At 65.6% G+C, this 115,084-nt stretch carries 96 protein-coding genes, 2 tRNA genes and 4 pseudogenes (1 of these 102 only partly in view); 61 read left to right on the forward strand and 41 right to left on the reverse strand.

The window, feature by feature from the left end; genetic code table 11:
- Both ACQR50_RS05835 and paoA read right to left on the reverse strand, forming a co-directional pair.
- Positions 1-535 carry the 5' portion of an FAD binding domain-containing protein gene (locus tag ACQR50_RS05835; protein ID WP_428970163.1) on the reverse strand. 416 nt of this gene lie to the left of the window's left edge, so only the first 535 of its 951 coding nucleotides appear in the window; it begins with the start codon at positions 533-535; its stop codon lies off the left edge, out of view.
- On the reverse strand, positions 532-1,119 hold the full coding sequence (gene paoA / locus ACQR50_RS05840; protein WP_428970650.1) for an aldehyde dehydrogenase iron-sulfur subunit PaoA: 588 nt from the start codon (positions 1,117-1,119) through the stop codon (positions 532-534). The genes ACQR50_RS05835 and paoA overlap by 4 nt, the downstream gene beginning before the upstream one ends.
- 441 nt (positions 1,120-1,560) lie before the next feature.
- Here paoA and ACQR50_RS05845 point away from each other — a divergent pair, with 441 nt between their 5' ends.
- From ACQR50_RS05845 to ACQR50_RS05870, 6 genes are all read left to right on the forward strand, one after another.
- On the forward strand, positions 1,561-1,902 hold the full coding sequence (locus ACQR50_RS05845; RefSeq protein WP_428970164.1) for a hypothetical protein: 342 nt from the start codon (positions 1,561-1,563) through the stop codon (positions 1,900-1,902).
- 84 nt (positions 1,903-1,986) lie between these two features.
- The gene (locus tag ACQR50_RS05850; protein ID WP_428970651.1) at positions 1,987-3,603 is read left to right on the forward strand and encodes a DUF5597 domain-containing protein; all 1,617 of its coding nucleotides are present in this window, start codon (positions 1,987-1,989) and stop codon (positions 3,601-3,603) included.
- Between the two features lie 80 nt (positions 3,604-3,683).
- Complete coding sequence (locus ACQR50_RS05855) at positions 3,684-5,495, forward strand: DUF885 domain-containing protein (protein ID WP_428970165.1); 1,812 nt, start codon at positions 3,684-3,686, stop codon at positions 5,493-5,495.
- A 257-nt stretch (positions 5,496-5,752) separates the two neighbouring features.
- Positions 5,753-6,346, forward strand: coding sequence for a hypothetical protein (locus tag ACQR50_RS05860; RefSeq protein WP_428970166.1), 594 nt, complete (start codon positions 5,753-5,755; stop codon positions 6,344-6,346).
- 156 nt (positions 6,347-6,502) lie between these two features.
- Positions 6,503-6,814, forward strand: a complete 312-nt coding sequence (locus ACQR50_RS05865) for a hypothetical protein (RefSeq protein ID WP_428970167.1) — start codon at positions 6,503-6,505, stop codon at positions 6,812-6,814.
- A 114-nt stretch (positions 6,815-6,928) separates the two neighbouring features.
- Positions 6,929-7,639: a hypothetical protein gene (locus ACQR50_RS05870; RefSeq protein ID WP_428970168.1), complete on the forward strand. Its 711-nt coding sequence runs from the start codon at positions 6,929-6,931 to the stop codon at positions 7,637-7,639.
- Here the strand turns inward: ACQR50_RS05870 and ACQR50_RS05875 are convergent.
- A complete protein-coding gene (locus ACQR50_RS05875; protein ID WP_428970169.1) occupies positions 7,636-8,166 on the reverse strand; it encodes a GNAT family N-acetyltransferase in 531 nt (176 codons plus the stop codon). The genes ACQR50_RS05870 and ACQR50_RS05875 overlap by 4 nt on opposite strands.
- Positions 8,167-8,260: 94 nt before the next feature.
- Here ACQR50_RS05875 and dxs point away from each other — a divergent pair, with 94 nt between their 5' ends.
- Both dxs and ACQR50_RS05885 read left to right on the forward strand, forming a co-directional pair.
- Positions 8,261-10,186 (forward strand): 1-deoxy-D-xylulose-5-phosphate synthase, encoded by a 1,926-nt coding sequence (dxs, locus tag ACQR50_RS05880; RefSeq protein ID WP_428970170.1) that lies wholly within the window; start codon positions 8,261-8,263, stop codon positions 10,184-10,186.
- Positions 10,183-10,350 (forward strand): hypothetical protein, encoded by a 168-nt coding sequence (locus tag ACQR50_RS05885; protein WP_428970171.1) that lies wholly within the window; start codon positions 10,183-10,185, stop codon positions 10,348-10,350. The genes dxs and ACQR50_RS05885 overlap by 4 nt, the downstream gene beginning before the upstream one ends.
- Before the next feature lie 259 nt (positions 10,351-10,609).
- On the opposite strand, the gene ACQR50_RS05890 is transcribed toward ACQR50_RS05885, so the two are convergent.
- Positions 10,610-11,290, reverse strand: a complete 681-nt coding sequence (locus ACQR50_RS05890) for an RBBP9/YdeN family alpha/beta hydrolase (protein ID WP_184106408.1) — start codon at positions 11,288-11,290, stop codon at positions 10,610-10,612.
- Between the two features lie 137 nt (positions 11,291-11,427).
- On the opposite strand from ACQR50_RS05890, the gene ACQR50_RS05895 reads away from it, so the two are divergent.
- From ACQR50_RS05895 to ACQR50_RS05915, 5 genes are all read left to right on the forward strand, one after another.
- Positions 11,428-12,162, forward strand: a complete 735-nt coding sequence (locus ACQR50_RS05895) for a TlyA family RNA methyltransferase (RefSeq protein WP_428970172.1) — start codon at positions 11,428-11,430, stop codon at positions 12,160-12,162.
- Positions 12,163-12,285: 123 nt separating this feature from the next.
- Positions 12,286-12,804, forward strand: a complete 519-nt coding sequence (locus ACQR50_RS05900; protein ID WP_058745869.1) for a TspO/MBR family protein — start codon at positions 12,286-12,288, stop codon at positions 12,802-12,804.
- 21 nt (positions 12,805-12,825) lie between these two features.
- The gene (locus ACQR50_RS05905) at positions 12,826-13,107 is read left to right on the forward strand and encodes an accessory factor UbiK family protein (RefSeq protein WP_428970173.1); all 282 of its coding nucleotides are present in this window, start codon (positions 12,826-12,828) and stop codon (positions 13,105-13,107) included.
- Between the two features lie 138 nt (positions 13,108-13,245).
- On the forward strand, positions 13,246-13,749 hold the full coding sequence (locus ACQR50_RS05910; RefSeq protein ID WP_058745846.1) for a YbjN domain-containing protein: 504 nt from the start codon (positions 13,246-13,248) through the stop codon (positions 13,747-13,749).
- Between the two features lie 41 nt (positions 13,750-13,790).
- Entirely contained in the window at positions 13,791-14,546 is a 756-nt protein-coding gene (locus ACQR50_RS05915) for a pyrroline-5-carboxylate reductase family protein (protein WP_428970652.1), read from the forward strand.
- A gap of 202 nt (positions 14,547-14,748) precedes the next feature.
- Here ACQR50_RS05915 and ACQR50_RS05920 read toward each other — a convergent pair whose 3' ends face one another.
- On the reverse strand, positions 14,749-15,246 hold the full coding sequence (locus ACQR50_RS05920) for a MarR family transcriptional regulator (protein WP_056439560.1): 498 nt from the start codon (positions 15,244-15,246) through the stop codon (positions 14,749-14,751).
- 57 nt (positions 15,247-15,303) lie between these two features.
- On the opposite strand from ACQR50_RS05920, the gene ACQR50_RS05925 reads away from it, so the two are divergent.
- The 3 genes from ACQR50_RS05925 to ACQR50_RS05935 all read left to right on the forward strand — a co-directional run bounded on the left by ACQR50_RS05925 (position 15,304) and on the right by ACQR50_RS05935 (position 17,143).
- Positions 15,304-16,401, forward strand: a complete 1,098-nt coding sequence (locus tag ACQR50_RS05925; protein WP_056439557.1) for a branched-chain amino acid aminotransferase — start codon at positions 15,304-15,306, stop codon at positions 16,399-16,401.
- Positions 16,402-16,464: 63 nt separating this feature from the next.
- A tRNA-Gln gene (locus tag ACQR50_RS05930) sits at positions 16,465-16,539 on the forward strand.
- Between the two features lie 112 nt (positions 16,540-16,651).
- Positions 16,652-17,143 (forward strand): hypothetical protein, encoded by a 492-nt coding sequence (locus tag ACQR50_RS05935; protein ID WP_428970174.1) that lies wholly within the window; start codon positions 16,652-16,654, stop codon positions 17,141-17,143.
- Here the strand turns inward: ACQR50_RS05935 and ACQR50_RS05940 are convergent.
- Positions 17,074-17,831 (reverse strand): IS5 family transposase gene (locus tag ACQR50_RS05940; protein ID WP_428970175.1). Its coding sequence is split into 2 segments (ribosomal slippage): positions 17,074-17,498 and positions 17,498-17,831, totalling 759 coding nucleotides; the frame shifts between segments, so codons are not numbered across the junction. The two genes, ACQR50_RS05935 and ACQR50_RS05940, sit on opposite strands and share 70 nt — an antisense overlap.
- A gap of 137 nt (positions 17,832-17,968) precedes the next feature.
- Positions 17,969-19,477: an MFS transporter gene (locus ACQR50_RS05945; RefSeq protein WP_428970176.1), complete on the reverse strand. Its 1,509-nt coding sequence runs from the start codon at positions 19,475-19,477 to the stop codon at positions 17,969-17,971.
- 147 nt (positions 19,478-19,624) lie between these two features.
- On the opposite strand from ACQR50_RS05945, the gene ACQR50_RS05950 reads away from it, so the two are divergent.
- The 3 genes from ACQR50_RS05950 (at position 19,625) to ACQR50_RS05960 (ending at position 24,103) form a co-directional block, all read left to right on the forward strand.
- Entirely contained in the window at positions 19,625-20,671 is a 1,047-nt protein-coding gene (locus ACQR50_RS05950) for a patatin-like phospholipase family protein (protein ID WP_428970177.1), read from the forward strand.
- A complete protein-coding gene (locus ACQR50_RS05955) occupies positions 20,668-21,720 on the forward strand; it encodes a zinc-dependent alcohol dehydrogenase (protein ID WP_428970178.1) in 1,053 nt (350 codons plus the stop codon). Before ACQR50_RS05950 ends, ACQR50_RS05955 begins: the two co-directional genes overlap by 4 nt.
- 145 nt (positions 21,721-21,865) lie before the next feature.
- Positions 21,866-24,103, forward strand: coding sequence for a PAS domain-containing sensor histidine kinase (locus ACQR50_RS05960; RefSeq protein WP_428970179.1), 2,238 nt, complete (start codon positions 21,866-21,868; stop codon positions 24,101-24,103).
- 343 nt (positions 24,104-24,446) lie between these two features.
- On the opposite strand, the gene ACQR50_RS05965 is transcribed toward ACQR50_RS05960, so the two are convergent.
- Positions 24,447-25,322 carry an SUMF1/EgtB/PvdO family nonheme iron enzyme gene (locus ACQR50_RS05965; RefSeq protein WP_428970180.1) on the reverse strand — a complete coding sequence of 292 codons (876 nt, stop codon included), beginning with the start codon at positions 25,320-25,322 and terminating at the stop codon, positions 24,447-24,449.
- Positions 25,319-27,091, reverse strand: a complete 1,773-nt coding sequence (locus ACQR50_RS05970; protein WP_428970181.1) for an arylsulfatase — start codon at positions 27,089-27,091, stop codon at positions 25,319-25,321. Before ACQR50_RS05970 ends, ACQR50_RS05965 begins: the two co-directional genes overlap by 4 nt.
- Before the next feature lie 239 nt (positions 27,092-27,330).
- Here ACQR50_RS05970 and ACQR50_RS05975 point away from each other — a divergent pair, with 239 nt between their 5' ends.
- The 8 genes and pseudogenes from ACQR50_RS05975 to ACQR50_RS06010 all read left to right on the forward strand — a co-directional run bounded on the left by ACQR50_RS05975 (position 27,331) and on the right by ACQR50_RS06010 (position 35,356).
- A complete protein-coding gene (locus tag ACQR50_RS05975; RefSeq protein WP_428970182.1) occupies positions 27,331-29,670 on the forward strand; it encodes a TonB-dependent receptor in 2,340 nt (779 codons plus the stop codon).
- Between the two features lie 125 nt (positions 29,671-29,795).
- Entirely contained in the window at positions 29,796-30,356 is a 561-nt protein-coding gene (locus ACQR50_RS05980; RefSeq protein ID WP_428970653.1) for a sigma-70 family RNA polymerase sigma factor, read from the forward strand.
- Entirely contained in the window at positions 30,346-31,017 is a 672-nt protein-coding gene (locus tag ACQR50_RS05985) for an anti-sigma factor (RefSeq protein ID WP_428970183.1), read from the forward strand. Before ACQR50_RS05980 ends, ACQR50_RS05985 begins: the two co-directional genes overlap by 11 nt.
- An 82-nt stretch (positions 31,018-31,099) precedes the next feature.
- Positions 31,100-31,651, forward strand: a complete 552-nt coding sequence (locus ACQR50_RS05990; protein WP_428970184.1) for a fasciclin domain-containing protein — start codon at positions 31,100-31,102, stop codon at positions 31,649-31,651.
- Between the two features lie 210 nt (positions 31,652-31,861).
- Entirely contained in the window at positions 31,862-32,260 is a 399-nt protein-coding gene (locus ACQR50_RS05995; RefSeq protein ID WP_428970185.1) for a VOC family protein, read from the forward strand.
- A 132-nt stretch (positions 32,261-32,392) separates the two neighbouring features.
- Positions 32,393-32,821 carry a hypothetical protein gene (locus ACQR50_RS06000; RefSeq protein WP_428970186.1) on the forward strand — a complete coding sequence of 143 codons (429 nt, stop codon included), beginning with the start codon at positions 32,393-32,395 and terminating at the stop codon, positions 32,819-32,821.
- A gap of 208 nt (positions 32,822-33,029) precedes the next feature.
- A pseudogene (locus ACQR50_RS06005) lies at positions 33,030-33,332 on the forward strand (LysR substrate-binding domain-containing protein); the annotation flags it as partial.
- Positions 33,333-33,565: 233 nt separating this feature from the next.
- Positions 33,566-35,356, forward strand: coding sequence for an ABC transporter ATP-binding protein (locus tag ACQR50_RS06010; protein WP_428970187.1), 1,791 nt, complete (start codon positions 33,566-33,568; stop codon positions 35,354-35,356).
- A 41-nt stretch (positions 35,357-35,397) separates the two neighbouring features.
- Here the strand turns inward: ACQR50_RS06010 and ACQR50_RS06015 are convergent, their stop codons facing one another.
- Both ACQR50_RS06015 and ACQR50_RS06020 read right to left on the reverse strand, forming a co-directional pair.
- The gene (locus tag ACQR50_RS06015) at positions 35,398-36,543 is read right to left on the reverse strand and encodes a metallophosphoesterase (RefSeq protein WP_428970188.1); all 1,146 of its coding nucleotides are present in this window, start codon (positions 36,541-36,543) and stop codon (positions 35,398-35,400) included.
- A 150-nt stretch (positions 36,544-36,693) separates the two neighbouring features.
- Positions 36,694-37,428, reverse strand: a complete 735-nt coding sequence (locus ACQR50_RS06020) for an SDR family oxidoreductase (RefSeq protein WP_428970189.1) — start codon at positions 37,426-37,428, stop codon at positions 36,694-36,696.
- A 132-nt stretch (positions 37,429-37,560) separates the two neighbouring features.
- Between ACQR50_RS06020 and ACQR50_RS06025 the strand changes: the two genes are divergently transcribed.
- A complete protein-coding gene (locus ACQR50_RS06025; RefSeq protein ID WP_428970190.1) occupies positions 37,561-37,872 on the forward strand; it encodes an ArsR/SmtB family transcription factor in 312 nt (103 codons plus the stop codon).
- A gap of 89 nt (positions 37,873-37,961) precedes the next feature.
- Here ACQR50_RS06025 and ACQR50_RS06030 read toward each other — a convergent pair whose 3' ends face one another.
- The 4 genes from ACQR50_RS06030 to ACQR50_RS06045 all read right to left on the reverse strand — a co-directional run bounded on the left by ACQR50_RS06030 (position 37,962) and on the right by ACQR50_RS06045 (position 42,400).
- Positions 37,962-39,125, reverse strand: a complete 1,164-nt coding sequence (locus ACQR50_RS06030; RefSeq protein WP_428970191.1) for a zinc-dependent alcohol dehydrogenase — start codon at positions 39,123-39,125, stop codon at positions 37,962-37,964.
- A 12-nt stretch (positions 39,126-39,137) separates the two neighbouring features.
- The gene (locus ACQR50_RS06035) at positions 39,138-39,671 is read right to left on the reverse strand and encodes a hypothetical protein (protein ID WP_428970192.1); all 534 of its coding nucleotides are present in this window, start codon (positions 39,669-39,671) and stop codon (positions 39,138-39,140) included.
- Complete coding sequence (locus tag ACQR50_RS06040; RefSeq protein ID WP_428970193.1) at positions 39,668-40,468, reverse strand: Crp/Fnr family transcriptional regulator; 801 nt, start codon at positions 40,466-40,468, stop codon at positions 39,668-39,670. The genes ACQR50_RS06035 and ACQR50_RS06040 overlap by 4 nt, the downstream gene beginning before the upstream one ends.
- 87 nt (positions 40,469-40,555) lie before the next feature.
- On the reverse strand, positions 40,556-42,400 hold the full coding sequence (locus ACQR50_RS06045; RefSeq protein ID WP_428970194.1) for a PAS domain-containing protein: 1,845 nt from the start codon (positions 42,398-42,400) through the stop codon (positions 40,556-40,558).
- A 135-nt stretch (positions 42,401-42,535) separates the two neighbouring features.
- Here ACQR50_RS06045 and ACQR50_RS06050 point away from each other — a divergent pair, with 135 nt between their 5' ends.
- Positions 42,536-43,711, forward strand: coding sequence for a zinc-dependent alcohol dehydrogenase (locus tag ACQR50_RS06050; protein ID WP_428970195.1), 1,176 nt, complete (start codon positions 42,536-42,538; stop codon positions 43,709-43,711).
- Between the two features lie 11 nt (positions 43,712-43,722).
- Positions 43,723-44,325: a hypothetical protein gene (locus tag ACQR50_RS06055; RefSeq protein ID WP_428970196.1), complete on the forward strand. Its 603-nt coding sequence runs from the start codon at positions 43,723-43,725 to the stop codon at positions 44,323-44,325.
- A gap of 151 nt (positions 44,326-44,476) precedes the next feature.
- On the opposite strand, the gene ACQR50_RS06060 is transcribed toward ACQR50_RS06055, so the two are convergent.
- Positions 44,477-46,657 carry a catalase gene (locus ACQR50_RS06060; protein WP_428970197.1) on the reverse strand — a complete coding sequence of 727 codons (2,181 nt, stop codon included), beginning with the start codon at positions 46,655-46,657 and terminating at the stop codon, positions 44,477-44,479.
- Positions 46,658-46,823: 166 nt separating this feature from the next.
- Between ACQR50_RS06060 and ACQR50_RS06065 the strand changes: the two genes are divergently transcribed.
- The 6 genes from ACQR50_RS06065 (at position 46,824) to ACQR50_RS06090 (ending at position 51,104) form a co-directional block, all read left to right on the forward strand.
- On the forward strand, positions 46,824-47,858 hold the full coding sequence (locus ACQR50_RS06065) for a glycosyltransferase (RefSeq protein WP_428970198.1): 1,035 nt from the start codon (positions 46,824-46,826) through the stop codon (positions 47,856-47,858).
- The gene (locus ACQR50_RS06070) at positions 47,855-48,853 is read left to right on the forward strand and encodes an acyl-CoA dehydrogenase (RefSeq protein WP_428970199.1); all 999 of its coding nucleotides are present in this window, start codon (positions 47,855-47,857) and stop codon (positions 48,851-48,853) included. Before ACQR50_RS06065 ends, ACQR50_RS06070 begins: the two co-directional genes overlap by 4 nt.
- A complete protein-coding gene (locus ACQR50_RS06075; protein WP_428970200.1) occupies positions 48,850-49,503 on the forward strand; it encodes a PIG-L deacetylase family protein in 654 nt (217 codons plus the stop codon). Before ACQR50_RS06070 ends, ACQR50_RS06075 begins: the two co-directional genes overlap by 4 nt.
- Positions 49,500-50,081 carry an SAM-dependent methyltransferase gene (locus ACQR50_RS06080; protein ID WP_428970201.1) on the forward strand — a complete coding sequence of 194 codons (582 nt, stop codon included), beginning with the start codon at positions 49,500-49,502 and terminating at the stop codon, positions 50,079-50,081. Before ACQR50_RS06075 ends, ACQR50_RS06080 begins: the two co-directional genes overlap by 4 nt.
- 143 nt (positions 50,082-50,224) lie before the next feature.
- Positions 50,225-50,470 carry a hypothetical protein gene (locus tag ACQR50_RS06085; RefSeq protein WP_428970202.1) on the forward strand — a complete coding sequence of 82 codons (246 nt, stop codon included), beginning with the start codon at positions 50,225-50,227 and terminating at the stop codon, positions 50,468-50,470.
- A gap of 265 nt (positions 50,471-50,735) precedes the next feature.
- Positions 50,736-51,104 (forward strand): hypothetical protein, encoded by a 369-nt coding sequence (locus tag ACQR50_RS06090; RefSeq protein ID WP_056435242.1) that lies wholly within the window; start codon positions 50,736-50,738, stop codon positions 51,102-51,104.
- Positions 51,105-51,299: 195 nt separating this feature from the next.
- Here ACQR50_RS06090 and ACQR50_RS06095 read toward each other — a convergent pair whose 3' ends face one another.
- The 5 genes from ACQR50_RS06095 to ACQR50_RS06115 all read right to left on the reverse strand — a co-directional run bounded on the left by ACQR50_RS06095 (position 51,300) and on the right by ACQR50_RS06115 (position 56,766).
- The gene (locus ACQR50_RS06095) at positions 51,300-52,088 is read right to left on the reverse strand and encodes a DUF1206 domain-containing protein (protein WP_056435239.1); all 789 of its coding nucleotides are present in this window, start codon (positions 52,086-52,088) and stop codon (positions 51,300-51,302) included.
- A gap of 131 nt (positions 52,089-52,219) precedes the next feature.
- Positions 52,220-53,170 carry a Csu type fimbrial protein gene (locus ACQR50_RS06100; protein WP_428970203.1) on the reverse strand — a complete coding sequence of 317 codons (951 nt, stop codon included), beginning with the start codon at positions 53,168-53,170 and terminating at the stop codon, positions 52,220-52,222.
- On the reverse strand, positions 53,167-55,566 hold the full coding sequence (locus ACQR50_RS06105; RefSeq protein ID WP_428970204.1) for a fimbria/pilus outer membrane usher protein: 2,400 nt from the start codon (positions 55,564-55,566) through the stop codon (positions 53,167-53,169). Before ACQR50_RS06105 ends, ACQR50_RS06100 begins: the two co-directional genes overlap by 4 nt.
- Positions 55,544-56,272, reverse strand: a complete 729-nt coding sequence (locus tag ACQR50_RS06110; RefSeq protein ID WP_428970205.1) for a fimbrial biogenesis chaperone — start codon at positions 56,270-56,272, stop codon at positions 55,544-55,546. The genes ACQR50_RS06105 and ACQR50_RS06110 overlap by 23 nt, the downstream gene beginning before the upstream one ends.
- Entirely contained in the window at positions 56,272-56,766 is a 495-nt protein-coding gene (locus tag ACQR50_RS06115; RefSeq protein WP_083706617.1) for a Csu type fimbrial protein, read from the reverse strand. Before ACQR50_RS06115 ends, ACQR50_RS06110 begins: the two co-directional genes overlap by 1 nt.
- 147 nt (positions 56,767-56,913) lie before the next feature.
- On the opposite strand from ACQR50_RS06115, the gene ACQR50_RS06120 reads away from it, so the two are divergent.
- A complete protein-coding gene (locus tag ACQR50_RS06120; RefSeq protein WP_056435227.1) occupies positions 56,914-57,234 on the forward strand; it encodes a hypothetical protein in 321 nt (106 codons plus the stop codon).
- A 225-nt stretch (positions 57,235-57,459) separates the two neighbouring features.
- On the opposite strand, the gene ACQR50_RS06125 is transcribed toward ACQR50_RS06120, so the two are convergent.
- Positions 57,460-58,566, reverse strand: a complete 1,107-nt coding sequence (locus tag ACQR50_RS06125) for a DNA alkylation repair protein (protein WP_428970206.1) — start codon at positions 58,564-58,566, stop codon at positions 57,460-57,462.
- A gap of 179 nt (positions 58,567-58,745) precedes the next feature.
- Here ACQR50_RS06125 and ACQR50_RS06130 point away from each other — a divergent pair, with 179 nt between their 5' ends.
- Positions 58,746-61,109 (forward strand): TonB-dependent receptor plug domain-containing protein, encoded by a 2,364-nt coding sequence (locus ACQR50_RS06130; protein WP_428970207.1) that lies wholly within the window; start codon positions 58,746-58,748, stop codon positions 61,107-61,109.
- A complete protein-coding gene (locus ACQR50_RS06135) occupies positions 61,109-62,407 on the forward strand; it encodes an aminotransferase class V-fold PLP-dependent enzyme (RefSeq protein WP_428970208.1) in 1,299 nt (432 codons plus the stop codon). The genes ACQR50_RS06130 and ACQR50_RS06135 overlap by 1 nt, the downstream gene beginning before the upstream one ends.
- A gap of 12 nt (positions 62,408-62,419) precedes the next feature.
- On the opposite strand, the gene ACQR50_RS06140 is transcribed toward ACQR50_RS06135, so the two are convergent.
- Positions 62,420-64,051, reverse strand: coding sequence for an alpha-N-arabinofuranosidase (locus ACQR50_RS06140; protein WP_428970209.1), 1,632 nt, complete (start codon positions 64,049-64,051; stop codon positions 62,420-62,422).
- A 134-nt stretch (positions 64,052-64,185) separates the two neighbouring features.
- On the opposite strand from ACQR50_RS06140, the gene ACQR50_RS06145 reads away from it, so the two are divergent.
- Positions 64,186-65,925: a chloride channel protein gene (locus ACQR50_RS06145; protein WP_428970210.1), complete on the forward strand. Its 1,740-nt coding sequence runs from the start codon at positions 64,186-64,188 to the stop codon at positions 65,923-65,925.
- Between the two features lie 144 nt (positions 65,926-66,069).
- Here the strand turns inward: ACQR50_RS06145 and ACQR50_RS06150 are convergent, their stop codons facing one another.
- Positions 66,070-67,878: a DUF885 domain-containing protein gene (locus ACQR50_RS06150; protein WP_428970211.1), complete on the reverse strand. Its 1,809-nt coding sequence runs from the start codon at positions 67,876-67,878 to the stop codon at positions 66,070-66,072.
- Positions 67,879-68,023: 145 nt separating this feature from the next.
- Here ACQR50_RS06150 and ACQR50_RS06155 point away from each other — a divergent pair, with 145 nt between their 5' ends.
- A complete protein-coding gene (locus tag ACQR50_RS06155; protein WP_428970212.1) occupies positions 68,024-69,247 on the forward strand; it encodes a histidine-type phosphatase in 1,224 nt (407 codons plus the stop codon).
- Between the two features lie 138 nt (positions 69,248-69,385).
- On the opposite strand, the gene ACQR50_RS06160 is transcribed toward ACQR50_RS06155, so the two are convergent.
- The 4 genes from ACQR50_RS06160 to ACQR50_RS06175 all read right to left on the reverse strand — a co-directional run bounded on the left by ACQR50_RS06160 (position 69,386) and on the right by ACQR50_RS06175 (position 75,828).
- Complete coding sequence (locus ACQR50_RS06160; protein WP_428970213.1) at positions 69,386-71,821, reverse strand: TonB-dependent receptor plug domain-containing protein; 2,436 nt, start codon at positions 71,819-71,821, stop codon at positions 69,386-69,388.
- A 406-nt stretch (positions 71,822-72,227) separates the two neighbouring features.
- Positions 72,228-74,273, reverse strand: a complete 2,046-nt coding sequence (locus ACQR50_RS06165; RefSeq protein ID WP_428970214.1) for a M13 family metallopeptidase — start codon at positions 74,271-74,273, stop codon at positions 72,228-72,230.
- A 95-nt stretch (positions 74,274-74,368) separates the two neighbouring features.
- The gene (locus tag ACQR50_RS06170; RefSeq protein ID WP_428970215.1) at positions 74,369-75,361 is read right to left on the reverse strand and encodes an SDR family oxidoreductase; all 993 of its coding nucleotides are present in this window, start codon (positions 75,359-75,361) and stop codon (positions 74,369-74,371) included.
- A gap of 32 nt (positions 75,362-75,393) precedes the next feature.
- Positions 75,394-75,828, reverse strand: coding sequence for a pyridoxamine 5'-phosphate oxidase family protein (locus tag ACQR50_RS06175; protein WP_428970216.1), 435 nt, complete (start codon positions 75,826-75,828; stop codon positions 75,394-75,396).
- A gap of 300 nt (positions 75,829-76,128) precedes the next feature.
- Here ACQR50_RS06175 and ACQR50_RS06180 point away from each other — a divergent pair.
- The 7 genes and pseudogenes from ACQR50_RS06180 to ACQR50_RS06210 all read left to right on the forward strand — a co-directional run bounded on the left by ACQR50_RS06180 (position 76,129) and on the right by ACQR50_RS06210 (position 83,064).
- Positions 76,129-76,909, forward strand: a pseudogene (locus tag ACQR50_RS06180) (IS5 family transposase).
- Between the two features lie 504 nt (positions 76,910-77,413).
- The gene (gene cyoA, locus ACQR50_RS06185) at positions 77,414-78,232 is read left to right on the forward strand and encodes a ubiquinol oxidase subunit II (protein ID WP_428970217.1); all 819 of its coding nucleotides are present in this window, start codon (positions 77,414-77,416) and stop codon (positions 78,230-78,232) included.
- A 2-nt stretch (positions 78,233-78,234) separates the two neighbouring features.
- Positions 78,235-80,244, forward strand: coding sequence for a cytochrome o ubiquinol oxidase subunit I (cyoB, locus tag ACQR50_RS06190; protein ID WP_428970218.1), 2,010 nt, complete (start codon positions 78,235-78,237; stop codon positions 80,242-80,244).
- Positions 80,241-80,909 carry a cytochrome o ubiquinol oxidase subunit III gene (cyoC, locus tag ACQR50_RS06195; protein ID WP_428970219.1) on the forward strand — a complete coding sequence of 223 codons (669 nt, stop codon included), beginning with the start codon at positions 80,241-80,243 and terminating at the stop codon, positions 80,907-80,909. Before cyoB ends, cyoC begins: the two co-directional genes overlap by 4 nt.
- Positions 80,906-81,301, forward strand: coding sequence for a cytochrome o ubiquinol oxidase subunit IV (gene cyoD, locus ACQR50_RS06200; protein ID WP_428970220.1), 396 nt, complete (start codon positions 80,906-80,908; stop codon positions 81,299-81,301). The genes cyoC and cyoD overlap by 4 nt, the downstream gene beginning before the upstream one ends.
- A 96-nt stretch (positions 81,302-81,397) precedes the next feature.
- The gene (locus ACQR50_RS06205; RefSeq protein WP_428970221.1) at positions 81,398-82,198 is read left to right on the forward strand and encodes a histidine phosphatase family protein; all 801 of its coding nucleotides are present in this window, start codon (positions 81,398-81,400) and stop codon (positions 82,196-82,198) included.
- Positions 82,198-83,064 (forward strand): NAD(P)H-hydrate dehydratase, encoded by an 867-nt coding sequence (locus ACQR50_RS06210; protein ID WP_428970654.1) that lies wholly within the window; start codon positions 82,198-82,200, stop codon positions 83,062-83,064. Before ACQR50_RS06205 ends, ACQR50_RS06210 begins: the two co-directional genes overlap by 1 nt.
- 15 nt (positions 83,065-83,079) lie before the next feature.
- On the opposite strand, the gene ACQR50_RS06215 is transcribed toward ACQR50_RS06210, so the two are convergent.
- Positions 83,080-84,957: a M61 family metallopeptidase gene (locus ACQR50_RS06215; protein WP_428970222.1), complete on the reverse strand. Its 1,878-nt coding sequence runs from the start codon at positions 84,955-84,957 to the stop codon at positions 83,080-83,082.
- Positions 84,958-86,054: 1,097 nt separating this feature from the next.
- Positions 86,055-86,480 (reverse strand): response regulator, encoded by a 426-nt coding sequence (locus tag ACQR50_RS06220; RefSeq protein WP_428970223.1) that lies wholly within the window; start codon positions 86,478-86,480, stop codon positions 86,055-86,057.
- A gap of 260 nt (positions 86,481-86,740) precedes the next feature.
- On the opposite strand from ACQR50_RS06220, the gene ACQR50_RS06225 reads away from it, so the two are divergent.
- Together ACQR50_RS06225 and ACQR50_RS06230 are read left to right on the forward strand one after the other, a co-directional pair.
- A complete protein-coding gene (locus ACQR50_RS06225; protein WP_428970224.1) occupies positions 86,741-87,448 on the forward strand; it encodes a Crp/Fnr family transcriptional regulator in 708 nt (235 codons plus the stop codon).
- A gap of 135 nt (positions 87,449-87,583) precedes the next feature.
- The gene (locus tag ACQR50_RS06230; protein ID WP_428970225.1) at positions 87,584-88,885 is read left to right on the forward strand and encodes an NADH-quinone oxidoreductase subunit D; all 1,302 of its coding nucleotides are present in this window, start codon (positions 87,584-87,586) and stop codon (positions 88,883-88,885) included.
- A gap of 65 nt (positions 88,886-88,950) precedes the next feature.
- On the opposite strand, the gene ACQR50_RS06235 is transcribed toward ACQR50_RS06230, so the two are convergent.
- From ACQR50_RS06235 to ACQR50_RS06245, 3 genes are all read right to left on the reverse strand, one after another.
- Entirely contained in the window at positions 88,951-89,946 is a 996-nt protein-coding gene (locus ACQR50_RS06235; RefSeq protein ID WP_428970226.1) for a lactonase family protein, read from the reverse strand.
- A 188-nt stretch (positions 89,947-90,134) separates the two neighbouring features.
- A complete protein-coding gene (locus ACQR50_RS06240) occupies positions 90,135-90,494 on the reverse strand; it encodes a response regulator (RefSeq protein ID WP_428970227.1) in 360 nt (119 codons plus the stop codon).
- 274 nt (positions 90,495-90,768) lie between these two features.
- Positions 90,769-92,664, reverse strand: coding sequence for a dTDP-4-dehydrorhamnose reductase (locus ACQR50_RS06245; RefSeq protein ID WP_428970228.1), 1,896 nt, complete (start codon positions 92,662-92,664; stop codon positions 90,769-90,771).
- 271 nt (positions 92,665-92,935) lie between these two features.
- Here ACQR50_RS06245 and glf point away from each other — a divergent pair, with 271 nt between their 5' ends.
- Both glf and ACQR50_RS06255 read left to right on the forward strand, forming a co-directional pair.
- A complete protein-coding gene (gene glf / locus ACQR50_RS06250; protein ID WP_428970229.1) occupies positions 92,936-95,173 on the forward strand; it encodes a UDP-galactopyranose mutase in 2,238 nt (745 codons plus the stop codon).
- A gap of 20 nt (positions 95,174-95,193) precedes the next feature.
- Positions 95,194-95,532 carry a hypothetical protein gene (locus ACQR50_RS06255; protein ID WP_428970230.1) on the forward strand — a complete coding sequence of 113 codons (339 nt, stop codon included), beginning with the start codon at positions 95,194-95,196 and terminating at the stop codon, positions 95,530-95,532.
- A 254-nt stretch (positions 95,533-95,786) separates the two neighbouring features.
- On the opposite strand, the pseudogene ACQR50_RS06260 reads toward ACQR50_RS06255, so the two are convergent.
- A pseudogene (locus ACQR50_RS06260) lies at positions 95,787-95,980 on the reverse strand (IS481 family transposase); the annotation flags it as partial.
- 267 nt (positions 95,981-96,247) lie between these two features.
- Here ACQR50_RS06260 and ACQR50_RS06265 point away from each other — a divergent pair.
- Positions 96,248-96,670, forward strand: a complete 423-nt coding sequence (locus ACQR50_RS06265; protein ID WP_428970231.1) for a c-type cytochrome — start codon at positions 96,248-96,250, stop codon at positions 96,668-96,670.
- Positions 96,671-96,701: 31 nt separating this feature from the next.
- On the opposite strand, the gene ACQR50_RS06270 is transcribed toward ACQR50_RS06265, so the two are convergent.
- Entirely contained in the window at positions 96,702-99,032 is a 2,331-nt protein-coding gene (locus tag ACQR50_RS06270; protein ID WP_428970232.1) for an FdhF/YdeP family oxidoreductase, read from the reverse strand.
- A gap of 128 nt (positions 99,033-99,160) precedes the next feature.
- Here ACQR50_RS06270 and ACQR50_RS06275 point away from each other — a divergent pair, with 128 nt between their 5' ends.
- Entirely contained in the window at positions 99,161-99,406 is a 246-nt protein-coding gene (locus ACQR50_RS06275) for a hypothetical protein (RefSeq protein WP_428970233.1), read from the forward strand.
- A gap of 457 nt (positions 99,407-99,863) precedes the next feature.
- Here ACQR50_RS06275 and ACQR50_RS06280 read toward each other — a convergent pair whose 3' ends face one another.
- Genes ACQR50_RS06280 through ACQR50_RS06290 form a run of 3 tightly spaced genes read right to left on the reverse strand, consistent with a single transcriptional unit; the run spans position 99,864 to position 102,531 of the window.
- On the reverse strand, positions 99,864-100,586 hold the full coding sequence (locus tag ACQR50_RS06280) for an NTP transferase domain-containing protein (protein ID WP_428970234.1): 723 nt from the start codon (positions 100,584-100,586) through the stop codon (positions 99,864-99,866).
- On the reverse strand, positions 100,583-101,680 hold the full coding sequence (locus tag ACQR50_RS06285; RefSeq protein WP_428970235.1) for an inositol-3-phosphate synthase: 1,098 nt from the start codon (positions 101,678-101,680) through the stop codon (positions 100,583-100,585). The genes ACQR50_RS06280 and ACQR50_RS06285 overlap by 4 nt, the downstream gene beginning before the upstream one ends.
- The gene (locus tag ACQR50_RS06290; RefSeq protein ID WP_428970236.1) at positions 101,680-102,531 is read right to left on the reverse strand and encodes a CDP-alcohol phosphatidyltransferase family protein; all 852 of its coding nucleotides are present in this window, start codon (positions 102,529-102,531) and stop codon (positions 101,680-101,682) included. The genes ACQR50_RS06285 and ACQR50_RS06290 overlap by 1 nt, the downstream gene beginning before the upstream one ends.
- A 931-nt stretch (positions 102,532-103,462) precedes the next feature.
- Between ACQR50_RS06290 and ACQR50_RS06295 the strand changes: the two genes are divergently transcribed.
- From ACQR50_RS06295 to ACQR50_RS06305, 3 genes and pseudogenes are all read left to right on the forward strand, one after another.
- The gene (locus ACQR50_RS06295) at positions 103,463-107,446 is read left to right on the forward strand and encodes a PAS domain-containing protein (RefSeq protein WP_428970237.1); all 3,984 of its coding nucleotides are present in this window, start codon (positions 103,463-103,465) and stop codon (positions 107,444-107,446) included.
- The gene (locus tag ACQR50_RS06300; RefSeq protein WP_428970238.1) at positions 107,439-107,810 is read left to right on the forward strand and encodes a response regulator; all 372 of its coding nucleotides are present in this window, start codon (positions 107,439-107,441) and stop codon (positions 107,808-107,810) included. The genes ACQR50_RS06295 and ACQR50_RS06300 overlap by 8 nt, the downstream gene beginning before the upstream one ends.
- Before the next feature lie 59 nt (positions 107,811-107,869).
- Positions 107,870-108,650 (forward strand): annotated as a pseudogene (locus tag ACQR50_RS06305) (IS5 family transposase).
- Positions 108,651-108,673: 23 nt separating this feature from the next.
- Here ACQR50_RS06305 and ACQR50_RS06310 read toward each other — a convergent pair.
- Positions 108,674-108,763: transfer RNA gene (locus ACQR50_RS06310), tRNA-Ser, on the reverse strand.
- Positions 108,764-108,905: 142 nt separating this feature from the next.
- Here ACQR50_RS06310 and ACQR50_RS06315 point away from each other — a divergent pair.
- From ACQR50_RS06315 to ACQR50_RS06330, 4 genes are read left to right on the forward strand one after another with little or no spacing between them, the layout of a single operon-like run.
- The gene (locus ACQR50_RS06315) at positions 108,906-109,949 is read left to right on the forward strand and encodes a lytic murein transglycosylase (protein ID WP_428970239.1); all 1,044 of its coding nucleotides are present in this window, start codon (positions 108,906-108,908) and stop codon (positions 109,947-109,949) included.
- Positions 109,933-110,610: a septal ring lytic transglycosylase RlpA family protein gene (locus ACQR50_RS06320; RefSeq protein WP_428970240.1), complete on the forward strand. Its 678-nt coding sequence runs from the start codon at positions 109,933-109,935 to the stop codon at positions 110,608-110,610. The genes ACQR50_RS06315 and ACQR50_RS06320 overlap by 17 nt, the downstream gene beginning before the upstream one ends.
- 31 nt (positions 110,611-110,641) lie before the next feature.
- Complete coding sequence (locus tag ACQR50_RS06325; RefSeq protein WP_428970241.1) at positions 110,642-111,814, forward strand: D-alanyl-D-alanine carboxypeptidase family protein; 1,173 nt, start codon at positions 110,642-110,644, stop codon at positions 111,812-111,814.
- 10 nt (positions 111,815-111,824) lie between these two features.
- On the forward strand, positions 111,825-112,796 hold the full coding sequence (locus ACQR50_RS06330) for an AAA family ATPase (protein WP_428970242.1): 972 nt from the start codon (positions 111,825-111,827) through the stop codon (positions 112,794-112,796).
- A gap of 45 nt (positions 112,797-112,841) precedes the next feature.
- Here ACQR50_RS06330 and ACQR50_RS06335 read toward each other — a convergent pair whose 3' ends face one another.
- Complete coding sequence (locus ACQR50_RS06335) at positions 112,842-113,552, reverse strand: SDR family NAD(P)-dependent oxidoreductase (RefSeq protein WP_428970243.1); 711 nt, start codon at positions 113,550-113,552, stop codon at positions 112,842-112,844.
- Positions 113,552-115,003: an amidophosphoribosyltransferase gene (gene purF / locus ACQR50_RS06340; protein WP_172839649.1), complete on the reverse strand. Its 1,452-nt coding sequence runs from the start codon at positions 115,001-115,003 to the stop codon at positions 113,552-113,554. Before purF ends, ACQR50_RS06335 begins: the two co-directional genes overlap by 1 nt.
- Positions 115,004-115,084: the final 81 nt, after the last annotated feature.

Below are 115,084 nucleotides of genomic sequence, written 5' to 3' on the forward strand. Positions count from 1 at the left end.
TCACCGTCTCGACCACTGCGTCCAGCACCCGCAGCGCGACGTTCATGTCGCTGGGGTTGGTGGCGATACAGTCGCTGCTGGTGCCGACGATCGCCAATTGGCGCGAATAGCCACCGATGGCGCTGCACCCGCTGCCGGGCTTGCGTTTGTTGCAGGCCATGTTGGTGTCGTAGAAATAGGGGCAGCGCGTGCGCTGGAGCAGATTGCCCGCCGTCGTCGCCTTGTTGCGCAGCTGTCCGCTCGCCCCTGCGACGATCGCGCGGGACAGGACGCCGTAATCGCGCCGCACGCGTTCGTCGGCGGCCAGCGCGGTGTTGGTGACGAACGCACCGATGCGCAGGCCGCCGTCCTTCGTCTTCTCGATCCGGTCGAGCTTCAGGTCCTGCACGTCGATCAGATGAGTCGGCGTCTCGACCTCGATCTTCATCAGGTCGAGCAGGTTGGTGCCGCCCGCGAGGAACTTGGCGCCCGGCCTGGTCGCCGCGCGTGCTGCCGCGACCGCATTCTTTGCGCGTTCGTAGGTGAAGGGCTTCATGCCCCGATCTCCTTATTTGCGACTCCCGCGACGTCGGCCATCGCGTCGGCGATGTTGGAATAGGCGCCGCAGCGGCAGATATTGCCGCTCATCCGCTCACGCATCTCGATGCCCGAGGCTTGCGGCCTGGCGGTCAGGTCGGCCTGGACATGGCTGGGGACGCCGCGCTTTATCTCGTCGAGCACCGCCACTGCCGAGCAGATCTGGCCGGGCGTGCAGTATCCGCACTGATATCCGTCATGGCGCACGAACGCGGCCTGCATCGGATGGAGCTTCTCGGGCGTGCCGAGTCCCTCGATGGTGGTGATGCTGTCGCCGTCATGCTGGAGCGCCAGGGAAAGGCAGCTGTTGATCCGTTCTCCATTGACCAGCACGGTGCACGCGCCGCACTGGCCATGGTCGCAGCCCTTCTTGGTGCCGGTCAGGTGCAGATGTTCGCGCAAGCTGTCGAGCAGCGTCGTACGCGGATCGAGGGACAGGGTGCGCGGCTTGCCGTTGACCTTCAGCGTCACGGGCATGGCGGGGGGATCGGCGGGCATGGTGCTCCTCTGGGTCTGTGCCTCGGCCGGGGAGGAGGCGGCCATCGCGGTGGCCGCGCCTCCGACGATCACGCCGCGTCGCGACACGGTAAATTCACTGTTGTCCGCCAATGTCCCGGCTCCCTTGCACCCTGTCCAGATCCTTATCCAACCGCTGGCGCCTACACCGCTGGCTGACATTTTGTTCATAACGCACGTAAGCGGTTTTGGTGGCGAGGTGAAATTATCATAGGATATAAATCTGTGCGCCCGCCACCGGAGCGCACCCTGCGCCAGAAATCCGAAGACGCCATATGCCGGGCGTGGTAGCAGCGCCCATCGCGGGTTCGACGACCGCAAGCGCTGGCGGCTGAGAGACCCTTGTGCTCCCGCTTGTCGCGACGGAGCCGCCCGGATGAACCATTTTCCCAGTCCTGAGGGCGTCGCCCGTTGATCGTCCGACTGCCGGGCAACGCGACGGAGCGGGACCGGGCTTATCACGCGCTGATGACCGGCATCGATGTGCTGGAGAGGCGGATCGCGCCGCTCTGGGCGGTGGAGGCGTCGGCCTTGTCGAACCGGCATCGCCATGTCCGGGCGCGGGTGACGGCGAACGGCCTGCGCGAGTTGGACGTGCTGCTTGCCCATTGGGTCGGACTGGTCGCGTCTCGGCCGGTCCGCATGGCGGATATCGGCGACTGGCGCGAGCAGGAGGAAGAGGATGTGGGGCGTTATGACCGCGATTTTACCCCCTTCGACATCGCCCGCCTGGCGGAGGACTATCGGCTGGCCGCGCCGACGCCGTGTCCGTCCGACATGGAGTCGGCGGATCACGGGCTGGCCGCCTGAAGCACCCGTCCGATAGGCGTTGATCGGGCGCGCCGTCCGTTGCACAGCCTGAGCCGAACGATCGCGAAAAAGGGGGAGGATGTGATGCACCTGGCAAAGGGCTTCGCCGTCTTGGCGTTGGGGCTGTCCGGCCCGCTGATGGCGCAGACGACGCCAGTGCCACAGATCGTCAGCAAGGATGGCCGCCATGCGCTGATGGTCGATGGTCGCCCCTTCCTGATGCTGGAGGCGCAGGTCAACAACTCCAGCAACTATGCCGCCGCCCTGCCGCAGGTCTGGCCGGTGCTGGACCGCATTCACGCCAATACGATCGAAATCCCCGTCGCCTGGCAGCAGATCGAGCCGGAGGAGGGGCGTTTCGACTTCGGCTTCGTCCAGACGTCGCTCGATCAGGCGCGCGCCCATGACAAGCGTGTCGTCCTGCTGTGGTTCGCGACATGGAAGAACACCTCACCCGGCTACACGCCCGACTGGGTCAAGCTCGACAATCGCCGCTTTCCCCGGATGAAGACGAAGGCAGGGCAGGATCATTATGCGCTGACCCCGATGGCGCGTACCACGCTGGAGGCGGACAAGCGCGCCTTCGTCCGGCTGATGACGTACCTCAAGGAGCATGACCCGCAGAACACGGTCATCATGGTCCAGCCCGAGAACGAGGTCGGCAGCTATCGCAACCCGCGCGACTATTCGGCGGCGGCGCAGACGCTGTTCGACGGAGTCGTGCCGGAGGCGCTGACCCGCAGGCTCGGCAAGCCGCGCGGCACCTGGGCGGCGGTGTTCGGGGCGCAGGCCGACCGTGCGTTCAACACCTGGTACACGGCGCGCTACATTGAGGAGATCGTCGCGGCGGGCAAGGCGGTGAAGCCGCTGCCCATGTACGTCAACGCGGCGCTGGCGGGGCCGTCCAACGTACCCGATCCCGACGGCGTGGCGAGCGGCGGGCCGCAGCAGGACGTGCTCGACATCTGGAAGGTCGCCGCGCCCTCGATCGATGCGGAAGCGCCCGACATTTACGACCGGGCGAGCGCCAATGTGACCGCATACATGAAAGCCTATGCCCGGCCCGACAATCCGCTGCTGGTGCCCGAGATCGGCAATGCCCGCGAGTTCGCGCGTTATTTCTATGAGGCGCTGGGGCACGGCGCGATCGGCTTTGCGCCGTTCGGCATGGATGACACCGGCTTCTTCAACTATCCCTTGGGGGCCAGGGCGCTGGACAACGCCACGTTGGATGCCTTTGCCGGGCCTTATGCGGCGCTGAGCGGCGTGATGCGCGACTGGGCGAAGGCCGCGTTCGAACATCCGGGCTGGGGCACCGCCAAGCCCGATGACGGCAGCGACCGGGAGGCGGTGCTGGGCGACTGGCGCATCCGGGCGGAGTTCGGCCAGTGGCAGTTCGGCGAGAAAAGCTGGACTTGGCTCAAGTCCGAACCCGCGCCGTGGAAGGCCGAGCCGGTCGGCGGCATGGCGGTCGTCCAGCTGTCGCGCGACGAATATCTGATGACCGGCGACCATGTCCGCGTCCGCTTCGAGCCCGCGACCCCGGACCCCAAAGCGATGATCGTCCGGGTCGAGGAGGGGCATTTCGCCGAGGGCCGCTGGGTGATGGACCGGGTGTGGAACGGCGACCAGACCGATTACGGCATCAACCTGATCGACCGGCCGGTCGTGCTGAAGGTCGTGATGGGACGCTATCGCTAGGGACGCGGACAAATCGCTTTGCACTCCCGGATCAACGGCTTAGCCTGACCCGCCAAGCCAGAAACGATCCGGGAGTGTTCATGCAGCGTCGCCAGTTCCTCGCCTCCGCCAGCCTCGTCGCGGCGGCCGCCGCCACGCCGTCCTGGGCCCAGGTTTCCCGAGGGACGGGGGCGCGTGATGCCGAGTTGCGGGCGATGCTCGACCGTTTCTTCTATGCGCGGCTGGACGACAGTCCGGAGCAGGCGACCTCGCTGGGCCTCGACACCGGCCCGCGCGCTGGCCTGAAGGCGCGGTTGAGCGATGCGTCGCGGGCGGGCGAGATGCGCCAGTTCGCGCGCGCCCGGCAGGAGCGTGCGCAACTCGCCACCATCCCGCGCGATGCGCTGGGGGAGGGGGCGCGACTGGATTACGACATCCTGGCCTACAGCCTCGACCGGATGATCGCGGGCGAGCGCTTTTCCTATGGGGCGAGCGCGGGCCGCTATGCCCCCTATGTGCTGAGCCAGCTGTCGGGGGCTTACCGGGACGTGCCCGATTTCCTGGGCAACCAGCACCGCGTCACCAACGCCGCCGATGCCGACGCCTATGTCGCGCGGGTCGAGGCGTTCGGTCCGGCGATCGATGCCGAGACCGAGCGCCAGCGCGAGGATGCGGGCAGGGGCGTCTTCGCGCCCGACTATATCCTCGACACCACGCTGAAACAGCTGGCAGCGGTCCGCGACAAGCCCGCAGAAGGAACGGGCCCGGCGGTCGATCTCGCCGCCAAGTTGAAGGCTGCCAACCTGCCGCCCGACCGCGCGCAGGCGGTTGCGCGGCTGATGGCCGAGCGGGTCTTCCCCGCCCTTGACCGGCAACGCGCGCTCGTCACCGAATTGCGCGGCCGCGCGGGCCATGACGCAGGCGTCTGGCGGCTGCCGGATGGCGAGGCCTATTATACCGCCGCGGCGGCCGCTGCGACGACGACCGAGATGACCGGCGACGAGATCCACCGGCTCGGACTGGCGCAGGTGGCGGAGATCGGGGCGCGGATCGACACCATCCTGAAGGCGCAAGGCATGGCGCAGGGCAGCGTCGGCGAGCGGCTGGTCGCGCTCAACAAGCGGCCGGATCAGCTGTTCCCCAACACAGATCCGGGGCGTGAGGCGCTGCTGGAGCAGTTGCGCGCACAGGTCGCCGCGATGACCCGGCGCCTGCCCGAACAGTTCGCCGTCCTGCCCAAGGCACCGGTCGAAATCCGCCGCGTGCCGGAGGCGATCCAGGCGGGCGCGCCCGGCGGCTATTACCAATCGGCGTCGCTCGACGGGTCGCGACCCGCCATCTACTTCATCAACCTGCGCGACACGTTCGACCGGCCCAAATTCGGGCTGGCGACGCTGACCTATCACGAGGCGGTGCCGGGCCATCACCTGCAGGTCATGTCCGCGCTGGAGAGCCAGGACATTCCGCTGATCCGCAGGCGCGGCTTCTATTCGGGCTATTCGGAGGGCTGGGCGCTCTACTCCGAACAGCTCGCCGACGAGATGGGGATGTATGAGGGCAATCCGCTGGGGCAGGTGGGGTATCTGCAATCCTTGCTGTTCCGTGCCACCCGGCTCGTCGTCGATTCGGGGATGCACGCCAAGCGGTGGAGCCGGGAGAAGGCGACCGACTATCTGATCGCCACCACCGGCATCGCGCGTGGCCGCAGCCAGGGGGAGATCGACCGCTACACCGTCTGGCCGGGACAGGCGTGCAGCTACAAGATCGGGCACACCGTCTGGACCCGGCTGCGCGACGAAGCCAGGGCCAAGGCGGGCGCGAAATGGGACCCCAAGGCTTTTCACCGCGTCCTGACGCTGGGCGCGATGCCGCTCGACGTGCTGGAACGGGTGGTGCGCGAGCGGATGGCGTAAGCCATATCTTTTCCTCCCCTGTAAGGGGAGGGGGTGTTCGAGCTTTGGTCTGCCCCCGGCAGACCAAGATTGTGCCGGGGGCACAATCTCGCTCGAACACGAAGCTGGTGGAGGGGTGTCCCGCTATCGAGGGCGCGACACCCCTCCGTCAGGGCTTTGCCCTGCCACCTCCCCTTGCAGGGGAGGAATGTCGTTGGGCCTGAGGCTTGGCCGACGGCGGGTAGGGCGGATAGGGTCGGCGGCGGAGGAAGAAGTCTATGAAGCTTTCACATCGTCTGTCCGCGCTATCGCTGCTCGGTTTAACCGTTGCGTTATCGCCGACCGGAGCGAACGCCGCCGACAGGGACGCCCTGCCGCGCAAGATCGGCGACTGGACGCTGGCGGTCAGCGAGGATGGCGACGGATGTTTCCTGACGCGTATCTATGACCGGCCGGGCGACACGACGCTGTTGCTGGGGCTGGATCGTGACGGGTCGAACCATCTGACGGTGCTGAACGCCAATTGGTCGATCAAGCCGAAGGAGCGGCTGGCGCTCGACTTCACGCTGACGGGTGGCAGCTATCCGAAGCATTTCGCGGTCGGGCTGGCGTCCGACAACCAGCAGGGTTTCGTCACCAGCTTCGAAAAGCCGTTCCCGACCTATCTCGCCCGGTCGCAGACGTTGAACATCGCGCGGGGTGACGTGCCGGTCGAGCGCCTGTCGCTGGCGGGCAGCGGCGCGGCCATCGCCGCGCTGCGCGATTGCGTCACGGCGCGGAAGGCCCCACCGGCCAAGACGACCCGTTCGGGAGATGCGGCGGACGGCATTCCCCGCGATCCGTTCGCCAAGCCCGCCTCCCGCAAACGCTGAACCCTGAACGGCATCTTAACACAACAGGGCATCGCGCAAATAGTGTTGCAGTAAACGCTTGGTCGAAAAACCGGCACGGTCGAACAGAAACAGGATTGTCGAACTTTTTCCACTCGGCTTCGTTGTTGCGGTTGGTTAACGACTGAAAGAACTGTTATGTCTGCTTACGCGTCCAAATCCCTCCTCGCTATCGTGACGCTGGCGGGTGCCGTCAGTCTTGGTGGTTGCGCGACGAAGTCCTTCGTGCGCGAACAGATCGCCCCGGTAAGCCAGCGCGTGGACTCGCTCGAATTACGGCTCCAGCAAACCGATGGTACGGCCAAGCAGGCGCTGGCCGAGGCGCAGGCCGCTTCGGGCCAGGCGCAGCAGAACGGCCAGCGGCTGGACCAGCTGGGCGGCCGCGTCGATGGCGTCGAACAGCGCCTGACCGTGCAGGAGCAGAAGCCGGCTCGTCGTCCGCGCCATTGATGGCAGCGGCCTGAGCGACGATATCCGCTGAATGACGTGCCGGTCTCTTCCCCGCGCCGGGGGAGGGGCCGGCATTTTGCCTGAGTATGCCGCACCGATGACATGCCTGCCCCGATGAAGTCCCTGATCCTGTCGCTGGCGGGTTTCGCCCTGCTGGCCCCCACGGTCGCCGATGCGCGCACGCCTGAGCCGCCCAAGGCCGCCCGCAAGGCCCCGTCCAAATCGAAGGCGAAGCCAAAGACCGCGCCGGTCGCCGCGCCCGAGCCGGTCTTGACCCCGTCTCCTGAGGCCCAGCGGGTGATCGACTGGGTGTCCGGCGCGCATGACAATCGCGGCCTGCCCTGGGCGGTGGTCGACAAGGTCAACGCGACCCTCTTCCTGTTCGCGCCCAACGGCACGCAGCAGGCGGCGGTGCCGGTCCTGATCGGCATCATGCCGGGCGACGAGGCGAGTCCGGGAGTGGGCACGAAGACGCTGGCCTCGCTCGGTCCCGCCGAGAAGACCACGCCTGCCGGGCGCTATCTCGCCAAGTTCGGGCTGCCGGTGGCGGGCGAGCGGGTGCTGTGGGTCGATTATGCGACCTCGGTGGCGCTGCACCCGATCCCGAAGGACGCTGGCGCGCGCGAGAAGCGGCGCGAGCGGATGCTGTCGCCGACCCCGGACGACAACCGCATCACATTCGGCTGCATCAACGTCCCCCAGGCCTTCTATACGCGGCAGTTGCGGCCGACATTCCGCCGCAAGGGCGGCTATGTCTATATCCTGCCCGACACCAAGCCGATCGACGAGGTCTTTCCCCGTCTGAGGACGCAAGTTTCCGGTTAAAGCGGCTTGCCCATGCGGATCAGCGGAACCTGCACGCCTTTGACCGGGGCGGACCGGATCGCCTCGATCGGAGCATAGCCGCAGGCGCGGTAGAGCGGTTCGCCCGCCAGCGTGGCCATCATCTCGGCGGACGTGAAGCCCGCCGCCCGCGCCGCCGCCTCGCATCGCGCGAGGATGGCGCGGCCCAGCCCTTGGCGGGCGAAATCCGGGTCGACATACATGGCCCTGATGCGGGCGGGGTCGCTGGCCGGGTCGAGCATCGCCGCGTCGCGCAAGCCATGGCTATGGTCGCCGCCATAGAGCGTGGCCCGGGCACTCCATCCGCCGCAGCCCGCCAGCCGCCCGTCCTTCTCGGCCAGCAAATAGGTGCCGTCGGCGATCAGTTGCGTATCCAGCCCCATGACCGAACGGCTGGCCGCGATCTCGGCGGGGGAGAGAAAGCCCTTTTGCAGCACCGAAATCGCGCGTTCCATCAACACGGCGATGGCGGGAATGTCGGCGGTGTCGGCCCAGCGAAAGGTAAACATCGCACCTTTTCGGGGCAATTATTCCGGTCCGTCAACGACGATGGGGTGAACAGTTGCAATCGACACCACCGTTTAGCTGCGATAAGCCGGTCAAATGGCAGACATTCCTCAGACCCCGCTGCTCGACACGGTGCACACCCCCGACGACCTTCGTCGCCTCGCCCCCGAGCAGTTGCGGCAACTCGCCGACGAATTGCGGACCGAGACGATCTCGGCCGTCGGCACCACCGGCGGCCATCTGGGCTCGGGGCTGGGCGTCGTCGAGCTGACCGTCGCCCTCCATTATGTCTTCAACACCCCCGACGACCGCCTGATCTGGGACGTCGGTCATCAATGCTATCCGCACAAGATCCTGACCGGGCGGCGCGAGCGTATCCGCACCATCCGCCAGGGCGGTGGCCTGTCGGGCTTCACCAAGCGGTCGGAAAGCGAATACGACCCGTTCGGCGCGGCGCACAGCTCGACCTCGATCTCGGCGGCGCTCGGCTTTGCGGTCGCCAACAAGCTGGCTGGCACGCCGGGCAAGGGCATCGCCGTGATCGGCGACGGCGCGATGTCGGCGGGCATGGCCTATGAGGCGATGAACAATGCCGAGCAGGCGGGCAATCGCCTGGTCGTCATCCTGAACGACAACGACATGTCGATCGCCCCGCCGGTCGGCGGTCTGTCGGCCTACCTCTCGCGCATGGTGTCGAGCCGCGAATTCCTGGGCGTGCGCGACGTGCTCAAGAAACTCGCCAAGCGCTTCCCGCGCCCGATCCAAAAGGCAGCGCAGAAGACCGACGAGTTCGCGCGCGGCATGACCATGGGCGGCACGCTGTTTGAGGAATTGGGCTTTTATTATGTCGGCCCGATCGACGGTCACAATCTCGACCATCTGATCCCGGTGCTGGAGAATGTCCGCGACGCCGAGCAGGGGCCGATCCTGATCCATGTCGTCACCAAGAAGGGCAAGGGCTATGCCCCGGCCGAGGCGGCGGCGGACAAATATCACGGTGTCCAGAAGTTCGACGTGATCACCGGCGCCCAGGCCAAGGCGCCGCCGGGACCGCCCGCCTATCAGAATGTCTTCGGTGAGACGCTCGCCAAGGAAGCCGACAGCGATCCGCGCATCTGCGCCATCACCGCCGCCATGCCGTCGGGCACCGGGCTGGACCGGTTCGCGAATGCGCATCCGGAGCGTTTCTTCGACGTCGGCATCGCCGAGCAGCACGCCGTCACCTTTGCCGCAGGGCTTGCGGCGCAGGGAATGCGCCCCTTCTGCGCCATCTATTCCACCTTCCTCCAGCGCGCCTATGACCAGGTGGTCCATGACGTCGCGATCCAGAATCTGCCGGTCCGCTTCGCGATCGACCGCGCCGGGCTGGTCGGGGCGGACGGGGCGACCCATGCGGGCTCGTTCGACGTCACCTATCTGGCCAGCCTGCCCAACATGGTCGTGATGGCGGCCGCCGACGAGGCGGAGCTGGTCCATATGGTCCATACCTGCGTCAACCATGACAGTGGCCCGATCGCGGTGCGTTATCCGCGCGGCAACGGCGTCGGCGTGGCGCTGCCCGAAACGCCGCAGCTGCTGGAGATCGGCAAGGGCCGCGTCGTGCGCGAGGGCAAGAAGGTCGCGATCCTATCGCTCGGCACCCGCCTGGCCGAGGCACTGCGCGCCGCCGACACGCTGGAGGCCAAGGGGCTGTCGACCTCGGTCGCCGACCTGCGCTTCGCCAAGCCGCTCGACGAGGCGCTGATCCGGCGGATGCTGACCACGCATGAGGTGGCGGTGACGATCGAGGAGAATGCGATCGGCGGTCTGGGCGCCCATGTCCTGACCATGGCGTCGGACGAAGGGCTGATCGACGGTGGCCTCAAGCTGCGCACGATGCGTCTGCCCGACATCTTCCAGGATCAGGACAAGCCCGAGGTGCAATATGCGCAGGCCGGGCTGGATGCCGATGCCATCGTCGAGACGGTGCTGAAGGCGCTGCGCCACAACAGTGCCAATGTCACCGAAGGCGCGCGGGCGTGATCCGTGGCTGGACCGCCGTCATCGTCTTCACGACGCTGGCGGTGGTCATGATGGTCGGGCTGAACGTGCGGATGTGGCGGCGGATGAAGCAGGCCACGGCGGCGGCGAAGGCCGAGGCCGAGCGGGACGCGATCGAGTCCGATCAAAACCCCCGTTCCGCCTGAGCGAAGACGAAGGCAACGCCCCCACCCAAAACAGATTCTGTTCCCCGGCGAAGGCCGGGGCCCAGTTTCTGCGCGGTTGCAAAGGCGCAGTGAATGGGAGTGGTAGGCCATTGCCACCGATGGCTTTGGCGTACCACTCGTCGTTTCCATTCCCTCTCATCTTCACCGAAACTGGGCCCCGGCCTTCGCCGGGGAACCGCAGGAGGAGAGGCAATCCCGTGGGCCCTCGACCTCGCTCGGGCTGGACGGGGCGAAAAGCTCACCGCCCCAGATAATGCGCCTGCGCCGCGTCGGTCGCATTCACCGCCAGCACCGCCCGCGCTTCGCTGGGCGACAGGGGCCCGGATGGTGACGGCCGGTCCATGCCGCTCGCCGCGATAACCCGGCCGAGCAATTCCTGCCCTTCCTGCCACCAGCCCAGGCCGCTGGCGGCGTTGATATGTCCCTGATGCCCGGCATCGACGAAATGGCTGCCCCAATCGACCGCCAAGCTATGCGCGCGGTCGATCGTGATCCACGGATCGTCCTGGCTGGCGACGAGGATCGAGGGAAAGGGCAGCGGCGTGCGCGGCGAGGGCGCAAAGCCCTTCAGAGCCTCGGGCGCGTCGGTGCGGTCGACATCGGCGGGCGCGACCAGCAGGGCGCCCGCGACCGGCCAGCCATAGGGCTGTGGCGACAATTCCGCCCACCAGGCGACCGCCAGACAGCCCAGCGAGTGCGCCGCCAGGATCACCGGCGCCTGCGCCTGCCGGATCGCCTGGTCCAGCCGCGTGACCCAGGCATTGCGATGCGGGGTCGACCACATGCCCAGTTCGACGCGGATCGTATCGGGCCGCGCCTCTTCCCATAGGGACTGCCAGTGCGAGCGGCCCGAGCCGCCAAGACCGGGGACGGTGAGGACCGTGGGCTTGCGGGCCTCATAGGATGCGAACGAACCCATATGGCATCTCCTCGATAGGGCCGGGTCGACTCCCGATCCTGCCGAAGAAGATATTCCTACCAATCTAATAGGCAATAGGCGATGCGTCCGGTGGATGACGGCTTGCGACGGACCGAGGCGGCTTGTAGGGGCGGGCGATGGCCAAGCAGCGTGTCGACCAGATGCTCGTGGATCGCGGACTCGTGGAATCCCGGTCCCGCGCGCAGGCGCTGGTGATGGCGGGCCTCGTCTTTTCGGGCGAGACGAAGATCGCCAAGCCCGGCCAGCAGCTGGCCGAGGACGCCGTGCTCGACGTGCGCGGACGCGATCATCCCTGGGTGTCGCGCGGCGGGATCAAGCTCGCCCATGGGCTGGAGCATTTCGGCTGGGACGTGACCGACGCGGTCGCGATCGATGTCGGCAGCTCGACCGGCGGCTTTACCGATGTGCTGCTGCAAAAGGGCGCCGCGCGCGTCTATGCGGTCGACAGCGGCACCAACCAGCTCGCCTGGTCGCTGCGCCAGGACCCGCGCGTCATCGTCCATGAACAGACCAGCGCCCGCATCCTGACCGAGGCGCATATTCCCGAACCGGTCGATATCGTCGTGTGTGACGCCAGCTTCATCGGGCTGGCCAAGGTGCTGGAACGGCCGTTGAGCTTCGCGAAGCCCGGCGGGCGCCTGCTCGCCCTCATCAAGCCGCAGTTCGAGGCGGGGCGCGACGAGGTCGGCAAGGGCGGGGTGGTCCGTGATCCTGCCGTCCACCAGCGGGTCTGCGATCAGGTCGTCGCGTGGCTGACCGAGAGCGGCTGGCAGGTTGCGGGCGTCACCCGGAGCCCGATCACCGGGCCGGAGGGGAATGTCGAGTTTTTGGTGGCCGCATCCCGAAATTGAACGGGTAAAGGCTGATTGGCGTTGAGCTTTCCGTTTACTGTGCCCCGACCCTGGGGCAGATCGACGGACATCATGGCGAAAGAGGGACGAGTGGGCACGATCGCGTCGAAGGGCCAGTTGCGCATGTCATTCCTCCGCTGGGCGGTCGTGATCGTTCCGCTGATCCTGCTGCTCGGCTTCGCCTCGGGCCGCGTGGTACCATCGGGCAGCGAGAATGGCTGGTACATGGCGCTCACCAAGCCGGAACTGAACCCGCCGGGCTGGGTGTTTCCGGTGGTGTGGACGACGTTGTACATCATGATTGGCCTGGCGCTGGCGATGATCGTCCATGCTCGCGGCGCGAACGGACGAGGGGTGGCGATCGGCCTGTTCGCGGCGCAGTTCCTGCTCAACCTGTCCTGGACGCCCTTGTTCTTCGGTGCGCACAAGGTACGGCTGGCGCTGTTCGTCATCATCGCCATCCTGTTCCTGGCGATCGCCACCACGGTCGCCTTTTCGCGCATTCGCAAGGGCGCGGCGTGGCTGATGGTGCCCTATCTGGTCTGGCTGTCCTTTGCGGGCGTGCTCAACTGGCGGATCGACCAGCTCAATCCGGATGCGGAAAGGCTTGTGCCGGGGGCGCAGACCTCCCAAATGCTGTGAAACGATTTTTGGGAATTTGATATGCAGGCCGACAACAAGCTGTTCGACGATTTCGCCAAGGTGATGAACGGCCTGGCGGGCACCGTGGCGGGCATGGGCCGCGAGGCCGAGGCGAGCGCCCGGACGCGCGCGCGCGAATGGATCGGTGGTCTGGACTTTGTCAGCCGCGAGGAATTCGAGGTCGCCAAGGCGATGGCCGTCGCTGCGCGGGACGAGGCGGACGCGCTGAAGGCGCGCCTGGACGTGCTGGAAGCGCGGCTGAACGGTACGACGGGCGGCACGACCGCCGGGGTGGAATCCTGACCGGCCCGATATCGAAACGGACTCTGCCCGGCCCGCTCGGCCGGGCAGCTATCCACAGTTTTCGGTACCCGGCGGCTTGCGGCCCGGCCTTGCGCAGTGCAACCTGCGCTGGTCCGGGTTTGTTCGCAAGGGCCTCTGATGCTTGAATCGACCGATCATGAAGCCGAAGAATCGGCCCCCATCGACATGCTGGAGGCCTATTTCGCCGCGCATGGATGGGAACATGAGCGCCACGACGAGGAAATCGTCGCGACGGTCAAGGGCAGCTGGGCCAGCTATGAACTTCGTGCCCTGTGGCGCGACGACGACAGCGTCCTACAATTCCTGGCGTTCCCCGACATCAAGGTGACCGACGACCGCCGCTCCAGCATCTATGAGGCGCTGGCGCTGGTCAACGAACAGCTGTGGATCGGCCATTTCGAGCTGTGGTCGAACAGCGGCATCCTGCTCTATCGCCACGCCGCGATGGTCGATGGCGGCGAGGACGGAACCATCTCGCTCTCCGCCACCGAATTGCTGGTCGAGTCGGCGATCGAGGAGTGCGAACGCTTCTATCCGGTCTTCCAGTTCGTCCTCTGGGGCGGCAAGACCCCGCGTGAGGCGCTGGCCGCCGCGCTGATCGAAACCCAGGGCGAAGCGTGACGTTTCCCGTCGGGCCGATCTGGCTGGTCGGGTGCGGCAACATGGCGGGCGCGATGCTGCGCCGCTGGTTGTCCGAAGGGCTCGACCCCGCGCAGGTGACCGTCGTCACGCGCAGCGGCACGCGGGCGCCCGAGGGCGTGCGCTCGCTGACGGCATTGCCGGTCGACGAAACGCCTGCGATCCTGATGCTGGGGTTTAAGCCCCAGCAACTGGGCGACATCACGCCGACGCTGGCGCATCTGAACCCGGCCATCCTGCTGTCGATCCTGGCGGGAGTCGAGGAACAGACGCTGGCCAGCCATATTCCGGCGGGCGCGATCGTTCGGATGATGCCCAATCTGCCCGTCGCGATCGGGCAGGGGGTGACCGCGCTTTACACCCGCTCCACCGACGCCGCCGTGCGCGATGCCGTCGAAGCGCTCGCTCGACCGCTCGGCCTTGCCCCCTGGGTGGAGGACGAAGCGCGGTTCGACGCCGTGACCGCGCTGGCGGGCTGCGGGCCTGCCTTCGTGTTCCGCTTCATCGACGCTCTGGCGCAGGCCGGGGTCGGGCTGGGGCTGTCGCCCGAACTGGCGCAGCAATTGGCGCTGGCCACCGTCGACGGGGCAGGGGCCATGGCGATGGGGGCCGACGCCCCGCCCGCTGTGCTGGCGGATCGTGTAGCCAGCCCGGGCGGTTCGACCCGCGAAGGGCTGAACGTGCTGGACGCGGATGATGCGCTCAAGCGGCTTATGGCCGAAACGCTGACGGCCTCGGAACGGCGCAACCGCGAAATGGCCGCCGCCGCGCGGCGCTGACGCGGCCATGGCTTGGTAAAAACAACATACAGGATGGGCAATCAGCATATCCTCCCCTGCAAGGGGAGGGGGACCATGCGTAGCATGGTGGAGGGGTGTCGCCTTATCGATAGCGGGTACACCCCTCCGTCAGGCTTTCAGCCTGCCACCTCCCCTTGCAGGGGAGGAAATTTGGAGAATGCCTCCACGCTCTAACGCGGCCTTAGCCGTCGTTGGACCGCAAATCCTCGATCCGGGCGCGTTCATTCTCCGGGATGAACCCCTCCAGCACGGTCCAGAACCCCGTCACCGCCTGCTGACCCGCACGCGCATAGGCCTTGGACAGCTTTTCGCGCAGCGCGTCGAACAACTCGGCCTCCATTGCCGCCCCCGTCGGGGTCAGCCGGAGCAGCCTTTGCCGACGGTCGCGATCGCCGGGGCGCGTTTCGATGAGGTCGCGGCTCGCCAGCTCGTTGAGCACGCGGCCCAGCGATTGCTTGGTGATCGCCAGCAGCGACAACAGCTCGCTGACCGTCATGTCGGGCTTGCGCGCCATGAAATAAAGGGCGCGGTGATGGGCACGGCCCAACCCCTGCGCGGCAAGACCGCGATCGATCGAGCGCACGAGATGGCTATTGCCGAAATACAGCAATTCCATACCCCTGCGGAGTTCTGGTTCGCGGAGAAACTGTGCCGATGCGGACTGGTTAGAGGCAGCCATGTTGACCCGTCTACTCACACGCCCTAGGCCACGGCAACCCAAAACAGAGAGATGACCATGGAAGCGCCCCAAGCCCTTACGTTTCGTTTCGATCCGTCCGCGACTCCCGTCGCGGCGAGCGAGCGGGCGGCGCGTCTGGTAGATCCGGGCTTCGGGCGCGTGTTCACTGATCATATGGCGCTGATCCGCTATAGCGACGACAAGGGTTGGCATGACGCGCAGATCACCGCCCGCGCGCCGCTTCAGGTCGATCCGGCCGCTTCGGTCCTGCACTATGCGCAGGAAATCTTCGAGGGCATGAAGGCCTATCGCCTGGCCGATGGCGGCACCGCGCTGTTCCGGCCCGAGGCGAATGCCCGCCGCTTCCAGGATTCGGCGCGCCGCATGGCGATGCCCGAGCTGCCCGAGACGCTGTTCCTGGAGTCCGTCGAGCGGCTGGTCGAGATCGAGCGCAACTGGATCCCCGAACAGGATGGCGGCGCGCTGTACCTCCGCCCCTTCATGTTCGCCAGCGAGGTGTTCCTGGGCGTGAAGCCCTCGGCCGAATATCTCTACATGGTCATCGCCTCGTCGGTGGGTGCGTACTTCAAGGGCGGTGCGCCCGCCGTGTCGATCTGGGTAAGCCAGGGCTATACGCGCGCGGCCCCCGGCGGGACCGGCGCGGCCAAGTGCGGCGGCAATTATGCCGCCAGCCTGCTTGCCCAGAAGGAAGCGATCGCGAACGGTTGCGACCAAGTGGTCTTCCTCGACGCGGTCGAGCGCCGCTGGGTCGAGGAACTGGGCGGCATGAACGTCTTCTTCGTGTTCGACGACGGCAGCCTGGTGACCCCGCCGCTGACCGGCACGATCCTGCCCGGCATCACCCGCGATTCGATCCTGACCATCGCACGCGCGCAGGGGCTGACCGTGCGCGAGGAGCCTTATGCGATCGACCAGTGGCGCGCCGACGCCGCCAGCGGCCGCCTGGTCGAGGCGTTCGCCTGCGGCACTGCGGCCGTCGTCACCCCGATCGGCAGTGTCGCCGAGCCTGCGGGCCGCTTCACCATCGGAAGCGGCGGCCCCGGCCAGCTGACCACCCGCCTTCGCGAACAGCTGGTCGCGATCCAGCGCGGCCAGGCCCCCGACCCCCATGGCTGGATGCGCCGCCTGGGCTGACGATTTCGCGGGATTAGGGGCTTTTCAAGCCCGGCGCGCCGGGTATAAGGCGCGCCTCTCCACTGGGGCGTCGCCAAGCGGTAAGGCAACGGTTTTTGGTACCGTCATACGCAGGTTCGAATCCTGCCGCCCCAGCCAGTCACTGATTGCCCCAGCTAAGGGGACCAAAAACTGCGGTTTCTGGTAGCTTAGCGGGGCTTCAACCATCGCAGTGGCGTCAACTGACGCCAGTCGATGGAGCCAGTCCCTGATGCCAGCGATCGAGAACGTCACCCGCCGCAGCGCGGTCTATTGGTGGCGTCGAAGGCTGCGTTTGGCGCCCGCGAGCGCAAATCCTATAACCGTTGTGACGATGGTCAGCCTTCTGACGAAGGATCAGCCGGTCGCGCGTCGACGCGCGGTCGCGATGACCGGGCGGAGCGAGGCGGTACGGATGAGCCTGTACGAAAAGATCGAGCGTGACGGCCTGACCGCGGAACAGGCCAGTGCGGTGTTCCAAGAGGAGATGGTCCGCTACCGGAACATGCTTGCCTATCAGCACCAGTCGATCCAACAGGACGGCGAAGGAGATGTCGCGGAACGCTTCGCGCAGATGCGGGCCATCTATGGCGCGGTGAACCGCGATTTTGCCGCCAACGGCTTCGGCGATTTTCTAGGGTCAGGACTCGTTGATCACAGCCAGAAGATGACGGTTGCCGCGAGAGCGATGGCCGAGAAGAAGGCGGTGGGGCGCCGGTCGTAGCGGGTGGCGACGCGGCGCCAGTCTTTCAGGCGGCCAAACATCATCTCGATGCGACTGCGCCGTCGGTAGCGGCGTTTGTCGTATCTGACGGGTTCATTGCGAGATTTTCGGCCTGGGATACAGGGCTGGATGCCTTTGGCATGCAGGGCGTCCCTGAACCAGTCTGCATCATAGCCACGGTCACCGAGCAGCCACTGTGCTTTTGGCAGATCATCGAGCAGCGCTGCCGCGCCAGTGTAGTCGCTGACCTGGCCTGCTGTCATGAAAAAGCTCAACGGGCGCCCGTTCGCGTCGGCGACCGCATGGAGCTTGGTGTTCATGCCGCCCTTGGTGCGCCCGATCAGGCGGCCGAGATCCCCTTTTTAACCCGCAGGCTCGATGCCGTGCGATGCACCTTCAGGTAAGTCGCGTCGATCATGACCGTCTTCGGCTCGGCGTCCACCGCAGCCAAGCCCTCCATCATCCGCGTGAACACGCCTGCCTCGCCCCAGCGCTTCCAACGGTTATACAACGTCTTGTGCGGGCCGTAGTCCTTGGGTGCATCTCGCCAGCGCAGCCCGTTGCGATTGACGAACACGATACCACTCAGCACCCGACGATCATCCACCCGAGGCTTACCATGGCTCTTCGGAAAGAACGGCCGAAGTCGTTCCATCTGATCGTCCGTCAGCCAGTACAGGTCGCTCATTCCAGTCTCCTCTCGGAGCCTGAATCAGATCGCGCGCCTCACATCAATGGGTCCTGACCCTAAAGGAAGACGGGGATGATGGCCAACCCCCTCAGAAAGAACGGAGTTCCGGGCAAATGGCGTTCCGCTAAACTGGGTCAGTGCATTCGTCCCGCCCGCGCCGCTTGCGCGCGTTTAAGCCGGATGCGGGTGCGGGCATCGCGCAGGAGCGCGCCGGGCAGGTCGGTCGCGGCGCGCAGGCCCGCGACCGAAGATATGTTGCGGATGCTGCGCCGCGTCTCGTTCAGCACCTGCCCGACCATGGCCCGCCGCTCGATCTCGCCCTGCTCGCGCACCAGCGACAGGCGATGGATGGCATAGAGGCCGATCAGGCCCGCCAGCAGGAAGTAAAAGTCCCAGGCGGTCAGCACGATGGGCAGGGTGAAGATGCCGTTGGGGCTCCGCCACCGCGCCACCAGCTCGAACTGGCGCGCGGCGAAGAACTGCGCCAGCAGCCCGCCCAGGATCGGCGCGATCCCGGCCGCGATGGCGGTGGTCATCGCATTGGCCGCGACATAGGCGGTGGCGGACCCCTTGGGCGACAGCTTCAGCGCGATATTGGTGCTGGCCAGCGTCACGCCCGCAATGGTCGCGCCCATGACGAGGTGAAGCCCGATCAGCCACAGCTTCACCGCCCCCCGGTCGCCCAGTTGCGACGCGCCGATCATCGCGACGATCGCCAGGATATAGGCCGGGGCGCACACCGCCAGCACCGACTTGTTGGCGAACCGGTCGCTGAGCCGTCCCCAGAGGCGGAGTGCGAGGATATTGGCGACCTGGCTGGCGACGCTGAGCAGCAGCACGAAGCTGACCGCGAAATGCAGCTGGCGGACGATGAAGACGGTGAAGAAGGGCGTCGCGAGGTTGATCGCGAACTGCCAACTGGCCACGAAGACCAGCAACCGGCGAAAATTGGGGTCGCCCAGCGGCTGGGCCAGCAAGGCGCGCAATGCGATGGAGCCGGGGGCGGGCGGCATCAACGGCTCGGGCATCATCGCGACGATCCGCGCGCTGATCAGCCCGGTGACGCAGCCGCTGGCGAACATCGCCGCGAAGACCATGTCCCGTGCAGGCGATCCCGCTGGCGTCCAGTCCAACGCCAGCGCGGCGACCAGCCCCAGGATCAGGCTGATCGCCGTCAGCCAGACCGTCCGCCGGGCAAAGACGTCGCCCAGCCGATCGTCGGGCGCCAGATCGCGCATCCAGGTGTTCCAGGCGCATCCGCCGACCGCGCCCAGTCCGCAGAGCAGCATCTGTGCGCCCAGGAAGATCAGCAATGCGGTCGTTCCGCTGAAAAAGGCGAGCACCGCCATCACCGCCAGCATCGTCCGCCCGACCAGGCTGGACAGGACCGCGATCCGCTTGCGCCGCCGCCATCGCTCGACCAGCTGGATGGCGGGCAGTTGCAGCAACTGCGCGAGGAACGGCATCGCCGCCAGGATGCCGACCATCACGTTCGACGCCCCCAGATGCAGCGCGAAGGCGGTCAGGATCACCCCGCTGGTCAGCGCGGCCGCGCCACCCGAAAACGCCGCCTCGACGACGAGCAGCCGCAAGCCGCGTTCGCGGTCGGCGGTGGTCAGTTCGGTTTGCGGATTCAGAGACATGGGTGCCGGGGCAACGTTCCGTCGGTGACCCCGGTTGCTGTCGACCAACATAGGGCCTGATCTATATCATTGAGTTTTCTGGGTATTGTCGGCGTTTGCACGCCACCATCCGGGCATTTGCGGGTTTGTTGGCGCATGACTCCTCATGTGCCGCCCGATCTCCGCATCGCCCTGGTCCTGGCCGGGGGCAATGCGTTGGGCGCCTATCAGGCCGGGGTCTATGAGGCCCTGCATGAGGCGGGCATCTCGCCCGACTGGGTCGTCGGCACCTCGGCCGGAGCGATCAACGGCGCGATCATCGCGGGCAATGCACCGGCGGATATCCTGTCGCGTCTGTCCGACCTGTGGCGACCGGATCGCACCGGCGCCGTCGGCGCGGTCGCGTGGGACGGGATGATCGACAGCTGGCGGCGCAGCGGTGAGGTGATCGCAACGCTGTTCGGCGGGCGGCGGGGGCTGTTCGCGCCGCTAGGCACCGCCCTGGCCGAGCGTGATACGCCCGCGCTCTATGACACCACGCCGCTGGCGCACACGTTGGCGCGTCTCGTCGATTTCGACCGGCTGAATGGCGGCAAGGTCCGCTACATGGTTCAGGCGGTCGCACTGGATACCGGTGCCGAGGTCGTCTTCGACAACGGGCGCGACAGGATCACGCCCGACCATGTCCGCGCCAGCTGCGCCATGCCGCCTGCCTTTCCCCCGGTCGCGCTCGACGGGGAACTCTATGTCGATGGCGGACTGGCCGCCAATCTGCCGCTCGACCCCATGCTGGCCCAGCCCGGTGACAAGCCGCTGCTGTGCATCGCGGTCGACCTGTTGCCATTGGCGGGCCCGCGCGCGCCGACCATCGGCGGCATGATCAGCCGAACGCAGGATCTGGTCTTCGCCGCACAGTCGCGCCGGACGCTGACGCGCTGGCGGGACCATTACGCCACCGCCCCCGACATGGCGCAGGCATCGGTCACGCTGGTGCGGCTTCGCTATGCCGAGCAGCAGGATGAAGTCGCGGGCAAGGCCTTGGATTTCTCGCCCCGTTCCGTGCGGGCGCGTTGGGATGCGGGCTTGCGCGACGCTCGTGCGTTGGTCGCGGCGCTCGGGGAGGGGAAGATACCGCTCGGGGGCAGGGGGCTGACTTCGACCACCATCGCGGCGCGGCAGGAGCCGCTCGCCGCCCATTCGGGAGACACGCCGTGAAAGCCGCCCGCAAGACCGCCGATGGCCGTTTCGAGATCGCTCAGGTCGACGAACCCCAGCTGCCCGCCGACGACTGGGTCAAGGCGCGGGTGAGGATGGCGGGCATCTGCGGCACCGACCTGCGCCACTGGGAAAAGGCGGAGGAGGAACTGCATTGCTGCATCATGGGCCATGAACTGGCGGGCGAGGTGGTCGAGGTCGGCCCGGCGGTCAGCCGCGTCGCGATCGGCGACCGGGTGCTGGTCGAATCCGTGCTCGGCTGCGGCCACTGCGCCTGGTGCCGGGTGCAGCAATATAATCGCTGTCCCGATCTCTATCCCACCCGCCGCGCCAGCGTCTCGCGCGCCTATGCCGAATATGTCGTCGGACCGCAGCACAAGTTCCACCGCCTGCCCGACAATGTGGGGTATGACGATGCCGCGCTGCTCGACACCTATGCCGTGGCGTTGCACGCCCAGCATCTGTCGGGCCTGACCATCGGGTCGCGCGTGGCGATCATCGGGGCGGGGCCGATCGGGCTGGGCCAGCTGATGCTCGCCAAGGCCAGCGGTGCCACCGTGACGATCATCGACAAGATGCCGCACGCCCTCGCCCTGGCCGAGCAATTGGGCGCCGACCGTACCGTTCACCCGGACGACGAGGACCCCGAGGCAGCGATCTTCGGACAGACCGACGATCGGGGCGCCGATATCGTGTTCGAATGCGCGGGCGGCGAGTCCATGCCCGACACGCTGCCGCTCGCCACGCGGTTGGTGCGGCGCGGCGGCAAGGTCGTCATCGTCGGCGGTTTCGACGCGGGCGCCATCGCCATCCCGCTGGAGTGGCAGCGTATCCAGATGTCCGAGATTACCCTGATCCCCAGCGCCAGCTTCGCCTTTCACGACATCCATGCCGAACAGGTCGAGGTGCTCGACCTGGTGACGCGCGGGGTGCTCAAGACGCAGGAGCTGATCACCCATCGCTTCCCGCTCGACCAGATCAATAAGGCGTTCGAGGTGGCGCAGGATCGGGCACGGACCGGAGCCATCTTCGTCGGACTGACCATATGACAGCGATCGACGCTTAGGCGGATGTTCGAATATCATCTTTATGTAACAGGTTAGTGAGCGGCCCGGCGACTTGCGGGGCGTGATCCTCTAGTCTTGCGATACCTATCAGCGAGGCAAAGAGATGGCGGCGCAGGATCGAGAGGATGTGCTGCCATGGCCCCATGGCGAAACGGGAATGGCGGTCTGCATCCGCGATCGGGATTGGACCGACACGCCATTGGGGCCGATCGGACACTGGCCGCAGAGTCTGAAGACGGTGGTCGACCTGATGCTCGCGTCGTCCAGCATGATGAGCCTGGTCTGGGGTGCGGAGGCCATCCACCTTTATAACGACCGCTTCACCGAACTTCTGCGCGAACACCATGGCGACGCGCTGGGGCGATCGGCCTTTCAGACATTTGCCCGGTCGCGCGATGTCTTTGCGGCGGACGTCGCGGCGGGAATGGCGGGAAAATCGGCGCGCCTGCAGGCGCAGCGCTATCCCGTCCAGCGCAACGGTCAGTTGGAGGATGCGTGGTTCGACGTCGATTATGCCCCCGTCCGCGATGAGGCGGGCAGGGTCGCCGGTGTCTTGTGGATCTTGCGGGAAACGACGGCGCAGGTCCTGGCCGAGCGCAGCTTGCGCGAGAGCGAAGCACGACATCGGCTGCTGATCGGAAACTGGGCGCAGGCGGTCTGGGAAACCGATCCGGACGGCGTCGTCGTCGCCGACAGCCCAAGCTGGCGCGCCTATACCGGCCAGACGGAGACGGAATGGCTGGGTTATGGCTGGCTCGATGCCATTCATCCCGACGATCGCGCCTATGCCGAACGCCAGTGGCGCGAGGCGATGGCGATACGGGGGCTGGTCGATGCGGAGTTTCGGCTTCGTGCCCCGGATGGCGGCTGGCGCTGGACCAATGTCCGGGCCGGTCCCGTCCTCGATGTCGAGGGGCAAATCGAGAAATGGGCGGGGATCAATATCGACATCGACGCGCGCAAACGCGCCGAAACGGCCCTGCGCGACAGCAAAGCCAAATATCGCGCACTCTTCGAATCGATGGATGAGGCCTATGCCGTGGTCGAGGTCCTTCGGGATGACCAGGGCCGCTGGGCCGACTTTCGCTTCGTCGAGGTCAATCCCGCCTTCCTTCATCACACGGGCATGCCGTGGCCGGTCGGCCAGACCGCGACGGAATTGCTGGGCACGCCGAACCCGCGTTGGACGAAGCTGTATGGTCAGGTCCTCGATACCGGCCGCTCGATCCGTGTCGAGGAAGGCGAACCGACCCTGGACCGGCTGTTCGATCTCAATATCTTCCCGCTCGACACCGGACTTCATCATGTCGCTGTCCTGTTCACCAACATCACCGAGCGGCGCCGTATCGAAGAAGGCGTGAGAGCCAGCGAGGCATGGTTGCACCTGCTGGTCGAGGGGATGCCGCAGCTGGTGTGGCGTTCGGCCGAACTGGGCCGATGGACCTGGGCCAGCAGCCAGTGGCAAGCCTTTACAGGGCTGAGCCTGACGGCCAGCCTCGATCGCGGCTGGCTCGATGCGGTCTGTCCCGGCGATCATGATGCCGTCCTGCACGCATGGGATGGGGCGTCTCTATCGGGCAGTATCGACGTCGAGTTCCGGGTCCGGCGCGCGAGCGACCATGCCTATGTCTGGCACCATATGCGTGCCATGCCGGTGCGTGACGACGCCGGGCGCATCGTCGAATGGCTGGGCACGACGACCGATGTTCAGCAATTGAAGGAATTGCAGGAACGCCAGTCGATCCTCGTCGACGAACTCCAGCATCGGACGCGAAACCTGATCGGGGTCGTGCGGTCGATGGCCGACAAGACGGCACGGTCCAGTGCCGATCTGTCGGACTTCCGCTTGCGCTTTCGTGACCGTCTGGAGGCGCTGGCGCGGGTACAGGGCCTGCTGTCCCGGCTTCATGATGTCGATCGTGTCATGTTCGACGATCTGATCCGAACCGAGCTGTCGGCGATCAACGGCGGCCTGGACCATGTCACGCTGACGGGACCGACCGGCGTGCGCTTGCGCTCGTCGACCGTTCAGACGCTGGCGATGGCGCTCCACGAACTGGCGACGAATGCGGTGAAATACGGCGCTTTGGGACAAGCGACCGGGCACCTTGCGGTGACATGGTCGCTCGAGCCCATGGGCGATGACGGACAGCCCTGGCTCCATATCGACTGGCGGGAAAGCGGCGTCGCCATGCCGCCCGCCGGATCGGCGCCGAAGGGGACCGGCCAGGGCCGCGAGTTGATCGAGCGCGCGCTCCCCTATCAGCTGCGGGCCCGCACGTCGTACCAGCATGGCCCGGACGGTGTGCACTGCGCGATTTCACTCGCTGTTTCCGCGAGCAAGGAGGTGGGGGCGCATGGCTGAACCAGCGCCGCGCGGCTGTTACATTCTGGTGGTAGAGGACGAGTTTTACTTGCCGGTGATTTGCGGGCAACTCGGTGAGGCTGATGCGGCGGTGCTTGGCCCGGTCCGAAGGACGGATCGACGGGGCAATCCTCGACGCCAATCTCGGTGAAGGAGATAGCCTATCCGGTGGCTGACATCCTGATCGAGCGCAGGGCGGCGCTGGTTGTTACGACGGGATATGACGGAGCGTCGTCGCCGACCCGCTTCGCAATCGGAACGCGCTGCGAAAAGTCGGCCACGATGAGACGGATTACGCAGGCAATCGGGCGGGGGCGGTAGATGCCCGCCAATGAGGCGAATATCAGCGCAAGGACGATCGGTTCTGCCGACCTTCGATCGGATAAGCGACGCGGAACCCGATATGTGAAGTCGGAAGGTCGTGTTCCTGTGCCTGATAGGCGGCCGGTCGAAAATTGGCGCAGTAATTCATCGCGCAGAGATAGCTGCCGCCCTTTACCAGACCGATATTCTGATCGCCCGCGACCCATTCCCAGACATTGCCGACCATGTCGTAGATACCCAGGTCGTTCGCCTCGAAGCATCCCACCGGCGCGATCCCGGCATAGCCGTCTTCGGCCGTATCGCGCATGGGGAAGACGCCCTCCCAGACATTGGCGCGTGGCGTGCCGTGATCGAACGCCCAGTCGACCGCGTCGCGGGTGGCGTTCTGATCGCCGCGCGCGGCACGCTCCCATTGTTCGGTGGTGGGCAGGGTACCTCCGGCCCAGCGGGCATAGGCCGCGGCATCGTCGCGATCGACATGGACGACCGGCTCGTCCGCGCGGCCGGTCAGGTCACTGCCGTGTCCCTGGGGATGACGCCAGTCGGCGCCCTTCGTCCAGCGCCACCAGCGCGCGGCATTGTCGAGGGAAACCGGCTCGGTCGGCGCGACGAACAGCGCGGACGCCCCCTGTCGTTCGGCCTGTGTCCGATATCCGGTTGCCGCCACGAAGGCCGCAAACTGGCGGTTGGTCACCTCATGCGCGTCGATCCGGAATGCCGCGACGCGGACCGGCCGCCCGGGTCGATCCGTGCCATCCTCGCCGAGCAGGACGATGCCCTCGGCGACGGTCATGATGGCGTCCTTGGCCAGACAGCGATTCCCAGGCTGCGGCGCTCGCGCGCCCAGCCCGCCGAACGCGCCCAGCGCCAGGAGCAGCGCCGCCCCGATCCTCATGGTCGGGCCGCGGGAGCAGGCGCCGCCTCTGCATCGACCGGTAGCGGAACCACGCCCTTGGCCTTCGCATACAGGTCATAGGCCTTGACCAGGTCGGCAAGCCGCTTCGGTTCGGCGGCGGCCAGGTCATGGGTTTCACCGGGATCGCGCGCGACGTTGAAAAGCTGCCACCGCCCCGTACTGACCCCGCCGCGCGTGTAGCGATTGGTCGGCTTTGGCAGGAAGACGACCTTCCAATCCCCTTGGCGAAGCGCCCGGCGGAAGAAGAGTTCATAGCCCAGCGTTTCGTCGGCGGATCGGATGCCGTCGGCGCGGGCGGTCAGGACGGGGCGCAGGCTGTGCCCTTCATGGGGCAGGATGGCATGGCCCGCGAACTGGCTCGGCTGACGCAGGCCCGCATAGTCGAGCAGGGTCGGCGCGACGTCCCGTACGTCGAGATTGGCATTGGCGATCCGTCCGCCGCCCGTCACTCCCCGTCCCGCCGCAAAGGCGCTGACCCGGATACCGCCCTCGGTCGTGTAGCTCTTGACCAGCCAGGACGGCACCGAATTGGCCTGCGCCCAGCCCGGTCCATAGCCGACATAGCTGGTCGGCTTGCCGATATTGTCCAGGCTGTTGTCGATGCCCAGCGCCTGCGCCGGGGGCAGGGCGGCATCGGGCGAGCCGACCTTGAAGCGGGGGCTGGGCGCTTCGATCACATTCCCCTCCGGGCCGTTATCGGCGAAGAACAGGATGATGGTGTTGTCATAGCGGCCTTGCGCCTTCAGCGCGGCGATGACGCGGCCGACATTCTGGTCCATGCGGTCGACCATGGCGGCATAGACCTCCATCTTGCGCGACTCGACGGCGCGTTCGTCCGTGGTGAGCGACGCCCAAGGCTTGGCGAGTTCCAGGCTGTGCGGCACGGCATCGGCCGGTACGAGGCCGAGTGCCTTCTGCCTGGCCAGTCGCTCGGCACGCAGCGCCTCATAGCCCGCGTCATAGCGTCCCTTGTATTTGGCGATCGTCTCCGCCGGTGCCTGGAGCGGCCAGTGCGGTGTCGTGAAGGGCAGATAGGCGAAGAACGGTCGGCGATCCCCCGCCTTGGTGGATGAGTCGAGATAGCCGATCAGCCGGTCGGCGAAATAATCCGCCGAATATTGCCCCTTGGGCAGGGCAGCGGGCTTGCCGTCGTCGCGGTAGCTCGGCGCCAGTCCCGCCTTGGTCCAGGCCTCGTCCTGATCCGCGCCGAAATGGTTGGACAGGCCCTGAAGCAGGGCGAAGCTATGCTCGAACCCGCGCGCGGCGGGTTCGCGCTCGGGCGTCAGGCCCAGATGCCATTTGCCCGCCATCAGGGTCGTATAGCCACCGGCGCGCAGCAGTTCGGCGATCGAGGCGACGCGGTCGTTCAGATATCCCTCATAGCCCGGCTGACCCCGCGTTGCCGGTCCCAGTAGTTCCGCCATCGTGCCGAGCCCGGCCTCGTGATTGTCCACGCCGCTCATCAGCATCGAGCGTGTCGGCGAACAGGTCGGTGCCGTGTGAAAGCCGGTGAAGCGCACCCCCGACAGGGCCAGAGCATCGAGATTGGGTGTCGCGATCTCGCCCCCGAATGCGCCCAGGTCCGACCAACCGAGATCGTCGGCGACGATGATCAGGAAATTCGGGGCATCCTTCGGTGCCTTTTGCGGTTCGCTTAACGCCGAGCCCGGTGCTGCCGGAGCGGCAAGAGCCGGAGTGGCCGCGATCAGGGCCGAAGCGGCCACCGTCAGAAATCTCACGCCGATCATGTCTGCTCCCATCGTTGACGACCGTGCGCGGTCGCACGCTCGGGATAAAGGTTGGCGCCGTCGCGACAATGATAATTTGCCTACTAGATCGATAGGAATTACTTCGTTCGTTTCGTGAACGTCCTTTCATAGCCCTAGGCGAGCGGTCGCTGCCGCATGTTCGTCCCCGCCATGAAAGAATGTCCATGCCGATTTCGAGAGCTCTCCGCCGCCGCGCCCTATGGCTTGCCGGGGCGGTCATGATGGCCGCACCCGCCACGGCCCAGGACATGCTGGTCGCCGACGGGGAGGACAGGGGAACGGCCGCTGCGGTGCCGGATGGCGGCGCGAGCGAGGATGTCCTGGTCACCGCACGCCGTCGGACGGAAAAGAGCCAGGACGTACCGATCGCCATCAATGCCTTTGGTGCGGCGCAGATCGAGTCGACCCGGACCTTCAATCTGCGCGACCTTCAGCAACTGACGCCCAGCCTGGTCGTCACCAACACCAATCCCCGTAACACCAGCATCAATATCCGCGGGCTGGGCAACAATGTCGCGGTCTATAATGACGGACTGGAGCCTGCAGTGGGCGTCTATCTGGACGGCGTCTATCTGGCGCGACCGGGCCAGACCGTGTTCGATCTTGCCGATCTGGAGCGGATCGAGGTGCTGCGCGGGCCGCAGGGCACGCTGTTCGGCAAGAACACCTCGGCCGGTGCGGTGGTGGTGACGACGCGGCAACCGACCTTCGACTGGCAGGCGGGCGGGGATGCCAGTCTGGGCAATTACGACTTCCGTCAGCTCCACGCCTATGTCTCGGGTCCACTGACCGAACAACTGGCGGCCCGGCTGTTCGTGTCGAAGACCGATCGCGACGGCTTTACCCTCAACCGCTTCGACGGACGATATGGCCAGGATTTTCACGATCTGAACCTGCGCGGGCAACTGCTCTACAAGCCCACCGACACATTGACCCTGCGGATCATCGGCGATTGGGGGCGGCAGAGCAGTTTCACGGCCGGTAGCATCCTGCTGGGGGCCATCCGGAATTACGACAATGGCGCGCTGTTCCCGAACAATTATTACGACCGATCCGCGCGGCTGGGCTATACGCCGGTCGCGGCGAACCCGGCGCTGCGGACGACCGACACCGATGCCAACCCACGCTACCGGATGAACCAGCACGGGGTGAACGTTACCACGGACTGGGATATCGGCCCCGCCACGCTGACCTCGGTCACGGCCTATCGCGCCTGGAACTGGTATCCCCATAATGACGGCGACGGCACCAGCATCGACGCAGGCGCGGATTTCCACCAGAGCAACGAGCAGCGTCAGGTCAGCCAGGAACTGCGCATCGCGTCCAATGGCACGCGGCCTGTCGATTATGTGGCGGGCCTCTATTACCTCTATCAGTCGATCGAGGCGGAGGCGGTCAATCGCTATGGCAGTCGCGCGGCGGATTGGTTTCTGCCCCCGACCACCAATCCGGCGGTCGGCGCGGCCGCGCTGAACGGCTACGACGTGATCAGCCATTCGCGCCCCGTCACCGACAGCTATGCCGCCTTCGCCCAGACGATATGGCACATCACCGACGCCGTCGATCTGACGACCGGCCTGCGCTATACCTATGAAATCAAGTCCGGCTATTTCGACCAGGATGCGACCGGCGCATCGCTCGCCGGGCTGACGGCGGCGCAACAGGCGGCGGCCCAGGCGATCCGGGCCCGCTATGGCGTGCGGAATTTCTACACCGCGCGCACCGAGGCCGGGCGACTGTCAGGCCAAGCCACCCTGTCCTGGAAGATTGCCGCACCTGTGCTCGCCTACGCGACCTATGCGCGGGGCAACAAGTTCGGCGGGCTGAACCTGGCCAACATCACCACCACTGGCCAGTTCGCCGCCAATCCCGTCATTCGTCCCGAGACGATCGACAGTTATGAAGTCGGCGCCAAGACGAGCTGGGCGAACGGTCGGATCACCGCGAACGTCGCGGCCTTCTGGACCGATGTCAAAGACTATCAGACGACGATCGTCGACGTGGAGCGCAACGGCGTCAGCTTCTTTACCAACGCCGCCAAGGTACGGACGCGCGGTATCGAGGCTGACCTGCGCGCCGCCCCGACACGGTGGCTGACATTGTACGGATCGGGCACCTATGACGATGCCCGCTACATATCCTATGCCAACGCACCGTGCCCGATCGAGATCACGGGGCGGACATTATGCGATCTGAGCGGGCAGCGCCTGCCCGGCGTCTCCCGGTGGGCCGCCTCGGCCGGGGGCGAGGTCCGCGCGCCCCTCGGCGTCAATTTCGGGCACGAGGCCGAGGTGTATGCGGGCTCGGATTACAGCTATCGCTCCGCGACCAACAGCACCGCCAGCCTCAGTCGCTATTCGGATATTCCGGCCTATGCGCTGGTCAATCTGCGGTTCGGCATCAGAGCCGATGACGGCCGATATGACATCCAGTTCTGGGGGCGGAACATAGCGAACTCAACCTATTATCTCTCCCTGGCCGCCAACAATACGGGCGCCGTCACCGCCACGCTGGGCGATCCCCGCACCTACGGCGTCACACTCAGGACCAAATGGTGACGAAAGCGCAGGGTGCGGCCAGCCGAACACGGCGGCGCGCATGATCGGCGAGCCGCCCGGTATCCTCGATCCGAACCACGCGGTTGCTTGCGGATGAGCGCTTCGGTATCCCGTCAGCGGTGACGATGAACCAACCTGACGCTCGGCAGGAGCTTGTCAAAGCCCTGGTCGCAACCGGGCGCGAGGATCGTGCCGCCTTTCGCGAACTTTATGCCCTCACGTCCGCGAAGCTTTTCGGCATCTGCCTTCGTATATGTCGCGAGCGACAAGCGGCGGAGGACGTTCTGCAAGAGGTCTACGCCATCATCTGGCGACGTGCCGGTGCCTATGAGCCGGGGCAGACGAGTCCGTTCGCCTGGCTTGCCACGATAGCCCGCAATCGCGCGATCGATTATCACCGGGCGCTTGGTCGGCGCCCGACCGCGCCGTTGGACAACGTCGCCGAGCCCGTCGCCCCAAATCGTCTGGCACTCGAGAACATGCTGCTCGACGAGGAGGAGCGCAAACTGCACGGCTGCATGGATCGCCTGAGTGAAACGCAGCGCGACGCCATTCGAACGGCCTTTTTCGAAGGGATCACCTATGCCGGGCTCGCCGATGTCCGCGGGGTTCCGACGAGTACCATAAAGAGCAGGATCCGGCGCGGCCTCGAACGGCTCAAGGAGTGTCTCGACGATGACATCTGACGAGACCGATCTGACTGCGGCCGAACTGGCGCTTGACGTCCTCGATGGCGACGAGCGGAGCGCCGCGTTGCGTCGGATGCTGGACGATCCGGCCTTTGCGCGGGATGTCGCCCGGTGGAGACGGCATCTGGCCGCCTTGTATCTTGAGGTCGAGCCGGTCGCGCCAAGCGCCGATCTGGAACGCAGGATCCTAGCGGTCGGCGACAATGACAATCACCGTACCGGACCTTGGCGGGCGATCGCGGGCATCGCCGGTCTGGCGGCTGCGATCCTGCTGACGGTCGTCGTAACCCGTCCCGATACGCCAACGGTCGTACCGCGTGCCAGCAAGCCTGCTCCCTTGCTCTTCGCCGTCCTCACGCCCGAGCGTGCCGCGCCGATCACGATATTCTTCGATCCTGCCACCCGCACCTTGAAGCTGCGCGACGCGCCGTCCGTGAAGAGCGGGCAGGATGCACAGCTATGGGCGATCGGGGGCGACGGGGTGCCCCGCGCAGCGGGCCTGCTGCCCCGTGGAGGTGGGCCTGCCCTGAAGATCGCTCCGCAGGTCGCGGTCGTTCCCGGGACCACATTGGCGATATCGATCGAGCCGCTAGGGGGATCGCCGAAGTCGACGCCGACGGGGCCGGTGGTGGCTGCCGGGAAGCTGGCCGAAATTTAACGGGGCGCGCCGCGTCGCTGCGTCCAACGGGCTGTTGGCGTCGTAATCCGAAAGCCGCGCTCCATGCGGCTGGAGAGATCTGATGACCCTGATGATCCGTGGTGCGATGATGGCTGTCGCGCTCACCGTCGGCGCCGCCGCTGGCGCTGCCCCGCGCAACCCGATGGTCGGCGGTGCGGCGATGTACCCCACGAAGACGATCGTGGAGAACGCCTCGCAATCGAAGGACCACACCACCTTGGTCGCGGCGGTGAAGGCGGCCGGCCTTGTCGACACGCTTTCCGGCCCGGGCCCTTTCACCGTCTTCGCGCCGACCAACGCGGCATTTGCAAAACTGCCCGCTGGCACCGTCGACACACTGGTGCAGCCCGAGAACAAGGATAAGTTGACGTCGATCCTCACCTATCACGTCATACCCGGCCGGATTACCGCAAAGGATATTGCCGCCAAGGCAAAGGCGAATGGCGGGACGGCGACCTACACCACCGTTCAGGGCGAGCCGATCATGTTCAAGAAGGCGATGGGCGGCTGGGCCATCATGGACGGCAAGGGCGATACCGGCCGCATCACCACCGCCGATGTCATGCAGTCGAACGGCGTCGTGCATGTCATCGACACGGTGATGATGCCATAAGGGGCGGCAGATGATGACATGGATGGGGCGGCACAGGGTCGCCCCATCCATGCGAGGGAGGCGCAGTCTGTCGCGCCCACTCGGAGGCGCGAAGAAGCCCTCATCGCTTGGGCGCATGAACGACGGTGCGGCTTAACGTGCTGGTCAATCCTGCGCGCATACGCCAACATTTTCGCCACAGGCGACCGGCGCCCCGGCAGGAGACGATAAGTGCTGTTTCACACGATGATTGGTTCGAACGACATTGAACGGTCGAAGCGCTTTTACGATACCGTGCTGGGCACGCTCGGCATTGGGGAGCCGATGCGCAACGTGGCCGATAGCGGCCACACCCGCCTGATCTATCGGGGCGAGAGCGGAACGGCCTTCATCGTCACACAGCCGATCAATGACGAACCGGCGACCGTTTCGAACGGCAGCACGGTCGCCTTCCAGTGCGATTCTCCCGAGCAGGTCAGACAGTTTCACGACGTCGCCGTGGCAGCCGGGGGTATGTCGATCGAAGCGCCGCCCGGTCCTCGTCATACGGCATCCATGGGAACGATCGAACTGGCCTATGTGCGCGATCCGGACGGCAACAAGCTTTGCGGCGTTCACTTTCCAGGGTGACCGATTGGGCATCGGGCTTGCCACGAATGTCGACGGCGAGCCCATGTCCCACCAGGCCTTCCCTTTCCTCAGGCAAGGAAACCGCCATGACACAGGGAAACATGGCCGATGTTTTCTAATCGACATTCCAACATGCAGCGCGTTGGATTCGCTAGACTGGTCGAGGACCATATCCATATCGAGTCGAGCATATCGGCCCTGCTGGACGATTTGAGGGACGAGGCCGCATCCCCCCACGAACTCTCGGTTCAGCTTGACGCCCTGGCCGTCATCATCCGCAAGCATCTGCGTGAAGAGTCCGACGTCATCCAGAATATACGCCTGGAAACATTACCCGATACATGGCGAGCGACCTGGATCGAAGGTGCGGCAGCCCTTCTGCAGCTCAAGGTCGACTGGGGTGGTTTTCTCGATCACTGGACCGAAAGCCGTATTGCCGACGATATGCCGGGGTTTTCGGACGCCGCACATTCGATCCTGGCCCGATTGAGCGATCGCGTCAAAACGGAAACCGAATGCTTTTACAAAACTGCTTTGTCGACAGGCAGTATCGAATACTGATCCCGAGGTCCTTAGATACGGTGTCGACCCGCCGACATTGATCAAGCCACTTTTTCCCCATGCTTGGCTGCCGCCGGGTCGATGGCAGTATCGGCGGGTGTCAGGCGACGATTAACGAGCGTCCGCTTCCAGTGGCCACCGAATGGCGTGTGTTCGGTAGGATCCCAAGTCCACATCGCGGCCCGCATCGATGATCGCCTCGGCCAGCCGGGCGGAGCCGAGCTGGCCGTTCCGCCGCGACGGTCGGGATATGTCGCTGACCGTGAAGGGCAATATCGAGGCGAACAACGGAGAGACGCTGGGGCAACTTGCCGCAGCGGGCGTCGGCATCACCCGTGTCGGCCGGTCCAGTGTGGTGGATGCGATCGCCGAGGGGCGGTTGGTGCCGCTGTTGGAAGAGTATAATCCCGGCGACGTCGAGCTGATCCATGCGGTATTCGTGGGCGGCTTGACCGTACCGGCGCGGGTCAGGGCCTTTGTCGACTTCCTCGCAGACCGGCTGGCGCATTGACGGCGGATCTTGGTCGCGCCCGCCGGTATGGCGGCTGGAAGCATGTTCTGCTATGAGCGTCGCCGTCCAGCGATTCACGGAAGGAGGGCGACCATGACCGATCAGATCACGCCCGTCCGGGGGATTCAGCGCATCGGCGGCCTGTCCCGCCACTGACCTGCGCGGCTTTCACCGACAGCCGCTCCCACCATCGCTGACATAAGGGCCGCGCCGACTGGTGCGGTAATGCTTCCATGACCGACGACGACGAAGACCTGTTTCCGCGCGCCTCCGTGCTGCGCAAGGTGCTGTCCTTCACCTTCCGCCTGTGGCGCCGGACGCCGCTGTTGGCGGCTGCATGCGCCATGGCGATGCTGCTGTCGACGCTGACCGAGGTGTTCGTGCCGCTCTATGCCGGTCGGATGATCGATGCCGTCGGTGGTGGCGATGCCGGTGCGGCGTGGCTGGCGTTCGGTGTCATAGCTGTTCTCGGGGCGGCCATGGTGGTGTTCCGCCATCTCGGCTGGTGGGCGATCACGCCGCTGACGCTCGGCATGATGCGCGACGTGACGCAGGAGGCGTTCGCGCGTGTCCAGCGGCTGTCGTCCGACTGGCATGCCAACGCCTTTTCCGGGTCAACCGTGCGGCGGATCACGCGCGGCATGTGGGCGCTCGATACGCTAAACGACGTGTTGCTGCTCTCGCTGTTGCCGTCGCTGACGGTGCTGGTCGGGACGGTGGTCCTGCTTGCCGCGCACTGGCCGCTGCTTGGGCTGGTGATGGGGGTGGGGGCGCTGGCCTATATCGTGCTGACCGTCGCGCTGGCGACGCGGGTGCTAGCACCGATCGCGCGGCTGTCGAACCAGTGGGACACCAGGATGGGCGGCGTGCTGGCCGATGCGATCGGTACGAACGCGGTGGTGAAGGCATTCGGCGGCGAGGCTCAGGAAGAAGCGCTGCTCGCGCGGACCGTCGCCAAGTGGCACCGGCGCACGCGTCGCACCTGGATGGCATTCACCTGGGCGGGATCCGGCCAGCTCGCCTTGCTGTGGCTCCTCCGCATCGCGGCCACCGGTGCGGCGCTATGGCTGTGGGCACGCGGACAGGCGAGCGCGGGGGACATGGCCTATGTCATCACCAGCTATCTGGTTCTGAACGGCTATCTCCGCGACATCGGGCAATATGTCCATCAGCTCCAACGCTCGGTGAACGAGATGGAGGAACTGGTCGCGCTGCACGACGAGCCGCTGGGCGTCGCCGATCGCGAGGACGCGCGCCCGATCGCGATCGCGGCGGGTGCGATCCGGTTCGAGGACGTGACCTTCCGCTATGCCGGGCAGGACCGCCCGCTCTACGAGCGTCTGAGCGTTACCATCCCGGCGGGGCAGCGGGTCGGTCTGGTCGGGCCATCGGGATCGGGCAAGACCAGCTTCGTGAAGCTGATCCAGCGGCTCTACGACGTCGATGGCGGTGGGGTGACGATCGACGGGCAGGATGTGGCACGGACGACGCAAATGTCGCTGCGTCGGCAAGTCGCGATCGTGCCGCAGGAACCGGTGCTGTTCCACCGCACGCTGGCCGAGAATATCGGCTATGGCCGCCCGGATGCCAGCCAGGCCGAGATCGAGCGGGCCGCGCGGCTTGCCAACGCCCATGACTTCATCATGGCGCTGCCCAAGGGCTATCGCACGCTGGTCGGCGAGCGGGGGGTGAAGCTGTCGGGCGGTGAGCGCCAACGCGTGGCGATCGCGCGCGCGTTTCTGGCCGATGCCCCGATCCTGATCCTCGACGAGGCGACGTCCAGCCTCGATTCCGAAAGCGAGGCTGCGATCCAGCAGGCGATGGAGCGGCTGATGGTCGGCCGCACCGCCATCGTCATCGCGCACCGGCTGTCGACCGTCCGGGCGCTGGACCGCATTCTGGTGTTCGCGGCGGGACGGATCGTCGAGGACGGCACGCATGACGATCTGCTGACCGTCGAGGGCGGGCATTATCGTCGGCTGTTCGAGCGGCAGGCGGGTTCGGCGACGCCGGAAATCGCCTGATCCGCGACCGGCACCGTTCGCCGAACCATCCGACCTTCCCGCTACGTCATCGGGCGCAACGTGAACCGGGTAATCTCGGGCGGCACGCCGAGCCGGAGCGCGAAGCCCGGCCACAGGCCGGTGCCGTTGCTGACATAGAGCGTCATGCCGCCGACTTCGTACCGCCCCGACACGAACCCGGCATTGGCCCGCGCGACGATCCGGTCGAGCCCGACGATCATGCCGCCATGGGTGTGGCCGGACAGTTGCAGCGCGACGCCGCGTGCGGCGGCGTCGCGTGCCCTTGCGGGTTGATGGTCGAGCAGGAGGATCGGCACGTTGGCGGGCGCATCTCGCAGGGCGAGCGCAAGATCGGGCCCGGCCTCGCCGACGCTCGGTGCCGACAGGTCGGTGACCCCGGCGAGGACCAGCCGTCCACCGCCGCGCTCGATCACCGCATGCGCATTGGGCAGCATGCGGAACCCCATGCCCGACAGGTGCCGCATCCAGGCGCCGTAATCGAAGAAATATTCATGGTTGCCCGGAATGGCATAGACCCCATCCGGCGCACGCAACTGTTGCAGGGGCGCTACGTCGTGGCGCCGCATTCCGACGGAGCCGTCGATGAAGTCGCCGGTCACCACGATAAGTTCTGCGCCGGACGCATTGGTGCGATCGACGACGGCCTGCGCCCAGTCGGCGGTGAAGAGTCGGCTGATATGCAGGTCGGTAAGCTGCACGACCCGGTATCCGTCGAAGGAGGGCGGAAGGTCGCGGATCGCGACCGTCACATCCTTGATCGGCGGAACGCGCAGCGCGTTGGCGACCCCGATCCCGGCCAACGCCGCCGCCAGGCCCGCAATGGCGTAGCGCAGCGCGTCGGGTTCCCGGATCGCCTCCCGCCGTACCAGCAGCATTAGCAACGCCCCCAGGTCGATCACCAGTTGCAGCATGGCGAGCAGGAGCAGCGCGCCGAATGCCCAGTTGAACAGGATCACGACCAGACGCGGAAATTCGGGCGCGAAGACCGAACCGGATGACAGTCGGCTCCACAGATGAAATTGCGATGCGGCAAGCATCAGGACGCCTGCGGGTATCTTCGCCCAGAGCGGTAGCGGCAGGGGCCAAAGCCAGCGCGCCAGGACGATCAGCGCCGGTACGGCAAAGACGACATTGAAGATAGGACGTGCTCCGGCTTTTACAGGCAATATCGCCTGTAAACGAGGCGCACGCCGTACGTGTCCGTCCTATGCCACGGGCGAGGGGGCTTGGACATGATGTCGACGCGCGCCGCCGTCACGATGACCGCAGCGCGCGTCGTATCTTCACGGGCCTACTAACACGGCCGGTTGCTGATCTCAGGCCGTCGCACCGCCATCGATGTTCAGCGTGGTGCCGGTGATATAGCTTGCATCCGGCCCTGCGAGGAACGCGACCGCTCCGGCGATCTCCTCGACCTTGCCATAGCGGCCGAGCGGGATCGCCTGCAGAACCTGTCCCGCGAAGTCGCTGTCGGCCGGGTTCATATCGGTGTCGATCGGCCCGGGCTGCACGGTGTTGACCAGGATGTTGCGTGACGCGAGGTCCTTGGCCCAGCCGCGGGCCAGCGCCGCCACCGCCGCCTTGGTCGCGCTGTAGACGGTGGTCGCGGGAAAGGCCATTTCGCCCGAGATGCTGCCGATCAGGATGATCCGGCCGCCGTCGCGCAGATGCGGCAGCGCCGCGCGGGTGCCGACGTGGAGGCCCTTCACATTGACGCCGAACTGGCGGTCATAGGTCTCGTCGGTATCCTCGGCGAGTGTGGAGAATTCCGCCACCCCGGCATTATGGACGAGGATGTCGATCCCGCCCAGGGCGGCGGCGGCCTGTTCGACGCCCGCCCGCTGTGACGCGGGATCGGCGGCGTCCGCCTGGAAGGCGAAGGCGGTGCCGCCCGCGCTTTCGATCGCCGCCACCGTGGCGTCTGCCGCAGCCTTGTTTCCGGCATAGGTGATCGCCACGGTCGCGCCGTCGGCCGCCAGCCGCTTGGCGATGGCCGAGCCGATGCCGCGCGATCCGCCGGTGACGAGCGCGGTCCTGCCCTGAATCGACATATGCATTCTCCAAAAAATGATGGCCCGCGATCACGGTGACGTGCGCTGTCGGCAGACAGGAAATAGGGTGACGGTTCGATAGTTCAATAATGCCGAACTATTAAATCGCACGTGGTGCCCTATATCGGTCCCATGCCCCGCTTCACCCATCCCCGGCTGGAGGACGTTCCGCTCGATCTGGCGCTGCACGCGCTGGCCGATCCCAATCGGCTGGCGATGGTGGCACGGCTCGCCGCGACCGAGCGGCTGAGTTGCACCGACGCCGCACCGTGCGAGACGATCCCGAAAAGCACGCTGTCCAACCATCTGAAGCTGCTGCGCGCGGCGGGGCTGATCGAGACGACTCAGGTCGGGCGCGAGATGATCAACACGCTGCGCCGGGCCGAGTTCGACCGGCGCTTTCCGGGTCTGCTCGACGCGGTGCTCGCCAACCGGCCAGCCTGACTGCCGCCCGACCGCGTGGAGCGGTCACGATGGGCAACGCATCGGGATAGGGGCAACGGCGCTCGCTGGTGGCGGCCGCGCTTCGGCGTTCAGGGCATGAACACGGCGCGCAGGCAGCCATCTTCCTTGTGCTTGAACATGTCATAGCCCTTCGGTCCGTCCTCCAGCGCGAACCGGTGCGTCGCGAGCGCGGCGGGAGTCAGTTCGCCGCGCTGCGCATGCTCCAGCAGGCGCGGGACATAGGCCTGCCCGTGTTGCTGCGCGGTGCGGACGGTGACGCCCTTGTTCATCAGCAGGCCGAGCGGAAACTTGTCCATCACGCCATAGACGCCGAGGATCGACAGGATGCCGCCCTTGCGCACCGCCAGCATCGCCTGGCGCAGTGCCGTGCCGCGATCCGTCTCCAGGTACAGCGCCTGCTTGACCCGGTCATAGGCATGCTGAAGCCCGGTTCCGCCCGCTTCCATGCCGACCGCGTCGATACAGGCATCCGGGCCGCGCCCGCCGGTCAGTTCCTTGAGCGCCTCGACCACATCCACCTTCGTATAGTCGAGCGGGATCGCGCCGAACGCTTCGGCCTGCGCCAGCCGTTCGGGATAGCGGTCGATGGCGATCACGCGTTCGGCGCCCAGCACCATCGCGCTCTGCTGCGCCATCAGCCCGACCCCGCCACAGCCCCAGACCGCGATCACGTCGCCCGGCTGGATGTCGCAGAAGTCCGCGCCCATGAAGCCGGTCGGCGCGGCGTCGGAGATGAACAGCGCCGTCTCGTCGGACACGCCGTCGGGCACCTTGAAACAGTCGGTGTTGGCAAAGGGCACGCGGACATATTCGGCATGCGCACCCGCATAGCCGCCAAAGGCATGCGAATAGGCATAGATGCCCGCGGTCGGATAGCCGAGCAGCGGTTCCTGCAACTCGGGCTTGGGGTGGGTCGTGTCGCACAGCGAATACAGGTCGTGCTGGCAATACCAACACTGTCCGCAGGAAATGAACGAGGGCACGACCACACGGTCGCCCTTCGCGACCTTGGTCACGTCGCGGCCGACATCGACGATCTCGCCCATGAATTCATGGCCCAGCACGTCGCCTTCGCGCATCGTCGGGATCAGACCGTCGATCAGGTGCAGGTCGGACCCGCAGGTGGTCGACAGCCGGACCTTCAGGATCACGTCGTTGGGGTTGAGGATTTCCGGGTCGGCGACCGTCTCCACGCGAAGGTCGTTGACGCCGTTCCAGCATAAAGCGCGCATGATGAGGTCTCCTTAGCGGCCGGTGCCGTCGTGGCGGGCGGCGGGCTGCGGGTCGGTGGTGGGGATTTCGCCGGTCAGCGCCAGCGCCCGGAACCGGTAGAGCGCCGTGCGCACGATCTCGTGCGGGGCGATACGGAACAGCTTGGCCAGCGCCTGCCCGATCGCGCCGCCCGGCGGGTCGAAGCGGACCTCGAGATGCAGCTCGGTACCCCGGTCGCCGGGCGCGGGGCGGAAGGCCAGCACGCCGATATTGGGCAGATCGGCCCCGTCCTGCGTCGACCAGCGCAGTCGGTCCGGCGCTTCCTGGGCCGTCACCGTCCGCCAGCGATAGTCTCCGCCGGTCAGGCCCGGTACGGACCAGTCCGCCGTGCAATCGTCCACGGCACGGACGGTGGCGAAGTGCGACCAGATGCGTGATTGGGTGTCGGGCTCCAGCCAGAGCGACCGCAACTCCGCCGCCGGCTTGCCGATCGTCACGGACGCGGCGGTGGCGGTGTCGGCCTGGGCTTCGGCTTCGCTTGCGGCTTCGGTTGCGGCATGGCTCATAATAGACCTCGACGGTTCGGGGTGGCGGAGGAAAGGGGCAGGGGACCGTCATCGTCCGCCTGCCAGCCTGCGATCGCGTGCAGTCGCGTCAGGTCGAGGATCGCGACCTGGCGTCTGCCGATCGCCAGGACGCCGTCGAGGCGAAGCCCATGGACGACGCGATTGATGTGGACGGCGGTCAGGCCGAGCACGTCTCCAAGCTGTTCCTGGGTCAACGGACAGGCAAAGGCACAGCTCCTGACCAGGCCGACCCGTTCCAGTCGGCGGTGCAGGTCCGCGACGAGATAGGCGATGCGTCCACGGGCATCGCGCCGTCCGACGCTGGTCAATTGCCCGCGAAGCCGCTGGATTTCGGCGATCAGCGCTCGCTCCTGGCGCACGGCAAGGGCGTGCGGGTCATGCCCGTGCGCGGTCCGGCGCAGCAGCGCGACGCGCGCCGTACCGCTGGCGCGGATTTCCTCGTTCGCGGCGGGCGGCATCCAGTCGCACATGTCGCCCGGCACCAATATGTCGGTGATCTGGCGCGCCCCGTCGCGCAGCCCCTGCGCGCGGTACGCCCATCCCTCGACCAGCAGGTGCAGGTGGGCACCGCCATCGAACGGGCCGGACAGGATGGCACCGTTGCGGAACGGAATGATGTCGACCAGCGCGTCGGCCAGCGTGCGCCATTCCTCCGTCGTGGCGCAGCCGAACCACGCCGACCGGACCGCTTCGAGCGCGTGGCGGACCGGGTTCGCTGCCGGGCCGACATCGCCCCGGATGGGTGCCGTCCGATCGCGCCGGTGGCGGGAAGACATGGCGGAATGCGCGTGAAGCATCGTTCAACCCCTTCAGTCACAATGACTTTTGGGGATTTCACGCCTGTATCGGCAGTCGTAGCATCCCTAGGTAGGCTTCCGTGCCGCATGGCCGTCGCCAGGCGGCGCGACCCCGGCCGCCAGCGCGAGCTGGATCAGTTCGGCCAGGTTGCCCGCATTCAGGCGGTTCATGACCTGGGCGCGGTGCAGTTCGACGGTACGTGGGCTGATGCCCAGCTTCTTGCCGAGCATCTTGTTGGTGTCGCCCTCGACCAGCCCGAGCAGGACCTCGCGCTCGCGCGGGGTGAGCCGGGCGAGGCGTGCGTTGGCGGTCTCGTCGCGGGAGACGGGACGGACCGCCGCGAGACAGTCGGCGATGGCGCTCGACAGCCCGGCGCGCAGGGCGTCGTCGTCGTCCATCACGATATAGTCGGTCGCGCCCGCCTTCATCGCGGCGACCGCCGACATCAGGTCGGTGTCCGCCCCGTCCAGCACCACGCTCGGCAGGGCGATTGCCCGCGCCTTCAATTCGCGCGGGATCGACAGGCCGTCGGCTTTCGCCTTGCGCAGATCGACCAGCACGCATCCCGGCGCCAGGACCGCCGCAATATCGAGAAAGGCCGCCGCATTCTCGAAGCTGCGCGCGCGATACCCCATCGACCGGACGAGGCTCGCCAGTTGCCGGGCCTCGAGCGCCTTGGTGCCGACGATATAGACCTGGCCCGAATCGTCCTGCGTCAGGTCCTCGACGATGCCGCCGACGCATGTGACCGCGCCCTGGTCGTCGAGGATCGGGAAGCTGGTGTCGCGCAGGCGGCGGACGGTGCCGTCGCCGGGGCGGATGATGCGATATTCGAACTGGGTGACCTCGCCCGCCGCGACGGTGGCCAGTGCATGTTCGACCTGCGACCGGTCGTCCGGATGGACATCCTCCAGCCACCGCGTGATGAACCCCGCGCCGTCCTCGCGCGGAATTCCCCAGATGCGTTCGAACGCGGCGCTGCGATACAGGATGGCGCCGGTCGCCGGATCGCCGATCCACAGCAGGTTGCTGCTATGCTCGGCAAAACCGCTGAACCGGGCCTCGCTCGACCGGATCGCCGCCTCGGCGTTGCGCTGTGCGGTCATGTCGATCGCCGCGCCGATGAAGCTGATCGGGCGGCCGTCCTCGAAGGTGGTACGGCCCGATGTGGCGATGTGGCGGACGATGCCGTCGTCGCGGCCGATCACGCGATATTCCAGCGCATAGCTGCCGTCGCCCGCCGGATCGACACAGGCGGCGATCGCCGCGCGGACGCGTGCCCGGTCGTCGGGATGAATGCCGTTTTCGAACAACGCTTCGTCGATCGGCGTGCCGGGCGGCAGGCCCCACATGGCGCGCAGCCGGTCGTCCCAGTCGAGCGCGCCGGTGCGCGGGTCCCAGGCGTAGATGCCGATCCCGACCAGCTCGGTCGCGGCGCGCAGGCGGGCTTCGCTGGTGCGCAGCGCCTCCTCGAAGGCGCGCCGCTCGCTGGTATCGCGCGAGACGCCGATCACCAGCTCGACCGATCCGTCCGGCCCCAGCACCGGTCCCCAGACATAGGAGAAATAGGCGGCATGGCCGTTCGGACTGCGGTAGAAAACCTCGTTCTCGACGGTCGAGCCGTCGGCGAAGATCTGATCGATATGGCCGTTGAGCAGGCTGGTCAGATCGGCGGGATAGTCCAGTTCGGCAAAGGACTTGCCCAGCATCTCCTCCGACGTCAGCCCGACCAGCCCCAGCATCGCCGGATTGGCATAGGCGAAGCGCCGGTGCCGGTCGAACGCATAGACATAGTCCGGGATGGCGGACAGGTTCGCCTCGAGAAAGCGCACCTGCCGCGCCAGCGTATCGCCCGCGCCATAGAGTGGATCATCGCCCCGGGCGGGTGCGGCGAGCGAATATTCTTCCACGCGGCCGGCGCTCCTCAATCATGGCCGGTTGCGGCGGCGAGCGTCGCGGACCGGGTAAACTTCCCTAGGGATCGCCCGGATGGGCCAGCGACGGGGCGGATCGTACCTCCTGGCCACGCAACCAAGGAGAGCGGCATGAAAGCCCTGGTCTGGCACGGCAAGGAGGACATTCGGTACGACACGGTGTCCGACCCTGCGATCGAGCATCCCCGCGATGCCATAATCAAGGTTACGAGTTGTGCGATATGTGGCTCGGATCTCCACCTTTTTCACAATCTCGTCCCCGCGATGCTGCCCGGCGACATCATGGGGCACGAAACGATGGGCGAGGTGGTCGAGGTCGGCAGCGCGGCCAAGGGATCGCTGAAGAAGGGCGACCGCGTCGTCATTCCCTTCACCATCCAGTGCGGCGAATGCGACCAGTGCCGCCGGGGGAATTTCTCGGTCTGCGAGCGGACCAACCGCAAGAAGGAACTGGGCGACAAGGCGTTCGGCCATGCGACCGCGGGGCTGTTCGGCTATACCCATCTGACCGGCGGCTATCCCGGCGGACAGGCGGAATATCTGCGCGTGCCGTTCGCCGACACGACGCATATCAAGGTGCCGCACGGCATCGATGACGAAAAGCTGCTGTTCCTGTCGGACATCCTGCCGACCGGCTGGCAGGCGGCGGTGCAGGCCGATATCCAGCCCGGCGACACGGTGGCGGTGTGGGGCTGCGGCCCGGTCGGCCAGATGACGATCCGCTCGGCGATCCTGCTGGGCGCCGAACAGGTGGTCGCGATCGATCACCTGCCCGAACGCCTGTCCATGGCTGCCGCGGCGGGGGCGATCACGATCAATTTCGCGGAGGAAAGCGTCGTCGAGCGGCTGAACGAGCTGACCGGGGGCAAGGGGCCGGACCGGTGCATCGACGCGGTCGGCACCGAATCCCATGTCAATTTCGGCCAGCCCGACACGATGCTCGACCGGGCCAAGCAGATGCTGATGGCGGAGAATGACCGCCCGCACGTGCTGCGCGAGATGATCTATGTCTGCCGCCCGGGCGGCGTCATCTCGATCATCGGCGTCTATCTGGGCCTCGTCGACAAGATCCCGATGGGACAGGCGATGAACAAGGGGCTGACCTTCCGCATGGCGCAGGCGCATGTCCCGCGCTGGACCGGCGACCTGCTCCGCCGGATCGAGGACGGGCAGATCGATCCCTCCTTCGTCATCACGCACAAGGTCGACCTGTCCAAGGGACCCGAGATGTACGCGACCTTCCGCGACAAGGCGGACGGCTGCGTCAAGGTCATGCTCCAACCCTGAAGGAGGCATCCATGTCACTCACCACCATCACCGGCATCGCCCGTTCGGAGGGCGACCCGACCGTCGAACGCAAGGGGCCGAGTTCGCTGACCGGAGCCGACCGGCTGGCGCGCGCGCTCGGCTGGTTCTCGGTCGGGCTGGGCCTGACCGAGCTGATCGCGCCCGGCCGCCTCGCCCGCTCGTTGGGGCTGGACGACAAGGAAGGGCTGATCCGCGCCTATGGTGCGCGCGAACTGGCCAGCGCGGTACCGACGCTGTCGATCGACAAGCCGGTCGGGCTGGCCGCGCGGATCGGCGGCGACGCGCTCGACCTCGCCACGCTGGCTGGCGCACTGCACCGCGACAACCCGAAATGGCGCAATGCCGCGATCGCGACCGCGCTGGTGGCCGGGATCACGCTGCTCGATGTCGCCGCGTTCAAGGGGGTGAAGGCCGCGCACCGGCGCGAACCCGACGCCGACCGCGACTATTCGGACCGGTCGGGCCTGCCGAAGGGTGCACAGGCATCGCGTGGTCTCGCCCGCAAGGATTTTGACATCCCGCCCGACTACCGCGCGGAGGGCAGGGTGGCGGCGGCGATACCGGTGCCTGCGCTGACAAAGGCAGAGACCTGACGGTCGGAGCGCCACCCCTATGCCGGGACGCGGACGGGGGGTGGCGTGGTCTGCGATATCTTCCCGGACCGCGCCTTGTGCCCGGACGGGGCGCTTGCCGGGGTCTGTGGGAACGGGAAGGCTTTGCCGGGCCTTCCCGTTCTCCTGCTCGTTACTGCGATGTTCGAAGCGACGCCGCATCGAGGTCCACGTTCAACTCTCGCGACCAGAGGCGAAGCGCGCGGCACTGGCCGACAAAGGTCTTGGCGTCCTTGGCCTTGGCAAGGCCGACAAAGCCTTCGTCCCGTTCCGTCACCCCGGCGGCGTCGAACAGGGCATTGGCGGCGTCATTGTGACCGATGAATTTGCAATGGGCGAAGGCATCGGCGACGAAGTCCTTGGCTGTCGCATCCTTGGCGAGCATAGCCACGCCCGTCTCGGATGGCAGGACCGCCACCGCGTCGTAGAGCACCGAGGGGCCGCCATCGATCTTCTGCTTGGCGGCGACTTTCGTGCCGTCGTCGAGCGTCACGCCGCCGATCTTGGGCGCGACGACTTCCCAAAGCGCCCCCTCCGCCTCAAGCGCTTTCGTCAGGGCAGCGAACAGATCGGCGCTGCTGCCGTCCGTGAGCAGGATGCCCATCTTGCGCCCCTTGAAGTCCTTGGGACCGTTGGACAGGATGCTCAGCTTGGCCGAGGGCGGCAGATCGCGCGTCGGCTTTGCGGCCTTCGCCGGTTCGGGCAGGTCGAGACCCAACCCATCCGCGACCGTCGCGGCCAGTCCTTCGTCGATCAGGCGCAGATGCGAGACGGCGCGCGCGCGGATGTCGACCCGCTCGACCTTCGACAGCTCGAACACCAGCGCGTCGCCGATATGCTTCTGCTCGATGGGTTGCTGGCTGACGAAGAATTGCCGCGCCTGGCTGTAATGGTCTGCGAAGGTCTCGGCGCGGATACGCTGCTTGGTGCCCTGTACCTCGGCGGGGAAGCTGCGATAGCCGATGGTCGGGTTCTCGCGCGGACCGCCATCGGGGCCCCAGCTATTGGGTTCGTAATTGGCACGCCCCTTGGGGTTGCGCATCGCCATATGACCGTCCTGCTGGAAGTTCATCACCGGGCAGCGCGGCGCGTTGACCGGGATATGGGTGAAGTTCGGCCCGCCCAGCCGCTTCAGCTGCGTATCCAGATAGGAGAAGTTGCGCCCGTGGAGCAGCGGATCGTCGGAGAAGTCGATGCCCGGCACGACATTCTGGGTGCAGAAGGCGACCTGTTCGGTGTTGGCGAAGAAATTGTCGACATTGCGGTTCAGGGTCAGCGTGCCGATGATGCGGACAGGCACCTCTTCCTCGGGGATCAGCTTGGTCGAATCGAGATGGTCGAAGGGCAGGCGGTCGGCCGTTTCCTGATCGAACAACTGAACACCCAGATCCCATTGCGGAAAGTCGCCGCCTTCGATCGCGGTCCACAGGTCGCGGCGGTGGAAATCGGGATCGGCACCGTTGATCTTGACCGCCTCGTTCCACAGCACCGATTGCAGGCCCTGGCGTGGTTTCCAGTGGAATTTGACGAAGGTCGACTTGCCCTCGGCATTGACCAGCCGGAAGCTGTGCACGCCGAAGCCCTCCATGGTGCGGAAGGAGCGCGGGATCGTCCGGTCGGACATTTGCCACATGACCATATGCCACGCTTCGGGGCTTAAGGACGCAAAATCCCAGTAATTGTCGTGCGCCGACTGGGCCTGGGGAAAGGCGCGGTCGGGCTCCTGCTTCACGGCATGGACCAGGTCGGGGAACTTGATCGGGTCCTGGATGAAGAAGACGGGGATATTGTTGCCGACGATGTCCCAGTTGCCCTGCCTGGTATAAAATTTGACCGCGAAGCCGCGCACGTCGCGCGCCAGATCCATCGATCCCTTGTTGCCCGCGACCGTCGAGAAGCGGACGAATACCTCGGTCTGCTGGCCGACCGTGCTCAGCACATCGGCCTGGGTGTAATCGGCCAGACTGTCGGTCAGTTCGAACACGCCGTGCGCGCCATAGCCGCGTGCATGGACCACGCGCTCGGGGATGCGCTCATGGTCGAAGTGGAAGATCTTCTCGCGCAGGATGAAGTCTTCGAGCAGCGTCGGTCCGCGCTCGCCCGCGCGCAGGCTGTTCTGATTGTCGGAGACGGGAACGCCCTGTTGGGTGGTCAGCGTCCGAGCCGTGTCGTCGGTGCTCTGGTGCGTCTCTCCCCCATGGCCCTGTGGCTCGGCATAATGCGTGGGCGTATCCGATCCGGCAGGAAGGGCAGGGGGCGTGGTGGACGTCTCGCCCTTTGTCGCGCCTGCGCTGGACTTGGTCTTGTTCGCCATGATGCTGCCTTTGCGTCGTCGAGGAATGTCTGCCCTCCCAACGCGCGGATCGAACAATCGCCCTGCCACTAAATGCTTGATATTAATCAAGGCTTCTCTGAGGTGCCTGTCGTACACATGCGTCATTGATCTGGATGGGTCGCCGCAGTCGGCCGGGCATGGGAGAATGATTCTGAACGAGGACATCCCCGTGGTCATCTGTGTTCCGGCGCGCAACGAGGCGGCGCTGCTGCCCAGATTGCTGTCGGCGATCGCCGGACAGTCGGTGGGCGGGAACGGCGTCCACCTCTGCCTGTATCTCGACGATTGCCGGGACGGCAGCCGGGATCTGCTGGATCGTATGCAGTCGATCTTGCCGTTCGGGGCGACCGTGGAGCAGGGACCTCAGGATACGGAGCCCAATGCGGGCGTGGCCCGCCGTGCGGCGCTGGCCATGGGCCTCGAACGGCTGGCGGGCGCAGAGGGGCTGTTGTTCACGACCGATGCCGACAGCATGCCGCATCGCGATTGGATCGAAGCGGGGCGCCGGGCCCTCCAGGAGGCGGACGTGGTGGCTGGGCGTATCCTTCGCTTCGACGCAACGCGCGATCCCCGGCAGTGCCGCATCGAGCGCTATTACGATCGGCTCCACCGATATCGTCGCCTGGTCGACCCGGTGCCATGGGAGGCGCGGGATACCCATCATTTCGGCGGGGGGGCCAATATCGCGGTCCGCGCCTCCGCCTATCGCGCGATCGGCGGGTTCCTGCCCCTGCCATCCGGCGAGGATGCCCGGTTTCTCGACGACGCGGCGAGGGCCGGTTTTCGCGTCCGCCGCGACGGGGCGATGGCGGTCGACACATCCTCTCGGCGGGACGGACGGGTCGCCGGGGGCCTTGCGGACGTGTTGCGAGCACTGGCCCATGGCGAAGTGCCATCCATGGCCGACCCACGCGGATCGGCATGGCAATGGCACGCACAGGCGGCCGCGCGACGGAGTTTCACGACGATCGACCAGATCGATGCCCGTGTGGCGCTGGGGCAAATTCTGGCTCTGACGGCGGATCACGTTCTGGGCGTCGCGCGCGACTGTCCCAATGGCGAGGCATTCGCCATGCGTATCGTTCCTGCGCCCTCGGTCCATGCCGCCATGGTGTCGCTGACGGCGGCCGAGGATATTCTGGGCGAACTGGAAAGCCGCTGGTGCGAGGTCGCGGCATGACGATGATGGCCGATCAACTGAAAGACGCGATCGCCGGGCTGGGCTGGGCCGAAGATCCGCCCCGCGATCCGCAAACGGCGGATGAGCTGATCGCGTTGCTGGCGAGGTTATATGAACTCGGCCGCCGCGACCTTCCGCTCGCCCGGCTGGTCGAGGGGCATGTCGATGCCGTGCAGATCGTCCGGCGCTACGGCACGGCCGCGCAGGTCAACATGCTGCGCCGTGCCCTGGCACGCGGTGCGACGCTGGGCATGTGGAATGCCGCGCTGCCGGGCGAGGCGCTGCGGCTGGACGACGGGCGGCTGGGCGGCGGCAAGAGCTATGCCTCGGGGGCGGGTGTGCTGAGCCATGCGCTGATCACGGCGGATACGTCCGCGGGCGTGCAACTGCTCCTCCTGGACCTTTCGCGCGTGCCGCCGGCGATCGACACCGATTGGTGGCGGGTGATCGGCATGCAACGATCCGAAACGCATCAGCTGCGCTGGGATTACGCCCCCATCACCAATGCGGATCGGATCGGCCAGCCGGGTAGCTATGCGCTGGAGCCCTTTTTCAGCGGCGGCGCGCTGCGTTTCGTGGCGGTCCATGCGGGCGGGGTGGCGGGCATCTGCGACCTCAGTCGCGATCATCTGGTGAAGACGGGGCGCGCCGACGATCCCTTCCAGGCCGCCCGAATGGCCGAGCTGTTCGCACTGGCCGATGGTGCCGCCGCCGTCGTGCGGCGGACGGCGCGGATGTGGTTCGAGGATGTCGACCGGGGGGATGAACCGCGGCTGGCCCGCGTGGCGGCGGCCCGACTGGCGGTGGCCGAGGCGGCCGAGCGGGCGATGGTCGTGGCGCGCGAGGCGGTGGGGCTGGCCAGCCAGTTCCATAGCCATCCTCTGTCGGCCATGCTCAGCGATCTGGCGGTCTATCTCCGCCAACCCGCCCCCGACGCCCAAAGGCTCCGCGTCGGTCGCGCGGTTCGACAGGGGCTGTTGGTGCCCGCCTTGTGAAGCTGGATCTCAAAGCTGTTCGCCGCGCGGTTGTCGTCGCGCCCCATCCCGATGACGAGGTCATCGGGGCCGCTGGCGTGATACGGGCCTTGCGGCGGCAGGGCAGCATGGTCCGGGTCATCGTGGTCAGCAATGGCGCCGCCTCGCATCCCGGCAGTGGGGCATGGCCCCCCGAACGGCTGATTGCCGCGCGTCGCCGGGAAAGCCTGTTGGCGCTTCGCCGTCTGGGGGTGGCGCGTGATCATGTGACCTTTTTGGGGCTGCCCGATGGTGGCCTTTCCGCGCGCGGGGGGCTCTGTCGCCAGCGGCTGAGCCGAGCGATCCGTCAGTGTCGGGATCTGGACATGCTCGTCGGACCCGCCATGACCGACGCGCATCCCGATCACCGGGCCGTGGCGGCGGCGCTGGAGGATACTCGGTTCGCCGGACGACGCATGACCTATCAGGTCTGGCCGCCGCAACGCGCGAGGGTCGCCCGAGGCCGGACCGTTACGCTGGCGGGCGGGGCGGCGGCGAAGCGATCGCTGATCCGGATGCATCGCACCCAATTGGGAGCGATCACCGACGATCCTCACGGCTTTGCGATCGCACGCCATGAACTCGCGATCTTCGCGCACCCGGTCGAACAGTTCGTCGAGCAGGGGCGATGAGGCCTATCGATCTTACGGGTTTTGCCGAGAAATTCGCGACCCATGACGACCCCTGGCGGACCTATTCCGACCGCGACGAAGCCGTGAAGCGGGCGGCGATCCTGCATGCCCTGGGGCCAGGCCCCCTTGGCCGCGTGCTGGAGCTGGGAAGCGGCAACGGCTCGAACAGTCGCGCCATGGCCGCCCGCGCCTTGCGTCTTCATGCGACGGAGGGGACCGTCGAAGGTGTGGCTCTAACGGCCCGTGCCATCGCGGACCGCCCCCGCGCGCGTGCCATCCGCTTGGCCTTGCCTGCACGCTTCCCGCAGAGGGACTATGACGCGATCGTGATCGCGGAACTCCTCTATTATCTTCCCCCGCAAGCGATGAGACACGTCGCCAAGTGCGTCGCCCAGGCGCTGCGCCCCGGCGGCCGACTGGTGCTCGCGCATCACCGGATCGACTATTATGACTTCGCGCAGCACGCAGCCGGGATACAGCAACGCTTTCTCGACCTGACCGGCACGTCCTGGCGGACAGATACGGTGCGTCGTCGAGGGCGATGGCATGTCGTCGTCGCACGACCGATTTGCAGGTGACCGCCGCGCGGTCGGCCGCCTCATGGAAGATCCTGGCGGGCACACCGTCCGACCTACGCCCAAAGCTATTCCATGATCGACCACCATCGGACGGCGGCGTCGATGACGCTTGCGGGCGGCAGGGAAAGGGTTAGGCTGACCGCATGGCCGCTTTCGACGACAGTTCCGATCCCGATCTCGGTGCAGCCTGCAACCGGCTGGCGATGTGGGTGGAGTCGTTGCCCGAGCGGGCACTGATCGATCCGGCGTCCGAACTGACCGAGGACGATCTGGCGCTTATCCTGCGGCGTCTCCATGCCATGCGGCACTTGGGGGACGATAGGCCCGCGACGGACCGTCCTCCGGTCACCGTCGCGCGGGCGTCCGTGCCGGTGACGGCGAAAAGCTGACGGCGCGATCGGGGGCGACGTCGCCCGCCCGACATTTTCCTTCCGTTTGAACGGCTCCGATAGAGGGCGAGGGCGTTCTATGGCCTGGCCGCTGGCAAAGTGTCGGTCGCACCAACGGAGCCGACATGTCCCATCGTCCCAGCCCTATACCGGTGCCCGAGGCGGCCTCACCCGGGGAAAACGCGACGGGCAAAGGGGCTGCCGCGCTCGGTGACTTTGCCTGACGACCGCCGCGCCATTCTGTTCACTATCGGGAGTGCCAATCATGGATGACGAACGCCTCTGGAGTTTCGAGGAAAGCCTCTGGACGGAAGGCCCGGACAATTACCGGGAAAAGGTCGATGCCGAGGTCGTGATGGTGCTGCCCCGGCCGCCCTTCGTGCTGACCGGCGACGCGGCGGTGTCGGCGGTGGCGGATACGCCCGTTTGGGAAAGCGCCGAACTGACCGAACGGCAGGTGTCACGCCCGCAGGAGGGATTGATCGTCATCGGTTATCACGTCGCGGCCAGCCGGGATGGCGAGGCCTATGAGGCCTATTGCACCTCGGTCATCCGGCGGCTGGAGCATGAGGTCTGGCGGGTCGTGCAGCACCAGCAGACGCCGAAGCTGGCAAAGCCTCTGGCCGAGGCATAAAATCGGGAAAGGAGGGCTCTTCGGTATCGACTGGTCGGGCTCTCCTTTACCATCGTCACGATCCAATAGCTTTCGTCCGTCACGTCGAACAGGCGGCGTTTGCCGGCAGGAAAGCAATCTGAGGCAAGCGTTAAGGCCAGCCGCAGCAAAGGCGCTCAAATCCGACATCGGCCTTTGCCGTATCGGCAAACCCGCCTAACGCCAGCGGGTCGCCCGTTGGATGGCCTCGTCGACCGGCACGTCATGAAGTTGCCGATAGCGGGCTTCGACCAAGCTGAAGAGTCCGAAGGCCAGCAGTCCGACACCGACGATGATATCGAAAGGATCGGTCAGCCAGGACAGCACCCGCGCCATGCCGCCCGCCTCGCTGGCATGTTCCTCGATCCCGGCCTTTGCCAGAAGATAGCCGCTGATCAGGAAGACGAGGCCGCGTGCCGCATAACCCGCACGCCCGCTCCACTGCACCCAGGAATGTCGCGCCACCGATGGATCCAGATAGCGCAGGAACGAGCCTTTGACGGCCTTGGCGAACTGGACCACGCCCAGCACGATCATCACCGCGGCACCCAGCAGGACCAATGCCCAGCCGCCGGGCAGTTGCATGGCCGTCCGCGCGCTTTCCTGAGCGCCGTCTCCCGACAGGGCCGCTCCGCGCATCAACTGCACCGATTGCGAGGCGAGCAGGAGGTGGATGGCGCCGCTGACGCCCGCGCCGATCCGCTCCATCACGCCTTTACGGTCGGTTCCGTGCCGTTCGATATCCAGAGCCGCGTCGGCCAGCCGCCATATGCCATAGGCCGTCAGCCCGACGGCGATGATCGCAAGCAATATCTGGCCGCCGCCCCGGCCGAGATACTCGATCGCGCCGCTTTGGTCTTCCGCCCTGCCGGTCCGGACGATGAGCATGGCGATGACGATGTAGAGCAGCCCGCGCGTCGCGAAGCCGATCCGGGTCAAGGCCGTCAGGCGCGAGCTGGCGTTCATATGGTCTCCCTTACCCCGGACAAAACAAGGACTAAGCGATCTCGTTCCAGCATCGGAATGGCTTTTCGGCCGCTCGCGGCCGACGCGGCGAGACGCATGGGCGCGCCCGGGTTCTTGACGGGGCTCGGGGCCTAATAGGTCACGGTCACGACGACCGTGTCGGTATAGAGGCCGGGGGCGGGGGTCGATTGTGCGGGCACCCGCCCATAGATTGCCAACGCCTGGGCAAGGCCGGTGCCCGAGGCCTGGACGCCGCTATCCCAGCTGGATGAGAGGGCGGCATCGCGGAACAGGCCATAGGTGATGAAGCTGCCCGAGGGCCCCCGCATCCGGCGGCCGCCCGACGCATCGGCATTGCGCCCGGCGTCGAGCCGCAGCGCATAGGGCGTCTGGCTGGTGCAGGTCAGGGTCAGGCCGCTTTGCGCCGTGACCGCCTTTGCCAGCACGCCGGTCGTCGGAAAGGTGAGCGCCGTGGCCGCCACGGTGCAGCCCTTGGGGATCGTGGCCGTCACCTCGAAGGTCGGGCGGACGGAGGCGGTGCCCGCAAAGCCGGTGCAGTTGGTGCTGGTGCCGAGCAGTTCGGCTCCATAGCTGAACAGCGTGGCGTTGCCGATGAAGCTGGAGCGATAGGCCCCCGGCACCGCCGTCGCCTGGCCACCGAACAATCGCGCATAGATGGTGCGCGTCGCCGAACCGGCCCCGTTCAGCAGGTTGGAAATGATGATCGCGGGCACCGTACCCAATACCGGATTGTCCAGCGATCCCCAGGCGACCGATCGCGCCGCGTCCTGATAGAGCTGGTATCGCAGCGACCCTCCGGTGCCCGTCATCAACCGGCCGGAGCCGTCCGTGCCGCCGCTGCCCGCGCCGATGCCGGGACAGACCTTGACGACGTTGAGCACCGGGATGCTGGTGCAGGTGACCGTGACCGTCCCCGTCACATCGACCGGGCCACTGGTCAGCAGCGAGGGGCTGCCGAAATCGATCGACGACACCGTGGCCGAACAGGTCTGCGCCTGTGCCGGGGCAGGCATGGCCAGACAGGCGAGCACGGCGAGTAGCAGGAGGATCAGCCGGGTCATGGCGCCGCGCTCGCCATCGGTGTACAGACGGCCCGGATACGCACCTGCTCGCCCGGCTGCGTGGCAAAGGGGAAACGTGCCCGGCAGCGGTGGCCATCGGGATCGGTGACGATCGCTTCGTTCTGCGCCCCGAGCCCACTCAGGAACGCGGCACCGTCATAGCCGACCACATCCTCGGGCAGCCCCGGCCGAGCGATCCCCGAGCCCAGCGGCAGCAGCCGACCCTCGCCATCGACGAACTCGACCAGCGCGGCGTCGGTTTCGCGCGCCACGCCGAACGCGACCAGTGCGGGCACGCGGGTAAAGGCCACCGCCTCGGCATGGGTCGAGGCGATGCGCGCATCGACGGGGAGCGAGGAGGGATCGATCGAGATCGCGCTCGGCTCGAACGGGGCGATGTCGGGAACCAGCAGCTTGCCCGACGCGCCGGTGGTGCCGACCAGCCGGTTCTCGCGATACACCCGCACGCCGCTCGCGCCCGCATCGGCCACCGCAAAGGACTGGTCGAGCCGCCGCGCCGCATAGAGGTCGCCACCGATCAGCGCGACCGCACCCTCGGCCTGCAAGGTGCCGGCGACGTTGCCGCCCGCATAGAGGCCGGTCGCCTCGAACTGGGCGAAGCCGGTCGTATGGCGGACGATGGCATGGCCCGCCCTCTCGCGGCCATCGGCAACCCGCACCGACCAGCCCCAGGAGCCGGGTTCGTGCGCGCCCTGCCGCGACATCTCGGCATAGCCCGAGACGCGCCCCTCCGACACCGTCGCACCGGTCGTCACCGAGGCGCGTCGTCCGAAGGGCAGGCTGGCCCCGACGAACAGGCCGAAGCTGCGGTCGCCGCTCAGGTCCGCGACGGCATTGGCGAACAGCGACAGCCGCCCGATATTGGCAGTCGAGGACAGGCTGGCCAGCCGATAGCGGTCCCCCGCCGCCGTCTTGGAATTGACGAGGCTCACCCCGACCGAGGCCGAGGTCGCGGCGATGGGCAACGACAGGGAGAATTGATCGACCTCGCGCGGCGCGCCGAAGATCCGCCGGTCGCCCACCAGGATCGGGCCGAAGGACGATGTGCGCGACGCCAGGTCCTCATAGCGGCCGATCGCCCGCATCGACCGGATCAGCACCGAAAAGCCGGACCGGCGCGTTTCGAACGCGATATCGACCAGCCCGCCGGTACGTCCCCCCGCCTGGCTGACCGCCCCGGCGAGCGACAGCAAGGCCTGGTCCCGCAACGTCACGACGCCGCCCGCGCCCAGCTGGACCAGACCCGCGCCCAGTTCGGCATGGCCCTGCAGCGTCAACCGGTCGGTCATGCCGCGCCGGATCGAGGCCGAGCCGATCAGCCGCCGGTCATAGTCGTTCGACAGTATTGCATAGCTGCGCCGGGCAAAGCCGACCTCCGCGCTGAAATCGGTCAACCCCTCCGCCAGCAACTGGGGGGAGGCATAGAAGGGCGCGGTCTGCACGGTTTCCCGCCCCAGCGCATCGCGGACGACGACGGTGGCGACCCCTGCGCCCTGCACGACCGGCGGGTGCATGACGGCATAGGGGCCCTGGGGCACATCGGCCGACAGGGTGCGGACCCGGTCGATGAACAGGTCCAGCGTCGACGGGGCGGCGGCGCTGCCCAGCAGTCGCGGCACGGGCATGGTGACCAGGTCGGGCCGCATGCCGAAGGTGCGCTGGATCTGAAGCCCCGCCATGCGGATCGGGCGGGTCCAGGCATGGCCGCCGTTGATCGTGTCCCCTGCGCGCAGCGTCACCAGCCGCCTGGGGTCCTCATAGCTGTAGCTCGTGGCCAGCCGGGTAAAGCGCGGCCCGCCCGACAACAGGCCGACCGCGCTGCTCTCGAACAGGCCGAACGCGCCGAAGACGCGCGTCCCGAACGCACCCGATGCGCCGGTAAAGCGCGGGCCGACCGCGCTCCGGTCGCCGCTGGCGAACAGCGTATAGTCCAGCACCGCGCCGAAGGGCGGCCGGTCGGGCGTCAGGCCGGAACGGTCGCCGCGCCCTCCGTCGATCAGCGTCGGGCTCTGCACGGTCGGGCCAGCCGCCAGCCACATGATCTGGCGCATCTGCTCATAGCGATAGCGCAGCCCGGAAATACGCTCCAGGGGCACGTCGCCCGTCTCCGCATCCGGCGGGACCTTGACGCCCAGCGTCCGCAACTGGGCGACGGGTGCGGTGAAACTGCCGTCCGCGCGCTGCGTGAACGAGGCGACATAGCCGGTGGGCTTGTCGTTCAGATAGACCTCGAGCTGAAGCGCCTGTTCCTGGCGGCTGGGGTCGACATCGACCCCGACGCGAAGGCTTTCGCTGTCCTGCGCACCGGCGGTCTGCGCGCAGGCCAGCGTGGCCAGGATGATCCCGGCCAGTTCACCGGCGCGGCTGGGTCGCAAGGGAGACCTCGATCGGGCCGCCATCGGAGACGGCCCGCATCCGCAGGTCGGTGCCGCCGGGCAGGGCAGTGCCGGGGTTCAGCGGAATGCGGAGTTCGGACCCGGCCAGCACATAGCCGACCAGTCCCGACCGCGCGAGAAGCTGCTGGCTGCCCGCGATCAGCTGAAGGTCGGCGATTCGCAGGCGCCTGTTGCCCTTGTTGCGCCCGACCAGTGCCGCGCCGCCGCCCGAACGGTCGATCCGCCATTCCACATCGGGCATCCGGCGCGGGATGTCGGAGAAGAAGGCGGGGATCGACTGGCGGACGACCAGATTGACCGTGCCCGGTTGCGCGCGCGTCGGCTCGGGTACTTCGTCGATCAGGACGCGATACGCCTCCTCGCCGACCGGCGCGGCCTTGGCCGTGCGGACGACACGGATCAGATATTGCTGCTGCGGCGCCAGCGTCGAGAAGGGCGGACTGGCGACCACGTCATTGGTGGGGGTCAGGACGTCGGTGCCGTCGCGCGTCGTCCACTTCATCACGCGGACCTGGACCCGGACCGGCCGCTGCTCGGCATTGCTGAGCGTCAGCGAGGTCGTCCGCGCGCCCGGCAGCGGGTCGATGGCGACCGGCGCGACCCGGATGTCGGACGCGTGGCCGATCGCCGGGATCGCCAGCCCCATCGCCGCCGCCGCCAGCGACCGTTTCGGCCACGGCGTCATCAGTATGTCACCGTTACCTGGACGGTATCGGTATAGCTGCCCGCCGCCGGAGTGGTCTGGGCCGGGACGCGCCCGTACACCGTCAGCGATTGCACCGCGCCGTTGCCGATCCCGGCCAGCGTGTCGGTGCCTGCGGTATTGCCCCAGATCTGCGACCGGGCGGGATCGCGGAACAGTTCATAGACGACCGTGGCCCCCGCGCCCGAGGTCATCCGCCGCGCCGCCACCGTTGCCCCTGTGCCTGCACCGGCATTCAGGCCGATATTATAGGGGGTGGTGTTGGTACACTGGACGCCGATCGTGCTGGTCGAGGTGATCGCGGCCTGGATCACGCCGGTATTGCCGAAGGCCAGGTCGCTCGCCGAGGTCAGGCGGCATTCGGCCTGGATCGTCATCGACACCTGAAACTGCGTGCTCTGCTGCGCGGCGGCGGGATCGGCGATCAGGACGCAGCCCAGTGCCGCGATGCCGAGAGGTGCGAGATAGGGTTTCACGATATTGTGCCTCCAAATCACGCCTGATCAAAAGCTCGAAGGCCTTATCAAGGTGCTAAAGCTTCGGAATCGGACGAGAATTTTGGAAGATGCTGTTTGTCGCGGCGGCCTGTGCCTTGGCACGACGAACGTGCTAGGGGCGGGGCCATGTCGAAAACCCAAATTCAGTCCGGCAGCGTGGCCGTCGACGGCATCACCTATGACTGGCATCTCCAGCGCGAGCCCCATCTGTCGGACGACGAAGGATGGAAGGGCATGACCATCGCGCTTTCCGAACAGGGCGCCAAGCGCGAGGCGCATATGGAGTTTCCGGCTCCGAAGCGGCTGCTCAAGGGCTTGCCGCGCGGGCGGCTCCAGCTCGACGACCCGACCATCACGCGCTGCGTGCGCTCCGCACTGGCGGCGGGCTGGGACCCGATGTCGCGCGGGCGGCCGGTGGTCTTCACCGTCGACGCCGAGGGGAATTGAGGCCGGATTTACATTTATTCCTCCCCTGCAAGGGGAGGGTGTGCGGGCTTTGACGTGCCCCCGGCACGTCAAGATGGTGCCGGGGGCACCATCTCGCTCGCACACATGCGCAGCATGGTGGAGGGGTGTAGCCCGCCGCGAGATTAGTCCAACCTCACCAATGGAAACACCCCTCCGTCAGGCCTTCGGCCTGCCACCTCCCCTGCAAGGGGAGGAAAGGGGGGCTCAGGCCGGGCAGACCAGATCGAACGCGGCGGTGGCCATGGGCAGGCCGTTGACGAGCAGTTCCACCTCATGGCGACCGGAATGGTGGCGACGCGTGCTGAAGTCGCGCATGACCTGAAGGATGCACAGCGTGGCGGAGGCCGATCCGGCAAGATCGAAGGTCTTGAGCTTGAAGACCTTGGCCGCCGTCTTACCCGCACTCCGCGCATAATGGAGGCGATAGTCGACGACGAGGCGCTGGTCGGCTTGGGCGAGGGACGCCAGCTCCGCCGTGATCGTCACGGCCTCGCCCAGCTTGACGGTTGCGGGCTCGACGGTGAAATGGGCGACCCGCACCTGTGCCCCATGCGCTACCCCGATCAGCGCGAGCGCACGCGGATCGCCCTTCTTGATCAGCGAACGAAGTGCATGGCGGACGATCCACGCCGTCCGCGGCGTCTCGCGGTCCCAGCCTTGCAGATGCTCGACCAGCCAGTCGGGGCGATCCTTGCCGATATCGTTCAGATGGTTGGCGACCGATTTGCGGACATAGAGGCTGGAATCGTCGCGCAACGCATCCAGGATCGGGGCGGCCAGCGTCGGATCGTCCCGCAGCGCCGGGACGCGCGACGCCCAGGGCAGCCGCGGGCGGCTGCCCTCGCTGGCGAGGCGGCGGACATGCTCGTTCGGGTGATCTGTCCAGCGGAGCATCTGCGCCAGGGTCCGCGCGGGATCGGCGGCGAGGAACGGGCGAATGGCGAACTCCGCCGAGCCGAACCGGGTCAGGTCGGCCAGCGCCTCCATCGACCGATCGAAATCGCCCACCCCTTGCCGGGCGACGAACTCCGTCACGGCGATTGCCTGGAAACTGTGCGTCAGGTGCGGCGCGATGGCCCCGACGACATGGATTGCGGTGGCGTAATCGGTAGACAGGGCTTCATGGAGCGCGTCGGCGATATGGCGCACCCGTTCCATGATCGACAGCCCGTCCAGTCCGTCCAGCGCCGCGTCGAGGAACGCCGTGCGGTCGAAGACGGGCGACGCCGCCGCACCCGCATCAGCGATGATCGTCACCGCCGCGACGCCCAGAATGTCCTTCATCAGGGGATAGGTTTTCGCGTCGCTCATGAGGGTCGGTCGTCCGCCTGGAATATCGCTGGTGGCGATCGTTACCGCATCGGCGCGGCATCGTGTGCGCAAAATGCCGTCATCAAACCGCCGCCGGGACGTAACGCGGCTGAAACGTCCCGCCCATAGGCGCAGCCCCCGCAAGCGCCACGCGCATCGCCTATGGGGAAGGCTTCATCATGAAATTCGTTACCGCCAGCGCCGTCGTGGCGCTGCATCTGTCCTTTGCCTCCGCCGCCTGGGCGCAGGCCGTGCCGGATGCGGGCGCAGACGGCGACGTGATCGTCACCGGCACCCGCGAGCGGGGCCGGACGCAGTTCGATACGCTGGCGCCCGTTGATGTGCTCCCCGAAACGCTGATCCGCTCGGGCGTGTCGGGCGACCTGAACGACACGCTGGCGCAGCTGCTGCCCTCCTTCAACGTGCAGCGCCTGCCGGCGGCGGACGGGCAGGCGTTCGTCCGCCCGGCCACCTTGCGCGGGCTGTCGGCGGACCAGACACTCGTGCTGGTCAACGGCAAGCGTTACCACCGCTCGGCGCTGCTCGGCACGCGCGGGGCGCAGGCCCCCGACCTCGCCAGTATCCCCAGCCTGGCGATCAAGCGGATCGAGGTGCTGCGCGACGGTGCCTCGGCGCAATATGGGTCGGACGCGATTGCGGGCGTCATCAACATCATCCTCGACGACGCGCCCGGCATGGAGGCCTATGGCCAGATCGGCCGATATGATGCGGGCGACGGCAATGATTATCAGTCGGGCATGCGCGGCGGCATCGCGCTGGGCGAGCGCGGCGCGATCGTCTTCACCGGCCAGTTCGAACATGCCGAGGCCACCTCGCGCACCCGCCAGCGCCCCGACGCCATCGCGTTCCAGGCGGCCAATCCGACCCTGACCGTTCCCAATCCCGTCCAGCGCTGGGGCCAGCCGGACGAGGAGCGGCTGCGCGGGGCGATCGACATGCATTACGAGCTGGCGCCCGGCGCGACCCTCTATGCCTTCGGCACGGCGCAGCAGGGGGAGGGCGTGACCGACTTCAACTGGCGCAATCCGGCGGGGACGGGCAGCGTCTATAACGCCAGCAGCGCCTTTCCGGGTTTCAGCTTCCGCAGCATCTATCCGGTCGGCTTCACACCGCGTTTCGGAACGCGCTTCGCCGACCTCCAGGCCGATAGCGGGCTGCGCGGCGAGCTGTCCGATGCCTTTTCCTACGACGTCAGCGCGTCGTCGGGCCGCAGCCGTATTGACTATACGCTCGCCGAGAGCCTGAACGCCTCGCTGGGGCCGAACAGCCCGACGCGCTTCTATCTGGGGCGGCTGACCCAGGTCGAGACGAACCTGAACGCTGATTTCGTCTATCGCCTGCCCATCGGCGGGGTCGAGCCGCTGAACATCGCCTTTGGCGGCGAGCGTCGGATCGAGCGTTATGTCGTCGGCACCGGCGACCCCGCTTCCTACGCCATCGGGCCGGGCGCGGCGACGGGGCTGGCACCCAACTCCAACGGCTTCCCCGGCTTCGGCCCGCAACAGGCGGGCCATTTCCGGCAGAGCAGCCATGCGGGCTATGTCGACCTCGCCTGGCGGCCGGTGTCGATCGTCTCGCTGGGCGCGGCGGGGCGCTATGAGGATTTCTCCAGCTTCGGCGACAAGTTCACCTACAAGCTGTCGGGCCGCGTAGAGCCGGTGTCGTGGCTGGCGCTACGCGGCACCTATTCGACCGGCTTCCGCGCGCCGACGCCCGCACAGTTGAACACGCGGGTGGTCAGCCAGGGGCTCGACACCCGCACGCTCCAGGTGTTCAACCAGGGCCGCCTGGCGCCCAGCGATCCGCTGGCGATCGCGCTGGGCGCCAAGCCGCTGCGCCCGGAAACCTCGCGCAACGCGACCGTGGGGCTGGCGGTGCAGACGCAGGTCGGTTTCACCGCGACGGTCGATCTCTATCAGATCGATGTCGACGACCGGTTCAGCCAGTCGGCGACGATCGCCATCCCGGCGACCTTGGCCAATCCCAATCGCTTCACCTCGATCAGCTATTTCACCAACGACTTCAACACGCGCACGCGGGGCGTCGACATGGTGCTGGGCTATAACCGCCAGATCGGCGGCGGGCGGGCCAGCGCGACCCTGGCCTATAACTACAACCGCACCCAGGTGCGCAGCGGCACCAGCGCGGCGATCGCCAACGAGACGCAGCGTCGCATCTTCGAGGAACGGCTGCCGCGTCACAATGCGACCGGCACGCTGGGCTATGATATCGGCCCGGTCGGGGTGATGCTGCGCGGGCGTTATTACGGGCCATGGACCGATGTGACGGGCAATGCGACGGGCGAGCTGTTCCAGCGCTTCGGCGGCATCGCGCTGTTCGACGCCTCGCTTACCTATCGCATCACGCCCAACATCTCGCTCCGGGGCGGGGCGGAGAATATCTTCGACACCTATCCCGCCGAGGCGACCAACCAGGCCAATCGCGGCCTGATCTACTCGCGCAATGCCCCCTATGACACCGATGGCGGGCGCTATTATGTGCGCGTCGGGGTCAGCTTCTGATGATCGACCGGCGCATGGTGCTCGCAGGCGGGATGGCGGCCACCGTCCCGCTGCCGGGGATCGCTGCCCGGACGCGGAGCAATGCGCCGGGACCCGATGACGAGGCTTTCTGGGCGGGTGTCGCGGCGGATTATGATCGACCGTCCGACGGCATCGCCCAGCTGGAAAACGGCAATTGGGGTGCGATGGCGCGGCCCGTGCGGCTGGCCTATGAACAGGCCATCGCGCGGGTGAACCGCGACACCAGCTATTATGCGCGCCGGGGCATGCTGGCCGATCTGCGTGCCGCGCGCGAGGCGGTGGCGGACGAACTGGGCGTGCCGCCCGAGGAGATCGCCTTCACCCGCAACGCGACCGAGGCGCTGAAGGCGCTGATCCTGGGCTATAACCGCCTCTCGCCGGGCGATACGGTGCTGTACGCCGATCTCGACTATGACAGCATGCAGGCTTGCATGGAGAGCCTGGGCCCCCGGCGCGGGGTGCGGGTGCGGCGCATCGCCCTGCCGGAGCCTGCGACGCGACAGGCGCTGATCGACTCCTATGCGCAAGCCATGGCGGCGGAACCCCGGCTGAAGCTGATCCTGTTGACCCATCTCAGCCACCGGACCGGGCTGGTCCTGCCGGTGCGGGAGATCGCCGCGATGGCGCGGGCGCGGGGTATCGATGCCATCGTCGATGCGGCGCATAGCTGGCAGCAACTGGACTTCGCGCTGCCCGATCTCGACTGCGACTTTGTCGGGCTGAACGGGCATAAATGGCTGGGCGCGCCGCTGGGGATGGGGATCCTCCATATCCGTCGTCCCGCGCTGGCGCGGATCGACCGCGATCCGGCCGAGGATGCGGCGGGGCCGGACGGCATCCTGTCGCGGGTCCATACGGGTACGCTGGACTATGCCGCATGGCTGACGGCACCGGCGGCGCTTGCCTATCGGCAGCGGATCGACCGGGCGGCGCGGGCCGCGCGGCTGCGGGCGTTGCGCGATCGCTGGGTGACGCGGGCGCGACAGGTTTCGGGGATCACCGTGCTGACGCCCGACGATCCGGCCTTGCACGGCGCGATCACGTCCTTCCGCATCGACGGCGTGGCGAGCGCGCAAGGCAATGCCGAACTGGCCAAGCGGCTGCTCGACCGGCACCGCGTCTTCACCGTCCACCGCACCGGCCCGGCCAAGGGTGCATGTATCCGCGTCACGCCCGCATTGTTCACATCGATGGCGGAGGTCGACCGGCTGGCCGCTGCCTTGCCCGATCTCGTGGCGTCTTTCCCTCCCTCGCCTCTCGCCGAGGGGAGAGGTTAGCGGAGAACCGCGCTACTCCACGGTCACCAGCGTGACCGACCGGGCGGGAACGGTCAGGGTCAGGCGGTCGCCCCTGATCGCGACGGCCTTTACCGGCTGGGGCACGAAGGGATCGGGCTGGCCGAACTGTACCGGCCGGTCGATGCGGTCGGCGGTGATCGCCGATGCCTGGGCGCGTCGGCCGGACAGGGTGCTTGCCACCATTTCCACGGGCGCGGGCTTGTCGGGGTCGAGGTTGACGATCGACAGGTGCAGCTTGCCTGCCGCATCGCGTGAGGCCGAGGCGCTGATCGTCGGCAGGCGCGTCGCGCCTTGGACATAATCCGGCGTATCGACATCGACCGGAATCTGCGTCGCGCCCTGATGCACCTTGTACAGGTCGAAGACGTGCCAGGTCGGGGTCACCACCATCTCCTTGCCCCGGGTCAGGATCAGCGACTGGATGACGTTGACCATCTGGGCGATATTGGCCATCCGCACCCGGTCGGCATGGTTGTTGAAGATGTTGAGGCTGAGGCCCGCAATCACCGCGTCGCGCAGCGTACTCTCCAGATAGAGGGCGGAGGGCGCGTCCTTTTCGCTGTTGAACCAGGCGCCCCATTCGTCGACGACCAGAGCGACCTTCTTTTCGGGGTCGTAGCGGTCCATGATCGCGGAGTGGCGGCGGACCATCTCGTCGGTCAGCTGCGCCCGGCCCAGCGCCTTGGCCCAGTCGTCGCGGGTGAAGCCGACATTGCGACCCTTGGCATACCAGTCATTGCCGGTGAAGGTATAGAAGTGGAGCGACAGTCCCCAAAGGAGCGGCCGGGGATTGATATAGGCGAGCGGGGTGGGATGGGGCCGGGACTTCATCGTCCCGGCCATGACCTTTTCGGTCCACTCGTAATCGTCGGTGTCCGCGCCCACCGCGATCAGCTTCGTCGGGCCGCCTCCGAAGGTGCGCAGGTTGGCGGCATATTGGCGATATTGCGCGACATAGGTTTCGGCCGTCATCTTGCCGCCACAACCCCAGCTTTCGTTGCCGACGCCGACATAGGGCACCGCCCATGGGGCGGCACGGCCATTGGCGGCGCGCTCCGCCCCGGCCGAGCTTTCGACGGGCGCGGTCATGTAGCGCAGCCACTCGTCGGCCTCGCGCACGCTGCCCGATCCGACATTGACCGATACGAAGGGCCTGGCCCCGATCTGGTCCAGAAAGTCCATGAACTCGTGCGTGCCAAAGGCATTGGAATCGGGCGCGTTGCCCCAGGCCGCGTTGATGCTGCGCGGCCGTTTGTCGCGCGGGCCGATGCCGTCCCGCCAGTGATAGCCGTCGGCGAAACACCCGCCGGGCCAGCGGATCACCGGCACCTTCGCCTGCCGCAGCGCCTGGGTCACGTCGTTGCGGATGCCGCGCGTATTGGGGATCGGCGAGCCCTCGCCGACCCAGATGCCCTCATAGACACCGCGTCCGAGATGTTCGACAAATTGGCCGTAAATCTCGGGCGCGATACGGGGGCCGGGACGGTCGGCATGAAGCAACAAGGTGGTGCGCGGCGCCGTTGTTTCACCGTTCGCTGCGGCTGTCACTGCCGTTGCCGTGGAGAGCGCCAGTACGAAGCTGCCGACCCAAGCGATACGATGCGAAAAGGCAGATTTACCCATCCCCGATCCTCCCCCGATATCTTATATTGTAAGAGTAATGCCACCCATTTGTATATGCAACCGGTCATTCCCCCTGAACTGAACGCGGCTGGCGGCTCTGGCAGGCCCGCCGCTTTCGCGACATAGCCGGGGCCATGTCCTTCCCCCGACTCTCGCCGTCCTGGTTCCGCCACCGGGTCCGATCCAGCGAAGCGAGCCTGGTCCTGCTCGCCATCGCGATCGGTGCGGCGGCGGGATTGCTGAGCGTCGTGCAGGGGGCCATCGCGCGAGGGTTGCAGCGGTTGCTGTTCACGTTGGAGGTGGATCAGCGCCTGAGCGCCAGCACGACCGTCCCGGCCTGGGGACTGCTAGCCCTGCCGCTGGGGGGATTGGTGCTGGTCCTGTTCTCGCGGATCACGGGTGCGCGCAAGCGGCGGCTGGTCGACGCGGTGGAGGCCAATGCGCTGCACGGCGGGCGCATGTCCTGGTCGGACAGTCTGGTGATCTCCGGTCAGACGATCCTCTCCAACGGCTTCGGCGCCTCGGTCGGTCTGGAGGCGGCCTATGCGCAGCTGGGGGCGGGGCTGGCCTCGATCACCGGCGGCTGGTTGCGGCTGCGGCGCGGCGATCTGCGCGTGCTGGTCGGGGCGGGGACAGGCGCGGCGATCGCGGGGGCCTTCGGCGCGCCGCTGGCCGGGGCCTTCTACGCTTTCGAGATCGTGATCGGCGCCTATACGCCCGCCGCCATCGCGCCGGTCGCCGCCGCCGCCCTGACCGGGGTGCTGGTCGCGCAGATGCTGGGCGCACAGCCCTATCTGGTCAACGCCGTCGCGGGCGAAGCGGTGCTGACCCATCATTACCTCATCTATGCCGGGCTGGGCGCAGTGGCGGCGGCGCTGGGCATCGTGCTGATGCGCGCGGTGGCGGAGATGGAGACGCTGACCCGCCGTCTGCCGATCCCGGCGGCGTGGCGGCCGGTCCTGGGGGGCGTCCTTCTGATGCCGCTCGCCTGGATGACGCCGCAAGTGCTGTCGGCAGGGCACGGGGCGTTGCATCTCGACCTGGAATATGGCCTGCCGCTCAGCTTCCTCGCCGCCATCTTCGTCATGAAGAGCGCGGCGTCGATCGTGTCGCTGGGTTTCGGTTTTCGCGGCGGCCTGTTCTTCGCCTCGCTGTTCCTCGGCAGCCTGCTCGGCCATATCTATGCCGATCTGATCGGTCTGATGATCGGCGCGCCGGTCGTCGATCCGCAAAACGCCGCGCTGGTCGGCATGGCGGCCTTTGCGGTGGCGGTGGTCGGCGGGCCGATGACCATGGCGATGCTGGTGCTGGAGGCCACGCACGACTTCTCGCTGGCGGGGGCGGCGATCGCGGCCTCGCTGGTCACGACGACCATCGTGCGCGAGACGTTCGGCTATTCCTTCTCGACCTGGCGGCTTCACCTGCGCGGCGAGACGATCAAGAGCGCACGCGATGTCGGCTGGATGCGCACCCTGACCGCGGGGCGGATGATGCGCCGGGTCGAGCGCGCGACGCCTGCCCAGTGGACCATTGCCGAATTTCGCCGCGCCTTTCCGCTGGGATCGACCAGTCGTGTCGTGCTGGTCGACGAACAGGGCCATTATGCCGGGATCGTCCAGACCGCGCGCGCCTATGTCGACGGACTGGACCCGGCCGAGCCGATCGCGACGCTCGCCATCCAGCGCGACCATGCGCTGGCGCCCGAGGCGGATGTGAAGGCGGTCATGCGCGCGCTCGACGCGGCCGGGGCCGACGAAATGGCGGTCGTCGGCCCGGACCGGACGGTGCTGGGCCTGCTGTCCGAACCCTATGTCCGCCGTCGCTATGCCGAGGAGATGGACAAGGCGCAGCGAGCGCTGTTCGGCGAGGACTGACCGGGCTCGTTTCATTCCTCCCCTTTAAGGGGAGGGGGACCATCCGCAGGATGGTGGAGGGGTGTCACCCTTGTCGATAGCGGGACACCCCTCCGTCAGGCCTTCGGCCTGCCACCTCCCCTTGCAGGGGAGGAATGAGCGGCCTCAGCGCGCTCCGTCGATATAGCGGGTCACATTCTCCGCCAGCACGTTCAGCGGAACGTTGCCGCCATCGACCACCGCCTGGTCGAAATCGCGCAGGTCATAGCGCGTTCCGAGCGCCTTTTGCGCGCGGGCGCGCTGCGACACGATCTCGGCCCGCCCGACCTCGTAGCCGCAGGCCTGACCCGGCCAGGAGCAATAGCGGTCCACCTCGCTCTCGGCATTGCTACGCGGTAGGCCGGTGGCGGCGATGAACTCGGCCAGCGCCTTGTCGCGCGACCAGCCGATCGCATGGATGCCGGTGTCGACGATCAGCCGCACCGCGCGCCAAGCGAGGCCCATCAGATAGCCGAGCCGCCCGGCGGGATCGTCGCGGTACATGCCCAACTCGTCCGCCAGCTGTTCGGAATAGAGCGCCCAGCCTTCCGAATAGGCGTTGAACGCCAGGATCGAGCGGATCAGCGGCAGCTTCTGCGCATATTCGCCCTGCCAGACATGGCCCGGTATCCCCTCATGATAGACGAGATCGGGAATGGTGACGCGATTGTGGATCGACGGATCGCCCAGATTGACCCAGACCTTGCCCGGCACGCTGCCGTCGATGGTGCCGGGGCCGCCATAGGCCGCAGGGGCGCCGGGCTCCTGCGCCACCGGCATCCGCCGGATTTCCAGATTCCCGCGCGCCAGCCGCCGGAACGCATCGGGCAGGCGCGGCCGGATCGCATCGATCCGGCCCTGCATATAGGCGACGATCTGCCGCCGTCCTTCGTCGCCATCGGGAAAGCCGATGCCGGGGCGCTTCTGATAGGCGATGGCCCGCTCGGCGACGCTGCCCTGGGTCAGCCCCTCGCTGCGCAGGATCGTGTCCATCTGCGCCTGGAGATCGGCGAGCCGGGCCTTACCCATGGCGTGCAGGTCGGCCGCGCTGCGCCGTGTGGTGGTCCCGGCGCGAAGGCCCCAGCCATACCATTCCGGCCCGTGCGGGCGGACATTCATGCCGGGTGCCGCGATCGCCACGCCGCGCTGCGCCTGCAATTCGGCGAGCTGCCGCTCCAGCGCAGGCATGATCGCCGAGCGCACGATCCGCGTGGCACGGTTGGTCCAGTCGCCGGGGATCGCGGTCGTCTTGCGTGCAAGCGGCCCGATCAATGGGCCATCGGCCTTCGCCGCCTCGGCAATGGTGCCGGTCATGCCCTTGATCGTCTTGTCGAGCAGGAAGGACGGCGGCACCAGCCCCTGTTCGCGCGCCTGGCGGATCCGCACCGTCTCCCCATTCAGCTGCGCGGGCATGGCGGCGAGGCGGGCGAGATAGGCCTCCGCATCGGCCTTGTCGCGAACCGGCTGGTCGCCGTCCAGCATCTGCGGCACGTCCAGCCAGGCGCCGACATTCTGGATGACGGCATAGGGTGTGTTCCGCCAGTCGCCGATCGTCGCGACGCCGTAAGGCAGCGCCATGCCGTCCAGCGCGGTCCGGAAGGCGCTTTCGACCACCGCAAGGCTGGTCAGCGTCGCGGGATCGAGCCCGGCGCGCGGCACCCGCGCCACCTGTTTCAGGCCATCGGTCAGGAAACGCTGCCGCGCCGCGATACCGGCGGGCGAGCGATCCTCCAGCCTGCGCCGCAGATCGGCATGGGCGCCGGTATCCACGCCCAGAGTGGTCGCACGCTCGGGCACGAGTTCGAGCAACTGCCACGCCAGCCGATCGAGCAGGGCTCCCACATCGCTGGCCGGACTGGCCGCCCGGACGGAGGCGGCGGCGGAGAGGGCGGTCATGCCCGCCAGGGTTTCACGACGGGAGAAGAAGCTGGTCATGCCGCCAGGATGACCGGCGCAGGGGCACAGGTCAAACGAGGATGCGGCCGCCTTGCGATTGTAACATAATGTTCATGCCCATGTCGCTTTCCTGTCTTGCCGCCCCCCTACCGCCTGCCGTGACGATAAGAGGGGCGGGCGGTTTATGAAGAATTTTGCGCGACTTGTGGGGGCCTCGGCCTTGGGCCTGTTGCTGGCGGGGACGGCTTTCGCACGAGGGCCTGCCGTGCCGCAGGGACTGAAGCTCGACCGGGTCGTGCTGCTGATGCGGCATGGTGTCCGCCCGCCGACCAAGTCGCCGCCCATGCCCGAAGGCACCACGAACCAGGTCTGGCCAAGCTGGCCGGTCGCGCCCGGTTATCTGACCCCGCACGGGCGCAGCGGCGTCGAGCGGCTGGGTGGTTATGACCGGCAAGCCTGGACGGCGGCGGGCCTGATGCCGCGAACGGGCTGCGCCGCAATCCGGATCGTCGCCGACAGCGACGAACGGACGATCCGCACGGCCGAGGCCTATGCCGAGGCGCTGGCGCCCGGCTGCTCCGTCGCGATCGATCACAAGCCGCAGGACGTGGCCGACCCGATCTTCTCACCGATCGACGAGCGGGCGGTGGCGTTCGATGCGGCGAAGGCGCGGGCCGCCGTGCTGGCCGGGGCAGGGGGCGAGGCCGGGCTCGTGGCGCTCGACAAGCGGCTGGCGCCCGAACTGGCGCGGCTCGACGCGATCCTCTGCGCGCCCGCCTCGCCGACATGCGGCGTGCGGCAGGCTCCGACCGGCTTGGCTCCGGCCAAGCCCCACAAGCGGCCCAAGCTGACCGGGGCGGTCGACCGGGCGTCAACGGCGGCGCAGATCCTGCTGCTCGAATATGCAGAGGGCAAGCCGATGGCCGAGGTCGGCTGGGGCCGTGCCACGCCCGCCGATATCGAGCGGCTGGGCGTCTTCCATGCCGAGGAATTCCGGCTGCTCGCCCGCCCCCGCTATGTCGCCAAGGCGAACATGGCGGGGGTCGCGCCGCTGATCGTCGAGGGGCTGACGGCGGGCAAGGGGCCGGTGGTCACGATGATCTCGGGCCACGACACCAATATCGCCAGCCTGGGCGGGCTGCTCGACCTGCATTGGAAGGTGCCGGGGCTGGCGGCGGACGATCCCGCGCCGGGCGGGGCGATCGTGCTGGAGCGGCTGGTCGATGCGCGGGGGCAGGCTTATGTCCGCGCGCTCTATCGGTCGCAGACTGTCGAGCAGATCCGCAAGCTGGCCGATCCGGCGGTGGAGGCGCCTTACGTGGCGGTGCTGCCGATCGCGGGCTGCAAGGCGCGGGGCGTGGCGGGGCTCTGCACGATGCAGGCGTTCCAGGCGCAGCTTACCCGCTAAACCATTCCTCCCCAAGCTCGCTTGGGGAAGGGGACCGCCGCGCAGCGGTGGTGGAGTGGCCGGTGACCCATGCCCCTCCACCACGCTCTTCGAGCGCGGTCCCCCTCCCCATCAAAGATGGGGAGGAATGGGGAGGCCTTACCAGGTCAGGTTCAAGCGGCCGTAAAGCTGCCGCCCGTTGAAGCCGAAGGGCGAGTAATAGGGGAATGCCGTCACGCCATTGTTGTTGAGCGCGGCGGGCGTCGTGCGGGGATAGGCGTCGAACAGGTTCGACGCCCCCAGCGCCAGCGACACATTGTCGTTGAAGCGATACCGTCCCTCCAGATCGACGATGGTCCGCGGGCCGGTATAGAGGTCGTTGGCAACCACCGATCCGGGTTGCAGGACATCGCCATAATGCACCGCGCGCAACGTCGCGCCGACCGCCTGACGGGTCCAGTCGACCGAGCCGACGATCTTGGTGCGCGGCGTGCCCTGTTCGATGGTCAGGATACGGTTGCGGCCGAACAGGCTGGGCGCGGGGTTCAGCGCGGCCGTCGAGGTCGGCACCCGGTCGACCGACAGGTCGTTGATGTTCGCCGCCGCGCTCAGGTTGAAATTGCCCAGCGTCTCGCTGCGCCAATTATACGCCGCAACGATGTCCAGGCCCTTGGTCGTGGTCTGGACGCCGTTGATGAAGAAACGCGCCGCCTGAACCTGGAAAGGCGACAACAACGCCGCGACCTGGGCGCTGGCCGAGGACTGGATATTCTCCGACAGCACGATCTGGTTGCGGATGCGGATGCGATAGCCGTCGACGGTCAGGCTGAACCCGCCGAAGCGCACGACCGTGCCCAGCGAATAGTTGCGCGACTTCTCCGGCTCCAGCGGCAGTGCGCCCAGCGTCCGGGCAAGGGTGCTGTCGACCGGATAGAGGCCGGTTTCCAGGATGGTGCCGTTGGTCACCAGCGTCTGGGTCGAGGTATAATATTGCTGTTGCAGCGACGGCGCACGGAAGCCGGTCGACAGCGTGCCACGGAAGGCCAGCCACGGTGCGACGTCATAGCGGGCCGAGAATTTCGCGGTCGCCGTCTCGCCAAAGTCCGAATAGCTCTCGCCACGGACGGCCGCGCCCAGGGTCAGGCGATCCCACAGCTTGGCCTCGACATCCAGATACAGGCTGCCGTTGCTGCGATGCGCATCGACCTGGTTTTCCGGCCGGAAGCCGACAAAACCCTGCGCACCTGACGCCAGATTGGCGGCCGCGCCGGGCGCGCGGTTGTAGCTTTCGGGCTGGCCCGCCTCGATCTTAAAGCCCTCGCGGCGATATTCGGCACCCGCCGCGACGTTGAAGACCGCCGCGCCCAGCGAATATTCGCGCGACAGGTCCAGCCCGGTGACGAGCTGGTCATAGGTCAGGCGACCGTCGTCGAAGTCGCGTAGCGTGGCGTTGCCATAGGTCGAATTGGCTGAGTTCAGCGTCGCGAAGTCGATCGTGTTGCGGCCATAGCTGACGGTCAGGTCGGCATTCCAGTCGCCGATCGTCCCGCGCACGCCGCCGGTCGCATTATAATCACGCGAGGTCGTGCCGATCAGCGGCAGGAAGCCGTCCGGATACAGGCCCCGAACCGCCTCGACATTGGCGGCGTTTGCACCCGCGACACGCGGGAAGGCGGCGCTTTCGCTGTCGCGCTGCTGGAAACCGCCATTGGCGTAAGCGGTCCAGCCGCTGTCGCCGAGCGGCAGCGCGGCGTTGAGATAGACGGTGCCCTGTTCGATCTGCGGATCGCCGAAGCGGGCGCGGATACGCTGCGGTGCGGGGCCGCGCGGGTCGATATCGGCGCGGTTGGTCGGCTGTCGCGCGACATATTCGCCCGACAGCGTCAGGAAGCCATCGCTGCCCAGGCCGAAGCCCTTCCAGCCGCTGATCGTCACGGACTCGCCGTCGCGTACCGATCGCGAGGTGCGCGCGGCATCATATTGGGTGGCGAAGGTGCCGAAGGTCACGTTCGCGCCGCCGCCCGAACGGGCCTCGCGCAGCCGCAGATTGACCACGCCCGCAATCGCGTCCGAGCCATATTGCGCCGACGCGCCGTCGCGCAGCACCTCCACCCGGTCGAGCGCGACGGTCGGGATGGTGTTGAGGTCGACCGCCGCCGCACCGCGTCCGATCGAACCGTTGATGTTGAGCAGCGCCGAGGTGTGTGCCCGCGTGCCGTTGATCAGCACCAGCGTCTGGTCGGGCGACAGGCCGCGCAGCGTGGCCGGGCGGATCGCATCCGTGCCGTCCACCGCCGCCTGACGGGGAAAGTCGATCGAGGGCGCGACGCTCGACAGCGCCTGGGCCAGTTCCGTCGTCCCTTGCGCGCGCAGGGCGTTGCCGCTCAGCACGTCGACCGGAGACACGGAGTCGAGGCGGCTGCGCCCCTGCGCCCGGGTGCCGGTGACGACGATATCGTTCTGCGCCGGGGCGGCGGCGGGTTCGGCCTCGGTCTGGGCGGTCGGCTCGGTCGCGCTCTGGGCCAGAGCAGGTGCCGCCAGCAGCGGGCTCAGCAACATGGTGCCGCCAAGCAGCATGGATCGCGCGGTGCGCATCGGGTCATTCCCCCTATTCTTATCAACGAGATGAGCTTTGTTGCTTCTATCTCTACAGCGTTGCTGGGAATTGGGGCGCAAGGCTTGCTTGGGGGGCGATAAGGTTGGCTTGGCGGTGACGGATGGGGGATGGGGGATGGCGAAACATCCATGATAGTCGACAAGTCTCTCCCTCGCCCCTCAAAGAGGGGAGAGGTTGCGCAGACTTGGTCTTTGCGAAAGCAAAGGCTTAGTCGGAGCTGGGTGAGGGGTGGAGCGCTCGGTTCCCGAGCGCGCGAGCCGAAGGCTCGCTCAACCCCTCACCCAAGCTGTGCTAGCCAGCACGCTGGCAAGCTCCGCTAACCCTCTCCCCTATCCAGGGGAGAGGGAAAGAAGAGGGGATTGTGAATGTCGATCCACCTGCAATTTACCAGACGTGGACGCGCTGTTCGGGCGTCAGGTACAGCTTCTGGCCGGGCTGCACCTTGAACGGGCCGTACCACGCGTCGAGATTCCGCACGGTCAGCACCCGCCACGGCGCGGGCGCGTGGACATCGGTGGCGATCCGTGCGCGCAGCGCCTTTTCGCGCATCTTGGTGCGCCAGCTCTGCGCAAAGGCCAGGAAGAAGCGCTGGTCGCCGGTCAGGCCGTCGATCACCGGCGCGGGCTTGCCGCCCAGAGAGGCCTTGTACGCTTCATAGGAGGCGGTCAGTCCGGCGACGTCGGCGATATTCTCGCCCAGTTCCTGCTCGCCGTTCAGGTGAAGACCGGGCAGCGCCTCATAGGCGCTATATTGCGCGATCAGCGCCTGACCGGCGCCCTCGAACCGCTTCAGATCGGCAGGCGTCCACCAATTATGCAGCCGCCCGGTGGAGTCGAAATCGGACCCGAGATTGTCGAAGCTGTGGCTGATCTCATGCCCGATCACCGATCCGATCGCGCCGTAATTGGCCGCCGCGTCGAACTTCGGATCGAAATAGGGGCTCTCCAGGATCGCGGCGGGGAAGTTCAGCGCGTTCTGGAGCGGCAGGTTGACCGCGTTCACCGTCTGCGGCGTCATCCACCACTCGCCGCGATCGACCGGTTTGCCCAACTTCGCCAGATGATAGCGATAGATCGACAGCCTGGCGCGCTGGGCATTGCCGACCGGATCGTCGGCGCGAACGTCGAACTTGGGGTAATTCCACCAATGGTCGGGATAGCCGACGCCGACCTTCAGCACCGCCAACTTGGCGCGCGCTTCCTTCTTGGTCGCGGGCGCCATCCAGTCGAGTGCGGCGATGCGGCGGTCGAAGGCGGCGACGATGTTCTTCACCATCGTCTGGATTTCGGTCTTGGACGACGCCGGGAAATAGCGCGCGGCATAGATTTTGCCGACCGCTTCGCCCAGCGCGCCGTTGACCGCCGAAATGCCGCGCTTCTCGCGGGGCTGCTGTGCGGGCGTGCCGTTCAGCGTGCGGCCGTAAAAGCCGAACGACGCATCGTCGATCGCCTTGGGCAGCGAACCCGTAACCTGGTTGATCGTGTGGAAGGCCAGCCAGTCCTGCCAGCTTTGCAGCGGCTCGCTGGCGACCAAGGCCGACAGCCTGGTGATCGCATCCGGCTGCCACGCGATGAAGTCGCGCTGACCGGCGGGCACGCCCGATGCGGTCCAGAAGGCATTCCAGTCGATGCCGGGAGCCTTGGTGTCGAAATCGGTGCGGGTCCAGGGATTGTCGCCCTTATGCGCGTCCTGGCTGGCGATGATGTCGGTCTGCGCGGCGGCGATCTTCATCTCCAGCGCAAAGACGCGGTCGGCGCGGGCCTGCGGATCGGACAGCCCGGCCAGCGTCATCAACTGGGTCAGATAGGCGCGGTACGCGGTACGGATTTCCGCCATCTCCGGCTTGTCCGACAGATAATAGTCGCGGTCGGGCAGGCCCAGCCCGCCCTGCATCAGATAGGGCACGTTGCGGGTCGGCCGGTTCAGATCCTGGCTGACGAACAGGCCGAACAGGTCGTTGGTGCTGGCGTAATTGTTGTTGTTGAACGGATCGGTGTCCGACCGCATCGCCGCGCCGATCGCGCGCGACAGGTCGTGCTTGTCCCTGATCGCGGCGATGGCGGCCAGATCGCCCTGGATCGGCTTCAGCCCGCGCGCCTCGTTCCCGGCGGTATCGGTATAGGCGGCATAATAATCGGCGATGCGCTGTTCGTCGCTACCGGGCGCGCCCTTGGCCGATGCCGCGCCCTTGATGATCGCGGCGGTGCGCCCCTCGGCCCGCAGCGAGACGTCCAGCCCGACCCCGATCGAGGATCGATCCGCCGGAATCTGCGCAGTCTTGATCCATGTCCCGTTGGCATAGTCGTTGAAATTGTCGCCGGGTTTGACGCTGTCGTCGATCAGCGCCTTGTCGACGCCGGGCAACAGGCCCGTCTGGGCAATGGCGGCGGAAGAGGCGAGGAGGGTGACCGCAAAGGCAAAGCGCTTCATGATGATCCTGAAATCGGGAGTTCAGGCCCGATGGAGCACCCTTCGCAGCCTCCAAGTCAAGGATCATAACATGAACTTCACGTCATGATCGCCGCTTATGGAAAGCCCTTGCCGCCATGCGCGCCGACGGCGGTGCCGGTGGAGAAGGTCGCCTCGCCGCTCGCCAGCGCCACATAGAGCGAGGCCAACTCGGCCGGTTGCCCAGCGCGGCCGAGCGAGGTGTCCTGGCCGAACTCGTGCATCTTGCCCGGCAACTGCCCGCCTGCGACCTGAAGCGGGGTCCAGATCGGGCCGGGCGATACGGCGTTGACCCGAATACCCTTCTTGGCCAGCTGCTTGGCCATGCCCCGCGTCAGGTTCTGGATCGCCGCCTTGGTCGAGGCATAGTCGATCAGGTCCTCGCCCGGATCATAGCTGTTCTGCGAGATGGTGTTGATGATGACCGAACCCGGCGGCATCGACGGGATCGCCGCCTTGGAAAAGCGGAAGACGTGATAGACGTTCGTCTCATAGGTGCGGACGAACTGCTCGTCGCTGATCTCCATGATGTCCGCCTTGGACTGTTGATAGGCGGCGTTGTTGACCAGCAGGTCGAGGCCGCCGAGCTGCGCGATCGCCTTGCGCACCACCTCCTCACAGGCCTTTTGCGTGCGGATATCGGCGGGCAGCAGCACCGCCTTGCGACCCGCCTGACGGATCAGGTCTGCGACCTCGCGCGCGTCCGGCTCCTCGCTGGGGTGATAGTTGATCGCGACATCGGCGCCCTCGCGGGCAAAGGCGATTGCGGCGGCGCGGCCGATACCGCTGTCCCCGCCGGTCAGCAACGCCTTGCGCCCCGTCAGCTTGCCCGATCCGCGATAGCTGGTCTCGCCATGATCGGGGCGCGGCGTCATCTTGCTGGCGAGCGCGGGCCAGGGCTGACGCTGCTCGGGGAAGGGCGTGCGGGTATAGGCCGAGCGCGGATCGCGCAGGCTGGGCACGCTATCGCCACCCGCCTGCGCCGCCGCCGCGCCCGGTGCCGCCGTGGCCGCCAGCCCCAGCGCCGCCCCACCCAGGACCCCGCGCCGCGAGGTTTCGAAATCGCTCATGTCGATGTCCTTCACGAAAGACAGGGGAGGTGTCAGGCGGCGATTTCGCCCTCGTCTTCGCCATCCCAGTAACGGATACGCTCGGCATGGACCCGGATCATGACCACGCCCGGCGTGTCGATGCCTTCGGGGAAATAGCGGTCCAGATCCTTGGTCCAATGCGCCTCGAACAGCGCACGATCCTGGATCAGCGCGGCACGCCCCTCGATCGCGACGAATAGCGGCGGCCCGCCTAGCATCCCGACCGCTCCGGTGTAGCTGAGCGTCACCAGCGGCTGAGCCTCGATTTCCGCCACCTTGCGCGACTGGGCATAGGCAAAGAAGTAGCTGTCGCCGTCATAATCGACATCGCCATTGTTGCTCATCGGCCGCGCCGTCATCGCCCCGGAGGCGCTTTGCGTCGCGAGCATCGCGAAATCGAGCTTTGCCATTTTCTTCGCCAGTTCAGGCAGCGTCATCGTCGCCATGCGATCATTCTCCCGGCAAGGTCGCAGGCGTTGGCAAAAAGCCAAATCCCTGAAATTGCTTGGAGTTCGTAACGGGCGAAAGCCGATAGGGTTCATCGGATCTGAAAGCGCATCAGCGCGAGCGTCGGATGGCGGAAGAGGTATCCGCAGAACTGCTTCATCCTCTGATGTTCGCTGACGCCCAAATATGTTCAGGATTTATCGCTTTTATTCAGGAAATTAGATTAGCACTAATGGCTAGGGTCAGGACCCATTGATGTGAGCGTCGCAATCTGATTCAGACTCCGCGAGGAGACTGGGATGAGCGACCTGTTTTGGCTGACGGATGAGCAGATGGAGCGGCTGCGGCCGTTCTTTCCGAAAAGCTACGGCAAGCCGCGCGTCGATGATCGACGGGTGCTGAGCGGCATCGTCTTCGTCAACCGCAACGGGCTGCGCTGGCGCGACGCGCCCAGCGCCTACGGTCCGCACAAGACGCTCTACAACCGGTGGAGGCGCTGGGGCGAAGCAGGTGTTTTCACGCGGATCATGGAAGGTTTGGCAGCGGTGAATGCCGAGCCCAAGACGGTCATGATCGACGCGACCCCGGCCTTCGCCGGGGCAGGCACTACCTGAAGGCGCACCGCACGGCCTCAAGCCTGCGGGTTAGAAAGGGGATCTTGGCCGCCTGATTGGCCACACCAAGGGCGGCATGAACACAAAGCTGCATGCCATTGCCGACGGGAACGGTCGCCCGTTAAGCTTCTTCATGACCGCCAGCCAGGTCAGTGACTACACAGGTGCAGCCGCGTTGCTCGACGATCTGCCGAAAGCGCAGTGGCTGCTCGGCGATCGCGGCTATGACGCCGACTGGTTCAGGGATGCTCCGAACGCCAAGGGCATTGAACCCTGCATCCCAGGTCGCAGGTCGCGCAACGAGCCGGTCAGATACGACAAACGCCGCTATCGATGCCGCAGCCGCATCGAGATCATGTTCGGCCGTCTGAAGGACTGGCGCCGTGTCGCCACCCGCTACGATCGGTGCCCAAACGCCTTCTTCTCCGCCGTCGCCCTCGCTGCCACCATCATCTTCTGGCTGTGATCAACGTGTCCTGACCCTAACCAAATTATTACCCCTTAAACTAATTTGCATAATAGATGCGCATATTTGACATCAGTCAAAGATAATCGCTTTATCTCAAGAAAAAGTTCTTTCAACCTGCGAGATAATAATAATAGATTTACGTTAACGACCGTAAGTGACATTTGGCGATGCTACTCCTTCAATTGGAGGCAGTCATGGTCGATCGTCGTCATAAGCTCACGCGTAACGGCCTCCCATCCCTTCCACGGCTTGGAAGGGCCGGATCGCGCCATGGATACTGCCGAACCAGCGGCCAACGCATGTCCGTGATACGACCCATCGGCATATGTCATGAGATTAGAATGCCAATCGGCTCGGCATTGGCAAAACGTCTTGAGTTTCGTTGAAGTGGAGCCGTTGTCATGGCGGTCGCTTGTCACGACTCGCTGGCCAGTTCTATGGCCAGTGCTGCTGGGCGTTTCGGGATGCGCACCGGCGAGCATTCTTGCCCCCGATGGTCCGGTGGCGGCGGCCAATCGCCAAATCCTGCTGAATGCGCTTGTCATCATGCTGGCGATCGTGGTGCCCACGATCGTTGCAACCCTGGCATTTGCATGGTGGTTCCGGGCGGGCAATCACCGGGCACGATACCGCCCCGATTTCGTCTATTCGGGGCGGATCGAGATGATTGTCTGGTCGATCCCAATCTTGGTTATCCTCTTCCTTGGCGGGGTCATCTGGGTCGGCAGCCATGACCTTGATCCTTATCGCCCAGTGGAGGCTGCGCCCGGAACGACTGGGGCGCCGCTGGAGGTGCAGGTTGTTTCGCTCGATTGGAAATGGCTGTTCATCTATCCAGGGCAGGGGATCGCGACGGTCAATCAGCTGATGCTGCCGATTGGTGCGCCGGTGCGCTTCCGGCTGACCTCGGCCAGCGTGATGAACAGCTTCTTCGTGCCGCGGCTGGGGTCGATGATCTACACCATGAACGGCATGGAGACGCGGCTGCACCTGCGCTCGGACCGGCCGGGCCAGGTCTACGGACAGTCCGCCATGTATAGCGGCGATGGCTTTTCCGACATGAACTTCACCGTCCGGTCGCTGCCGCCGGACGCGTTCGCGCGCTGGGCGCAAACCGCGCGCACGGCCGGGCCGGTGCTGGACGCGCGCGCTTATGCCGCACTGGCCCGACAAAGCCAGGACGTGCGTCCCTTCAGCTTTCGCGCGACCGCGCCGGGGTTGTTCGAGGCGATCGTCGCTCAGCGGCTAAAGCCCGCTCTGGGGCCAAAGGAAGGTCGTGGCGGCGACCCACATGTTTCGCCAGGAACGCCGGAGATCTGACGATGTTAGGAAAACTCGACTGGTCGGCGATTCCGATCGAACAGCCGATCCCGCTGATTGCGGCGGGACTGGTGATGGTGGCACTGTTGGCCGTGTTCGTCTGGATCACCAGACGCGGCTATTGGCCCTATCTCTGGCACGAATGGATCACCAGCGTCGACCACAAGCGGGTGGGCATCATGTACACCATGTTGGCGCTGGCGATGCTGATCCGCGGTTTCATCGATGCGATCATGATGCGCAGCCAGCAATCGATGGCGACCGGCGGCGCGCAAGGATATCTGCCGCCCGAACATTATGATCAGATCTTTTCCGCGCATGGCACGATCATGATCTTCTTCGGCGCGATGCCCTTCGTCATTGGATTGATGAATTTCGTCGTGCCGCTGCAATTGGGGGTGCGCGACGTCGCCTTTCCCACGCTCAATTCTGTTAGCTTCTGGTTGACCGCATCGGGGGCGCTGCTGGTGAATGTCAGCCTGGTCCTGGGGGAGTTCGCGCGTACCGGCTGGCTGCCTTATGCGCCCTTGTCGGAGACGACCTATTCGCCCGGCGTCGGGGTTGATTATTATCTGTGGGCGATCCAGATTTCCGGCGTCGGCACGCTGATGTCGGGCGTCAATCTGGTCACGACCATCCTGAAGATGCGCGCGCCGGGTATGTCCTATCTGCGGATGCCCATGTTCTGCTGGACCGCGCTCGGCTCCAACATGCTGATCGTCGCCGCCTTTCCCATCCTGACCGCGACGCTCGCGATGCTGACGCTCGACCGGTATATGGGGTTTCACTTCTTCACCAACGATGCCGGCGGCAACATGATGATGTTCGTGAACCTCATCTGGGCCTGGGGGCATCCGGAAGTCTATATCCTGATCCTGCCCGCCTTCGGCATCTTTTCGGAGGTGTTCTCCACCTTTTCGAGCAAGCCGCTGTTCGGCTATCGATCGATGGTCGCGGCGACGCTGTTCATCGTCGTGGTCTCGTTCCTCGTCTGGCTGCACCATTTCTTCACCATGGGGGCGGGAGCGGACGTGAACGCGGCGTTCGGCATCGCGACGTCGGTCATCGCGGTGGGCACGGGCGTGAAGATCTACAATTGGCTGTTCACCATGTATGGCGGGCGCATCCGCTTTCCGACGCCGATGCTGTGGTCGCTGGCGTTCATGGTCACCTTCGTCATCGGCGGGATGACCGGCGTGCTGCTCGCGGTGCCCCCGGCCGACTTCATGCTGCACAATTCCATGTTCCTGGTCGCGCATTTCCATAACGTGATCGTCGGCGGCGTCGTGTTCGGGGCGTTTGCGGGCTACGCCTTCTGGTTTCCCAAGGCGTTCGGCTTCCAGCTCGACGAGCGTTGGGGAAAGATCGCCTTCTGGCCGTCCCTGATCGGGTTCGTGCTCACCTTCGGCGCGCTCTATGTCGTCGGGCTGGAGGGCATGACACGGCGCCTTCAGCATGTGGAGGTGGACGAATGGGTGCCATGGCTGCACGTCGCGCTGGCGGGCGTGGGCTTCATGATGCTTGGCGTTGCGGGCCAGGTGGTGCAACTTGTCGTCAGCATCCGCGATCGGGAACGTCTGCGCGACGTGACCGGGGATCCATGGGACGGACGCAGCCTGGAATGGTCGACCGCGTCCCCACCGCCGCATTTCAATTTCGCCACGATCCCCGACGTGCGCGGCGAGGAGGTCTATTGGGGCATCAAGCAACGCGCCATCGAGACGCAGCGACTGGGCCCCGAGCCCCGATATGCGCCGATCGAAATGCCGCGCAACAGCGCGACGGGGTTCGTCACCGCCTTCTTCGCCACGGTGATCGGCTTTGCGCTGATCTGGCATATCTGGTGGATGGCCGCACTGGGTTTTGCCGGAGCCTATGCCACCTTCGTCGCGTTCGCCTGGCGGCGCGAGGAGGAATATGAGGTACCCGCCGACGAGGTCGCGAGGGCCGATCGCGCACGGCGCGCGGCACGCCAGGCATGGCTGGCGGCGCGCGCGGAGACGGCGGCATGACCGTCGCCACCCACGCGCAGCCCGATCCCTATGCGCTGGGGCGGGGGCATAACGGGCATGGCCATGGCAGCGATGCCACCGGACATGGCGAAGGCGGCCCGGCCTCCAAGCGGATCATCGTCGGCTATGGCTTCTGGATCTATCTGCTGTCCGACATCGTCATGTTCTCGGCTTTTTTCGCCGCTTATGCGGTGTTGGCGGGGGAGACGGCGGGCGGCCCCACCGGCGCGGAGATTTTCGGACGGGGCCGCGTCGCGATCGAGACCGTCTGTCTGTTGCTGTCCAGCTATAGCTGCGGCCTGGCGAGCCTTGCCGCCGGCCGGGAGGATATGCGCGGTACGACCCTGTGGCTGATCGTGACCGGCGTGCTGGGGCTCGCTTTTCTGGGCATCGAGCTCGATGAATTCGCCACCCTGATCCGAGAGGGCGCGGGGCCGCAGCGCAGCGCCTTTCTTTCCGCCTTTTTCGCCTTGGTCGGGCTGCATGGGCTGCACGTCGCGGTGGGGCTGCTCTGGCTGGCCACGATGATCGCGCAGGTCGTCCTTCGTGGCTTTCCCGCCAATGTCCATCGGCGGCTGCTTTGCTTCAACCTGTTCTGGCACGCGCTCGACATCGTCTGGGTCGGCGTCTTCTCGATCGTCTATCTGCTGGGGAATCTGGGATGAGCGAGCGCAATCATCACGATCTTGGCGATGCGGCACCCGGTGACGAAGGGATCGATGCCCAGGAGCCCGCGCACGGGGCTCGGGGCTATACGCTGGGGTTGTTTCTGGCGGCGCTGCTGACCGGCGCGTCCTTCTGGATCGCGTCGACCGATCTGATCTGGGGACCGGCCGTGCCCGCCGGAATCATCGTGTTGGCGCTGGCGCAGATGGGCGTGCACCTGGTCTTCTTCCTCCACATCACAACCGGGCCGGACAATACGAACAATGTGCTGGCACTGGCCTTTGGCGTGTTGATCGTGCTGCTGGTCGTGGGCGGGTCGGTATGGGTGATGACCCATCTCAACCACAATATGGCGATGAGTCCCGACGCCATGATGCAGCATATGCGCTGACCCGCCTCGTGCGACCGAAGCGTTCCGTCTGAGTGGTTTAGGGTCGAACCATGGGTCGAAAGAGCAACCCGGGCGCGGGCCAGCCGTTCTCAATGGATGAGCGAAACCGCCCGCCGCCCCGCCATCCACGATCGCTGGCCCGCCCCGCATTGGCCGGAGCGACTATGGATCGTGCGCCACGGCGAAAGCGCGGGAAATGTCGCACGGGCGCAGGCGCTGTCGGCCGGAGCGGGACGGATCCGCCTCGACCGGCGCGACATGGACATTCCCCTGTCGCCACGGGGCATCGAGCAGGCCCGGGCGCTGGGGCATTGGTTCGCGCGGCCCGGCATGGCCCGCCCGGAAACGATCCTGGCGTCGCCCTATGTCCGAGCCCGCGAAACCGCCACGCTCTTCCGGGAGGCGGCGGGAGGCGGCATCGACCTGCCGATCTGCTTCGACGAGCGGCTGCGGGAGAAGGAGTTCGGCATTCTGGACGGGCTGACCGCCGCCGGGATCGCCCAGGAGGAACCGCAACAGGCGCGCCTGCGCGCGGAACTGGGCAAATTCTATCACCGCCCGCCGGGGGGAGAGAGCTGGTGCGATGTCATCCTGCGGCTCCGTTCGCTGATGGACACGGTGGCGCTTCATCATGGTGGGCGCCGGGTGATGATCATCGCGCATCAGGTCGTCGTCCTGTGCCTGCGCTACATCCTGGAAGGTCTGAGCGAGGAGGAGATTTTGGCCATCGATCGCGAGGCTCCGGTCGTCAACTGCGGCGTGACCGAATATGTCTTTGACCCGAATGCCGGACCGGGCGGCGGCCTGCGCCTGTCGTCCTTCAACGCCACCGCGCCACTGACCGACGAGCGGGCCACGGTCACCGCCGAGCCGCGTTCGCAGGACGAGCATTCGTGATGGAGATCGATGCGCGCTGGCGGGCCGAGCATCCGCTATCCCTGCCCGAGGGGGAGGTCGACAAGAAGAGCCGAGGGCGTGTGCTGGTGATCGGCGGCTCCGTTCGCGCGCCGGGCGTCGTGCGGCTGACGGCGGAAGCGGCGCTGCGTGTCGGAGCGGGGCGGGTCCGCGTGGCCACACGCGCGAGCGCGGCGATGCTCGTCGCTATGCTGACACCCGAGCTGGGCGTAGTCGAAATGCCCGAGATCGATGGCGAGATCGCCGTCCAGAATCCGGCGGCGCTGGCCGCGCAGGCCGCCTCGCATGGGGCGGTGGTGATCGGGCCGGGCATGGTCGCGGAGCGGGCGGCCGCTGATGTGATCGCGGCGCTCGATCCGGCCGAGGCGCCGGACACCAACCTGGTGCTCGACGCTGCCGCCGCCACCTGTCTGCGCCATGATCCGGCTCAGCTGCATGCCTGGCGGGACAGGCTGATCCTCACGCCGCATCATGGCGAAATGGCCAGGCTGCTCGACAGAAGCGCCGATGCGGTCCGTGACGACCAGCCGGGCGCAGCGCGCGAGGCGGCACGCCGCACCCAGGCGGTGGTCGTCCTGAAGGGAGGCAAGACCTTCATCGCTGCGCCCTCCGGTAAGCTTCTTCACTATCCCGGCGGCGGCCCCGGATTGGCGACCGGCGGGTCGGGCGATGTGCTGTCGGGCGTGATCGCCGGGCTGCTGGCGCGCGGCGTCTCGCCGATCGAGGCCGCGGCATGGGGCGTTTGGCTCCACGGCGAGGCCGGGCGGCGGCTGGCGGCTTCCACCGGGCCGATCGGTTTCCTCGCCGGGGAGTTGCTCGCGGCCCTGCCGGGATTGCTGCCCCGCTGACGGGTAAGCGGAGGGCTATTGCCGACGGGGATCGAGGATGTGATCCAGCCGGGCTGGCGCGCCGCCGATGCGTTCCAGATGGGGGTAGCGCATCGCGTCGGGCACGCCGATTGCCATGGGGCGTATGGCGTCCGCGCGTTGCACCAGAAGCTCGAGTTCGCCGCCCGCTGCCCTGCTGACCACATGCCGTAATCGACCGGCGGAGAATTCGCGTCCATCGACGGCGACGATGGTTGCCCCCGCCGTCAGTCCGGCGGCAAAGGCCGGTCCGTCCCACAGGACGTCGCCGACCCGACCTTCGATGCTGATCGTGACGCCCAGAATATGGGTCAGATCGATCTGACCGGCGGCGGATTCCTGCGCCTCTTGATAGCAGTTCGGCCGGTCGCGATAGACGAGCCGATAGCCGCCCCGTTCCAGGCCAGCGAGCGGGGCATGAGCCCGGCGACTGCCCAGGGCATCCTTGAAGAAATCGGCCCAGGCGAAGGGCGCGACGGCCTCCAGCGTGTCGAGCACGTCCTGGAAGACATAGGGCCGCGTCGACCAGTCGCCGTCGCTTCCCCCGAAGAACGCCCGCGCGAAATCGTCGAGCGAGCGGGCCTCGCCGGTCAGTTCGCGCAATCGCGTGTCGACGTCGAGCCAGACCAGGGCCCCTTCCGCATAATAATCCTCGCTTCTCTGCCAGCTGGGCCAGGGCAGGGGGCTGCGGGCCGCGATGATCGGGTCCCGCGTGGTGTCGAGCAGCGGACGCCAAAGGCTGCCCGGCCGCACGTCATAGCGCGCCGCCGTCAGCGCCAGCGCACCGAGCGTCTCTTCCGCGCTCCACAGGCCCGATCGGGCGCAGAGGATGTTCGTCCAATATTGGGTCTGGCCCTCATACACCCAGAGCAGATCGTTACGGATCGGCTGGTCGAAAGACGGGCTGCACGAATCCGCGCCGCGCCGGTGCTTGCCGTTCCAGCTATGAATGAATTCATGCGGTACCGTGCTGCGCCGGACCAGTTTTGCCGTCCAGTCGGTGAAATAGCCGGGGTCGCTGACTGCCTCGAAAGAACGGTGATGCTCGATGCCGACGGTTGACAGGCTGTTGCTGAGGCCAAGCAGCATCTCGAACCGATCATAGGGCTTCGACCCGAACAGCAGACGGGCCTGGGACACGACCGCCCGGTGCCCGGCAATCTGGGCGTCGGTCGCGTCCAGCAGGTCGGGCTCGTCGGCCGCGACGTTCAGCGTGACGTCCTCGCCCAATGGGATGCGCCGCATGTAGCGGCCCGCCAGCACGGGACTGTCGACCAACGTGTCGAGCGCGACCGGCTCGAACGCGACCGTGCTGTCATGGCACGTCTTCTCGGTCAGGGCGCAGGCGTGGCGCCACCCTTCGGGCATGGCCAGATGCGCCTCGATCGCAATCTGCCGCGCGGCATGGCCCGCCGGATACAGCACGACCGAATGCCAGGGCAGGCAGAACAGGTCCGGCGAACAGATGACCCGCCCTTGCGACGGATCGGTGGGCGACAGGAAGGCAAACTCCGCCTCGATCGCATCGACGCCGCGCGGCACGTCGATCAGAAAGGCGTGCACCGCCACCGGATGCCGCCGCCACGCCAATTCCGCATCGCCCGCCTTTATCCGCAGGCCCGCGAACAATTCGATCGGCGCGATGGGGGCATGAAAGCCCGGCAGCCATTTCGGATAAAGGAGGACCAGATGGCCCGACCGCGTTACCGGGATGCGTTGGCGGACATTGAATATGCCGCGCCCGACATCGGTGGCATCGACATGAAGGACGAGCGTCCCGGCATAGGGGCGGTCCAGCGGCGTCTCGATCGCAAAGACCTCGCCAGATGGATCGCCCGGTTCGGTGCTCGGGCGGCGCATCTCCACCTTGCTCATGACATCGCCGAAATGGCTTCAGCGCAATAAATGCGCGCGACGATGTGACCATTGTTATCGAGGACGTCTACCCGGCCACATGGGTCGAGCGATTTGTTTCGTCTTTTACGAAAGCACGCATAGAGGCGCCGATTTGCGTCACCCATCGCTTGCCATACGTCTTGCGCCTTGGACTGGCGCACCCGTATCGAGCGGTTAAACCTGTCCCGAAATATAAGAGAAAAGTGTTTCATGGCGCATAAACAAATAGATTTCCCATGGGTTTCCAAATTTAAAATAGGTCTAGCAAGTAATGCCTGAGAAATTTTAATTGTGAAATAAGATTGTCACGGAATTTTGAAGGCAATGTAGCGATACTTTTGAGCAAAGGCTGCGTATGCCTCAACACTTAGGGGTGATGCAGGGGTTTTGTTCTGCGGTATATTTGTAGTCTTGTATTTCGTATGTTTGGCTAGATCCAAAGATTGAATATATCTGTGCAGGCGGAGCGTTTTAGGACGAATTCGATTGCCTCTGCCACCTCGCCATCATGCAGCACGCTCTCGTCAGCGACGGCGTTGCGTTTATCTTGTTCGCCACATTCCTGGATGCCAGCCTTTGTCGCTGAATAGACGCTCTCCCCCTCGCTCTTGATGATCGTACCGATCGAGCCGACGAAGAGCAGATGGCCATCATGTCGATTCGTTGCATCGCCTCGCGCGCACAGGCGAGATAGCCGATCAGGTCGGTTTCGACGACGTAACGCCAGTCCTTATACCCCATCTCTCCCGCCTGTCGTCGTAGCACTCCCCATAGTCCACCATGGGTTTGACGAACCTCAGCCTGCAAGTCCGCGAATGTGAAGATACCAACAATGCGAACGTTTGGCTCCAGCAGATCCTGTCTGAGCAAGAGAAGCGAGGGCCTTACGCCTTGTTTGGGCAAAAGCTTCGTACGTGTTGCCAAGATCGGACCTTTTAGCATCGGGCGCTTCGCTTTTCGAAACGATAGGCCTCCATTGCTATGCCGCGGCATCGCCGCCGGTCTGTCGGACATCCGACATTGGCGGGATCGAACTGTCTGACCTACGTTATCAAGCGGTTATAAATGCTGCCGGCTCAGGCTTTCATAGGCATGATAGCTTCGACCAATTGTACGGTCCGCACAGGCTTTTGGAAGGAAGGAACCGCCGCGAAGCGACGGGGAATGACGCTGCCATCATATCCTGTCGCGAAAACGAAGGGGATGCGGCGTTCGAGCAGGTGATCGGCGAACAGAAAGACTAGGTCGTTACCTAGTTTGATGTCGAGAACAGCAAAATCGATGGTGTTCAGGGCGATGGCTGCGGTCGCTTTGCTGAGCGATGGCGCCGGCCCGACTATCACGGCGCCTGCACGCCGAAACGCCCGTGCGAGATCATCCGCTATGAAGTATTCGTCTTCCACGATCAGGACGCGCCAACCCGCTAGCGTCTGGGTTGAGACGATCGACGCAACAGGCGAAGGATGAGAATCCGCGAGGCTATCAAGAGGGGCGTCGTTCAACTGGTGCGCTCCAATCAGGAACGGCCGTCAGCAGCCGTTCCGTTATAGGGGGTCGGGATGCCAATGGGATTGGGTTATCGACTTGCCGTCGGCGTTACGGGTGCCTGACCCACGCGTCTGTCCGATGGGTTACAGATGCGACCGGCGCGATACTTCCTCAAGATACTGAATGCGCCCATCCGGTTTATAGGGTCGGTGGGGGCTGTACGAAACCGACATAGGTAATTTCGCATGCTGCGAAACAACCCGAATGACGGCGAATGACATTTGTTTCTTCACGTAACGACGAGAATCTGCTCGTCGCGGCTCTGCCTGCCTCCGAGCGTGAGGGGCTGCTCGCTGTGTGCGAAGCGGTCGATCTGCCATTCAGGATGCATTTGCAGAAGGCGGAGGAGCCACTCAGCCATATCTGGTTTTTTCGAAGCGGAGTCGGTTCGACCGTTTCCACTATGATCGACGGAGCGACGGTTGAGTTGGGCACGACGGGACGCGAGGGATTTATCGGTATTCCGGCCCTGATGGGCGTGGCCGAAGTGCCGCAAAATGTCTTTGTCCAGATTCCGGGGCATGGCCTTCGCCTTTCGGTCGCGAAGTTCACAGATCTGCTCGACCGATTGCCGAGTCTTCGCGCGCTGCTGCTGCGCTATACGCTCGCCTTTATGACGCAGATTTCGCAAGGGGCGGCCTGCAATCGGCTTCACGCGATCGAAGCACGTTGTGCACGGTGGTTGCTCATGACGCATGACAGGGTGGATGGGGACCATTTCCCACTGACGCAGGAATTCTTGGGACATATGCTGGGCGTGACCCGGCCCAGCGTTTCGATCGCCGCCGGGATGCTGCAAAAGGCGGGCTATATCCGGTATGTGCGTGGCACGATCGAAGTGATCGATCGACAGGGACTCGAGTCGGCAACCTGCGAGTGCTACGGTGTGATCAATCGTGAATTCGGTCGGGCATTAGGCTAGATTATCGATTTGCGGCATATGAATATAAGCGCATTTTACGGCTGAGGTTCAAAAAAGCGTAATTAATCAAATGGGTTGTTGTGATGTCGTGTGCGACGCCTAGGCATATCTGCAGGGGGTCGAGGAGACGTTACGATGGCCGATGGTTCGCATGGCGGCACGCTACATCCCGATTCAAGCTTTCATGACGGCCTGCATCCACGAAGCGATGACAGGCCGCACGCTGGCGGAGCGAGCCTCGACCCCGATGATGCCGAGCGCGACGTTAGCATCGCCAACTATACGATCAACTTCGGCCCGCAGCATCCGGCAGCGCACGGCGTTCTACGCCTGGTGCTGGAACTTGATGGGGAGATTATCGAGCGGATCGATCCGCATATCGGCTTCCTTCACCGGGGGACCGAAAAATTCATCGAGACCAAGCCCTATATCCAGACCATCCCTTATTTCGACCGGCTCGATTACTGCTCGCCGATGTGCATGGAGCATACCTATGTCCTGGCGATCGAGAAGCTGCTCGACCTGGAGGTGCCGCTGCGCGGGCAGTATCTGCGCGTCTTCTTTGCCGAATTGACTCGGATACAGAATCACCTGCTCAATCTGGGTAGCCACGTCATGGACGTTGGCGCGATGACGCCGAACCTGTGGATGTTCGAGCTGCGGGAGGATACCTATAATTTCTATGAACGTGCGTCGGGCGCGCGGATGCACGCCAATTATTTTCGACCCGGCGGCGTGCGGCAGGATGTGCCGCTCAAGCTGCTGACCGACATTGCCGATTGGCTGGACAACCGCTTCGCGAGGTTGTTCGAAGATTCCGTTGCGCTTGTGGTCAACAGCCGCATTTTCAAACAGCGTAATGTGGATATTGCCGTCGTATCGCGGGAGGACGCGGTCGCCTGGGGCATGTCGGGTCCGGTCCTGCGCGCTTGTGGCATTCCGTGGGATCTACGCAGGTCTCAGCCCTATGACGTCTATGATCGGATGGACTTCGACATCCCGGTCGGGACCAATGGCGATTGCTACGACCGCTTCATGATTCGCGTCGAGGAGTGTCGCCAATCCGCACGCATTATGAAACAATGCCTGGCGGAGATGCCGGAGGGGCCAGTTGCGACCTCGGACGTCAAGGTCAAACCACCCTCGCGCGCCGAAATGAAGCGGTCAATGGAAGCGCTGATCCACCATTTCAAACTGTTCACCGAAGGGTTCCACGTTCCGGCTGGCGAAGTCTATGTCGCGACGGAAAGCCCCAAGGGCGAGTTCGGCGTCTATCTGGTCGCCGATGGCAGCAACCGGGCCTATCGCTGCAAGATTCGTCCTACCGCCTTCAGCCACTTGCAGGCCATGGACTTCATGTCGCGCGGTCATATGCTGGCGGACGTCACCGCTATTCTCGGCTCGCTGGATATCGTGTTCGGCGAGGTCGACCGTTAGCAGCGGCTTGAAGTCGGGCGCTTTGGTTCCATTCTCTACGCCGCCTCTCTGATCGGGCTCGCTGCCTAATCCGCCCACTTATCGACCATGACGAAGGCCGCCGCCGCTATATCGAGTTTGGCCGGATCGGGCAGGGGCGTGCCGTCCTCGGCCAGGCCGAAGATACTGACGCCGCCGCCTTCTTCATGGGCTACGACCAGCCGATCCTCGAGCGGTAACAGGAAGCGCGGCGAACAACCGCCGCTCGCCATATGTCCAAGCAGGTGCGGCGTGCCCTCGCCATCCAGCGCGAAGGTTGCGATGCTGTCATGTCCCCGGTTGGTGACATAGAGCCTGTCGCCCGCCACGACAATCGCTCCGCCCAGATTATCCGCGTCTGCCTCAGGCGGGGCCGTCGGGATGGTGATGTCCGCGACGAAGCAGCCCTTTTCGGGGCGGAGGACCGTCAGGGTCGCGGCAAGTTCGCTGATGAGATAGCCGGTCTTCAGTGTCGGGTGGAACGCCAGGTGTCTAGGCCCGGAGCCCGTTGGCGCTGCGTAAAGCACGCGGGCATCGTCTTTGTCCGGCACATCGCGAACCAGAATGTGATCGGCACCCAGGTCGACGCAAAGCAGCGCACCGGCAGTGGTGAAGCCGACCCAATGCGCGTGCGGCCCCCTTTGTCGATCGAGGTTTGGGCCGCGCCCCTGATTGCAGAGAATGGTGCGCGCTTTTGGAAGGCCGTGCCTGTCGAGGTCGAACAGCGTGATCGTGCCGCTTTCGTAATTGGCGACTGCCAGCCGCGTCTCGTCGGGCGACAGTGCCACGTGACAGGGTGCCCGCCCGCCGGTCTCCATTTGCCCGATTTGCGCCCAGTCGCCAGACGGGTTGAAGACCCCCAGCGTTCCTGCCTGCTCGTCCACGAGGTAGCAATGCCCCCATCGCGACGAGGTCACTCCGAACGAGGCGTTGCGGATCGCCCTGTGCGGTTCGCCGATCGTCCATACGCCGCCGGCTTCCACGACAGGAATCAATCCTGCGCCACCCTTTGCGGCATAGGTTCCGATGACGAGGCAGGTCATGAGCAGAGCGACCGTGGGTGGAGTTTCATGATGCTATGAGGCATCAAGACCTGCCGCAGGAAACGGCCGCCAATCCGGAGGGGCAATAGGCGCTGAACGCTGACAAAGTGATCCGAGCAGCTTTTCGCGTCATAATCGGCTCCAGCCATGACCTCACCCATGCATTAAAACGGACCTCGCCCAGAAGGTCAGTGCAGGACATTTTCGAGCGAGAGCAGAAGTTGCCGGGAAACGAACGGCTTGGCGCAGTTGACGACACCGGGATAGCGGCTCTTCACGACGTCGTCTTCGTAACCGCTGGCGAATATGAACGGTATTTGCCGCGCATGCAGAAGGTCGGCCACGGGAAACGCGAATTGCCCGCCGAGATTGACGTCCAGGATCACGGCGTCGATCCGCTCCTCTTGTCGGATGTGGGATAATGCGGAGCGCACGGAGGCCTCTGGGCCAATGACGATGGCGCCGGCATCTTCCAGTTCGAGCTGAAGGTCCTGAGCCAGCATATATTCGTCCTCAACGATCAGAATCCGGCGATTGGTGAGAGGCATCAGGCGACTCCAACTGGCTCCGGTTCGAGACCGGAAGAGCAATGAAACAGTGAATCCCATCTGCTGCCATAACGTAGGTCGTCTGCGCTTGTAATTGATAAGGAAGCGCTTTTTCGATCAATATCCGGCCTCGGCCAGTTCCCGTCGGCCTCAGGCCATAAGGGGATGGTCACGTCACTTTCCCGCCAATCGACATGCAGCCAAGGTTGCCCGTTCGTGCGCTCTTCGGGCCACCACCAGACGGCAAGCTGCGCGTCCGGGAAGGGTCATTCCCTCAGGTTTGAATAGAATTGCCAAAGGCCGCCGTAACGGTGGCCCGTCGCCCGCGCGTAGCGATGGAATCGGCGATCTTGGGGATAGTCGTTCCGGAACACGCTACGGCGCGGCTGCTCCCTACCGGCGATCGGACGGGATCATGCAATCCATCCTGGCCATCGATCAGCAAGTCCAGCGCACGGTCCATCAGCGTAGGGTCGGATCGGCAGTCCGCAGATCTGCCTTTCTGTTCCCACGGAATGAGCAAGGCGCCGGGGGGTGTCGGCGGCCGGACGTCATCCTGGGCTGGTAGGGAGACCTCATTCTGGGCGATACAGGCAGGCCCGGCGATGAGGTGGAGGCTCGCGACCTTTTTGTTCAGACAGATATGCGCAAGCCCAATCGCGTCGGCCATATTTTCGGCGTCGAGGTGGGCTAAGGCCCATGGCCGGACACCATCCAGCATCGTGGCCATATCGGGCTGAGGCTCCCCGTCGTGCGTTTCGCATGAGGTCACATAATGAGCGATGCCTCGTTTTTGGCACTGTTCCGACCACGCCTGGGCCAGCGCGTCGTCCCGGCTCCAGATCAGCAGAACCGGGTCTGAGTGCGCTTCGCGCAATGGCGGTGTTTTCACTGGATAGGGCATAGGAGGATAGATGAGCCGATCCTGACGCCGCCACCAGCCCGGGGCATGAGCGACCGGATGGCGTTCGGCGGCGGTTGGCAGCCCCTTCCATAAAAACGCAAGGGCGGTCGGACGGGGCGCACCATCGGATATGTCGAATACCCCCGCTTCATAGGTACCGGGACGGGTCAGCAGAGTATCCCATCCCTGCGAACCCAGCAGCGACCACGCTGTGACCGCCCTGATGTCGACGCCTTGCTGGCGAAGCGTCACGCATCCGTCCCACGCCTCCGCTGCCCAGCGCAGCTGCTCCTCCCGGGTGCAGCCATTGTGCACTTCCGTTACCGCGATGGGCGTGCCGTAACGGTCCCAGGCTTCGCGAAGGGCTCCGGCCAGTCCGGGGGGCGGGGGATCGAGCACGCGTATCGCCTCGACATCGGCATAGGCGCGGCGCGCATTGCCGCCATGGGTGTGCGGCGGATAGCGTTGCAACCGATGGTCGAGAAAACGGTCGCTGGTCAGATAATGGTTCACCCCGACGATGTCGGGTGGGCAGGGATCATCGGCGATGCGCCGCAGCCGGTCGGAAAACCCGAAGCTCCCGATCCGTGCCCATAGCGGGTGATGGGGCGTGACACGCCCGAACAACAGGTCCCATCCGGCCCAGCGGCGTAAGTTATCGAACGCCGCCTGGTCGCTCAGGACGAGGGTCGCATAGGTGCGCCCCAAGTCATCGGTCTGGATCAATCGCGCCGCCGGATTGATCCGACGGATGGCCCGCATCGCGGCTCTTGTGCCGTCGATCTGATTGAGCAGCGCCAGCCAGAAGGCGCCTTCGTCCCGTGCATGGGGATACCAATGGCCATAGAGCGCAGAGAACCGCGCCGTGGTCAGCGGTTCGTTGACGGGGGTCCAGTCCCCGATCCAGGGATAACGCTCGGCGACCTGTCGCGCATAGTCGCCCAGCCCGGCGGCGAACCCATCGTCGAGCAGATGGGTATGGGGCGGCCCGCTGCCATGATGGACCAGTCCGGCAATGGGCCGAATGCCCAGCTTGCGCAGTCGCCCCAGCCGTTCGTCGCTCCATGACCAATCGGGCGTCCGTCCGTCCGCCATCACGCGTTCCCACAAGACGGGGTAGCGGATCGCGCGCAGACCCAGCCCGGCGAATAGGTCGAGATCGGTAATACGGTCCTGATGGCCGCTCAGGCGGACCTGATCGCGATAGCCTGTGGCAGTGCGATTGACGGTGCATTCCACGCCACCCCAAAGTTCCAGGCTGTCCATCCCAGTCTCCCTTCGGCCCAACGGATCGGCGTTGGCGGCGTTCCGGGAAACTGACTGATTTGCATTTATATACAGTAGGTTAGCTGGAACATGGCGGAGCGGCGGGATGTTTCTGTTTTGTAACAGAGACCTATAAGGAGCTTCCGTGACCGCCCAGCTGTCGAGCGCCGCCCATGGCTCCAATAGCCTTTACCACCATCGTCCGCGATCGACGCTGATCTGCTTTAGTCATCTTCGCTGGGCTTTCGTGTTTCAACGGCCACAGCATCTGATGACCCGCTTTGCCGCGACGCAGGATGTGTTGTTCTGGGAGGAGCCCGAATATCGGCCTGGCCCATCCGAACTGTACCGGCGGACATGCCCGGAAAGCGGCGTGGTGGTGCTGACCCCGCAGCTGGACGAGGCCTTGCGAGGTCGGGAGGACGAGGTGCTGGCGGCTTTGCTCGACACCGAGCTGGAAGGTGTGACCGGCCCGGTTATTCGCTGGTATTACACGCCGATGATGCTGCCCTTTTCGGACCATGTCCCGGCGGCGTGCATCGTCTATGACTGCATGGACGAACTGTCCGCCTTCAAGGGCGCGCCGCCCGAGTTGCTGGAGCGGGAGCAGCGGCTGATCGAGCGGGCCGATCTGGTCTTCACCGGCGGGACCAGCCTGTACGAGGCGAAGCGCAGCCGCCATTCCGACGTCCATGCCTTTCCCTCCAGCATCGATGTCGCGCATTTCGGCCGGGCGCGCTCGGGGGGCGAGGGACCGGCCGACCAGGCATCACTGCCGCATCCCCGGCTCGGTTTCGCCGGGGTCGTCGACGAGCGGATGGACCTGGCGCTGCTGGCGGCGCTGGCCGACGCCCATCCCGAATGGTCGCTGGTCATCATCGGCCCCGTCGTGAAGATTGACGAAGCCGATCTGCCGCGCCGGGCCAATATCTATTATCTCGGCGGGCGGCCTTATTCGGCGCTGCCGGACTATATGGCGGGTTGGGATGTCGCGCTGATGCCGTTCGCGATCAACGAGGCGACGCGGTTCATCAGCCCGACCAAGACACCCGAATATCTGGCGGCGGGCTGTCCGGTCGTCTCGACGCCGATCACCGATGTCGTGCGCCACTATGGATCCCTGGCGGGGGTGACCATTGCCGACACGCCCGCCGCCTTCATCGCCGCGTGCGAAGCGGCGATGATCTTGCGCGCCGCCGGAAACGACTGGCGCGACGCGGCGGATGCGCAGCTTTCGCGCGGTTCGTGGAGCAGCACGGCGCTGGAGATGACCGCGCTGATCGAGGCGGAGATCGCGGGCCGCGACCGGCACGAGCCCGTCGTGTCGCCCGTCACCTGGCCGCCCCTGCAGGACCGCTATGACGTGATGGTCGTCGGCGCGGGGTTCGCAGGAGCGGTGATGGCGGAGCGGCTGGCGTCCGATGCAGGCAAGCGGGTGCTGGTCGTCGATCGGCGGCCGCATATCGCGGGCAACGCCTATGACCATCACGACGCGGCGGGCATCCTGGTGCACCGCTATGGCCCGCATATCTTCCACACCAATTCGGACGACATTTTCGAGTATCTGTCGCGCTTCACCGATTGGCGGCCCTATGAGCATCGCGTGCTCGCCGATGTCGACGGCACGCTGATGCCGATGCCGATCAACCGCACGACGCTCAACTTGCTCTACGGCCTCGAGCTGAAGAGTGACGCTGAGGTCGAGGCGTTTCTGGCGTCCCGCGCCGAGCCGGTCGATCCGATCCGCACATCGGCGGATGTGGTGATATCGAAGGTCGGGCGCGAACTCTACGAGACCTTTTTCCAAGGCTATACCCGCAAGCAATGGGGCATGGACCCTTCCGAACTCGACAAGTCGGTCACCGCACGCGTGCCGACCCGGACCTGCACTGACGACCGCTATTTCGGCGACCGTCATCAGGCGATGCCCGCGCAAGGCTTTACCCGCATGTTCGAGGCGATGCTGAGCCATCCCAATATCGATCTGCTGCTGGGGGTCGACTATGCCGATGTTCGTGATGCCTATCCCCACGACCATCTGGTCTTCACGGGGCCGATCGACGAATATTTCGGCTATCGTTACGGCCGCTTGCCCTATCGCTCGCTTCGCTTCGAGCATCGGACGCTGAACGAGGAACGGCATCAGCCCGTCGCCGTCGTCAACTATCCCGACGAGGCCGTCCCCTATACGCGGATTACCGAATACAAGCATCTGACCGGCCAGATCGCGCCGCAGACCAGCGTGACTTATGAATATCCCAGTGCGACGGGCGACCCCTATTACCCGATCCCGCGCGACGAGAACCAGACGCTGTACAAACGCTATGAGGCGCTGGCCTTGGCTGAACCGCATGTGAGTTTCGTCGGGCGGCTGGCAACGTATCGCTACTATAACATGGACCAGGTCGTCGGGCAGGCGCTGGCGACCTATCGCCGGTTGAAGCCAATGCTTCAGGGAGCGGCGATGACGGGGTTGGCCGCCCTGGCGGGAGGACGAAGCGCCGCATGACCCACAGAGAAGGGGGCGGCGTGACCAAGCCGATCGTCCTGCTGGCGGCCCAGCTCGATTTTGCCGTCGATTATGTCGCGAGCGTGCTGAAGAAACGAGATATTCAGGTGATCGGCCCCTTGAATGACATGTCGCATGCGATCCGGGTCCTGTTGACGGAGGACCTCCGAGGCGCGGTCATCATGGGAGCCTTTCGAGCGGAGGATCGCGAGCGGCTGGCCGAAATTCTGGCGCGCCAAGCACTGCCCTGTCTGATGGTCAGGAGCGACGTGCAGGCCGAACAGGACAAGGACAGCGCTGCGCTGTTCCCACCATTTGCCGCCTTTCAGGTGGCGGACTGGATTTCTACACTGGCGTGATCCGTCAAGCCGAGGCCGATTGACGGTGCGAATGTCCCAACGAGTTTGACGGACGGGGAAGCCTAAACGGTCTGCCTAGAGTAGAGCAACGGCTTTCCCAATATTGCTGAGGGGAGCTGGCTTTTGCAGTCGGACGACCTCAGCAAGGTGGGCCGGGACCGCATCTGGTCGTATCCCGTCAAGAAGATGAACGGTACGCCGCGTTCCTTAGGGTGCGTCTGCATTTGCAGGATTCCCATGAGGCGTGAGTTCTGATTCAAGATCGTTGAATGAGGGGCCTTCGGCCCGGTCTTCAAATCCTCGACCGTCACCCGCTTACGCCACTTCGCGACTGTCTTCGGGTTGATCCCGAGTTCACGGCGCAGCGTCGCGAGTGAAGCTTGGCGTGCTGTATTGCTGTTCGGACGGCGTGCGTGGTCGTGGCGCACCCATGACGTACCTGTCCCATGCGGCTTCCTTCCATTCCAACGAAAGGATCGCACCATCAAACCGTGGGATCAAACACCTAATTGCATTGTGATTCGATCGTCGAGATCACCGTTGCAAGGACGCTTACCAATTTTTCCGGCGCGATTGTCTTTTCGTATTGCGTAATGTGCTTGAAGTGCACCGGAACAACCGAATTGTCATACCCAGTTGCGAACATCAACGGCACCCCGCGAGTGGTCAAAATGTCGGCAGCGGAGAAGATCATCTCGCCTGCTGAGGACCGCCCATGCTTAGACGCCCGGTGCCTGCGACACTGATCTCGCCTGCCGCCTTGTTCGGGGTCGCGATGTTCGCGGCGGTCATCGGGGGGATAACCATCTATGCTGAGACCCGCGCAAAGACGTGGACCTATGCCGAGGCGATCACTGATCGAGAAGTCGATAGCGGACGTGCTGCCATCATGCAGCGCGGCTGCGGCGGCTGTCATGACATTCCCGGAACCACGGGTGCGTCCGGCAGGGTCGGGCCACCTTTGTCCAAGATCGCCATCCGTGCGCATATTGCGGGCACCTGGCCCAATGATCCTGGCACGATGGCGCGCTGGCTAATGCATCCCCAAAGGATGCGCCCCGGCACCGGTATGCCCGAGCAAGGGCCGAGCGAGGCGGAAGCGCGCGCGATCGCGGCCTATCTCTATACGCTGGATTGACCGCCAACCGTCGAAAGCCGGTTCGCGCCGGTCATGCGGTCGAACGATCCTCCATTCCCGGCTCCAGGATCGCGTCGCCGTCGCTGGTTACCGTCACAGGGATCGACTTGGCGGCGGGGGTCTTGCTGCCCACCGCATAATGCCAGACCGGCATCAGGACGTTGCATTCGGGATAATAGCCGCCGATGCATCCGACCGGAATGTCATAGGCGACGACGATCATCCCCGAGAGATGCCGGTCGACGCCGTCATCGGCCACGGTGCGCAGCGTCACCGCCTGCCCGACCTTCAGACCCCGGCGTTCGATGTCGGAGCGGTTCATCAGCACGACGTTGCGGATGCCGTCGATCCCCCGGAAGCGATCGTTATAGCCATAGACGGTGGTGTTGAACTGGTCGTTGCTGCGCAAGGTCATCAGCCGCAGCACCTCATGCCCGACGTCCGGCATGTCGAGGTCTTCGTCGAGTGCCTCCGGCGTGACGAAATTGGCGCGGCCGGTATCGGTTTGCCATTCGCGCCGTTTGGCGGGCAGGTCGCGCTGGAAGCCGCCGGGCTCCCACATGCGCGTTTCATAGTCGTGGAAATTGTCAGGCAGGGTGTGGGCGATCTCCCGCCGGATTGCGGCATAGTCGGTCATATAATCGTCCCACCGCACCTTGGGGTTGGGCTCGAACACCTGTTTGGCGAGTTCGCACAGCAGCCGTATCTCGCTGATGAGATGCGGCGAAGCGGGCGTGCGAAGTCCGCGATTGCCATGGACGCAGCCGGAGGTGTCCTCCATCGACAAGGCCTGTTGCCCGGCCGCCGTCTCGTCGATCTCCAGCCGCCCGATGACGGGCAGGATATAGCTGATCTCACCGGGGAGCAGCGCGGTACGGTTGAGCTTGGTCAGGACGTTGACAGTCAGCCGCATCCGCCGCCAGGCAAGCTCCATCCGGCCCTGGTCCGGGATGGCGCGGGCGAAGTTGCCGCCCAGCATGAAGAACGCCTTCACCTGGCCTTCGAGGATCGCCTCGCAGGCCTCGACCGTGTTGTACCCCGCCTCGCGCGGCGGCTTGAAGCCGAATTGCTCGCCCAGCCGGTCGAGCGGGAACAGCTCGGGCTTTTCGGTGACGCCGACCGTCCGTTGGCCCTGGACATTGCTGTGGCCGCGCACCGGACAGATGCCCGCGCCGGGCCGCCCGATATTGCCGCGCATCAGGAGCAGGTTGACCAGCATCTGCACCGTCTCGACCCCCGCGCGATGCTGAGTCAGGCCCATGCCGTAAATGCCGATGGTCGACGGCGCACGGGCATAGATGAGCGCGGTCGCTTCGAGATCGGCACGATGCAGCCCCGAACGCCGCTCCAGCTCGTCCCAGTCCTGCGCCTGTAACCAGTTGGCGAAGCGTTCGAACCCGTGCGTGTGCGCATCGATGAAGGCGAGGTCCAGGATCGGTGGCTCACCGGCTGCCAGGGCGTCGTCGTGCAGCGTCAGCACCGCCTTGCAGATGCCCGCGATCGCCGCCAGATCGCCGCCATTCTTGACCTGATGATAGTCCGAGCTGATCCGCGTATCCTTGCCCGTCAGCATCTCGGTCGGGGATTGCGGGTTCAGGAACCGCTCCAGTCCCCGCTCGCGAAGCGGGTTGAAGGTGATGATCGGCACCCCGCGCTGGCTGGCTTCCTGAAGCGGGTGCAACATGCGCGGCGAATTGCTCCCCGGATTCTGGCCGAAGAACATCAGGCAGTCGGTTTTCGCAAAATCCCCCAGATCGACCGTGCCGACGCCCTGGCCGATGCTGGCGGGCAGGGCGACCGAGGTCGTTTCATGGCACATGTTCGAACTGTCGGGCAGGTTGTTGTTGCCATAGAGCCGGGCGAACAACTGATAGAGATAGCTGCCTTCGTTCGACAAACGGCCGGAGCTGTAGAAGACGGTGCCGTGCTGCCTGTCTTCCACCGCGCGAAGTTCGTGGGCGATCTCCGCGATGGCGTGGCCCCACGACACCGGCGTATATTTGTCGGTCGCGGGATCATAGCGCAGCGGATGGGTGAGGCGGCCGGGCTGTTCCAGATGATAATCGTCCCACGTCAGCAACTCGCTGACCGTGTGTTCGGCGAAAAAGGCGGGTGTGCAGCGATGCGCGGTCAGTTCCCAGGCGACCGCCTTCACGCCGTTTTCACAGAATTCGAAGGGGAGCGGCGTGGCGGGCTTTACCCAGGCGCAGCTGTTGCACTGATAGCCATCGACCTTGTTATGCCGCGACAGCGCGACGCTGGCGCTACCCAGCACGCCCTCCCGGCGCAGGATATTGCCGACCGAGCGCGCGGAGCCCCATCCACCGGAGGGGAGGCGATACGGCTTGTACGTGGCTTTCATCGGGCATCTCCGGCCGGGGTGGCGGGCGTTTCCTGGCGAAACATTCGCCGGGTCCTGTCGTTAACCCTGTGGCGGCGGCGGCTATCCCGAATTTGATCTAAGATACGGATTTCAAAAGGAGAAATGCCATGACGGTCGGTCGTGACTATATGCTGAAAAAGACGACGGGCCCTTCGGCCCCCAAATTTTTCATCGACACGCAGATCGTGCCGCGACTGGTCAACGCCGTCGGGCGGGGAGAGGTGCTGCTCGACCGTTCCGCGGTCCGCCTTGGCGTTCGCCCCTCGGTCCTTGCCGCCGGGACAGCGTGTGTCATGGCTGTTCTGCTTTTGGGCATCCCGCGCGGACGGAGAGGGACGCTGGGTGACGCGTAGCCCATTGAATCAATTTGCCGATCCATATTGAAACCGGGAGCCCCGGTTGCCCCCCCTGATATTGAAGGAGAATTTAAGCTCCGCTGTTTTGGGGGGTGGTAACCGTCTGTCAGCGTCGATCCGCTCACATGAACGAACGGCAGAAACCGGGCAGCCAGTTTAGCCGCATGAACGGCCGGGATTGGGTCATGCTTTCGGCATTTCAGTCACGGCAGCTTACAACCAGATGCTGTCGTTCACATATGCCGGGCCGAACGTCTGAATCTGATGGAAGCTGCCATCCGAACGTCTGCTGACCCCTGCATTAAAAGAGCCCCAAACTTTGCGACTAGATAGACAATTCCAGCTGCGATGATCGGGACAGACTATCTGAATGTCCTGCGCTCGTACTTCATTTGCTCTTTCGTTTTAGTCCGAATGCGGCAGGCGGCTTGGCGGGGCCGCTATTCGTGCTTATTTAAGCGTTGCCTGTGCTGCGGCGACTTGTGGTGAGCCACGTTTCTGCAATGCGCCATGCCCGCTCATCGTCAACATCGATCCATCCAAGATCGCTGCAATCGCGGATGCCAGCAGTACGGTCGGATGCCAGGCGCCGCATTCCTTCGGTCAGAGAGGGCTTTTCCAATCCCCGGAGTGCGTCGAACAGACCCTTGCCCACAGCGAAGACACCCGTATCGAAGCAATCATATACCGTGAGACCCTTGCCAATGCCGATCAAGCGTTCGCCATCCGTCTGAGCGCACGTCACATCGTCAAGATCGATCCATTCGTGATCGATCCGACGGTCGATCCCGAGCGATGCGCCGCCCCCCGTATCGGCATGAGCCATTCGCCGATAAAATTCCGGTTCGACGAGATGGTCGCACATCGCGAGGATTGCCTCCTCACCGTACAGCAATGGTTCCGCTGCGAGCAACGACGAGCCGTTGGGATAGCGATGATCTTCTACCCGGACGGTTTCGACTATGATCGGCCAATTTTCCGCCGCGATATAGGCCTCGATCGTCTCGGCCTCATAACCGACGACCACGACCGTCCGAGCCAGCCCCGCCTGCGCCATGCCGGACACGGCATGGGCAAGCAGTGTCCGCCCGCCCACGCGGCAGAGCGGCTTGAGCGGGGCGACAGCGCGAAGGCGGGATCCTTCGCCTGCCGCGAGAACAATACCGGTTTCGATCATTCAGCCGCTACGGCAATGAACTCGTCGACCGCCTGCGCCGCAAGGTCATCGGTCATCTGAATACGCGGATGCTTGCAGAAATACGCCGAGGCCGCGTCGATCGGCCCGGCCAAGCCGCGATCCTTCGCCAGCTTGGCGCACCGGATCATATCGATGGCGACGCCCGCACTGTTCGGGCTGTCCTCAACGGACAGGCGCAACTCCAGGTTCATCGGCACACCGCCGAACATCGTCCCTTCCATCCGCAGGAAGCAGATCTTGTTGTCATTTTGCCAAGGTACATAGTCCGACGGGCCGATATGAACATTGTCGTCGTGCAGCCGCTCCGCAGCGACCGACTGCACCGCCTCGGTCTTCGAGATTTTCTTCGAGGCAAGGCGGCGATGATTGGACATGTTGAGGAAGTCGGTGTTGCCGCCGGTATTAAGCTGGTAGGTCCGCTCCAGCTTGACGCCCCGCTTTGCGAACAGATCGGTGAGCACGCGGTGAACGATGGTGGCGCCGAGCTGCGCCTTGATGTCGTCGCCGATGATCGGGACACCAGCCTTGGTGAAGCGGTCCGCCCATATGGGGTCACTGGCGATGAATACGGGAATGTTGTTCACAAACGCCACACCCGCCTCAAGCGCGCATTCGGCGTAGAACTCACTGGCGGCCTGCGAACCCACCGGCAGATAGTTCATCAGCACATCGGTCTTGGTCTCGCGCAGGGCAGCGACCACTTCCGCTTTGGACGCCTCCTTTTCATGCGCGAGCAGGAATGTCCGATGATCGTCATAATCCGACATATGTTCGGCGACGCCGTCAAGAACATGCCCCATCTGCACCTTGGTCCCCGTGGGAGGCACGGTTTCGCAAAAGACGGTGGTGCAATTGGGCTTGGCGAAGATTGCCTCTGCTACGTCCTTGCCGACTTTTCGTTGGTCAATATCCCAAGCTGCAACGACTTGGATATCGGTCGGCCTATACCCGCCCAAATCCCAATGCATGAGACCGACCGTTTCGTTTGCACCCTCGCGATAATAGGAAAGCCCCTGCACGAGAGAGCTGGCGCAGTTGCCTACCCCAACAATGGCAATATTAATGGCCGGCATTACCTTTTGCTTCCTTCTATGTCTGGGAAATAATTTTCCGGCACTGTGAGGCGATTTTCGACGGTGCGATGCTGGAAAAGTCCAAGGATGAGGATGATGTTCAGTGGGATAAGCTCAAACCACCAGAACAGGCGTGGATTACCAAAAAGACAGGCAAGGAAAATGGCATAGACCCGCACATTGGCGGACAGCAGGCTCATCAGCCGCATGGGCCTGACGGCGAGGGTGGCATATGTCGCCGCGAGCTCAGAGGGAGCTTGGTGCTGCCCCAGCGCGTGGTCGAACCGCGCCGCAACGCGATCCAATAATCCCCAGCAATGATCATAAAGTTGGACAAGCGGATTGCGGCTCGGTGCAGGGCTGACGATCTTTGCCACCGCATTCCGGCGCCGGTGAAAGCGGGCTCGCTCGCTCTCGTACATATTGGATTGGACCATATGTGCGATGCCTGCGGCGACCGCCAAGGCCCAAGCCTCCAACGTGCCGATGGAGAAGGCCAGCGAAACATAGATCAGGACGAAAACGCCATGATCGCACAACCCATCCAGCGCGCGTCCGAGCGGACTGGCTGTGCCTGTGGCCCGCGCGATCATCCCATCCATTCCGTCGGCGACAAGCCAGCAGACGGACAGCAGCAGGCCGACAACGGCAAAAGGCCATATTTCCCACTGGCTGTAGGCCAGCGCGGCCGATGTGCCCAACGCCAGCCCGGCCAGGGAAACGGCATTGGCCGAGATTCCGCGCGCGATGAACCAAGGCACAAGAAAGCGTGCCGCTGGATGAATAACCCAGAGATTTGTCGGATCCTCTATCCGACGGTCCCGTGAGGTGTCGGGGATGGTAAATGTCATTAAATCGTAATGTATGAGCCTAGCTGTCTGACTTGCAAGCGATTTGCAACGAGCCTGTCACGCGTCGATCAGGCCGGTCGTTGAGGCAGGCTAGGGTTAGCGGTCAGCTCTGCGGTACCACGGCGGCCTGATGGATGGCGCCGTCATGCCGTTCTCAAGGCCATTTTCCGGATTTGATCGGTCGTGGTTCGACGACTTGTCAATGCCACGGCTGGAGCGACGGCTCGCCAATCATCTCGCGTCGAGTCTCTTTCGCAGGACCACGCACAATGTATCCCCCCGGCCTCCAAAGGGGACAGCGATCGTCATCAAAGGTCTGACGAATGCAGATCGGTGAGGTGACGCTAGCTGAGCAAGCAGCGGCCAGGCTGCAATTATTGAGCGTCCGCTTTCGGGAGGGGGCCGCGCGCCGTTGAATGGCCGACATTGGGTCGTCATGACTGAAGGGCAGGGCGGCCGCTAACGCGCAAACATGGAAGCTCAGGCGGACAATCCGTCGTTCCGAAAGCAGCCGTTGGTTCAGCCCGACCATTCCCGTTTTATCATCCTCAGGGGCCGATTTCGGGAAAGAGCAATCGGGAACAGATTCTGGGAAAGTCGATGCTCCGGACGCCTCTCGGCGCGATCAGCAGGGACACCTGCCCGCCATGGGTTCGTTTGCGGGAAACAAATCGGCCGACATGATCCTGTTGGCTGGAGCTGCACCTGACAGACGGGCCGGACTAAGCCGGACTGTTGCCGACAGGATCACGATGCGACGCGAAGCCAAAATATACTAACGAAATCAATATAAAGGCACGTAGGTTAGGGTACATGTCTGCGACATCGAGGCATCGGTGGGTTAGTGGTTGACGCTCCTGACCAGCGAGATGTGCGAGTGGCGAACCAAGGAGCAGAAGACCCGCTACCCTGGCCTTGCGGGGAAAGCCCGATGGCGGCGCAGATCCGCGCCCGCGATTGGGGTGCGACACCGCTTGGGCCGGTCACCTGCTGGCCGCAAAGCCTGAAGACTATTGTCGACCTCATGCTCGGCTCACCCAGCATGATGAGCCTAGTCTGGGGAGCCGAGGCCATCCACTTGTACAATGATCGGTTCACCGAACTGCTCCGCGAGCACCATGTCCAAGCACTTGGACAATCGGCGTTCGTGACCTTCGCCCGATCACGCGATGTCTTCGCCGCGGACGTTGCCAGCGGTATGTCGGGGCAGTCGGCGCGATTGCTGGCGCAGAAATACCCGGTACTTCGCCATGGCGAGTTGAAGGATGCCTGGTTCGATGTCGATTATGCACCAGTCCGCGATGAGACGGGGAAGATAGCCGGCGTCCTGTGGACTCTAAGGGAAGTCACTGCGCAAGTGTTGGCCGAGCGCGCCCTGCGCGAGAGTGAAACGCGACATAGGCTGCTCATTGGCAGTTGGGCGCAGGCGGTTTGGGAAACCGATCCCAACGGGGTCGTCGTTACAGATAGCCCGAGCTGGCGCAGCTATACCGGCCAGACGCTTGAGGAATGGCTCGGCTATGGCTGGCTGGACGCTATTCATCCCGACGACAAAGGCTATGCCGAGCGGCAATGGCGTGATGCAATTGCCGCGCAGCGACTGGTGGATGCTGAGTTTCGGCTCCGTGCACCCGATGGCGAGTGGCGCTGGACCAATGTCCGCGCTGCGCCGGTGATCGATGCCGACGGGCAGATCGAGAAGTGGCTCGGCCTGAATATCGACATCGACGACCGCAAACTGGCAGAGTCCGCGTTGCGTGAGAGTGAGGAGCGCCAGGCATTCCAGTTGCAGTTGAGCGACGCCTTGGCTCCGCTGACTGACCCGGCGGACATCCAGGCAGAGGCCATGCGGCTGCTCGCCGAGCGGCTAGATGCCGCCTGGTGCTATTTCAATGAGTTCGACGCGCGCGGAACGCATGCAGTCGTGCTGTGCGACTTCCATCGTAACGACCTTCCTTCCATGGTGGGGGTCCATGACCTGTCCGGTGAACGCAAATTCCTGGACCTGGTGCATTCCGGAACCGCATTCTCCTTTCCGGCTTGGGAGAATTTCGAGCATTTCAGCGCTTCGGCCGCGGCGGCTTATCGGAATCTCGGCATGCGCTCTGCAGCGGGTGTTCCGCTCCTGCGCAATGGGCGGTTGGCGGCTGTGCTCCTCGCGGCAGGAACTCGGGTACGCGACTGGAGTTTTGGTGACATCGAGCTGCTGAAGGGGGCGGCCGAGCGGATTTGGATCGCGCTTGAGCGCGCCCGGATCGAGCAAACCTTGCGTCAAAGCGAAGAGCGGCTGCGTAACGTGCTCGAGGGGATGGCCGAGGGGTTCGGCGTGCTGGCCCCCGATTTCACCATCATCGAGCATAACGCTGAAGCTCTGCGCCTGGATGGACGCGCTCGCGATGAGGTCGTCGGCCGATCCCATTGGGACGCCTACCCCGAAAGCGAAGATTCTGAACTTGGCCGTCGGCTGAAGGCAGCAATGGCCGATCGCTGCCCGGTGTCGCTGGAGCATCAATATGCCTGGAAGGACGGTCGAGCCCTTTGGCTTGAGATGCGCGCCCATCCGATGGTCGACGGCGGTCTGGCGGTGTTCTGGCGCGATGTCACTGACCGCAGGCATGCCGATGACGCCCTTCGTGAAAGCGAAGAACGCTATCGCACCCTCTTTGAGTCCATGGACGAGGCCTGTGCCGTGGTGGAGGTCCTGCGGGACGACACGGGGCGGTGGGCCGACTTCCGCTTCATCGACGTCAATCACGCCTTCCTGAAACACACGACCATGCCGTGGCCGGTGGGTAAGACGGCGACCGAACTCCTGGGAAAGCCAAACCCGCGTTGGACCGAGCTCTATGGCGAGGCCCTGGATTCCGGCAAACCTCTCCGTGTCGAGGAAAGCGAAGCAACGCTCGGGATCACGTTCGATCTCAATATCTTCTCCCTCGACCCGGCAAGAAACCGTGTGGCGGTGCTCTTCACCAACATCACCGAACGAAAGCGGGCCGAAACGGCGCTGCGTGAAAGCGAGGAACGGCAGTCATTCCTGCTGAACCTCAGCGATGCAGTCCGCCCGCTCGCAGCTCCCGCCGACATCCAGGGCGAAACCACCCGCCTGCTACGCGAGGTGCTGGGCGCGGGTTGGTGCTACTATGTCGACTGGGATCTGGACCGGAGTACCGGTTTGGTACTGCGCGACAGCGTACGCAAGGGACTGCCATCGCTCGCCGGAGCACATGATGTGTCCGATGCACGCGAGTTCCTTCAGCTTCTGGCTATTGGCGAGGCGCTGACGGTTCGCGACTATGCTACGTACGAACGGCTGCCAGCGCGCATCCGTCAGAACTTCACTGCCTTGGGTTTCCGGTCGATGATGGCGGCTCCGCTGGTCAAAGAAGGCCGCCTTATCGCCACGCTGCTCGTCGGCGACACAAAGGTTCGAGCCTGGTCCCCAAGTGAGGCGTCACTCCTTGTTGAGGTAGCCGAGCGCACTTGGGCCACCCTCGAACGCGCGCGCGCGGAAGCGGCGCTACGGGAAAGCGAGCAGCGCTTTCAGGAGTTCGCCAGCGCATCGGCCTTTGGACTGTGGATCAGGAACGCCGAAACGCTGGCGATGGAATATACGAGCCCCGCCATAGCGAGCATTTACGGCGTGGAACCCGACGCGCTACTCGGCGACGTTTCCCGCTGGACCGGGATAATCCATTCTGACGATCGCGATGTAGCCCGGCAACATCTCGAACAGGCTCGGCTCGGCGAGACCATCGTGCATGAGTTCCGCATCCGGCGGGCGTCCGATCACGCCATCCGATGGATCAGGAACACCGACTTCCCACTCTATGATGGCGATCAGGTCTGGCGCATCGGCGGCATCGCCGAAGACATCACGGAGGGCAGGTCGGTCCAGCAGGAACTGGAGCATGGCGCCGAGCGACTGCGTAATGCCGTCGAGGTCGGGAGGGTCGGGCTATGGGACTGGAACATCGTGACCGGCGACGTTCACTGGTCCGACGAACATTTCCGTATGCAAGGCTACGCCGCCGGCGAGGTGGCGCCAAGCTATGAGGCATGGGCATCGCGTCTGCATGCCGAAGATCGCGCCGGCGCCGAGGCAGCGTTGCGCCAGGCGATGGCCGATCATCAAGAGTTTGTGCGCGAGTTTCGGGCCGTGCATCCCGACGGCTCGGTTCACTGGCATTCGGCCCGGGGGCGCTTCTTCTACGATGATCGCGGTGAAGCCATCCGCATGATCGGCGCTATGGTCGACACCACCGAGCGCCGCGAATGGGAAGAGCGCCAGAAGGTACTGGTGAACGAGCTTCAGCATCGCACCCGCAACCTGATGGGGGTGGTCCGTTCGATGTCGGACAAGACTGCCCGGGCCAGCGCTGACCTGCCCGACTTCCGCACCCGCTTCCGCGACCGGTTGGAGGCATTGTCGCGCGTGCAAGGCCTGCTGTCACGTCTGGAGGACCACGACCGGGTGACGTTCGACGATCTGATCCGCACCGAACTGTCGGTCATGGACGGGACTGCGGATCGCGTGACGCTCAGCGGTCGAGAGGGCATACGCCTGCGCTCCTCCACCGTGCAGACCCTTGCCATGGCCCTGCACGAGCTGACGACGAACGCGATGAAATATGGCGCGCTCGGACAATCGGCGGGCAAGCTCGCCATTACCTGGTCGCTGCAAAACGAGGGCGACAGGCCGTGGCTGCACATCGATTGGCGCGAAAGCGGAGTAGCCATGGCTCCCGCAGGCGCGGCTCCCAGAGGTACCGGACAGGGCCGCGAACTGATCGAGAAGGCTTTGCCCTACCAGCTCCAGGCAAAAACATCATACTTGCTGGGCTCAGACGGCGTGCATTGCACGATCGCCGTCCCGGTATCCACTAGCTCTGGAGAGGTCGAGGATCATGGCTGAGCGTACCCTTCGGCATTGTCGCATTCTTGTGGTGGAAGACGAGTACATGCTGGCCGACGAGCTTCAGATGGAACTCGCTGATGCGGACGCCATCGTGCTTGGCCCGGTTTCGACCGTCGAGGAAGCGATCGACCTTATCGCGTCCGAGGCGCAGATCGACGGCAGCATCCTTGATGTGAATCTGAGCGGCGAGTTGGTCTTTCCTGTGGCCGATCGTCTCGCGGAGCGCGGTGTGCCGTTCCTGTTTACGACTGGCTATGATGGGTCGATCATCCCAGCCCGCTTTGCCGATATCGACCGGTGCGAGAAGCCGATCAATATGAGACGGATTACGCAGGCGATCGGGCGTGTCATTCACCCCTAGGGTCAGGACCCATTGATGTGAGCATCGCGATCTGATTCCGGCTCCCCGAGGAGACTGGGATGAGCGACCTGTTTTGGCTGACCGACGAGCAGATGGAGCGACTGCGACCGTTCTTTCGAAAGAGCCACGGCAAGCCGCGCGTCGATGATCGACGGGTGCTGAGCGGCATCGTGTTCGTCAACCGCAACGAGCTGCGCTGGCGCGACGCGCCCAGCGCCTACGGTCCGCACAAGAGGCTCTACAACCGGTGGAGGCGCTGGGGCGAAGCAGGTGTTTTCACGCGGATCATGGAAGGGTTGGCAGCGGTGAATGCCGAGCCCAAGACGGTGATGATCGACGCGACCCCGGCCTTCGCCGGGGCAGGCACTACCTGAAGGCGCACCGCACGGCCTCAAGCCTGCGGGTTAGAAAGGGGATCTTGGCCGCCTGATTGGCCACACCAAGGGCGGCATGAACACAAAGCTGCATGCCATTGCCGACGGGAACGGTCGCCCGTTAAGCTTCTTCATGACCGCCAGCCAGGTCAGTGACTACACAGGTGCAGCCGCGTTGCTCGACGATCTGCCGAAAGCGCAGTGGCTGCTCGGCGATCGCGGCTATGACGCCGACTGGTTCAGGGATGCTCCGAACGCCAAGGGCATTGAACCCTGCATCCCAGGTCGCAGGTCGCGCAACGAGCCGGTCAGATACGACAAACGCCGCTATCGATGCCGCAGCCGCATCGAGATCATGTTCGGCCGTCTGAAGGACTGGCGCCGTGTCGCCACCCGCTACGATCGGTGCCCAAACGCCTTCTTCTCCGCCGTCGCCCTCGCTGCCACCATCATCTTCTGGCTGTGATCAACGAGTCCTGACCCTAGCGATGGCGGAAGAGGTGGGATTCGAACCCACGGATGGCTTGCACCATCGCCGGTTTTCAAGACCGGTGCCTTAAACCGCTCGGCCACTCTTCCGGGATCGCGGTGGAAGGGGCCTCTACGCCAAGCCGCGGGCTGAATCCACTGTCGATTTCAGGGCGGGCGGCGCGGCTGGGCGTGCCGGTCTTGCGGTGGTGCGAGGTTCCGGCTTCGCCCCGGCTATGGCACATAGGCTTGCATGTGGGGGGACATTACCCGGCGCCTGAAGCGCCTCGCCATCGTTTCGATCTTTGCGGCTTCGGTCAGCGCGGCACCCGCCTGCGCGCAGGACGAGGCCGGGTTCCAGACCTATCTGCAACAGGTGCGCGGCACAGCGACGGCGCAAGGCGTCAGCCGGGCGACGCTGGACTCGGTGCTGCCGACGCTGACGCTGAATTCGCGCGTGATCGAGCTGGACCGGCGCCAGCCCGGCGGCCCGGCCAATAGCGGGTTCAGCCCCTTCGCACCCTATAAGGCCGCGCATGTCGACGCCGCGCGCATCGGGCGCGGGCGGACCAAATATCTGGCGCAGCGCCCGCGCCTGTCGCGGATCGAACGCGAGACGGGCGTGCCGGAATCGATCATGGTCGCGATCTGGGGGCATGAGACGAATTACGGGGCCTATACCGGCAATTTCGACCTGCTGCGTTCGCTGGCGAGCCTGGCCTATGAGGGACGACGGCGGCCGCTGTTCGAGGGCGAGTTCATCTCTGCCTTGAAGATGATGGACCGGGGCGTGACGCGCGACCAGCTGAAGGGCAGCTGGGCCGGTGCGACCGGCAATCCGCAATTCCTGCCCTCCATCTATCTGCGCCTGGCCCGCGACGGCGACGGCGACGGGCGTGCGGACATCTGGAACAGCGAGGCGGATACGCTGGCCTCGATCGGCAATTATTTCGTCAATGCCGGATGGCGCGCTGGCCAGCCCTGGGGCTTTGCGGTGACGGTGCCCGCCGGGTTCGACCGTTCGATGGTGCGCAATCGGCTGGTCAGCCCGCGCTGCCCACGCGTGTTCGAGCGGCATAGCGGCTGGCGGACCATCGCCGAGTGGCGCGCGCTTGGCATCGTGCCGCAGGGCGCGGCCTGGCCGAACGACCAGGTACTAGCGACGCTGATGGAGCCGGACGGGCAGGGGGCAACCGCCTATCTGCTGACCGGCAATTACCGGGTCATCCTGGATTACAACTGCTCGAACTTCTACGCACTCTCCGTGGGATTGCTGGCCGATGCGATTGCGGGCTGAGGCGATCGCCCTGCTGGCGTTGGCTTTTGCCGCGCCTGCTGCCGCTGCCCCCGCAGAAGACGCGTCGCCGGTGCGTTACGGCAAGTATGACGCCACCGGCCAGGCGAGCTGGTACGGGCATGAGCTGGCCGGGCGGCGCACCGCGACGGGCAAGCGCTTCGATCCCGACGATGTGATGATCGCACACCGTACCCTGCCGCTCGAATCCATGGTCGAGGTGACGGATGTCGATACCGGCCGGGCGATCGTCGCGCGGGTCGGGGACCGGGGGCCGGGGCGCGCCGACCGGGTGGCGGACCTGTCGCTGGGCGCGGCCAAGCTGCTCGGCACCAACCGGCGCGCCGTCGCGCATATCCGGGTGCGGGCGCTGTCGCCGGGCAGCGACCGGCCGGGCCTGATCCTGGCGGGGGCGAGTGCCGTTCCGCCGGTCGCCCGCCCGATCGCGCTCGATCCCCAGGCCCGCTACCGCGTGCAGATCGCCAGCTTTTCCAGCCGGGCCCGCGCACAGGCGCTGGCCCAGCGCTTCGCCACACGGGCGATCCCCGCGGGTCGCGTCTGGCGGGTGGAACGCGCGGGATTGAATGCCGATTCCGCCAAAGCGCTGCGTGACGCGGCGGCAGAGGCGGGTTATGACGACGCCCGCATCCTGCATCAGGATTGACCTCCCGGCTCCCTTTGGTCACGGAACACCCATGAAGACCCTGTACGCAACGCTCGCCGCCCCGCTCGCTCTCGTCGCGCTGGCCTACCCCTCGATCGCGGCCGCGCCGCAGTTCGACACGCCCGCGCCGGTCGCCTTCATGAAGGACCTGTCCTCGGGCGCGATCCTGTTCCAGCGGGATGCCGATCGCCGGATGCCGCCCGCCTCGATGGCGAAGATGATGACGGTCTATGTCGCCTTCGACCTGGTCAAGAAGGGCCAGCTGAAGCTGAACGACATGGTCACGGTGCAGCCGGAGACGTGGAAGAAGTGGCACGGGCCGCAGGCGGGTTCGACCATGTTCCTGTCGCCGAACGAACAGGTCAGCGTCGCCAATCTTCTCTATGGCATCGTCACCCTGTCGGGCAACGACGCGTGCGTCGTCCTGGCCGAGCATATCGCGGGCACCGAGCAGAATTTCGTCGAGCGGATGAACCGCACCGCCAAGCAGATCGGTCTGAACAACAGCCATTTCGGCACGTCGAACGGCTGGCCGGACGGCGGCGTGACCTATGTCACCGCGCGGGACCTGGGCGATCTGGCCGATCACACGATCCAGGACTTCCCGCAGCTCTATAAGCAATTCTATTCGAAGCGGGACTTCACCTGGGGCAAGACGATGGGCGGCAACGCCATCACCCAGGCGAACCGTGACCCGCTGCTGGGCCGCGTTGCCGGTGCCGACGGCCTGAAGACCGGCCATACCGAAGAGGCGGGCTACGGCTTCACCGGCTCGGCCGAGCAAAATGGTCGCCGTCTGGTGATGGTGATGGCCGGGCTGAACAGCTCGAACGCGCGGGCCGAGGAATCGGTGAAGTTCATGAACTGGGGCTTCCGCGCCTGGCAGGCCAAGCCGGTCGTGGCCAAGGGCAAGAAGGTGGCGGATGCCGAGGTCCAGATGGGATCGTCGAGCAGCGTCGGCCTCGTCGCGCCGCGCCAGCTGACCGTGACGCTGCCCGCAGGTCTCGACCCCGCGATCAGCGCCAAGGTCGTCTATCAGGGCCCGATCAAGGCGCCGATCAAGGCGGGCCAGCATATCGCCGATCTGGTCGTCAGCTCGCCCGACATGCCCGCGCAGCGCCTGCCGCTGGTCGCGGACAAGGATGTCGACGAAGCGGGCTTTTTCGGTCGCGCCTGGTCCGGGCTGACCTCGCTCTTCGGTTGATCGCGGACTGATGCTGCCGGTCGGCAATGATGCGGGCCAGGCTGCCTTCGCCGCCGCGCTGGGCGGGGCCAAGCTGCACCATGCCTGGCTGATCGCCGGGCCGGAAGGCGTGGGCAAGGCCGGTTTCGCACGCGCGGCGGCCACCCGGCTGCTGGCGCGGGCGAGCGGGGCGGGGGCCTTGCCGCCCGGCCTGTCAGTGCCGGAGGATCATCCGACCGCCAAGCTGATGGCGGCGGGGTCGCATCCCGATTTCCGGGTGATGGCGCGGCTGCCCAAGGATGCCGAGAAGCCGGATCAGGATCTGGCGCGGTCGATCACCATCGCGCAGGTCCGCACGCTCCAGCCGATGTTTGCGACCGCGCCCGCCATGGGCCCGGCGCGGGTCGTCCTCATCGACGCGATCGACGATCTGGAGCGCGGCGGGGCCAATGCGCTGCTGAAAAATCTGGAAGAGCCGCCTGCGGGCACGGTGTTCCTGCTGGTCAGCCATGCGCCGGGGCGGTTGCTGCCGACGATCCGTTCGCGTTGCCGGTTGCTCCGGTTCGAGCGACTGTCCGACGCCGATGTCGCGCGGGTGTTGCGCCAGCAACTGCCCGAGGCGGACGAGGACGAGATCGCCTCGCTGGTCGCGGTGGCCGATGGTGCACCGGGCCGGGCGCTGCGCTTTGCCGGGCTCAACATCGCAGGGCTGGACAGTGCCATTGCGCGGATCGCGGAGACGGGCGACCTCGGTAATGCCGAGCGGGTGAAGCTCGCCAAGTCGCTGGCGGGCAAGGCGTCGCAGGCGCGGTACGAGGCGTTTCTGGACCGGGTGCCCGCCTTTATCGCGAGCCGTGCGCGCGGTCGGTCGGGGCCGGGACTGAAGGTGGCGCTGGATGCCTATGCGGCGGCGCAGGATCTGGCCGGGGCGGCGCGCGGGCTGTCGCTCGACGCGCAGGGGACGGTGTTCGAGATGGCGGGGATCATCGCGACGTTGCGGTGAGGGCTTTTGGCGAAGCCCACACGCCGCCGCCGACCAGACAGCCCCTTACAGACCCACCCGCTCGAAATGCCCGGGCGCGAAGCCCTCGATGGCCAGCGCGGTGATCCGTTCGGCTACCACTTCCGGCGCCTTTACCGAGGCGGGGTCTTCGCCCGGATAGGCCTTGGCGCGCATCTGCGTGCGGGTCGCGCCGGGATCGACGATGGCGGTTCGGATCGCGCTGATCTCGGACGTCTCGTCACCATAGGCGCCGAGCAGCGTCTCGAACGCCGCCTTGGAGGCGCCGTACGCGCCCCAATATGCCCGCGGCTTGCGCCCGACCGAGGAGGTGACGCCGATCACGCGCGCGCCGCTCGAACGGCGAAGCATCGGGTCGAAGGCCGCGATCATCGCCGCCTGCGCGCTGACGTTCAGGGTCAGGACGCGCGCGAACTCCTTGGCGTCGATCGCGGGCACCGCGGCCAACGAACCCAGCATCCCGGCGTTCAGAACCAGCACGTCCAGCGCCTTCCAGCGCTCGCCGATGGCACTGGCAAGGCGGCCGATCGACTCGTTCTCAGCCAGGTCGAGCGGCGCGATGGTGGCCGATCCCCCGGCGTTGAAGATGGTCTCCTCGACCTCTTCCAACCCCTTGGGCGTGCGCGCGGTCAGGACGACATGCGCGCCCGCCGCGCCCAGCGCGATGGCGGTCGCCGCGCCGATACCCCGGCTGGCACCCGTGACCAGCGCCAGCTTGCCGTCGAGCGCACCCGCCATCAGGCGACCCGCTCGGCCAGCATCGCGAACTGGTCGACCGACGCGGTCTCGTCATGATCGGTCAGCGTCGTCGGATAGTCGCCGGTGAAGCAGGCGTCGCAATAGCTCGGCTTGTCGCCGCGCGACGCGTTCAGCGCCTTGTACAGACCCTCGATCGACACGAAGGACAGGCTGTCGGCATGGATGAAGTCGGTCATGCCGCCCAGGTCCAGCTTGGCCGCGAGCAGCTTGGCGCGCTCGGGCGTGTCGACGCCGTAGAAGCAGGAGTGGCGCGTGGGCGGCGATGCGATGCGCATATGCACCTCGGCCGCGCCCGCCTCGCGCATCATCTGCACGATCTTGAGGCTGGTGGTGCCACGCACGATCGAATCGTCGACCAGGATGATCCGCTTGCCCTGGATCAGCGCGCGATTGGCATTGTGCTTCAGCTTGACGCCCAGATGGCGGACCTTGTCGCCCGGCTGGATGAAGGTGCGGCCGACATAGTGCGAGCGGATGATGCCCAGTTCGAACGGAATGCCCGAGGCCTGCGCATAGCCGATCGCGGCGGGGACGCCCGAATCGGGGACCGGGATGACCAGATCGGCCTCGACCGGCGACTCATGCGCCAGCTGCGCACCGATTTCCTTGCGCACCGAATAGACCGACTGGTCGCCCGCGATCGAATCGGGGCGGCTGAAATAGACCCATTCGAAGATGCACGGACGCGGATCGACCGCCTGGAAGGGACGGATCGAACGGATCTCGGTGCCCTGCACGATGACCAGCTCGCCCGGCTCGACCGCACGCTCGAAGGTCGCGCCGCACACGTCGAGCGCCACCGTCTCCGATGCGAAGATCACCGCGCCGTCCAGGCGGCCCATGACCAGCGGACGGATGCCCAGCGGATCGCGGCACGCGATCATGCCCTCGGGCGTCATCACGATCAGCGCATAGCCGCCCTCGACCTGCTTCAGCGCGTCGATGAAACGGTCGAGCAGGGTGCGGTAATTGGAGGTCGCGACCAGATGGATGATCGTCTCGGTATCGCTGGTCGACTGGAAGATCGAACCGCGACGCACGAGTTCGCGACGCAGCTTCATCGCATTGGAAATATTGCCGTTATGCGCGATGGCGAAGCCGCCGGTCGACAGGTCGGCATAAAGCGGCTGGACGTTGCGCAGCGAGGTGTCGCCGGTCGTCGAATAGCGGACATGGCCGCAGGCGACTTCGCCCGGCAGGCCACGGATCACGTCGTCACGGTCGAAATTGCCCGCGACATGCCCCATCGCGCGGTGGGTATGGAACAGCGTGCCGTCGAAGCTGGTGATGCCCGCCGCTTCCTGCCCGCGATGCTGGAGCGCGTGCAGGCCGAGCGCGGTCAGCGCAGCCGCGCCGTCGGCGCCGGTCACACCGAAAATACCGCATTCCTCGCGGAGTTTATCGTCGTCGAAGGGGTTGGTGGTCAGCATGGGAGAGGCGCTCGCAACGTTCGCAACTAAGGGGCAGACGGGGCGCATATAGGAACGTCGTCCGCGTTTGTCGCCTGTTTG

The organism is Sphingomonas sp. Xoc002, assembly GCF_050408055.1.
GTDB lineage: Bacteria > Pseudomonadota > Alphaproteobacteria > Sphingomonadales > Sphingomonadaceae > Sphingomonas > Sphingomonas yabuuchiae.

Excerpts from the sequence above, each read along its gene's own strand:
- ACQR50_RS06225 (WP_428970224.1), top strand. The coding sequence starts at position 86,741 with ATGACATTTGTTTCTTCACGTAACGACGAGAATCTGCTCGTCGCGGCT.
- ACQR50_RS06135 (WP_428970208.1), top strand. The coding sequence starts at position 61,109 with ATGATCGACCGGCGCATGGTGCTCGCAGGCGGGATGGCGGCCACCGTC.
- ACQR50_RS06025 (WP_428970190.1), top strand. The coding sequence starts at position 37,561 with ATGCCCCGCTTCACCCATCCCCGGCTGGAGGACGTTCCGCTCGATCTG.
- ACQR50_RS05985 (WP_428970183.1), top strand. The coding sequence starts at position 30,346 with ATGACATCTGACGAGACCGATCTGACTGCGGCCGAACTGGCGCTTGAC.
- ACQR50_RS06300 (WP_428970238.1), top strand. The coding sequence starts at position 107,439 with ATGGCTGAGCGTACCCTTCGGCATTGTCGCATTCTTGTGGTGGAAGAC.
- ACQR50_RS06145 (WP_428970210.1), top strand. The coding sequence starts at position 64,186 with ATGTCCTTCCCCCGACTCTCGCCGTCCTGGTTCCGCCACCGGGTCCGA.
- cyoB (WP_428970218.1), top strand. The coding sequence starts at position 78,235 with ATGTTAGGAAAACTCGACTGGTCGGCGATTCCGATCGAACAGCCGATC.
- purF (WP_172839649.1), bottom strand. The coding sequence starts at position 115,003 with ATGCTGACCACCAACCCCTTCGACGACGATAAACTCCGCGAGGAATGC.
- ACQR50_RS06020 (WP_428970189.1), bottom strand. The coding sequence starts at position 37,428 with ATGTCGATTCAGGGCAGGACCGCGCTCGTCACCGGCGGATCGCGCGGC.
- ACQR50_RS05890 (WP_184106408.1), bottom strand. The coding sequence starts at position 11,290 with ATGGGTTCGTTCGCATCCTATGAGGCCCGCAAGCCCACGGTCCTCACC.
- ACQR50_RS06030 (WP_428970191.1), bottom strand. The coding sequence starts at position 39,125 with ATGCGCGCTTTATGCTGGAACGGCGTCAACGACCTTCGCGTGGAGACG.
- ACQR50_RS05915 (WP_428970652.1), top strand. The coding sequence starts at position 13,791 with ATGGCGGGCGCGATGCTGCGCCGCTGGTTGTCCGAAGGGCTCGACCCC.
- ACQR50_RS05845 (WP_428970164.1), top strand. The coding sequence starts at position 1,561 with ATGACCGGCATCGATGTGCTGGAGAGGCGGATCGCGCCGCTCTGGGCG.
- ACQR50_RS06010 (WP_428970187.1), top strand. The coding sequence starts at position 33,566 with ATGACCGACGACGACGAAGACCTGTTTCCGCGCGCCTCCGTGCTGCGC.
- ACQR50_RS05935 (WP_428970174.1), top strand. The coding sequence starts at position 16,652 with ATGCCAGCGATCGAGAACGTCACCCGCCGCAGCGCGGTCTATTGGTGG.
- ACQR50_RS05975 (WP_428970182.1), top strand. The coding sequence starts at position 27,331 with ATGATGGCCGCACCCGCCACGGCCCAGGACATGCTGGTCGCCGACGGG.
- ACQR50_RS05905 (WP_428970173.1), top strand. The coding sequence starts at position 12,826 with ATGCAGGCCGACAACAAGCTGTTCGACGATTTCGCCAAGGTGATGAAC.
- ACQR50_RS05920 (WP_056439560.1), bottom strand. The coding sequence starts at position 15,246 with ATGGCTGCCTCTAACCAGTCCGCATCGGCACAGTTTCTCCGCGAACCA.
- ACQR50_RS06285 (WP_428970235.1), bottom strand. The coding sequence starts at position 101,680 with ATGCCGGCCATTAATATTGCCATTGTTGGGGTAGGCAACTGCGCCAGC.
- ACQR50_RS06175 (WP_428970216.1), bottom strand. The coding sequence starts at position 75,828 with ATGGCGACGATGACGCTGCCTGAACTGGCGAAGAAAATGGCAAAGCTC.
- ACQR50_RS06170 (WP_428970215.1), bottom strand. The coding sequence starts at position 75,361 with ATGAGCGATTTCGAAACCTCGCGGCGCGGGGTCCTGGGTGGGGCGGCG.
- ACQR50_RS06060 (WP_428970197.1), bottom strand. The coding sequence starts at position 46,657 with ATGGCGAACAAGACCAAGTCCAGCGCAGGCGCGACAAAGGGCGAGACG.
- ACQR50_RS06315 (WP_428970239.1), top strand. The coding sequence starts at position 108,906 with ATGTGGGGGGACATTACCCGGCGCCTGAAGCGCCTCGCCATCGTTTCG.
- ACQR50_RS06230 (WP_428970225.1), top strand. The coding sequence starts at position 87,584 with ATGGCCGATGGTTCGCATGGCGGCACGCTACATCCCGATTCAAGCTTT.
- ACQR50_RS06240 (WP_428970227.1), bottom strand. The coding sequence starts at position 90,494 with ATGCCTCTCACCAATCGCCGGATTCTGATCGTTGAGGACGAATATATG.
- cyoD (WP_428970220.1), top strand. The coding sequence starts at position 80,906 with ATGAGCGAGCGCAATCATCACGATCTTGGCGATGCGGCACCCGGTGAC.
- ACQR50_RS06085 (WP_428970202.1), top strand. The coding sequence starts at position 50,225 with ATGGCCGCTTTCGACGACAGTTCCGATCCCGATCTCGGTGCAGCCTGC.
- cyoC (WP_428970219.1), top strand. The coding sequence starts at position 80,241 with ATGACCGTCGCCACCCACGCGCAGCCCGATCCCTATGCGCTGGGGCGG.
- ACQR50_RS06035 (WP_428970192.1), bottom strand. The coding sequence starts at position 39,671 with ATGAGCCATGCCGCAACCGAAGCCGCAAGCGAAGCCGAAGCCCAGGCC.
- ACQR50_RS06055 (WP_428970196.1), top strand. The coding sequence starts at position 43,723 with ATGTCACTCACCACCATCACCGGCATCGCCCGTTCGGAGGGCGACCCG.
- ACQR50_RS06140 (WP_428970209.1), bottom strand. The coding sequence starts at position 64,051 with ATGGGTAAATCTGCCTTTTCGCATCGTATCGCTTGGGTCGGCAGCTTC.
- ACQR50_RS06080 (WP_428970201.1), top strand. The coding sequence starts at position 49,500 with ATGAGGCCTATCGATCTTACGGGTTTTGCCGAGAAATTCGCGACCCAT.
- ACQR50_RS06330 (WP_428970242.1), top strand. The coding sequence starts at position 111,825 with ATGCTGCCGGTCGGCAATGATGCGGGCCAGGCTGCCTTCGCCGCCGCG.
- ACQR50_RS06295 (WP_428970237.1), top strand. The coding sequence starts at position 103,463 with ATGGCGGCGCAGATCCGCGCCCGCGATTGGGGTGCGACACCGCTTGGG.
- ACQR50_RS06275 (WP_428970233.1), top strand. The coding sequence starts at position 99,161 with ATGACGGTCGGTCGTGACTATATGCTGAAAAAGACGACGGGCCCTTCG.
- ACQR50_RS05990 (WP_428970184.1), top strand. The coding sequence starts at position 31,100 with ATGACCCTGATGATCCGTGGTGCGATGATGGCTGTCGCGCTCACCGTC.
- ACQR50_RS06325 (WP_428970241.1), top strand. The coding sequence starts at position 110,642 with ATGAAGACCCTGTACGCAACGCTCGCCGCCCCGCTCGCTCTCGTCGCG.
- ACQR50_RS05875 (WP_428970169.1), bottom strand. The coding sequence starts at position 8,166 with ATGTTTACCTTTCGCTGGGCCGACACCGCCGACATTCCCGCCATCGCC.
- ACQR50_RS05850 (WP_428970651.1), top strand. The coding sequence starts at position 1,987 with ATGCACCTGGCAAAGGGCTTCGCCGTCTTGGCGTTGGGGCTGTCCGGC.
- ACQR50_RS06290 (WP_428970236.1), bottom strand. The coding sequence starts at position 102,531 with ATGACATTTACCATCCCCGACACCTCACGGGACCGTCGGATAGAGGAT.
- ACQR50_RS05900 (WP_058745869.1), top strand. The coding sequence starts at position 12,286 with ATGTCATTCCTCCGCTGGGCGGTCGTGATCGTTCCGCTGATCCTGCTG.
- ACQR50_RS06320 (WP_428970240.1), top strand. The coding sequence starts at position 109,933 with ATGCGATTGCGGGCTGAGGCGATCGCCCTGCTGGCGTTGGCTTTTGCC.
- ACQR50_RS05980 (WP_428970653.1), top strand. The coding sequence starts at position 29,796 with ATGAACCAACCTGACGCTCGGCAGGAGCTTGTCAAAGCCCTGGTCGCA.
- ACQR50_RS06160 (WP_428970213.1), bottom strand. The coding sequence starts at position 71,821 with ATGCGCACCGCGCGATCCATGCTGCTTGGCGGCACCATGTTGCTGAGC.
- ACQR50_RS06100 (WP_428970203.1), bottom strand. The coding sequence starts at position 53,170 with ATGACCCGGCTGATCCTCCTGCTACTCGCCGTGCTCGCCTGTCTGGCC.
- ACQR50_RS06235 (WP_428970226.1), bottom strand. The coding sequence starts at position 89,946 with ATGACCTGCCTCGTCATCGGAACCTATGCCGCAAAGGGTGGCGCAGGA.
- ACQR50_RS06280 (WP_428970234.1), bottom strand. The coding sequence starts at position 100,586 with ATGATCGAAACCGGTATTGTTCTCGCGGCAGGCGAAGGATCCCGCCTT.
- ACQR50_RS05970 (WP_428970181.1), bottom strand. The coding sequence starts at position 27,091 with ATGATCGGCGTGAGATTTCTGACGGTGGCCGCTTCGGCCCTGATCGCG.
- ACQR50_RS05965 (WP_428970180.1), bottom strand. The coding sequence starts at position 25,322 with ATGAGGATCGGGGCGGCGCTGCTCCTGGCGCTGGGCGCGTTCGGCGGG.
- ACQR50_RS05855 (WP_428970165.1), top strand. The coding sequence starts at position 3,684 with ATGCAGCGTCGCCAGTTCCTCGCCTCCGCCAGCCTCGTCGCGGCGGCC.
- dxs (WP_428970170.1), top strand. The coding sequence starts at position 8,261 with ATGGCAGACATTCCTCAGACCCCGCTGCTCGACACGGTGCACACCCCC.
- ACQR50_RS06040 (WP_428970193.1), bottom strand. The coding sequence starts at position 40,468 with ATGTCTTCCCGCCACCGGCGCGATCGGACGGCACCCATCCGGGGCGAT.
- ACQR50_RS05865 (WP_428970167.1), top strand. The coding sequence starts at position 6,503 with ATGTCTGCTTACGCGTCCAAATCCCTCCTCGCTATCGTGACGCTGGCG.
- ACQR50_RS06165 (WP_428970214.1), bottom strand. The coding sequence starts at position 74,273 with ATGAAGCGCTTTGCCTTTGCGGTCACCCTCCTCGCCTCTTCCGCCGCC.
- ACQR50_RS06095 (WP_056435239.1), bottom strand. The coding sequence starts at position 52,088 with ATGAACGCCAGCTCGCGCCTGACGGCCTTGACCCGGATCGGCTTCGCG.
- ACQR50_RS06205 (WP_428970221.1), top strand. The coding sequence starts at position 81,398 with ATGAGCGAAACCGCCCGCCGCCCCGCCATCCACGATCGCTGGCCCGCC.
- ACQR50_RS06070 (WP_428970199.1), top strand. The coding sequence starts at position 47,855 with ATGACGATGATGGCCGATCAACTGAAAGACGCGATCGCCGGGCTGGGC.
- ACQR50_RS06000 (WP_428970186.1), top strand. The coding sequence starts at position 32,393 with ATGCAGCGCGTTGGATTCGCTAGACTGGTCGAGGACCATATCCATATC.
- ACQR50_RS06245 (WP_428970228.1), bottom strand. The coding sequence starts at position 92,664 with ATGGACAGCCTGGAACTTTGGGGTGGCGTGGAATGCACCGTCAATCGC.
- ACQR50_RS06210 (WP_428970654.1), top strand. The coding sequence starts at position 82,198 with ATGGAGATCGATGCGCGCTGGCGGGCCGAGCATCCGCTATCCCTGCCC.
- ACQR50_RS05870 (WP_428970168.1), top strand. The coding sequence starts at position 6,929 with ATGAAGTCCCTGATCCTGTCGCTGGCGGGTTTCGCCCTGCTGGCCCCC.
- ACQR50_RS06265 (WP_428970231.1), top strand. The coding sequence starts at position 96,248 with ATGCTTAGACGCCCGGTGCCTGCGACACTGATCTCGCCTGCCGCCTTG.
- ACQR50_RS06110 (WP_428970205.1), bottom strand. The coding sequence starts at position 56,272 with ATGACGCCGTGGCCGAAACGGTCGCTGGCGGCGGCGGCGATGGGGCTG.
- ACQR50_RS05925 (WP_056439557.1), top strand. The coding sequence starts at position 15,304 with ATGGAAGCGCCCCAAGCCCTTACGTTTCGTTTCGATCCGTCCGCGACT.
- ACQR50_RS06130 (WP_428970207.1), top strand. The coding sequence starts at position 58,746 with ATGAAATTCGTTACCGCCAGCGCCGTCGTGGCGCTGCATCTGTCCTTT.
- ACQR50_RS06065 (WP_428970198.1), top strand. The coding sequence starts at position 46,824 with ATGATTCTGAACGAGGACATCCCCGTGGTCATCTGTGTTCCGGCGCGC.
- ACQR50_RS06335 (WP_428970243.1), bottom strand. The coding sequence starts at position 113,552 with ATGGCGGGTGCGCTCGACGGCAAGCTGGCGCTGGTCACGGGTGCCAGC.
- ACQR50_RS06050 (WP_428970195.1), top strand. The coding sequence starts at position 42,536 with ATGAAAGCCCTGGTCTGGCACGGCAAGGAGGACATTCGGTACGACACG.
- ACQR50_RS06150 (WP_428970211.1), bottom strand. The coding sequence starts at position 67,878 with ATGACCAGCTTCTTCTCCCGTCGTGAAACCCTGGCGGGCATGACCGCC.
- glf (WP_428970229.1), top strand. The coding sequence starts at position 92,936 with ATGACCCGCTTTGCCGCGACGCAGGATGTGTTGTTCTGGGAGGAGCCC.
- ACQR50_RS05910 (WP_058745846.1), top strand. The coding sequence starts at position 13,246 with ATGCTTGAATCGACCGATCATGAAGCCGAAGAATCGGCCCCCATCGAC.
- ACQR50_RS06215 (WP_428970222.1), bottom strand. The coding sequence starts at position 84,957 with ATGAGCAAGGTGGAGATGCGCCGCCCGAGCACCGAACCGGGCGATCCA.
- paoA (WP_428970650.1), bottom strand. The coding sequence starts at position 1,119 with ATGGCCGCCTCCTCCCCGGCCGAGGCACAGACCCAGAGGAGCACCATG.
- ACQR50_RS05895 (WP_428970172.1), top strand. The coding sequence starts at position 11,428 with ATGGCCAAGCAGCGTGTCGACCAGATGCTCGTGGATCGCGGACTCGTG.
- ACQR50_RS06120 (WP_056435227.1), top strand. The coding sequence starts at position 56,914 with ATGTCGAAAACCCAAATTCAGTCCGGCAGCGTGGCCGTCGACGGCATC.
- ACQR50_RS06270 (WP_428970232.1), bottom strand. The coding sequence starts at position 99,032 with ATGAAAGCCACGTACAAGCCGTATCGCCTCCCCTCCGGTGGATGGGGC.
- ACQR50_RS06090 (WP_056435242.1), top strand. The coding sequence starts at position 50,736 with ATGGATGACGAACGCCTCTGGAGTTTCGAGGAAAGCCTCTGGACGGAA.
- ACQR50_RS05945 (WP_428970176.1), bottom strand. The coding sequence starts at position 19,477 with ATGTCTCTGAATCCGCAAACCGAACTGACCACCGCCGACCGCGAACGC.
- ACQR50_RS05860 (WP_428970166.1), top strand. The coding sequence starts at position 5,753 with ATGAAGCTTTCACATCGTCTGTCCGCGCTATCGCTGCTCGGTTTAACC.
- ACQR50_RS06155 (WP_428970212.1), top strand. The coding sequence starts at position 68,024 with ATGAAGAATTTTGCGCGACTTGTGGGGGCCTCGGCCTTGGGCCTGTTG.
- ACQR50_RS06125 (WP_428970206.1), bottom strand. The coding sequence starts at position 58,566 with ATGAGCGACGCGAAAACCTATCCCCTGATGAAGGACATTCTGGGCGTC.